The sequence below is a fragment of the Thioclava marina genome (assembly GCF_002020135.1).
Lineage (GTDB): Bacteria > Pseudomonadota > Alphaproteobacteria > Rhodobacterales > Rhodobacteraceae > Thioclava > Thioclava marina.
In genome coordinates, this window is record NZ_MPZS01000001.1 from 54723 (window position 1) to 168440 (window position 113718).

Here is a 113718-nt window from a genome sequence, read left to right on the forward strand (position 1 = left end):
GACAAAGACGGAAACGGGCCAGTTCAAGCCAATACCGCCAGTCAGTTTTAGAAAGCGGGGATATCTCGCTGACTACTATCGGTCGGGCTAGGCCCCCTCTTTCTTATCTCAGCCTTCAGCGCGCGCGGCGCGTTTGCGCTCATGCGGGTCGAGGTGGCGCTTGCGCAGGCGGATCGCCTTGGGCGTCACTTCGACGAGCTCGTCATCGTTGATATAGGCGATCGCTTCTTCGAGCGACATCCGCACCGGCGGGGTGAGGCGGACCGCTTCGTCGGTGCCCGATGCACGAACGTTGGTCAGCTTCTTGCCCTTGAGCGGGTTCACTTCGAGATCGTTGTCGCGCGAATGCTCGCCGATGATCATGCCCGTGTAGACCTGCTCCTGCGCACCGATGAAGAGCTTGCCGCGTTCTTCGAGGTTCCACAGCGCATAGGCCACGGACACACCGTTCTCCATCGAGATCAGCACGCCCTGGCGGCGACCCTCGATCGTGCCCTTGTAGGGGGCCCAGCCGTGGAAGATACGGTTCAGCACGCCGTTGCCGCGCGTGTCGGTCATGAACTCGCCCTGGTAGCCGATCAGGCCGCGCGAGGGGACATGGGCGACGATGCGGGTCTTGCCGTGGCCGGCGGGGCGCATCTCGGTCATCTCGCCCTTGCGCGCGCCGGTGAGCTTCTCGATCACCACGCCCGAGAATTCGTCATCCACGTCGACGATGACTTCCTCGATCGGCTCCATCCGCTGGCCGTCTTCCTCGCGGAAGATCACGCGCGGGCGCGAGATCGACAGTTCGAACCCTTCGCGGCGCATGTTCTCGATCAGAACGCCCATCTGGAGTTCGCCACGTCCCGAAACGACGAAGGCCTCGCCGCCCGGCGTGTCCTCGATCTTGATCGCGACGTTCGACTCGGCCTCTTTCATCAGGCGGTCGCGGATCACGCGCGACTGGACCTTCGAGCCGTCCTTGCCCGCCAGCGGGCTGTCATTGATGCCGAAAGTCACGGAGATGGTCGGCGGGTCGATTGGCTGGGCCGGGATCGGATCGTCGATCTCGGGGGCGCAGAGCGTATCGGCCACGGTGGCCTTGGTCATGCCCGCGACGGTGACGATGTCGCCAGCCTCGGCGACGTCGATCGGCTGCTGGCCGAGACCGCGGAACGCGAGGATCTTGGTGCATCGGAAGGATTCGATCCGCTCGCCCTTGCGGCTCAGGGCCTTGAGCTGGTCGCCGACCTTGAGGCGCCCGGCCTCGACGCGGCCGGTCAGGATGCGGCCGATGAACGGGTCGGAAGAGAGCGTGGTCGCGAGCATCTGGAAAGGCTCGTCGGCGCGGAATTCCTGCTTGGGCGGTTCGACATGCTCGAGGATCAGGTCGAAGAGCGCCGAGAGATCCTCGCGCGGCCCGTCGAGTTCGCGATCCGCCCAGCCGCCGATGCCCGAGGCATAGACATGGGGGAAGTCGAGCTGTTCGTCGGTGGCGCCGAGGTTGGCGAAGAGGTCGAACACTTCGTTGAGCGCGTTGTCGGGGTCGGCTGCGGGCTTGTCGACCTTGTTGAGCACGACGATCGGCTTGAGGCCGAGCGCCAGCGCTTTCGAGGTCACGAACTTGGTTTGCGGCATCGGGCCTTCGGCGGCATCGACGAGCAGGCAAACGCCGTCGACCATCGACAGGATGCGCTCCACCTCGCCACCGAAATCGGCGTGGCCGGGGGTGTCGACGATATTGATGCGCGTGCCTTTCCACTCGACCGAGGTGGCCTTGGCGAGGATGGTGATGCCGCGCTCGCGCTCGATATCGTTGCTGTCCATCGCGCGCTCGGCGACGGCCTGGTTTTCACGGAAAGCGCCCGATTGGCGCAGGAGCTGGTCCACGAGCGTCGTCTTGCCGTGGTCCACGTGTGCGATGATCGCAATGTTGCGAAGGTCCATGGGAGGTCGTCCTGTTCTTGAGTTGCCCCGCCCATAAGGGAAAAAACCGGGCGCGGCTAGCCCCAGAGGTGCGACTTCGCGCCCTTCAGTGGAAATGCGAACGCGAAAACAGGTTGATGACCATAATTCCGGCAAGGATCAAACCGATTCCGATCAGCGCCGGGGCATCCAGTCGCTGGTTGAACAGAAGCCAACCGACGCTCGCGATCAGCACCATGCCGATCCCCGACCAGAGCGCGTAGGTGATCCCGAGCGGAAGCACCTTGAGCACAAGCGTGAAGAAATAGAGCCCGCCGATGAACCCCACCGCGACGCCGACGGTCGGCCAGAATCTGGTGAATTGCTGGCTGGCCTGAAGGCAGGCGGAACCGAAGGTCTCGAAAGCCACTGCCACCAGCAGGAAAAGGTATGTCTTGATCATGCCGCCACTCTGACCGATCGCCGCGCGACTTGCCAGAGGCACCGATCAGTCGAGAACCTCTTCCTGGAACTGGGTCAGCACGAGGCGCCAGAAATCGAACGTGTCGTCGAGATTCTTCCGGCTCACCCCGAAATCGAGATTGACGTTCATCTCCACTGTCGGATCGCCGTCCTCGTCGAGATAGGCCTTGCCGAAGCGCATCCCGCTATTCCAGGCGTTGATCTGCGCCAGAGACACCGGCACACCTGCCCAGCCAGCGGTGAACTGGATCGAATTGCAGTTCTGGCCGTTGGTGCAACCGTAGAAGAGCACGATATATTGCGTGCCGTCGATGCGCCCGACGATCTGCGGGTCGCCGTCGGAATCGGTCTCCAGTTCGGCCGAGCCGTACCCCGTCGCGATCGCGCGGATCGCCTCGGGATCGGAACCGTCGATCAGTGTCTCTGCCGAGGCCAGCGGGCCTGCGAGTGCGAGGGGAACGGACAGGCACAGGCCTGCCAGTCGGGCGCGCAACGTCATGTCTCTCTCCACTGTCTTGTCGGGTGAACCTTCGTTCACCTTATCGTGAGCCTAGAGAGAGTAAGGTTTCGCGCCAAGGGGTTGCAGGAGCGATGAGGCGATGCGGCGCAGGGATGCGCGCTTATTGCGCCACGTACCAGTCGCGGCGGTGGTTCATCGCGATGACGAAATTCAGCACCAGCGCCCCAAGGAGCGACCAGAGAACCAGCGAGGGTTCGAGCACGAAGCTCGCGATCACAAAGAGGCACAGGTCGTGGATCAGCTGCGTCCAGCCTGCGCGAAACCCGAACTTGTCCTGCAAGATCACCGCGACGATGGAGACACCGCCAAGCGATCCTTGATGGCGAAAGAGGCCCAGAAGGCCCACGCCTGCGGAGACGCCGAAGAGGGCGGCGGCGACGGCCGGGTGGATATGGTCGACATGCAGAACCGGTTTCAGCGCCTCGGCCATCAGCGAGACCAGCGTGACAGTCACCAGGCTTTTCACCGCGAACCCCGCACCGCGCGCGTAATAGGCAAAGGCGTAGAAGGGGATATTGATCGCGAAGAACACGAGACCGAAGCTGAAGCCCGTCACATAGGACAGGATGAGCGCCGCGCCCGCCGTGCCGCCCGTCACCAGTCCCGCTGCGCGCAGCAGGTGGATGCCGAGCGCGGCCTGCGCCGAGGCCACGACGAGGCCTTGAAGGTCCTCGAACTGGGAATAATGCGGACGAGCCGGAATGTGTGCGTCAGTGGTCATGACCTAAAAATAGGACAGAATCGCTGACTTTCCAAATCGCTGCACGCAGAGCGGCCTTGCAGCGGGGGAAAGGCTCAGGTCGCGACGTAGCGGTCGCGGCGGTGGTTGATCAGGATGATCACGTTGAGAACCATCGCACCCAAAAGCGACCAGAGCACCTTGTCGAGCGGCAGCACGAACAGCGCAAAGAGGAAAACCCCGCAATCGAAGAGGATCTGCGTGCGGCCCGCCTTGAACCCGGTCTTGTCCTGCAGATAGAGCGCGACGATCCCGACGCCGCCAAGGCTTGCGCCGTGACGAAAGAGCGCAAGCAGCCCCGCACCGGCGGTCACACCCGCCAGGACGCCCGCCGCACCGGGATGCAATGTGGCGAAGCTCAGAAGATGCGGGAAAATCTCGGTGAAACTCGAGAGCGATGCGACCGCGAGCACGGTCTTGATCGTGAACCGCTTGCCCATCCGGCGGAAGGCCAGCCAGTAGAAGGGCAGGTTGAGCGTGAAGAAGATCGCGCCAAAGCTCCAGCCCGTAACGTAGGACAGCACCAGCGACAGGCCCGCGATCTGGCCGGTGAACAGCCCCGCGCCATGCAGCAGCGACACCGAGAGCGCCACCAGAAGCGTGCCCGAAAGCAACCCCTGAGTGTCCTCGGGCAGGGTGTGTCGATGCGGGTCTTTGATGCGTGTCTGGGCCATGGCCGCCAGATGCCACGGGTCCAAGGCGCGCGCAAGCACTGCGATCTATGGGCAACAGCCTGGCTCCAAGAACGGGCTTTCACACTCGCGTGACTTGCCTCATTGCTTCGCATCGCGCCAAGTGACGCCATCCGAAACGCCCAAACTAGGAGGAGGGCTCGCATGATCCAACAGCACCAAGCCCCCGCCATGCGTTGCGGATATTTTGTCAGCACCCAAGCCACCGCCACCCGCGTCGCACGACGCCAAGGCTGATCGCTCCCGCTGACACTTCCGGGGCCTAGCCCCATCCCGCAAACCGACCTGATCTGCGCCCCGATTTTCTCGTGACGCCTTCGCCGCCTTCGCGCGGCGCCGTTCGGGTCGTCTTTTCAAACCAACTGAAGGAAAGGCCGGTTGCGGGCAAGGTCCCGTGCCGGAAGATGACGATGACCCAGACTCTCACGCGTCCGACGGATGCTTTTACCCTCGATGCCGCGATCGCCAAATATGGCGCGGCCAAGGTTCTGCGCGCGGCGCTCTTTGCGCTGATCACTCGTGGCCCGAAACCGCGGGCGCTCGATGCGGATGCGCTCAGCGATTACCTGCGGGCCGATATCGGCCTGGGGCCCGCCGAGCCCCCGCCCGAACCGTGGAGTTTCCTGCGGTAGGCGAAAGGGCCGGGCGTGAAATGCGCCCGGCCCCCTCAAACCTCTCTGCGCCGATCAGAGCGTCAGCGACTTGTTGAGATACTCGTCGATCTTCTCGAGGAAGCCCATCGTGGTCAGCCATTTCTGATCCGGGCCCACGAGCAGCGCGAGGTCCTTGGTCATGTGGCCGTCCTCGACCGCCTTCACACAGACCTTCTCGAGCGTTTCCGCGAAGGTCTTGAGCTGGTCGTTGCCATCGAGTTTGGCGCGGTGCTTGAGGCCCCCGGTCCAAGCGAAGATCGAGGCGATGGAGTTCGTCGAAGTCTCCTTGCCCTGCTGGTGCTGACGGTAATGGCGCGTGACCGTGCCGTGGGCGGCCTCGGCCTCGACGGTCTTGCCATCGGGCGTCATCAGGATCGAGGTCATCAGGCCGAGCGAGCCGAAACCCTGTGCCACGGTGTCGGACTGCACGTCGCCGTCGTAGTTCTTGCACGCCCAGACATAGCCGCCCGACCATTTCAGCGCCGAGGCCACCATGTCGTCGATCAGGCGGTGCTCGTACCAGATGCCGGCTTCCTTGAACTTCTCGGCGAACTCTTCTTCGTAGACCTTCTGGAACAGATCCTTGAAGCGACCGTCATAGGCCTTGAGGATGGTGTTCTTGGTCGACAGATAGACCGGCCAACCCTTCACGAGCCCGTAGTTCAGCGAGGCTCGCGCGAAGTCGATGATCGACTTGTCGAGGTTGTACATGCCCATCACGACGCCCGCGTCCGGCGCCTGGAAGATTTCCTTTTCGATCACCTCGCCGTCGTCGCCCACGAATCTCAGTGTCAGGGTGCCCTTGCCGGGGAAGCGGAAGTCGGTGGCCTTGTATTGGTCACCGAAGGCATGACGCCCGACCACGATCGGCTTCGTCCAGCCCGGCACGAGGCGCGGCACGTTGCGGCAGATGATCGGCTCGCGGAAGATCACGCCGCCGAGGATGTTGCGGATCGTGCCGTTGGGCGAGCGATACATGCGCTTGAGGTTGAACTCCTCGACGCGGGCTTCGTCGGGGGTGATCGTCGCGCATTTGACGCCAACGCCATATTGCTTGATCGCCTCGGCCGCATCGACGGTGATCTGGTCGTCGGTGCGGTCGCGTTCCTCGATGCCGAGGTCATAATATTTCAGGTCGATATCGAGATAGGGCAGGATCAGTTTCTGCTTGATGAAGTCCCAGATAATGCGGGTCATCTCGTCGCCGTCGAGTTCGACGACCGGGTTTTCAACCTTGATCTTGGTCATGCGCGTTCCTTCTGGTTTGCGGGACGGTTCACGGAACCGTGTTCCGGGGAGGCCGGGAATCGAAAGGGGCGGCTCGGTGCCGCCCCTTCTGTCTCAGTGCTCTCAGCCGATGATGGCGTTGAGCGTTGCGCTCGGGCGCATCACCGCGGCGAGTTTCGCCGGGTCGGCGTGGTAGTAGCCGCCGATATCGGCCGGCTTGCCCTGAACGGCGGCGAGTTCCGCCACGATCTTCGCTTCGTCATCGGCCAGCGCCTTCGCGACGGGCGCGAATTCGGCTGCGAGTTCCGCGTCGTCGCCCTGGGCGGCCAGAGCCTCGGCCCAGTAACGGGCGAACCAGTAATGGCTGTCGCGGTTGTCGGGCTGGCCGACCTTGCGCGAGGGCGAGCGGTCATTGTCGAGGATGCCCTGCGTCGCGACATCCACCGCGTCGCCCAGCACCTTCGCCTTGGCGTTGCCTTTCGTTTCCGCGAGGAAACGGAAGCTTTCACCGAGCGCACAGAACTCGCCGAGGCTGTCCCAGCGCAGGTGGTCTTCTTCCAGAAGCTGCTGGACGTGCTTGGGGGCCGAGCCGCCCGCGCCGGTCTCGAACAGACCGCCGCCCTGCATCAGCTTCACGATCGAGAGCATCTTGGCCGAGGTGGCCAGTTCCAGGATCGGGAAGAGGTCGGTCAGGTAGTCGCGCAGCACGTTGCCGGTGATCGCGATGGTGTTCTCGCCCTTGGTGATGGTCTCGAGCGAGGCGATGGTGGCTTCGCGCGGCGCCATGATCTCGAACTTGTCGGCAACGCCCTTGGCTTCGAGGATCGGCTTCACATATTTGATCAACTCCGCGTCATGGGCGCGGTTTTCGTCGAGCCAGAAGATCGCACGGTAGCCGGTCAGGCGCTGGCGATCGATCGCGAGGTTCACCCAGTCCTCGATCGGCGCCTTGCGGGCCGAGGCCGAGCGCCAGATATCACCAGCCTTGACCTCATGCGCGTGCAGCACGGTGCCATCGTCGAGCACCATCTTCACCACGCCGTCGGTGGGGATTTCGAAGGTGGTGGGGTGCGAGCCGTATTCCTCGGCCTTCTGCGCCATCAGGCCGATGTTCTGAACGGTGCCCGCGGTGGCGGGGTTCAGCTTGCCGTTGGCTTTGAAGAACTCGACCGCGGCGTCATAGACCGGCGCATAGGAGTTGTCCGGGATCACGCAGACGCAGTCATGTTCCTTGCCATCGGGGCCCCAGCCCTTGCCGCCAGCGCGGATCAGCGCGGGCATCGAGGCGTCGATGATGACGTCCGAGGGCACGTGCAGGTTGGTGATGCCCTTGTCGGAGTTCACCATATACATCGGCGGACGCTCGGCGGTGACGGCCTCGATTGCGGCCATGATCTCAGGCTGATCCTTCACGCGGGCGAGCAGGTCGCCCAGACCCGAATTCGGGTTCACGCCGAGCGCCTTCATCTCGTCGCCGTATTTCTCGAAGACCGGCTTGAGCCAGGCCTTGACCGCATGGCCGAAGATGATCGGATCCGAGACCTTCATCATCGTCGCTTTCATGTGCAGCGAGAACAGGACGCCTTCGTCCTTGGTCTTCGCGATCTCGTCCTCGAGGAACGAATCCAGCGCGGATGCCGACATATAGGTCGCATCGACCACGGTGCCCGCCGGGTACTTCACGCCTTCCTTCAGAACGGTCTCGGTCTTGGCGTTTTCCAGGACGATCGTCGCGGTTGCTTCCTTGGGCAGGGTGGCCGAGACTTCATTCGAGAAGAAATCGCCGCCCGACATTGCTGCGACGCGGGTCTTGCTGTCCCTGGTCCACTCACCCATGCGGTGCGGGTTGGCCTGGGCGAATTTCTTCACCGCGGTTGCGGCGCGGCGATCCGAGTTGCCCTCGCGCAGGACCGGGTTCACGGCCGAGCCCTTGATCGAGTCGTATTTCGCGCGGACCGCTTTCTCGGCGTCGGTCTTCGGCTCTTCGGGGTAGTCGGGCAGGGCGTAGCCTTGCGATTGCAGCTCCTTGATCGCGGCCACGAGCTGCGGCACCGAGGCAGAAATGTTCGGGAGCTTGATCACATTGGCTTCGGGCGTCTTCACCAGTTCGCCCAGCTCGGCCAGATCGTCCGAGATGCGCTGCTCTTCGGTCAGCATTTCGGGGAAGGTGGCGAGGATACGGCCCGCAAGCGAGATGTCCTTGGTGCCGACCGAAATCCCGGCGGCAGAGGCGAATTTGCGGATGATCGGCAGCAGCGAGGCGCTGGCGAGTTCGGGGGCCTCGTCGACCTTGGTGTAGATGATATCGGGGGTATTTTTATCGGCCATTGCGGAGCCCTCTCGGTTGGAGTCTCGGTTTCGCTGCCTCATACCCGATTCAGATCCGCTTGGCTAGACGGTATGCGATTGTATACGGGAAGGCTCTGCCACTTATCGCCGAGGGGGGCGGATGCGGCACTGGTCGGGACCGCTCAGCCGAAGCGCGATCGCGATCAGGCTGACGAGACTCAGCGCAATCAGGGTCAACGGAATGTTGCGCGCGGCGATGTTGGTGCCGAGATGCGCGCAATCGGGAATGAGCACCAGATAGATCACGAAAGGCGCAATGGCGAGGCTCAGCACCATCCACTCGACCCAGTTGAAATAGAGCCCGTTGCGAAACAGCCTCAGCATGGCCGGGGCGCTCAGGAGAAGCAGAAAGGCTGGGATCGTGTCGTCGTCGCTGCCCGAGGACAGCAATTCGCGACAAGCAATGCCATCCGACCCGATCAGCGGTGCGTCGAAGGAGTCAAAAAGAAGGCCGAGGAGCATGGCGCTCAGAAGTGAGAGGAAGAACAGGATGTTCCAGCCGCTCATCGCGCCGTGAACCATCCTTCGACCCTGGCCCGGACCCATTCCCAGACCGCAGGCGCGCCGCGTGAGATCTTGGTGCCGATCCGGTCTTCGAGTTGGGAGAAGCTGACGTCATACTCGATCCACGATCCGCCGCCCGACTGGTGGTTGAGCAGCACCGGCTGCACCCGGTCGAGCGATTTGGCGAAGATGGCATCGGGGCTCTCGTTCGCCTCGAATTCGTGCCAAAGCGCGAGCAGCTCCGCCCCCTGATCCTCGGGCAGCAACCCGAAGATGCGCGCGGCGGCCTCGGCCTCGGCCTTCTGGATGTCCTCGGAGCCATGCGCCGTGCCGCCCTGAGAATGGATCGGCACATCGCCCACGTCGATCTCGACGAGATCATGCAGCAGCAGCATCCGGATCACCCGGTCGATCGACACGCCCTCGGGCGCCTGATCGGAGAGCGTCAGCGCATAAAGAGCAAGCGACCAGCTATGCTCGCCCGAATTCTCGGGGCGCGAGGCATCATGGATCGGCGTCGCCCGCGTGACCGATTTCAGTTTCTCGGCTTCGGCGAGAAACGCGAATTGGCGATCGAGCCGGTTCATCCACGCCTCCACAGTCGCGGCAGCAAAAGCAGGAAGGCCACGAAAAGGAACAGCCCGCTGATACGCCAGATCATCGCGCGATCCGAAAAGGTCGCGCAATCGATGCGCGGCACGGCGAAGGCGTAGAAGAACAGGGTGCCGAGCATCGACAGCAGCACCGTGCCAAGCCCCACCACTGGCGGGATCGCGCGGTCCGCGGCCGAAAGCAGCAAGAGTGTCCAGCCGATCCAGAGCGGCAGCACCGATATCATCAGGTGAAGCGGGCTTCGGACGAGCCCGGCAAAGCCGCGCAGCATCGCCTCGCCGCGCGTCGCATCCCCGGTCCAGTCGCCCTCGCAGATCATGTGGGTGGCGTGGAAGGCGGTGGCGATAACGAGCGACAGGCCGAGCGCGAGCGCCGCGGCGTAGAAGATCGTTGTCGCGGACTGGTTCACGCCTCGTCCCCGGAAGCGTCGGATTGCGCGGCTTTGCGCGCCTTGGCGTCGAGCTCGCGCAGGCGTTTCTCGAAGAAATCGCGCCCGCGCTGCTCGGCCATATGCAACCGGCAAGCCGTCATGAAGGCTTCTTGCAGCGAGGGCGAGGACGTGCCGATGTAATTGCCGACCTCCATGAAGAGGCGATCGTCGCCGTATTTGCGCATCGCCTCCATGGTCTCGGCGGCGAGCTTTTCAGCAAGCTCGTCGATCAGCGCCATCAGCGCGTGCCCTCCGTCAGGCGGCGACGCACATAGGTCTGCACCGCCTCGATCATCGGCTTCATATGGGCTTCTTCGTTCTTGAAGAAGTGATCCGCGCCCTCGACCTCCTCATGGGTGATCGTGATGCCCTTTTGCTCCTGGAGCTTGGCGACCAGCTGGTCGGTCTCCTTGGGTTGGGCGATGCGGTCGTTGGTGCCGTTGATGATCAGGCCCGAGCTGGGGCAGGGCGCAAGGAAGGAATAGTCGTAATTGCCGGGGCCCGGCGACGAGGGGCCCGGAGGTGCGACCGAAACGAAGCCGGTGATCTCGGGGCGACGCATCAGCAGCTGCATCCCGATCCAGGCGCCGAAGCTGTGACCCGCAACCCAGCAATGCTTGGAATTGGGATTCATCGCCTGAAGATAATCGAGTGCCGAGGCTGCATCCGATAGCTCGCCGATGCCCTGGTCGTATTCGCCCTGACTGCGGCCCACGCCCCGGAAGTTGAAGCGAAGCACCGTGAAGCCCATCTTGAAGAAGGCGTAATGCAGGTTGTAGACGACGCGATTGTTCATCGTGCCGCCGAATTGCGGATCGGGATGCAGGATGATCGCAATCGGGGCGTCGGGGGCGGGTTGCGGATGATAGCGCCCCTCGAGGCGACCTTCGGGACCGGGGAAAATGACTTCGGGCATTGTCTCTCGTTTGCTCTTGCCAGCTTGGCTCCGGCGCGCGTGCTGCGACCTCGCGTTTCTTGACGGGTCGGCACGGCTGGCCTAGGAGGAAGCCACCCCCGGCGCCATGCCGGGAGATCGGGTATTGGTGGAGGTAATCGGCCCTCGCGCTTGCGTCAATGCTTTCAGCGGTTTTTGCGTGCGTTGCGGGTCGATTTAAGTCAGCTTGAAGGTTCCGGGCGGGAGGGTCGCATGAAACTGTCGACGAAAGGGCGTTACGCGATGGTCGCGCTGGTGGATCTGGCGCTGGCGGGCGAAGGCAGCCGAACCTCTCTCGCGGCCTTGTCCGAGCGTCAGGATATTTCTCTGCCCTATCTCGAACAGCTTTTCGTGCGGCTGCGCCGCGCGGGCCTGGTGAATTCGGTGCGCGGCCCGGGCGGCGGCTATCGTCTTGCGCGTTGCCCCTCCGAAATCCGCATCTCGGAGATTTTCGAGGCCGTGGACGAAACCGTCTCGGCGATGCATGTAGGCGCGGGCGCCTCGGGCGCGATCTCGGGCTCGCGCGCGCAATCCATGGCGAACCGGCTCTGGGAGAGCCTGTCGGCACAGGTTTTCGTCTTCCTGCATCAAACGACGCTCGAAGACGTGGTGAAGAACCGGCTCAAGCCATGCCCGGCCGTGCCGAGCCTGTTCTCGGTGGTCGACGAGTAACCTCGAGCGGTGGTCGGCAAGGCGGGCCATGGACGCGCTGCGGGGGATATTTGAAGCAGTTGGAAAGTGAGAGTTTGCCTCTTCCAACTGCTTCAAATATCCCCGCCGGAGGCATCCGACCTCTCAACCACGCGGAGCGCATGATGGAGCGTACCTATCTCGACTGGAATGCAACGACCCCTTTGCGGGTCGAGGCCCGCGAGGCGATGATCGCGGCGATGGATGTGGTGGGGAATCCGTCCTCGGTGCATTCGGAAGGGCGCGCGGCGAAGGCCCTGATGGAGCGGGCCCGCGCGCAGGTGGCAGCGGCTCTCGGGGCCGAGGGGCAGGACATCATCTTCACCTCGGGAGCGACGGAGGCGGCGGCTTTGGCATTGGCCGGACAGGGGATGCATTGCGCCGGTGTCGAGCACGATGCGGTCCGAAGCTGGTGTGAACAGGATCTTGGCGTTGATCGGACGGGTCGGATCGAGGTTTCCGATCCCGCGCATTCTGCCGTCCAGCTTGCCAATTCCGAGACCGGGGTGGTGCAGGAGCTGCCGGAGGGGCTTTACCTGAGTGATCTCACGCAGGGTTTCGGCAAGATTCCCTTCGCCTTCAACTGGCTTGGCGTGACCTGCGGGATCGTCTCGGCGCATAAACTCGGTGGACCCAAGGGCATTGGTGCGCTGGTGGTAAAGCGCGGCACGGATATCGCCGCACAGCTCAAGGGCGGCGGTCAGGAGATGGGCCGGCGTGCGGGCACCGAGAACCTGACCGGGATCGCGGGGTTCGGGGCCGCCGCCGAGGCAGCCTCGCACGATCTTGAGAGCGGAATTTGGGCGCGCGTGGAAATAGTTAGAAACATTCTAGAGAGTGCCATTGCGGATCGCGCAAAAGAAACTATTTTTGTCGGGAATGAATCACGCAGGCTCCCGAACACCACCTGCTTCATCACGCCCGGATGGAAGGGCGAGACGCAGGTGATGCAGATGGATCTGGGTGGTTTTGCCGTTTCGGCCGGCTCGGCCTGTTCGTCGGGCAAGGTGAAAAGCTCTGCCGCTCTGGTGGCGATGGGTTTTTCCGAAGAGGAAGCCGGCTGTGCGCTGCGGGTCTCGATCGGCCCGGACACGCGTGAGGAAGATGTGATGCGTTTCGCCGAACACTGGCTGAAATGCGAAGGGAAACACCGCGCGCGGCGCGGGTGAGCGACAGGAGAGGCCGGATATGGCGGGTGCGGATCAGGTGGAAGTGCGCGAAGGCGTGGATCGCGAAACGGTCGAGACCGTCCAGAACATGGGCGCCTACAAATACGGCTGGAATACCGAGATCGAGATGGAATACGCGCCCAAGGGCGTGAACGAGGACATCGTCCGCCTGATCTCGAGCAAGAACAACGAGCCCGAGTGGATGACCGAGTGGCGCCTGAAGGCGTTTGCGCGCTGGCAGGACATGAAGATGCCCGACTGGGCGCTTCTGAACATCCCGGATATCGACTTTCAGGACCAGTATTACTACGCCCGCCCGAAAAGCATGGTCGAGAAGCCCAAGTCGCTCGACGAGGTCGATCCCAAGCTGCTGGCTACCTATGAAAAGCTCGGCATCCCGCTGAAGGAACAGATGATCCTTGCCGGTGTCGAAGGGGCCGAGGATATCGACCTCAACGACCGTCAGGTCGCTGTCGACGCGGTGTTCGACAGCGTTTCCGTGGGCACCACCTTCAAGGACAAGCTCGCCGAGGCGGGGGTGATCTTCTGCTCGATCTCCGAAGCGATCCAGGAGCACCCGGAACTGGTGAAGAAATATCTCGGCTCGGTCGTACCGCAGGCGGATAACTTCTATGCCGCGCTGAACTCGGCCGTTTTCTCGGATGGCTCCTTCGTCTACGTGCCCCCGGGCGTGCGCTGCCCGATGGAGCTTTCGACCTATTTCCGCATCAACGCGGAAAATACCGGGCAGTTCGAACGCACCCTGATCATCGCCGACAAGGGCTCCTATGTGAGCTACCTCGAAGGCTGCACCGCACCTCAGCGCGATGTCGCCCAGCTGCACGCTGCGGTTGTGGAGATCATCATCGAGGAAGACGCGGAGGTGAAATACTCCACCGTCCAGAACTGGTTCCCGGGCGACGAGAACGGCAAGGGCGGCATCTACAACTTCGTCACCAAGCGTGCCGATTGCCGTGGCGACCGCGCCAAGGTGATGTGGACCCAGGTCGAGACCGGCTCGGCGATCACCTGGAAATACCCGTCCTGCATCCTGCGCGGCGATGACAGTCAGGGCGAGTTCTACTCGATCGCCATCGCCAACAATTACCAGCAGGCCGATACCGGCACGAAGATGCTGCATCTGGGCAAGAACACCCGCTCGCGCATCGTCTCCAAGGGGATCTCGGCGGGCAAGGCGCAAAACACCTATCGCGGTCAGGTGTCTATGCATCCCAAAGCCACCGACTCGCGCAACTACACGCAATGCGACTCGTTGCTGATCGGCGACAAATGTGGCGCGCATACGGTGCCCTATATCGAGGTGAAGAATAACTCCTCGCGCGTCGAGCACGAGGCAACCACCTCGAAGGTCGATGACGATCAGCTCTTCTATTGCCGCGCGCGCGGCATGGATGAAGAGGAGGCCGTGGCTCTTGTCGTGAATGGCTTCTGCCGCGAGGTGCTGCAGGCTCTGCCGATGGAATTCGCGATGGAAGCCCAAAGCCTTGTGGCGATTTCTCTGGAGGGCAGTGTCGGGTGATTTGCACACGTGTAAATTGCAAAATCGCCCCGGATGTGCCCCATTTCAGGCACATTCCTTCAGCATGTCTTAACCCGCCAGGAAGATGGATCGAGGTGGGCCATGACGATATCCAGCACGAGCTTCAACGATCGGTTGACGCGGATCGAGAAGATTTCGGCCAAGAACAAGGGTCGGGTCGTGCTGCATGTCGGGGATCGCGAAATGAACGTGCGCGCGGATTCCGCGATGCTGCGCGGTGCGATCGCCGAGCCCAGGACGAAGCGACGTTTGCTTGCCTTCATTCCGGCATTGGGAACGGGCGTCGCGGGATTCGTTCTGGCATCCGTCCTGCGCGAGCATTTCATGACGCCTCAGATCGCGGAAGCGATCGGAACCCATGCCGATCTCGCGCTCTTCGGGGCGGCGCTTCTCGTGGCCTTCGTGATCGGACTGTTCTTCAAGCTCCTGTCGACGAAACTCGTCATGCTACAGGCGCTCGGCGTCGTCATCGCGATGGCGGGGCTGCACAATCTGGCCTTCTGGCAGCCCGCGCTGGCGTCTTCGGTCTTTTCCGAGGCCTGGGTGCAGCAGAAGGTGGCAGAGACCGAGCCGCGCACGCTGACCTATGCCGGGGCCGTGATCCACTTCTGACCTGCGGCGGCGCGGCCCCGCGGGGTCGCTCCATCGGAGGTCACGCATGATCGTCACCACCACCCCCACCATCGAAGGGCGCCCGATCGCGGCCTATCACGGCATTGTCGTGGGCGAAGCGATCATGGGCGCCAATGTCGTGCGCGACATCTTCGCCTCGGTCACCGATATCATCGGCGGCCGGTCGGGGGCTTACGAATCCAAATTGCAAGACGCGCGCTCCACGGCGCTGCGTGAACTCGAAGATCGCGCCCGCGAACTGGGCGCGAATGCCGTTGTCGGCGTCGATCTCGATTACGAGGTCGTCGGCCAATCCATGCTGATGGTGTCGGCCTCCGGCACCGCTGTTACCGTATCCTGAGGAAGAACCATGCTTGAGATCAAGAACCTGCACGTCAAACTGGAAGAAGAGGACAAGCAGATCCTCAAGGGCGTCAACCTGACCGTCGAGGCCGGAAAGGTCCACGCGATCATGGGGCCGAACGGCTCGGGGAAATCGACGCTGAGCTACGTTCTCTCGGGTCGCGACGGCTACGAGGTGACCGAGGGCGAGGCGGAACTCGACGGGATGGACCTGCTCGAGGCCGAGCCTGAAGAGCGCGCGGCGGCGGGCCTCTTCCTGGCGTTCCAATACCCGGTCGAGATCCCCGGTGTCGGCAACATGACCTTCCTGCGCACCGCGCTCAACGCGCAGCGCAAGGCACGCGGCGAAGAAGAAATCTCCGCCGGTGACTTCCTCAAGCTCGTTCGCGAAAAGGCGAAATCGCTGAAGATCGACGCCGACATGCTCAAGCGCGCGGTCAATGTCGGATTCTCGGGCGGCGAGAAAAAGCGCAACGAAATCCTTCAGATGGCGCTTCTGGAGCCGAAGATGTGCATCCTCGACGAGACCGACTCTGGCCTCGACGTCGACGCGATGCGTCTGGTCGCCGAAGGGGTGAATGCGCTGCGCGACGAGAAGCGCTCCTTCCTCGTGATCACCCACTACCAGCGCCTGCTCGACCACATCAAACCCGATGTCGTGCACATCATGGCCGATGGCCGCATCATCGAGACCGGCGGGCCGGAACTGGCGCTTGAGGTCGAGAAGAACGGCTATGCCGAGCTGCTGGCCAAGCACGGGATCTCGGAGGTGATGGCGTAATGTCGGCTGTCGAGAAAATGACTCCCGCCGAGGCGCGGCTCGCCCGCGTCACGCTGCCCGAGGGTTTCGGGCCGCAACGCCGGGCCGCGCTCGAGCGTCTGACCGCGATGGGCCTGCCGGGTCGTCGTGACGAATACTGGCGCTGGACCAACCCGACCGATTTCATCGCGCCCGAGCCGGTCGCCGCCGCGCCGTTCAAGGATGACGAGCCGGAGCTGTTCGGCGAGATCGACCGCCTGAAGGTCGTATTCCGCGATGGCGTCTTCGATGCCGAGGCTTCGGACGATCTGTCCATGTCGGGCGTCGAGATCCTGCGTCTGGCCGAGGCGGGCGATGTGAACTGGGCAAGCGCGCTCTATGGCACGTTGGAGGCCAATGGGCAGAAGCCGGTCGTGCGCCCCTTCGCAGCCCTGAACACCGCGTCGGCCACCGATGGCGTGCTGATCCGTGTGACGGGCAAGGCCGAGAAACCGGTGAGCCTGATTTATACCCATGAATCAGAGACTTCCGATCCGATCTTGCATCATCTCGTGAAGCTTGAAGAGGGCGCCGAGATCACCGTGCTGGAAAACGGCCCGGCCGGTGCGCGGTTCAACAAACTGATGGAAGTCGATGTCGCCAAAGGCGCGCGCTTCCACCATATCCGCGTGCAGGGCCGCGATCACGAGCGTCGCGCCGTGACCGGCATCTTCGCGCGCGTGGCCGACGAAGCGCTGTTCAAGTCCTTCACGCTGACCTCGAACGGGGTGCTCACGCGCAATGAATGCGTGATCGACATCGTGGGCGACGATGCCAATGCCCATGTCGCGGGCGCGGCGCTTGGCGACGGCAAGAGCGGCGCGTTCCACCACGACGACACGATCTTCATCACCCATGACGCCGAACGCTGCGAGAGCCGCCAGGTGTTCAAGAAGGTGCTCAAGAACGGCGCGCAGGGCGTGTTCCAGGGCAAGATCCTTGTGAAGCCGGGCGCGCAGAAGACCGACGGCTACCAGATCAGCCAGTCGCTGTTGCTCGACGAGGACAGCCAGTTCCTCGCCAAGCCCGAGCTCGAGATCTATGCCGATGACGTGCAGTGCTCGCATGGCTCGACCACCGGCGCGATCGACGAAACTGCGCTCTTCTACCTGCGGTCTCGCGGGGTTCCGGTCGAGGAGGCAACCGCGCTTCTGGTTCTCAGCTTCGTGGCAGATGCCATTGAAGAGATTGAAGAAGAGCGCTTCCGCGACGCGATCCTGACGCGGCTCGAAGGCTGGCTTTCGCGGCATCGCGGCTGAGATGGCGGCCAGCGACGACATCCTGCGGACCTATCGGCACCCGCGTGTGGTGATGCGCGAACATCTGGCGCGTCCGGCTTCCGAGCCGCGCGCGCTGGTGTTCCTGCTGCTGGCGCTGACGGTGATCTTCATCGGCCAGTGGCCGCGCCTGTCGCGGCTGGCCCATGAGATGCCCGATCAGCCTATGGTCGGGCTGGTGATGGGGACGATGCTTGCGCTTCTGGCGACGGTGCCCATCTTCTACCTGATCGCCGCACTCGGCCATCTGGTCGCGAAAGCGATGGGCGGGCAGGGCAGCTGGTATGGTGCGCGGCTTGCGCTGTTCTGGGCGCTGCTCGCGGTGTCGCCGCTGATGCTGCTGCAAGGTCTCGTCGCGGGTTTCATCGGGATCGGGCCGCAACTGTCGTTGGTCTCGCTCCTGGTCGGGGTGGCGTTCGTGCTGTTCTGGATCGTGGGTTTGCGCGTCGCGGAGTTCGAAGGAAAATCAAGGTGATGCAGGTCGATCTCAAAGACTGGCTGATGCGGAGCTTTACGGAACCGCGCGCGGTCGCCCGCGAATTGATGGCGCTCAATCTGCCCAATGCGGCACGCTTTCAGACGATGGTGCTTGTCGTGGTGATGAGCGCGATCCTCGGCACGCTCGCGCAGATGGTCTTCACCGTCATCACCAAGCTCGACCTTGGAGAGCTGACCTCGCCGCTCATGGTGGTGGGGCTTCAGGCCTCGCTGCTGCTCTATGGCGCCTTTGCGATGTCCTTCGTCGGTCAGCGCGCGGGCGGCAAGGGCAGCTATGCTGACGCGTTGCTGCTGCTGACCTGGATCGAGTTCGTGCTGATGATCGGGCAGGTGATTCAGGTCGTTCTGATGGTCTTCTTCCCCATCTCGGCCACGATCATGTCGTTGTTGCTGGTCGGGCTGATGTTCTTCCTGCTTGTGCAGTTCACGATGGAGCTGCACGGCTTCACCAATCCGCTCGCCGTGGCCGTGGGGGTGATCCTGACCTTCCTCGGGTCCGCGCTCATTGCCGGGATCGTGCTGGTCTCGACAGGGCTCGTGCAGATGCCCACGACCCCCATGCCGAGCTGAGGTAGAGACATGTATGATATCGAAAAGATCCGCTCGGATTTCCCGATCCTGTCGCGCGAAGTGAACGGCAAGCCACTGGTTTACCTCGACAACGGGGCCTCGGCGCAGAAGCCGCGCGTGGTGATCGACGCGATGACGCGGATGTATGAGAACGAGTATTCCAACGTCCATCGCGGTCTGCATACGCTCTCGAATATCGCGACGGAGAAATACGAGGGCGTGCGCGCGATCGTGGCCAAGTTCCTGAAGGTGAAGGACGCGGATGAGATCGTCTTCACCACCGGCTCGACCGAGGGGATCAACCTTGTGAGCTACGCCTGGGCCGCGCCGAAGCTTCAGGCTGGCGACGAGATCGTGCTCTCGGTGATGGAGCATCACGCCAATATCGTGCCGTGGCATTTCCTGCGCGAACGTCAGGGCGTGAAACTGGTCTGGGTGGAGCCCGAGGCGGATGGATCGCTGCCCCCCGAGAAGGTGCTCGAGGCGGTGACCGATCGCACGAAACTGATCGCGATCACCCATATGTCGAACGTGCTCGGCACGCTGGTCGATGTGAAGACCATCGCACAAGCCGCGCGCGAGAAGGGGATCGCGACGCTCGTCGATGGCAGTCAAGCGGCAGTGCACGGGCCGGTCGATGTCGACGATATCGGATGCGATTTCTATGCCATCACCGGTCATAAGCTATATGGGCCAAGTGGTTCCGGGGCGATCTTCATCCGCAAGGAACGGATGGCCGAGATGCGTCCCTTCCTCGGTGGCGGCGATATGATCGACACCGTGACCCGCGACAGCGTCACCTATAACAAACCGCCGATGAAATTCGAGGCCGGCACGCCCGGCATCGTGCAGCAGGTGGGGATGGGCGTGGCGCTCGACTACCTGATGCAGATCGGGATGGAGAATATAGCGGCCCATGAGCGGTCCCTGCGGGATTACGCGCAGGAGAAGTTGACGGGGCTGAATTGGCTCAACGTGCAGGGCAATGCGCCGGACAAGGGGGCGATCTTCTCGCTCACCCTCAACGGCCCTGCGCATCCCCATGATATCTCGACCATTCTCGACAAACGCGGCGTGGCTGTGCGCGCCGGGAGCCATTGCGCGATGCCGCTGATGGATTGGCTGGGCGTCTCTGCCACCGCGCGGGCCTCGTTCGGGATGTACAACACACGCGAAGAGGTCGATGCGCTCGTCTCCGCGCTGGAACTCTGCCACGAATTGCTGGGCTAGGGCCTTTCGCACGCATTTGCGATGCGATGTGCGCTTGCCATTGCTGCGTTGCAGCATAACTGTTTCCCGACAGCGGACGTGACAGAGGCAGGCCATGAAACGCAAACGGATCAACCTTGCCCTTCAGGGCGGCGGCGCGCATGGCGCCTTCACCTGGGGGGTGCTCGACCACTTCCTTGAAGAGGACTGGCTGGACTATGCCGCGATCTCGGGCACCTCGGCCGGGGCGCTGAATGGCGCGGCTTTCAAGGCGGGATATGCGCGCGGCGGCCGCGAGGGCGCGCGTGCCGAGCTCGAACGGCTCTGGGGGCAGGTCTCGGAAACCGTAGATCTTCGGCTCAATCGCATCCTTCCCGCCGAGCTTCCCGGCGGTGAGGCGATCATGCGCTGGTTCGACGCCTTCACACCTGCGGCTTTCATCGAAGGCATCTCGCGTGTGTTCTCGCCCTATGACACGGGACCGTTCTACATCAACCCGCTCGCGTCGGTGGTCGAGAAATTCCACTTCGAGGATGTCTGCGCAGCCGCAGACCCGGCGCTTTTCGTTTCGGCCACGAATGTGCGCACCGGAAAGATACGGGTCTTTTCACGTGACGAGATCACGGCGGACGCGATCCTCGCCTCCGCCTGCTTGCCCGAGATTTTCCGCGCCGTGGAAATCGACGATCCCAAGACCGGCAAGAGCGAGGCCTATTGGGATGGCGGTTTCACCGGGAACCCTCCCTTGTTCCCGCTCTTCGAGCCGCGGTTCCCGCGCGATGTCGTCGTTATATCGATCAACCCGCTGTTGCGGGACGGTATCCCGACGACGCCCGCGCAGATCGAGGAGCGGATCAACGAGATCAGCTTCAATTCCTCGCTCCTGCGCGAGCTGCGCGCGATCAATTTCGTGCGCCGCCTGATTGCCGAGGGACGTTTCCCGGAAGGGGCGATGAAGGATGTCCTGATCCACATGATCGCCGATGACGACGTCATGACCCGCCTGAGCAGCAAGTCGAAGATCCTGCCCGAATGGGGGATGCTGCAAAAGCTCAAGGAGGCGGGGCGGGCCGCGGCCGATGCCTGGCTCGAGGCCCATGCCGACAAGATCGGGGTCGAGGCCTCGACCGATCTTCACTCGTTGTTCGACTGAAGTTTCGCCTTGATCTTGCGCCCGTCCTTGCCTTTCGCCTCCTTGGGCTGCGGATAGACGAGGCCGGCCGAGATGATCAGCTTCGCCGCATCCTCGACGGACATGTCGAGATAGGTGACCTGCGATTGGGGCACGAACAGCAAGAACCCCGAGGTCGGGTTCGGCGTCGTTGGCAGGAAGACCGAGATCAGCGGGTCCGCATCGTCCGCCTTCTGGGCGATCTCGCCCTTCGCGGTCGAGGAAACGAAGGCGATCGCCTTGAGCCCTTCGCGCGGATATTCGATCATGCAGGCACGGTCGAATTTCGCCTCGGATTGGCTGAGCACGGTCTCGGCGATCTGCTTGAGCCCGTTATAGACCGTACGCACCAGCGGCAGCCGATCGACGATGCTCTCGCCGAAGCGGATCATGGTGCGCCCGAAGAAACCCTTGGCGAGCCATCCCACGACCACGGTGAAGATCAGGAAGATGATCACGCCGATGCCGCGCACATTGACGCCGATATAACGCTCGGGGCGCAGTTCCGGCGGCACCAGCGGCAGCACCCAGCCATCGACCCAGCCCGCCATCGTCCACATCAGCCAGATCGTCAGACCGATCGGCGCGACCACGATCAACCCGGTGAAAAAGGACGCGCGCAGTGCTGCGAAACGCGAGCGTTTGCGCGGGGGATTTTCTTCGGGTTTCGTCATGGGCCTCTCATGGGCACGGGCGCCTGAGGCGCGGGATCTGCGAGCTATCTAGGCACCGCCCGCGCTTTCAGCAATGGCAATCGCGTCAGCCGCGGCGCGCGGCCGTGATTTCGCCCGCGATTGCGGCAGCCAGCCGTGCATTGTTCAGAACGAGGGCGATATTGGCCTCGAGCGAGCGGCCTCCGGTCAATTCGAAGATGCGCGAGAGCAGGAACGGCGTGACGGCCTTCGCGGCGATGCGCCGGGCGTCGGCTTCGGCCAGCGCCTCTTCGATCACCGGCACGATCTCCTCGCGCGCGATTTCGGCCTCGGCGGGGATCGGGTTGGCGATCAGCTGTCCGCCGGGCAGGCCGAGGCTCGCGCGGGCGATTTGCGCCTGTGCGATCTCGGCGGGCGTGTCGGCGCGCAGCGGCGCAGGCAGGCCGGAGCTGCGCGACCAGAAGGCAGGAAAATCGTCTTGCCCGAAAGCGATGACCGGCACGCCATGTGTTTCCAGAACCTCCAGCGTTTTCGGAAGATCGAGAATGGCCTTCGCACCCGCCGCGACCACGCTGACCGGCGTCTGCGCGAGTTCGAGCAGGTCGGCGGAGATGTCGAAGCTCTCCTCGGCGCCGCGATGCACACCGCCGATCCCGCCGGTCGCGAAAACCTCGATCCCCGCGAGATGGGCGCAGATCATCGTCGCGGCCACGGTGGTCGCGCCTGTCGCGCCTTTCGCGAGGCAGACCGCCAGATCGGCGCGGCTGACCTTCATCGCGTCGCTCGTACGAGCGAGCCGCTCGAGCGCGTCCTGCTCGAGCCCGATATGGATCAGACCGTCCATCACCGCGATCGTTGCAGGGACCGCACCGGATGCGCGCACTTCCGCTTCGACACGCTGCGCGGTTTCGAGGTTCTGCGGATAGGGCATCCCGTGGGTGATGATCGTCGATTCGAGCGCGACGATGGGGCGTCCATCGGCCTGGGCCTTGGCGACCTCGTCGGAAAAGGTGAGGGGGGCGTTGGTCATGTCGCAAGCTCTCCGGAAACATAGCGGGCCGCGGCGAGGAGCGCGCGCTCGAGCGCCTCCGCACGGGTGCCGCCCTGACGTTCGGCCACGAGATGCGCGGCCATGAAAGTATCGCCCGCGCCGGTGACGCGGGTTACGAGAACGGGGGGAGGGGCCGCGGCGATCACCCCGCCGGCACTCGCGCAGCCATCGGCCGCGGCCTTGCCGCCATCGGTCACGAGCACCCGATGCGCACCGCGTTCCAGTAGCCCCTCGGCTGCCGCCTCGGCGCTCTCGAAACTGCGCTGGCACAGGATGCCCGCCTCTTCGAGATTGACGTAAAGCGTGGCGGACGGGTGCGAGAGCAGAGGCATCAGGCGTTCGGCCTTGCCGGGGCTCGCGGGCGCAACCCGCAGGTCGGATTTCGCAAACAGCGGCGAATGCGCGATCTGGCTGAGAAGCGCTTCGGTGAGGTTGCCGTCAAGTGCGACCGGCCCCTCCCAGGGCTCGGCCTCGGAGCCCAGTCGCCCATCGGCGAGAGGCGCCAGGATCTTGTCGCCCGCAGCCTCGAGGGAATGCGCATCCGCGATGGCCGCGACCAACCCGTTCGCGCCTTCGATCGCCATGTAACGATCCGTCGGCAGATCCTCGGAGACGTAGAGATAGGCGCAATCGATCCCGAGCACCTCCGCGGCCCGGATCAGGTCTTCGCCCTGGCTGTCGCGACCCAGTGCGGTGAGCACCGCGGGCGTGAGACCGAAACGGCGCAGCGTCATCGCGATATTCATCGCAACGCCACCCGGAAGCCGCTCGATTCGGCCCGGCACATCGGAGCCGGTGCGCATATGCACGCTCGCGCGCCCGATGATGTCCCAAAGGACCGAGCCGATGCAGAGAATGTCGGGACGGGATTCTGTCATGAACCTTCTGTGGCGCGGTTTGGCGGGCGGAGCAAGGGGCGCTGCCCCCTCGGCGCGGCGCGCCTCACCCCCGAGATATTTTCATCAAGAAGAAGCGCGAAATCATCTTCTTCTTGATGAAAATATCTCGGGGGTGAATTTCCGTAAGGAAAGAGGGGGCAGCGCCCCCTTTTTTTTCAGCCGATGAGCCAGGCCGCGCCATTGGGGCCGAGCGTGATCCGGTCTCCCTGCGTTCGCGCCTCGATGCAGGGGCCGGTCAGCGTGCCTTGTATCTCGAGAGTTACCGTCTCGGGGCCGAGATTGAAAAGACAGGTGAGACGGGCGTCGTCACTCTCGCGAACGAAGCCCAAAACCGGATCGGGCAGGTCGAGAAACGTGGTACGCCCGGTGCGCAGGACCGGATTGGCCTTTCGGAAGGCCAGCACGTGGCGGTAATGGGCCAGCACGGAGCTGTCATCCGCGTCCTGCCGAGAGACCGCGCGCGCGGCTTGCGGCGCTTTGACCGGCAGCCATGGCGTCACCGTCGAGAATCCGGAATTGGCGCTCTCGTCCCAGACCATCGGCGTGCGGCAGCCGTCGCGCCCCTTGTTTTCCGGCCAGAAACGCAGCCCCGGCGGGTCGATCAGTTCGTGATAGGCCAGATCGGTCTCGGTCTGGCCAAGCTCCTCGCCCTGATAGATGCCGATCGTGCCCTGAAACGAGCCGAGCATGGCGATGGCGAGCCTGGCGATGTGATCTTCGGTGCCGAATTTCGCCCAGCGCGTCACATGGCGCTGCACGTCATGGTTGGAAAAGGACCAGCTTGGCCAGCCATCGGGCGCGCCTTTGAAGAACCCTTCGATCTTGGAACGAAAGTGCGTCGGAGAGAATTTCGGCCCGAGCATGTCGAAACTGTAGGCCATGTGCAGGCGCGCCTTGCCGGAAGTGTATTCCTCCATGATTCCCAGCGCGCGGTGGGGCGCCTCGCCCACTTCACCCACCAGCGTCCGGGCCTCGAACGCATCCATCAGCGCGCGCATCCTTTGCAGGAAGGGAAGGTTCTCGGGGCGGTTCTTGTCGAAGGCATGATCCTGCATGTCATAGGTCGAGATCGGCGGCCAGCGCTCGGGATCGGGCTCCATCGGCGGGTTGTCGCGCAACTCCGGGTCGTGGAAATAGTAATTCACCGTATCGAGGCGGAACCCGTCCACGCCGCGTTCGAGCCAGAAGCGCAGCACGTCGAGCAGTTCGTCCTGCACCTCCGGATTGTGCAGGTTCAGGTCGGGTTGCTCGATCAGGAAATTGTGCAGGTAATACTGGCCGCGCTCGGGCGACCATTCCCAGCTCGAGCCACCGAAGACGGACTGCCAGTTGTTGGGCGGGCTGCCATCGGGTTTGGCATCGGCCCACACATACCAGTCCTTCTTCGCGCCGGCCTTCTTGGAATCCTTGAACCACGGGTGCTGGTCGGAGCTGTGCGAGATCACCTGGTCGATGATCACCTTCAAGCCGAGCTCATGGGCCCTGGCGACGAGCGCGTCGAAATCGGCAAGGGTTCCGAATTGCGGGTCGATGTCGCGGTAATTCGAGACGTCGTAGCCCATATCGGCCATCGGCGAGGTGAAGATCGGGCTCAGCCAGATTGCGTCCACGCCCAGCGAGGCGACATGATCGAGCCTGCGGGTGATCCCCTTGAGATCGCCGATGCCGTCGCCCGAGTCGTCTTGAAAGCTGCGCGGATAGATCTGGTAGATGACCGCACCGCGCCACCAATCCTTGGCCATGAAACGCTCCTGAAATTTTCCTGTTGCCCGTTCTCGCGGCAAGCATAGGTTTGTTAGCGCAAACGACAACCGCTTCGCGCCGGGTTTCGCCCCGCTTGCTTGACCTTGCCCGGGGTGCGCCCCATCAATCAATTGATATCTGCCGTGTATCGGAGACCTCCCGCGTGAAAGACACCCAATTGCCCTCAGCCGAAATTCTGCGTGACGAAATCCTGCATCACATCACCTATTCGATGGGCAAGGATCCCGATCACGCGTCGGTTTACGACTGGCGCATGGCACTGAGCCTCGCGATCCGTGACCGGGTGGTCGCACCGTGGTTCGCCGCGACCCGGCGCACCTGGGACGAGGGGCGCAAGCGAGTCTATTACCTCTCGATGGAGTTCCTGATCGGGCGGATGCTCGAGGATGCGGCGATCAATCTGGGCATCCGGGCAACCTGCCGCGAGGCGATCGAGGGGCTGGGGCTGGATTGGGATGCGGTGGTCGAGAACGAACCCGACGCGGCCCTGGGCAATGGCGGTCTGGGGCGGCTCGCGGCCTGCTACATGGAAAGCATGGCGACGCTGGGCTGCCCGGGCTATGGCTATGGCATCCGCTACGAGCATGGGCTTTTCAAGCAGCGTTTCGAGGGCGGGCGTCAGGTCGAGAGCCCCGAGGACTGGCTGAAACAGCGTCATCCCTGGGAGTTCGAGCGTCCCGAGGCCGCCTACGAGATCGGTTTCAAGGGCCATGTCGCGATGGTCGATGGCAAGCCCGTCTGGGAGCCCGCCGAGACCGTGATCGCCGAGGCCTATGACATGCCGGTCGTGGGCTGGGAAGGCAAATGGGCCAACACTCTGCGGCTCTGGTCCGCCAAGCCCACCGAACAGTTCGACCTCGCGCGGTTCAACCATGGCGATTTCGCGGCCGCGGCCGAACCCGAGGCGCTGGCGCGCACGCTCAGCCGCGTTCTTTATCCCGACGACACGACCTTCGCGGGCAAGGAATTGCGGCTCAAGCAAGAGTATTTCCTGACCTCGGCGGCACTTCAGGACATCATCCGGCGCCACCTCGCGGCGGATCGTTCGCTGTCGGAACTGCCCGATTACGTCGCGATCCAGATGAACGACACGCACCCGGCGATTGCGGGGCCGGAACTGATCCGGATCCTCATCGACCTGCACGGGATGGCATTCGACGCGGCGATGGAGATCGCGCTGCAATGTCTCGGCTATACCAATCACACGCTTTTGCCCGAGGCGCTCGAACGCTGGGCGACCTATCTGATGGGCACGGTTCTGCCGCGCCACATGCAGATCATCGAACAGATCGACGCGTGGCACCTCAAGATGAACCCGAAACGCCCGCATTACGTGGGTATCGTGAAGCATCAGGAGGTGCGGATGGGGGAGCTGGCCTTCATCACCTCGCACAAGGTCAACGGGGTCTCGGCGCTCCATACCGAGCTGATCAAGCGCAATCTTTTTCCAGAACTCGACAAGCTCCATCCCGGGCGGATCATCAACCAGACGAACGGGATCACGCCGCGGCGTTGGCTGCGCATGGCGAATTCCGACCTGTCGCACCTGATCATCGACACGATCGGGGATGGCTGGGAAGCCGATCTCGACCGGCTTCGCGAGCTGGAACCCTACGCGCAAGACGCCGCCTTCCGTGACGCCTTCATGGGTGCGAAACGTCGCAACAAGGAGCGGCTGGCGCAGTGGGTGGCCGAGACGCAGGGCATCACCATCGACCCCGATGCGATCTTCGACATCCAGGTGAAGCGTATCCACGAATACAAGCGCCAGCTTCTGAACATCTTGCAGACCATCGCGGAATGGCACGAGATGCGCGAGAACCCGCAGGCCGATTACCAGCCGCGCGTGAAGTTCTTCGGCGGCAAGGCGGCGCCGGGCTATTACACCGCCAAGCAGATCATCCGTCTGATCAATGACGTGGCCGAAGTGGTGAATAACGACCCCTATGTCGACGGGCGCCTTAAGATTGTCTACCCGCCCAATTACAACGTCTCGATGGCAGAGCGGCTGATCCCGGCGGCGGATCTGTCGGAACAGATCTCCACCGCCGGCAAGGAAGCCTCCGGCACGGGCAACATGAAATTCGCCCTCAACGGGGCGCTGACCATCGGCACGCTCGACGGCGCGAATGTGGAAATCCGCGAGCAGGTTGGGGCGGAAAACTTCTTCCTCTTCGGCATGACCGCCGACGAGGTGATGGAGCGGCGCAAGGATCCCGAACATGCGCGTCATGCGATCTTGCAAAGCCAGAGCTTGCAGGATGTGCTCCAGATGATCGCGGAGGGGCGTTTCTCGCCGGAAGAACCCGAACGCTATCACGATCTGGTCCACAATATGTGGCACAGCGATTATTTCCTCGTCGCGTCCGATTTCGAAGCCTATGCGGCTGCGCAGAAAGAGGTGGACGCCGCCTTTGCAGATCGCGCAAGCTGGGCGGAGAAAGCCGTGCTCAATACCGCGCGGATGGGGTTCTTCTCCTCCGACCGGGCGATCCGCGGCTATATGGACGAGATCTGGAATACCCAATCGGCCCTCAAGGCCTAGGAGCGACATGAGACTGACCCCGGATGAGGCTCGAACCCTGATCGAGGCGCGACACCCCGATCCATTTTCCGCTCTGGGGCTGCATGCGGGCGAGATCGTGGCGCTGGTGCCCGGGGCGGAGCGCGTCTGGGCGCTCGGCACGTCCGAGACCGAGCTGACCCAGATCGTGCCGGGCGTGTTCACGGGCGAATGGGGCGAACCTTCCTATCGCCTGCGTGCGCAAAATGCGCAGGCAACCTGGGATTTCGATGACCCTTATGCATTCGCACCCGTACTGGGCGCGATGGACGAATACCTGATCGGCGAGGGCACGCATAAGCGCCTTTGGGAGAAGCTCGGCGCCCATGCGATCACCCATCAGGGCGTCGAAGGCGTGCATTTTGCGCTCTGGGCACCCAATGCGCGGCGCGTCTCGGTCGTGGGAGAGTTCAATTTCTGGGACGGGCGGCATCACCAGATGCGGCGCATGGGCGCGACCGGGGTCTGGGAGATTTTCGTGCCGGGCATCCACGAGGGGGCGCTTTACAAATACGAGCTGCTGGACGCCGCGGGCAAGGTTCTGCCGCTCAAGGCCGACCCGCTGGGCTTCGGGGCCGAGCATCCGCCCGCGCAGGCCTCGGTCGTGCGCAAGCTGGGCCTGCATCGCTTCGGGGACGGGGCCTGGTGCGAGACCCGCGCCGCCGCGCAAGAGCGCCACGCACCGATCTCGATCTACGAGGTGCATCTCGGGTCTTGGGTGCGCGTCTGGGACGAGGGCGGCAGGCCGCTCTCATATCACGAACTGGCCGAAAAGCTCGTCGATTACGCCTGCGACATGGGCTTCACCCATATCGAGCTGCTGCCGATCACCGAGCACCCGTTCGACGGATCGTGGGGTTATCAGCCCATCGGCCTTTATGCGCCGACCATCCGCCATGGCCGCCCCGAGGAATTCGCCGAATTCGTCGATGCGGCGCACCGGCGCGGCCTCGGCGTCATCCTGGACTGGGTTCCGGGGCATTTCCCGACCGACGATCACGGGCTCAAGCGGTTCGACGGCACGGCGCTTTATGAACATGCCGACCCCAAGGAGGGTTTCCATCAGGACTGGAACACGCTGATCTACAATTACGGGCGGCGCGAGGTGTCGAATTACCTGCTCGCCAACGCGCTCTTCTGGCTCGAGCAATATCACCTCGACGGCCTGCGCGTGGATGCGGTGGCCTCGATGCTCTATCGCGACTATTCGCGCGCGGCCGGCGAATGGGTGCCCAACAAATTTGGCGGGCGCGAAAACCTCGAAGCGATCGAGTTTCTCAAGGCAATGAACGCGGCCTCCTATGGCGGCGCGCCGGGGATCATGACGGTGGCCGAGGAAAGCACCGCATTTCCGGGCGTGACGATGCCGGTCCATGAAGGCGGGCTTGGTTTCGGCTACAAGTGGAATATGGGCTGGATGAATGACAGCCTGCGCTATTTCGCCCGCGACCCGATCTATCGCAAGCACCACCATAACGAGCTGACCTTCGCCAGCTCCTATGCGTTTTCCGAGAACTTCATCCTGCCGATCAGCCATGACGAGGTGGTTCACGGCAAGGGCTCGATGCTGGGCAAGATGCCGGGCGACGACTCGGAGAAATTTGCCAATCTGCGCGCTTTTTACGCGTTCCAATGGGCGCATCCGGGAAAGAAACTGCTCTTCATGGGGCAGGAATTCGGACAATGGTCGGAATGGAGCCACGAGCGCGAGCTCGACTGGTATCTCCTCAACGATCCGCGCCATGCGGGACTGCGCAATCTCGTGCGCGACCTCAACCGCCTCTATCGCGAGACGCCCGCTTTGCATTGGGGCGATTGCGATCCGGCCGGGTTTTCCTGGAGCGCCGCCGACGATGCCGAGGCCTCGGTCTATGTGTTCGAACGCCACGCGCCGGGGGGCGTGCCGGTGGTGGTGGCGGCCAACCTCACGCCGGTCGAGCGCAGCTACCGGATCGGTGTGCCGCAGGGCGGGCACTGGGTCGAGATCCTGAACACGGATTCGGGTCATTACGGCGGGGAGAACCGCGGCAATCTCGGCGCGGTGGAGGCCGAAACCTTCACCCAGTCACATCGCGATCACAGTGCGGAGGTCTATCTGCCGCCACTCTCGGTGGTGATGTTCGCGCCACAATCGAGTTGAAGGAACAGCAAGGGGGGAAAGCATGAAACCGCAACCCAATACGCGACTGAGCGCCCAGGCGATGGCCTTCGTGCTGGCCGGCGGCCGCGGGAGCCGATTGAAGGAACTCACCGACCGGCGCGCCAAACCGGCGGTCTATTTCGGTGGCAAGACACGGATCATCGACTTCGCGCTGTCGAATGCGCTGAACTCGGGCATCCGGAAAATGGCGATTGCCACGCAATACAAGGCCCATTCCCTGATCCGCCATGTCCAGCGCGGCTGGAACTTCTTTCGCGCCGAACGCAACGAATATCTCGACATCCTGCCCGCCTCGCAGCGCGTGGCCGAAAGCCGCTGGTACCAGGGCACCGCCGACGCCGTCGCCCAGAACATCGACATCATCGAGGATTACGGCGTGAAATATGTCGTCATCCTCGCGGGCGACCATATCTACAAGATGGATTACGAGGTCATGCTGCGCCAGCATGTCGAGACCCAGGCCGATGTCACGATCGGCTGCCTCACGGTCCCGCGGATGGAGGCCACCGCTTTCGGCGTGATGGCGGTCGATGCCTCGGGCCAGATCACCGACTTCCTCGAAAAGCCCAAGGACCCGCCAGGCATGCCCGACGATCCGACCCATTCGCTGGCCTCGATGGGGATCTATGTCTTCGATTGGCAATTCCTGCGCGAGCTGCTGGTGCGCGACATGGAAGATCCCAATTCGAGCCACGATTTCGGCCATGACCTGATCCCGCAGATCGTGCGTCACGGCAAGGCGATGGCGCATAAGTTCTCCGACAGCTGCGTGACGACCGGGCTCGAGACCGAACCCTACTGGCGCGATGTCGGGACTGTGGATGCGTTCTGGCAGGCCAATATCGACCTGACCGATTTCACCCCGAAACTGGATCTTTACGACAGTGAATGGCCGATCTGGACCTATGCCGAGATCGTGCCGCCCGCGAAATTCATCCATGACGAGGAAAACCGGCGCGGCACCGCGATTTCCTCGCTGATCTCGGGGGATTGCATTGTCTCGGGCTCGGAGGTGCGAAATTCGCTGCTGTTCACGGGCGTTCGCTCGCACAGTTTCTCGTCGCTCGAACACGCGGTGGTGCTGCCTTACGTGACGGTAAACCGCAAGGCGCAGCTGACGCGCTGCGTGATCGATCGCGGCGTGACCATTCCCGAAGGTCTCGTCGTGGGCGAGGACCCGGAAGAGGATGCGAAGTGGTTTCGCCGCTCGGAAGGCGGCGTGGTGCTGATCACGCAAAGCATGCTCGACAAACGCGCAGCAGCGCTTGATTGAGAGCGGGGCAGGGGGCCAGCCCCCTCGGCGCGTCCCGCGCCTCACCCCCGAGATATTTATCTCAAGAAGAAGGAATGGGCCCGTTTCTTCTTGATCCAAATATCTCGGGGTGAATTCGGCGAAGCCGAAGAGGGGCAGCGCCCCTGTCCTTCATTTCCATTCCGGGGCTTGCCATATCCGGCTCAAGCGTCTATATCGCGCGCACTTCACAGGCGGAGGCGGGCCGATGGGGGAGACATCCCCAAAGGTCCACCGGTTGGGGCATATGCCCTGAGACCCTCCGCTCAGGCGCAAACCGGAAAAGGAAATGGACATGGCGCTTCCCGATTTCTCCCTGCGTCAGCTCTTGGAAGCTGGCGTTCACTTTGGTCACCAGACGCAGCGCTGGAACCCCCGCATGGGCCAGTACATCTACGGCGAGCGGAACGGGATCCACATCCTCGATCTGACCCAGACCGTGCCGATGCTCGACCAGGCTCTGCAAGTCGTTCGTGACACCGTCGCCAAGGGCGGCCGCGTTCTCTTCGTCGGCACCAAGCGTCAGGCGGCCAAGCCGATCGCCGATGCGGCCGAGAAATGCGCGCAGTACTACATGAACCACCGCTGGCTCGGCGGCACGCTGACCAACTGGAAGACCGTCTCCCAGTCGATCAAGCGTCTCAACGAGATCGACGAGAAACTCGAGTCGGGCGCTGGTGGTCTGACCAAGAAAGAGCGTCTGGGCATGGAACGTGACCAGGCCAAGCTGCAGGCGTCGCTGGGCGGCATCCGCGAAATGGGCGGTCTGCCGGACCTGCTCTTCGTGATCGACGTGAACAAGGAAGACCTCGCCATCGCGGAAGCCAAGAAGCTCGGCATCCCGGTCGTGGCCGTGGTCGACTCGAACTGCTCGCCCGAAGGCGTTGACTACGTGATCCCGGGCAACGACGACGCGGCCCGCGCCATCGCGCTCTATTGCGACCTCGCTTCGCGCGCGGCCCTCGACGGCATGAGCGCCCAGATGGGCGCCGCCGGTGTGGACCTCGGCGCGCTGGCCGATACCCCGGTCGAGGAAGCTCTCGCCGAGGCCGGCATCGAAGCCGACGCCTGAGCCGTCACTGCAATGACATGAGGGCGGGCTATCCCGCCCTCGCTGACTTCTTCAAAGGAGATCCGACCATGGCGATTACCGCTGCAATGGTGAAGGAACTGCGCGAATCGACCGGCGCAGGCATGATGGACGCGAAAAAAGCGCTGACCGAAACCGATGGCGACATGGAAGCCGCCGTTGACTGGCTGCGCACCAAGGGCCTCGCGAAGGCCGCCAAGAAATCCGGCCGCGTGGCCGCCGAAGGCCTCGTCGCGCTCGCCGTCGACAGCGGCAAGGGCGTCGCGATCGAAATCAACTCGGAAACCGACTTCGTCGCGAAGAACGCCGATTTCCAGAAGCTCGTCGCCGACATCGCGGAAGTCGCGCTGGAAACCGGCGAGAGCGTCGAGGTCGTGAAGGCCGCGCATCTGGGTGGCAAGACCGTGGAAGACGTGCTCACCGACGCCATCGCGCGCATCGGCGAGAACATGACCCTGCGCCGCATGCACATGCTCGAAGGTGAGACGCTGGTGCATTACGTGCACAACGCGGCTGCCGAAGGCATGGGCAAGATCGGTGTGCTCGTCGCTCTGAACGGTGCCGATAACGGCATCGGCAAGCAGATCGCGATGCATATCGCCGCGACCAACCCGGCCGCGCTTTCGGAAGCCGATCTCGACCCGGCCGTGGTCGAGAAGGAAAAGCAGGTCCAGATCGACATCGCACGTGAATCGGGCAAGCCCGAAGCGGTGATCGAGAAGATGATCGAAGGCCGCATGAAGAAATTCGTGGCTGAAGTGACCCTGCTCAACCAGCAATTCGTGATCAACCCCGACATCACCGTCGGTCAGGCCGCGAAAGAAGCTGGCGTCGAAGTCACCGGTTTCGTGCGCATGGAAGTCGGCGAAGGCATCGAGAAGAAAGAAGAAGATTTCGCTGCCGAGGTCGCGAAGACCGCAGCGGGCAACTGAGCCGCAGCGATCTGATCAGAACAGGAAGCGCCGCTCCCTTGGGGCGGCGTTTTTCATTTCCGTGCCTTTCAATCCAGCTGGGCGCGGTCAGCGCGGCATGGTCGCGTTGAGAAAGATCTGTTTTTGCAAAGAGGCTTTCATCACCGCCTGAGCGGTGGTGTCGACATCGAGCGCCTCTCGCGCAAGCCGCAGGTGCTTTTCCACCGTCGACGGCGTGAGCCCCATGATGATCGCGATATCGGCGGTGGTCTTGCCGTCAGCGACCCATTCGAGCACTTCGCGCTGGCGATTGGTCAGCGCGCGGCGCGCCGTCGCGAAGGGCATGGTCGAGATCCGCAGATGGACGAGACTGTTCTTCGCCATCAGCTCACGCTCGTTCTCGGCCCAGATCCGGTCGACATCGTCCTGGCTCAGCCCCGGACGCCCGACAAGGCCCATGCCGCCACGCGACCGGCTCGAGGCGTCGCCGAAGCCGATCGAGTAGCCCGCGCGGATCCCGAAGCGATTGTTGAGGTCGATCACCGCGATCTCTGCGGGGCTGAGTTCGTTTCGATTGATCCGGTCCGCCAGCAGCCGCCAGGAGGCCGCGCCGTCATTGGCCGCCGCCCATTGAACCATCGGCGCATCGCGGTAAAGACCGCCGCCCACGAAGAGTTCCAGATATTCCGGCTCGTGGTTAGACAGGATCAGCATGTCGTCCACATCGCCAAGGCTGTTGGCGGTGCGAAAGCTCGTGAAGCCATAGATGACGCGGCTGAACCCGTAATGCGCCATCTCCCGGCAATGGGTGTCCCAGATCTCCTTGATGTCGCGAGATCTTAAAATCTTTTCACAAAAACTCAGCATCCAGCGCAGCCCCGCGTCTGCCTCTCGTTCGCCCTTCGGTAGCAAAGGAGAGGTCTTTGACGCAACAATCATAACCTAAGGTCAGGATTGTGACTGCACTGTTTATGAACCTGAGTGCAACCCCTTGTTATCGATGTGTTTCACAACGTGACAGATCGGCACAATCCCGGGTCGTCTCGGGGGCCAGCGTCGCAAGAGCATCGAAATGCGTCAGGTAGATCTGGCCGGAGAGATGGGTGATCAGATCCGAGCGCGTGAGGCGATCCATGACCGGGCCTTTCACCTCGGACAGATGGAGCCGGACGCCCGCATCCTTGAGCTGATCGTTGACCTGTTCGAGCGCCTCGAGGGCCGAGGAATCGATATGGTTGATCGCGGGACAGTTCAGCACGACATGCTTGATCGACTTGTCGGCGGCGATACGGTCATAGATCAGCTCTTCGATGAAACGCGCATTGGGGAACCAGAGGCTTTCGTCGACACGCAGGCTCAGCACGCCCGGTGCGGTCTCGACGCGGTGGCGCAGCACATTGCGGAAATGTTCGGTGCCGGGCACCTGCCCAAGCTCGGCCACATGCGGGCGCGAGCTGCGCCACAGATGCAAGCCGATCGAAAGGATCACCCCGGTTGCGATGCCGACATCGACACCGTCGAGCAGCGTCACGACAATCGTTGCCACCATCGCCATCGCGTCGCCGGGCGAATAGGTGAAGATGCGCTTGATCGCACCGAGATCGACCAGCGTCAGCACCGCCACGAAGATCGTCGCGGCGAGCGTTGCCTGCGGCAGGAAGTAGAGCGCGGGTGTCAGCGTGAAAGTCGCGACCGCCATGCCGATCGCGGTGAAGGCGCCGGCGGCAGGGGTGGCTGCCCCGGCCTCGAAATTCACCACCGAACGCGCGAATCCCCCGGTCACCGGGAAGCCGCCCGAGATCGAGGCCGCGATATTCGAGCCGCCCAGAGCCACGAGTTCCTGATCGGGGTCGATGCGCTGGCGCTTCTTCGCGGCAAGCGTCTGGGCCACCGAGATCGTCTCGACATAGCCGATGATCGAGATCAGCAGCGCGGGCACGAAGAGCTGCCCCCAGAGCGCGGGATCGAACGGGGGCAGGGTGGGGGCCGGCAGGCCTTTCGGCACCTCGCCCACGACCTTCACCCCCCATTTCTCAAGCCCGAGTGCCCAGGTCACGAGGATCGTCAGGATGACCGCGGCCACGGGTGCTGCGCGCACGAGGACCGAGGCAAGCCGCTCTGATATTCCGCGCTTGATCAGAACGGGCTTCAGGCCCTTGCGCGACCAGTAGAGAAACCCGATCGCGAAGATCGAAATCAGCACGGTCGGGACGTTGATCTGGTTGATATTCGTCCAGATCCCCTCGGCCACTTCCGGGATCGTCTTGCCCGAGACCTTGATGCCGAGGAAATGTTTCAGCTGCCCCGCCGCGATCAGGATGCCCGAGGCCGAGATGAACCCCGCGATCACCGGATGGCTGAGGAAAGAGGTGATGAAGCCGAGCCGGAGCAGACCCATCACCAGCAGCATGATGCCCGAGATGAAGGCGAGTGCGATCGCCGCGCCCAGATATTCCGGCGTCCCCTTGGCCGCGAGATCGCCCACCGCCGTCGCCGTCATGAGCGACACCACCGCCACCGGTCCCACCGCAAGCGGGCGCGAGGTGCCCAGAAGCGCATAGATGATGAGCGGCGAGATCGAGGCGTAAAGACCGACTTCGGGCGGAAGGCCCGCGAGCAGTGCATAGGCCAGCGATTGCGGGATCAGCATGATCGTGACGATGATCGCCGCGATCAGGTCGGCCTCAAGGGTGGCGCGGTTGTACTCGCGCCCCCAAGTGAGGATCGGGAAATATCTTTTGAGCATATGGTCTTATCAGAGGATCTTGCCACGGCGCGTGGCGTAGAATTTCAAAACCGGGATCAGCGAGCTGTGATCGTAGCCGGCATGGGCGGCGGTCTCGATGATCTTGTCGAGATCCATCTTGCCCGCCTCGCTCATCCCCCAAAGATGCGACGAGCGCGTGCCCGAGCGACAATAGGCGAAGACGGGCTTGGGCGCGGATTTCATGATCGCCTCGTAATCGGCGACGAGGTCGAAGGTCATCTCGCCCGGATAATAGGGCAGGTAGTGATAGTTCATCCCGTGCTTGGCGGCGAGCTTGGCCATCGCCGCCGAGCTGTGCTCTTCATCCACCTCTTCATCGGGGCGGTTGGTGATCAGCGTGCGAAAGCCCATCTCGGCGAGCTTGGCCACGTCCTCGGGTTCGATCTGCGGCGCGACCGAGAAATTGTCTGAGAGTTTGCGCGGTTCCATCTGGTTTCCTGTATGTCCTGCCAGTCAAAAATCGGGGCGGGTGTTCGCCTCCCGCCCCCTGTGCTGTCTCAGAGCCCGTTCACCGGCACCTTGAGATAGGTGTTGCCCTTTTCATCCTTCGGCGGCATCTGGCCTGCGCGCATGTTCACCTGCAGCGAGGGGATGATCAGCTTGGGCATCGCCAGCGTCGCGTCGCGCTCGGTGCGCATCTTGACGAATTCCTCTTCCGACTTGCCGCCGCCGATATGGATGTTGCGCGCCTTCTCCTCGGCCACGCTGGTCTCCCAGGCATATTCGTCGCGGCCCGGCGCCTTGTAGTCGTGGCCCACGAAGATGCGGGTGTCGTCGGGCAGGGTGAGGATCTTCTGGATCGACGCATAGAGCGTTTCCGCCGAGCCACCCGGGAAGTCGCAACGTGCGGTTCCGAAATCGGGCATGAAGAGCGTATCGCCCACAAAGGCGGCGTCACCGATCACATAGGTAAGGCAGGCGGGCGTGTGACCCGGCGTGTGGAGCACCTTCCCCTCCAGCGCGCCGACCGAGAATGTGTCGCCTTCCTTGAAGAGCTGGTCGAACTGGCTGCCGTCGCGCTGGAACTCGGTGCCTTCGTTGAAGATCTTGCCGAAGGTGTCCTGCACGACCTGGATACGGTCGCCGATACCGATCTTGCCGCCGACACGTTCCTGGATATAGGGCGCGGCCGAGAGGTGGTCGGCATGGACATGGCTTTCGAGGATCCATTCCACCTCGAGCCCCTGTTCCTGCACATAGGCGATGACCTCGTCGGCGGATTTGGTATCCGTCCGGCCCGAGGAATAATCGAAATCGAGAACGCTATCGACAATGGCGCAAGCCTTGCTCCCGGGATCCTTCACCACATAGGAGACGGTGAAAGTCGCAGTGTCGAAAAACGCTTTGACGTCAGGTTTGATCATGGCGGCCTCCGTTAACCTGCCCCGGATATGTGGCGGGGCAAAAGACTATGAAATTGCGGCACTCTGTCCCAGCCCTTGCCGGATCTCGGACGGTAAGGGATGCGAGAGATCGGGAATGATCCAATCGGCGGAGGAGAAATCCCCGCCGTCGGTATAGGCAGATGGTGTGAGCACGACGCGCAGCCCCGCACCTTGCGCCGATTTGAGGCCCATTTCGCTATCCTCGAAGGCGATGCAGGCCTCGGCGGGCAGGTCCAGGCGGCTCAGGGCCAGCGCGAACACGTCGGGCGCGGGTTTCTTGGCCTTCACCTCGTCACCCGCCGCGATGGCCTTGAAGATCGAGCCGGGCTCGGCGTTCATCGTCGCGCGGATCAGCGCGTCGACATTGGGCCGGTTCGTGGTGGTCGCAATGGCGAGCGGGAGCCCGGCCATGCGCGCGGCCTCGATCAGTTCGGCCACGCCCGGGCGCAGTGGAACCTCTCCCGAGGCGATGATCTCGACATAGCGCGCGGTCTTGAGCTTGTGCAGGTCGGCGATCTCACCGTCGGACGGGCCGAAGCCGACCTCGTCGCGATGGCGCGCCATGCGTTCCTTTCCGCCGGTGGTCTTCAGGAGTTCGCGATAGTCCTCCTGTGACCAGTCCCAGTCGATCCCGCGGGACGCGAAAGTCTCGTTGAAGGCGCGGCGATGCGCTTCTTCGGTTTCCGCGAGTGTTCCGTCCACGTCGAAGATCAGCGCGCTCACCATTTCCAGCCCTCCACCAGACCGGGCACCATCGCCCAATCCGAAAAGGCCACGTCATGGGGCACTTCATGCAGCGGCGCCTTGCGATACCCCTCGGAATAGATCGCGAAAGGGGCGCCTGCATTCACGGCCGTCTCGGCATCGACTTCGCTATCGCCCACATAGATCATCCGACCACCGCCAAGGGCTGCGTGGCAATGGTGCAGCATCTGCGGCTCGGGCTTGCGGGTGGGCATGGAATCCCCGCCCAGCGTCAGCTCGAAATAGTCCCAAAGCCCGACATGACGCAAAGCCGCCTCGGCCGGGGCGAAGGGCTTGTTCGTGCAAACCGCCATCCGGCAGCCCTTCGCCTTGAGCGCATCGAGAGCGGCAATGACGCCGGGATAGGGCACATTGCCCTCCACATCGGTCTCGTAACGCTTGACCAGCGCATGTTCCACGCGGGAAAAAAGCGGCCCGTCGGGGTCTTCGCCGGACGTGATGAGCAATTGCCGGACGAGGTTCGGCACCCCCTTGCCGACAAAGCTGCGGATCGTCGAAAGCGACAGCGGCTCGAAGCCCAGATCGCTCAACACCGCGTTCGAAACGGAATGGATCGCCGGGACGGAATCGATCAGGGTGCCGTCGAGATCGAAGACGATGGAAGGCGCATCGCTCATGCGGCTTTCCACTTGATCGAGCAGCCCATGGACGGGATCTGATCCTCCGGGCCGACGCCCGTTTCGGCCACCATCATCATCCCCTCGTAAAGCTCGCGCCGTGCATCCGCCGGGCCCGCCTGCTTGGTCGACGCATCGAGCCGCCCGCGATATTGCAGCTCGTCTTCTGCGTTGAAGCCGAAGAAATCGGGGGTGCAGGCCGCACCATAGGCCTTCGCGACGGTCTGGCTTTCGTCATAGAGATAGGGGAAGGAAAAACCCTTCTCCTTCGCAAGCCTGGCCATGTTCTCGAAACCGTCCTCGGGGTAGTCGTCGGCGTCATTGGCCGAGATCGCCACGACGCCGATCCCTGCCGCCTGCAACTCGGCCGCATCGCGCAGGATACGGTCGAGGATCGACTGGACATAGGGGCAATGGTTGCAGATGAACATCACTAGCGTGCCCTTGGGGCCGCGGATGTCATCGAAGCTGTAATCCTTGCCATCGGTGCCCGGAAGCGTGAAGCCCGGAGCCTTCCAGCCGAAATCGCAGACGGGGGGTGTGACAGCCATGGGATCTCCTATTCGAATTCCATTTCCTCGTAGACGACGCCCGCGTTTTTCGTCGCCAGCTCCTCGAACGTGTCGAGGTTCTTGTAGGGGCTCTGGTCGACGTAATAGGCGCCGGCAAGATCGCCGCCATTGTCGATATGCTCGCCAATCTTGTCGCGCAGATAATGCAGGTAGCCGGTCGTGCCGCGCGTCACCTTTTCGAGATTGGTCGGATGGCCGTGGCCGGGGATGATGAAGGTCGGATTGAGCGGGATGAATTTCGTCTCGAAGGTCTCGATCCAGCAGCTCGTGCAGGTGCCCGAGAAGATCGGCGGCATCCGTTCGGAGAAGGCGATATCGCCCGCGATCATGAAGCTTTGCTTGGGCAGCCAGACCTGCGTGTCGCCGGGGCTGTGAGCGGGGCCGAGATGCATCACGTGGATCTCGAAATCGCCCATCGTGATGACCTTCTCATCCTCGAAGGTCTCGGTGGGCAACATCGGGTCGGTGCCCTCGGCCGTTTCCTGCCCGTAGCGTTTCAGCGCATCCCAGGCGCCAGCCATGTCATGCTTGAACTCTTCGGCGGCATCGGCATGGGCAAGCACCGGAATGCCCTGCGCGATCCAGTAATTGTTGCCAAGCATCGCATGGCCCTGGCCGTTTTCGTTGATCACCAGCTTCACCGGTTGATCGGTGACGGCCTTAATCTCGTCATGCAGCGCCTTGGAGAGCTGGTAGGAGGCGCCGGAATTGACGACGACCACGCCATCGCCCGTGACGATGAAGCTGAGATTGTTGTTATGGCCCGCATTCTCGTAGGTCGGCGGCGCGGTGGCCCCGATCGCGGTCCAGACGCCGGGGATCACCTCATAGGGCTTCGAATACAGGACCGAACCCGGATACATGTCGGGCACATCCTCGGAGGCGAGGGAGGGCGTCACATGAAGCAGGGCCACCAATGCACTGGTCAGAAAAAGTTTTTTCATTCTCAGACCTCGGGAACGTAACGATAGGCATCGCCGTCACGCTCGACATGCCCGAGCCCGCCTTCGGGAAGGTGGAAGCCGACGATCGGCATCTTTTCCGAAGCCAGCTGGTCGAGGAGCGCCACGCGGGTCGTCGCGCCCAGATCGGGATCCTGATCCGAGCCAGCCGCCATCGCAGGGGCCGCGAAGGCAAGGTAATGGTTCACGATCGCATCGCCGATGATGAAGGCCTGCGCGCTGCCGTTCTTCACCTGATAGGACATATGCCCGGGCGTATGGCCGGGGGTCATCTGCGCCATGATTCCGGGCAGGATTTCCTCGCCATCTCCGAAGGTTGCGATCTGATCCTGAAGCGTCTCGAGGCGGCGCAGCGCGCCGGCGGCAAAGGTCTTGCGCCCGTCGTCGATGCTGTCCTGCGTGGCCGGGTCGATCCAGTAATCGAACTCGGTCTTGCCCATCATGTGCTGGGCATTGAAGAAGAACGGCTCGTCGAAATCGTCGAGCACGCCCCAGAGGTGATCGGGGTGGCCGTGGGTGAAGACCACATGGGTCACATCCTCGGGGGCCACGCCAAGCGCGTCCATCGCCTCGGTCAGCTTGCCTGCGGTGGGCATGAAGTCATTGCCCGAGCCCACATCGAACAGAACCGTGTTCGTGCCGTCTCGATAGAGCGTGACATTGCAGGGCGGTTCGACCGCATCGCCGGTGATCCCGTAGCTCTCGAGGATCGGCTTGGCCGCGGGATTGTCGCTCACGAAGCCAAGCGGCAAGACGAGATTGCCATCTGAAAGCGTGTCGATCCGGGCCGAGCCCATCTCGAGCGAGGTGGCGGCGAAGCTGAGCCGGGGCAGGGCACTCATGGCGCCTGCCGCCATGGCCCCACGCAGAATGGTGCGTCGCGTGAATTTCATGCCAGTCCTCCCTTACTGGTATTCAATTCTGCGAATATGACGGACGGAATGTCGCAGGGCAAGCGGTCAGTTCACACAAACGCGATCTACTTGCACCCTCACTGGGCCGCCTTGAGCGCCCCTTCTGCCGCCGCGCGAATGGCCGCGATGTTCTGGCCATAGACTTCGGGCTTGTCGACCGAGCCGCCTTTGAACACGGCCGAGCCTGCGACGAAGCAGTCCGCACCGGCCTCGACGAGCGGGCCGACAGTGGTCGGATCGACTCCGCCATCGACCTGGATGTGAATCTCGCGATCACCAATCATTTCGCGCACTTGGCGAACCTTGTTGATGCTGGTGGGGATGAATTTCTGTCCGCCGAAACCGGGGTTCACGCTCATCACGAGAACCATGTCGACGAGATCCAGCAGCTCCGAGATCACGTTCGCGGGCGTGCCGGGGTTCAGCGAAATGCCGCATTTCACGCCCTGCGCCTTGATCGCCTGAAGCGTGCGGTGCGGGTGCGGACCAGCCTCCCAATGCGCCACGATCATGTCGGCGCCCGCTTCGGCATAGGCCTCGATGTAGGGGTCCACGGGCGCGATCATCAGGTGAACGTCCATGAAAGTCTTCACATGCGGACGGAACGCCTTCACCGCGGGCGGCCCAAAGGTGAGGTTGGGCACGAAATGCCCGTCCATGACGTCGATATGGACCCAATCGGCGCCCTGATCTTCGATGGCGCGAATCTCGGCGCCGAAATTGGCGAAATCGGCCGAGAGGATCGAGGGCGCGATCTTGATGGAACGGTCAAAGCTCATGGGGGCCTCCTTGGCGGCTCATTTCGTCAGTTGCGCGAACAGGGTCGGCAGTTTCTCGGGCAGGCGCTCGACCTGATCGATGATGGTGTAGTTATTGGCCCCGAAGATGCGCGACACGTAACGGTCTGCCTCCGGGTCCAGGGTCAGGCAATAGCTGTTTACGCCCATCTGCTGCAATTCGGAAACCGCCTTCTTGGCATCCATGCGCAGATATTGCGGATCGCGTTCGTCGATATCGGCGGGTTCGCCATCGGTTACGATCAGAAGCAGCTTGTGCGCCTCCGACCGGCCGGCGAGGTGATGGGCGGCATGGCGCATCGCTGCCCCCATCCGCGTCGATAGCCCGCCCTTCATTCCCGCAAGCCGTCCCTTGGCGTCTTCGTCGAGCCGCTGCTCGAAATCCTTGAACCGGTAATAGTGCACGTCGTGACGGCCATCCGAGGCAAACCCGTGAATCGCGAAGGGATCGCCGATGCCCGAGATCGCCGAGGCCACGAGCGCCGAAGCCTCGCGGGTCAGCTCCAGCACGGTCTTGTCCGATCCGCGCACGGTTTCATTGGTCGATTCCGATAGATCGAGCAGGATCACCACCGCCAGATCGCGCCGGTTGATCACGTTGCGCATCGTGATGCGGGTGTCGGGCTGCATGCCGATCCGGCTCATCACCATCGCATCGACGGCGGCATTGATGTCCAGCTCGTCGCCATCCTCCAGCCGCCGCTGGCGCGACACGCCCTGCGGGCGCAGCCGGTCCACGATCTGCTTGATCCGGTGGCGGATGCCGCGATGCTCGGTCAGGATCTTGTCGATGCTCTCCGGGTCGGCCTTGCCTGGACGGCGCTCGTAGACGGTGGACCAGCTCGGACGCATCAGCTGTACCTTGTAATCCCACTCGCCGTAATGGAACGGATCCGAGATCGGCTCCTTGCCCTCCATCTCGTTATAGGAGACGCCCTCATCCTCGTAGGGGAAAAGCTCCGAAGACAGCACCCAGACCTCTTGCGCATCGTCTCCAGCGGTCTCGACATCGACCTCGTTGACGAATTCCATCAGCCCGACATGTTTGCGGACCTGCCCCTGATCGGGCTGGTAGGCGGAGCTGTTGTTCCAATCGTAATCGTCCAGCGACCAGATGAAGCGGTTGTCGTCGCGATAGGGAATGTTGAGGCTTTCGAGAATTCGCAGGGACGGCACCGCACGACGTTGGGCGAGTAGGTTGTAAAGCTCCACCCCAAGCGCCCAACTCAACATCGTCTCGCGCTCATTGCCCGCGATCTCGGAATGGAATGTCTCCACGAGATTGTCGATCTCGATATCGCCCGTGCGCATTCCCGGCTCGATCAGCGCCTTCGCGACCTTCTCGAGCAGATACATCGTCTCATGCTCATAGGCCTTGGGTTCGGACTGCGGCATGAGGTTGCGAAACATCGTGGCGAGCCCGGGAAAGGCCTTGATCGCGCAATATTCGACGCGGGCATCCTCGATCATCCCGATGAGGAAGATCTGCGCGGGATTGAGCGCCTCCTGGCCCAGCCCCTTATCGGAATAGACGATATGGGCCGCCATGTGCGCGCACATTGCGCGGTAGAGGTCGAGCCCCGAGACAGCGCCGATCCCATCGACCGCGTCCGGCAAATGCAGCGCGCCGTCTTCGATGAAGGGCCGAAAGCCGGTGAAATCGGCTGCCGAGGGACGCAGGAAGAAATCGCGGCCCCAGAAGGCACGCAGGTAGAAGTTGAGGCGACGCTGGCTGTCGATGAACAACGTGCCGCGGCGTTCCTGCTTGAGGATCGCACGGCTGTCCTCGGAGACGAGGCCGAAATAATCCGCCTGTTTCGGCAGGTCACGCCGATAGGCCTCGGCGCCGAAATCCACCCAGCGGCGCAGGCCGGAGAGGGTGAGTTTCGACAGCAGCTCTTCGAGCACGCCGAACATCGGGCGCAGGCCGCGCGGCGCATTTGCCGCGAGCCGGTGCAGCAGCGCGAGATAGCCGCGCAGCAATTCCGGGTCACCGAAGCGCCGCGCGGCGCCGGGCAGGGTGTCGATCATCAAGATCAGCACCTCGCCCGAGACCATCGAGGCCAGTTTCAGCACGGCGCCGACCACGTCACGGATCGAATCTTCGCCGCATTCCTTCACCACCTGCGGGATCTCGTCGAGATAGGAGATCAGCAGGCGCGGCCCCTTGCCGAGCGAGATCATCGCGCGCGCGCCGTCCATGTAGTCCTTCAGACCGGCGGGCGACATCAGCCGCGCTGCCTCGTGGAAGAGCCCCTCCAGGCTGTCCTCCAACTCGGGCGCGGCCTTGACCAGCTCCTCGCGATAGTCGTCGAGATCGACCTTCATCGCTCAGCTCCTCATGCCACCTTCGAGCTGTCGGTTACTTCGGGGAAGAAGGTCTGGACGGCGGCCTGCAGCGTGTCGCGCATGTCCGGATCGTCGGTGAGCGGCTCCACCAGCGCCATCTGGCAGGCGGCGGGCGCGGGGATGTCCTGCGAAATCAGCTGGCCCGCGTAAACCAGAAGGCGCGTGGACATGCCCTCGTCGAGCCCGTGGCCCTTGAGGTTGCGCGAGCGCTCGGCGACCTGCACGAGCTTTTCGGCGGTCTTCAGGTCGATCCCGGCCTCGTGCGAGACGATCTCGGCTTCGGTCGCGGCGGTCGGATAGTCGAAGGACATCGCGCCGAAGCGCTGCTTGGTCGATTGCTTAAGATCCTTCATCATCGACTGGTAGCCGGGGTTGTAGGAGATCACGACCTGGAAATCGGGATGGGCATCGACCAGCTCGCCCTTCTTCTCCAGCGGAAGCTGGCGGCGGTGGTCAGTCAGCGGGTGGATGACGACGGTGGTGTCCTGACGGGCCTCGACGACCTCGTCGAGATAGCAGATCGCGCCGATCCGAGCGGCAATCGTCAGCGGGCCGTCTTGCCATTTGGTACCGTTGATATCGAGCAGGAACCGCCCGATCAGATCCGAGGCGGTCATGTCCTCGTTACAGGCGACGGTGATCAGCGGACGCTGCAGCTTCCACGCCATGTATTCGACGAAACGGGATTTCCCGCAGCCCGTCGGCCCCTTCAGCATCACCGGCATGCGCACGTCATAAGCGGCGGCGAATTGCTCCACCTCCCGGCCTACGGGCTTGTAATAGGGCTCGTTCTGAATGCGGAACTGGTCGATATCGATGTCGCTCATGCTCGGGGCCTCCCGTTCGCGCGTGGGATTTCTTTGGGAAATGGGGCAGGGTGGGCCACCGTGACCGGCAGCCCGCCCCGCGATCTCATCAAGCGGTCATGTCGGCGCGGTGCACCACCATCGAGGTGCCCTGCGACTGCTTGAAATTGTCATAGCCGACGAGACGCACGTGGTTGCCCGGGTTGGCCTTCTTGCACATCTCGATCTCGTTGAAGATCGCATCGACATCGGTTTCGCCGAACATCGGCAGCTTCCACATGTACCAGTAGTTCGAGCGCATGTTCTCGGGCTCGGTATGTTCGATGGCCGGGTTCCAACCCTTCGAGACGATGTATTCCACCTGCTTGCGAAGCTCCTCGGGGGTCAGCTGCGGCAGGTAGGAGAAGGTGCCCATCTTGCGGCTGTTCGGGTCCGAGATGCGCGAGCCGTAATCTTGCATTCCGCTCATGTTTTCAATCCTTTCTCAGGCGTTTTCGAGGGGGCGCACCTTAGCGGTGCGCCACGTCCAGCTTGTCCACGGTGTCGAACTCGAACTTGATCTCTTTCCACGTTTCCATGGCGATCTTCAGCTCGGGGCTGTGTTGGGCAGCCTCGGTCATGATGTCCTTGCTCTCCTTCTCGAGGTCGCGGCCCTCGTTGCGTGCCTTGACGCAGGCCTCGACCGCGACACGGTTTGCCGCAGCGCCCGCCGCGTTGCCCCAGGGGTGGCCGAGCGTGCCGCCACCGAATTGAAGGCAGCTGTCATCGCCGAAGATGTTGACCAGCGCCGGCATGTGCCAGACGTGGATGCCGCCCGAGGCCACCGGGAGAACGCCCGGCATCTGGCCCCAGTCCTGATCGAAGAAGATGCCGCGCGAACGGTCTTCCTTGACGTATTTCTCGCGCATCAGGTCGATCCAGCCGAGCGTCGCCGCACGGTCGCCCTCGAGTTTGCCGACGACGGTGCCCGAATGCAGGTGGTCACCGCCCAGAAGGCGCAGCATCTTCGCCAGCACACGGAAATTGATGCCGTGCTTGGGGTGACGGTCGATCACGCCGTGCATGGCGCGGTGGACGTGCAGCAGCATGCCGTTGTCACGGCACCAGCGCGAGAGCGAGGCCTGAGCCGCCCAGCCGAGCGTGAGGTAGTCCGACATGATGATCGGCGAGCCGATCTCCTTGGCGAACTCGGCGCGCTTGTACATCTCTTCGATGTTGGGCGCGGTCACGTTCAGGTAGTGGCCCTTGCGCTCGCCGGTTTCCTTCTCGGCCTTCTCGATCGCTTCCTGGCAGAACTCGAAACGGTCGCGCCAGCGCATGAAGGGCTGCGAGTTGACGTTCTCATCGTCCTTGGTGAAGTCGAGCCCACCACGGAGCGCCTCATAGACCGCACGGCCATAGTTCTTCGCCGAGAGGCCCAGCTTCGGCTTGATCGTGCAGCCGAGGAACGGGCGGCCATATTTATCGAGCTTGTCGCGCTCGACCTGGATGCCGTGGGGTGGGCCGTCGCAGGTGGCGACGAACCACAGCGGGAAGCGCACATCCTCGAGGCGCAGCGCACGCACGGCCTTGAAGCCGAACACGTTGCCGACGAGCGAGGTGAAGACGTTCACCACCGAGCCCTCTTCGAACAGGCCCATCGGGTAGGCGATGAAGGCATAATAGCTTTCGTCGTCGCCCGGCACGTCCTCGATCGCGTAGGCGCGGCCCTTGTAGTAGTCGAGATCGGTCAGCAGGTCGGTCCACACTGTGGTCCAGGTGCCGGTCGAGGATTCAGCGGCCACGGCGGCGGCGGCTTCCTCGCGCGGGACGCCCGCCTGCGGTGTGATCTTGAAACAGGCGAGAACGTCGCTTTCCTTCGGGGTGTAGTTCGGGTCCCAGTAGGTTTCGCGGTATTCCTTGACGCCGGCGGAATATTTGCCCGGTGCGTTCTGATTCATCTGAGGGTCTCCTTCTCTCCCTAAATCTCAGTGCGCCCGGCCGGCGGCCGGCCGGGCGCGATGTGTCAGGCCACGACCGGGTCGAGCGACCCGCTGGCATAGCGTTTGGCCATGTCATCCATGTCGATGACGTCGATCTTGCTGGCATTGCCCGCGGTGCCGAAGCGTTCGAACCGGTCGAGACAGAGCTTCTCCATCTCCTCCATCGCCGGGATCATGAACTTGCGGGGATCGAATTCTTTCTTCTTCTCCATCGCGACCTTGCGGAACTGGCCGGTGATCGCCATCCGGTTGTCGGTGTCGATATTGACCTTGCGCACGCCCGACTTGATGCCGCGCTCGATCTCTTCGACCGGGACGCCATAGGTCTGGGGCATCTCGCCGCCGAAATCGTTGATCAGGTCCTGGAGATATTGCGGCACGCTCGACGAGCCGTGCATCACGAGGTGCACCGAGGGGATCTTGGCGTGGATCTTCTCGATCTGGCTGATCGCGAGCGTGTCGCCGGTGGGTTTCGAGCTGAACTTGTAGGCGCCATGAGAGGTGCCGCAGGCGATGGCCAGCGCGTCGACCTTGGTGAGCTTGACGAAATCGAGCGCCTCGTCGGGGTCGGTCAGGAGCTGGTCATGGCTCAGCTTGCCTTCCGCGCCAGAGCCGTCTTCCTTCGCCGCCTCGCCGGTCTCCAGCGAGCCGAGCACACCGAGCTCCCCCTCGACCGAGGCACCGACCCAATGGGCCATGTCGGCCACGCGCTTGGTGATGCCCACGTTGTAATCCCAATCGGCGGGGGTCTTCATGTCGTCCTTCAGCGAGCCGTCCATCATCACGGAGGTGAAGCCGTGCTTGATCGCGGAGAGGCAGGTCGCTTCGTTGTTGCCGTGATCCTGATGCATGCAGAGCGGGATCTTCGGGAACATCTCGGCCAGCGCCTGGATCATGTGGCGCAGCATGATGTCGCCCGCATAGGAGCGCGCACCGCGGCTCGCCTGCATGATCACCGGCGCGTCGCATTTATCCGCGGCGGCCATGATCGCGAGGCCCTGTTCCATGTTGTTGATGTTGAAAGCCGGGACCCCGTAGCCGCGTTCTGCCGCATGGTCGAGCAATTGTCTGAGCGTAATCAGTGCCATATCAGTCGTTCCTTACCTTTCGCGCTTCAGATCAGCTTGCCCATCGCGACGGCCGTGTCGGCCATGCGGTTCGAGAAGCCCCATTCGTTGTCATACCAGCTCAGGATGCGGACCATCCGGCCGTCCATCACCTTCGTCTGATCCATGTGGAAGACCGAGGAATGAGGGTCGTGGTTGAAATCGCTGGAAACATTGGGTTTGTCGGTGTAACCGAGGATGCCCTTCATCGGGCCGTCGGCGGCGGCACGGATCGCGGCGTTGACCTCTTCCACGGTGGTGTCCTTCGCGGCCTCGAACACGAGATCGACGACCGAGACATTCGGCGTCGGCACGCGGATCGCGACGCCGTCGAGCTTGCCGTTGAGCTCGGGCAGCACGAGGCCCACGGCTTTCGCGGCCCCGGTCGAGGTCGGGATCATGCTGAGCGCTGCGGCGCGGGCGCGATACATGTCCGAATGCATCGTGTCGAGCGTCGGCTGGTCACCGGTGTAGGAGTGGATCGTGGTCATGAAGCCTTTCGAGATCCCGATCGCATCGTTGAGCGCCTTGGCAACCGGCGAGAGGCAGTTCGTGGTGCACGATGCGTTCGAGACGATCATGTCGTCCTTCGTCAGCGCGCCGTGGTTCACCCCGTAGACGATGGTCTTGTCGGCACCCGCGGCGGGGGCGGAGACCAGCACCCGCTTCGAGCCGTTCTCGAGATGGAAGGCCGCTTTTTCGCGCGCGGTGAAGATGCCGGTGCATTCCATCGCGATATCGACATCGCCCCAGGGCAGTTCCTTCGGGTCGCGGATCGCAGTGACCTTGATCGGGCCACGGCCAGCGTCGATCCAGTCTTCGCCCGTCGTCACGGTTTGCGGAAAACGCCCATGCACGCTGTCGAATTGCAGCAGATGCGCATTGGTCTCGACCGGGCCCAGATCGTTGATCGCGACGACCTCGATATCGGTGCGGCCCGACTCGATGATCCCGCGCAGAACGTTACGGCCGATCCGACCAAACCCGTTGATGGCAACTTTAACCGTCATTCTCTCATGTCCCTCAGATCAGTTCTTTGGCTTCCGAAACAATCGTTTCGGCGGTGATATTGAAGTGTTTGTAAAGGGCCGGGGCAGGGGCCGATGCGCCGAAGCCCGTCATGCCCACGAAGCTGTCGCGCGGCCCCAGGAAGAGATCCCAGCCCTGGCGGATCGCGGCCTCGCAGCCGATCTTCGGCTTGGTGCCCATGACCTCGACCTTGTAGACCGCGTCCTGCTGTTCGAAGAGTTCGAAGCACGGTGCCGAGACGACGGCCGCCTTGATCCCCTCTGCAGCGAGCTTGTCCGCGGCATCGAGCGCGATCTCGATCTCCGAGCCGGTCGCGATGATCGTCACGTCGCGCTCACCCGGATCACGCAGCAGATAGGCGCCGCGCGCGGTGAGGTTTTCGGCCACATGCTCGGTGCGCACGGTCGGCAGGTTCTGGCGCGAGGCGACGATCATCGTCGGCGTGGTCTTCGAGGTCATCGCGATTTCCCAAGCCTCGGCGGTCTCCACCGCATCGGCCGGACGCAGCACCAGAAGGTTCGGAATGGCGCGCAGCGAGGCCAGATGTTCGACCGGCTGGTGCGTCGGGCCGTCCTCGCCCAGACCGATGGAGTCATGGGTCATCACATAGCAGGTCGGCACGCCCATCAGCGCCGAAAGGCGGATCGCGGGGCGGCAGTAATCGGCGAAGGCCATGAAGGTGCCGCCATAGGGCTTGAACCCGCCATGCAGCGCGATCCCGTTCATCGCGGCGGCCATCCCATGCTCGCGGATACCGTAATGGACGTAATCGCCGGAGAAATCGGTGGGCGTGATCGATTTCATGCCCGAGGATTTCGTGAGGTTCGACCCGGTCAGGTCGGCCGAGCCGCCCACGGTGAAGGGCAGGGTGGCGTTGACCACTTCCAGTGCCATCTGGCTCGCCTTGCGGGTCGCGACCTTCGGCTTGTCCTCGGACAGCTTGCGCTTGTAGGCCTCGATCGCGGCGGGTAGCGCCCCGACCTCATCCTCTTCGGCAGCGAGGAATTCGGCGCGGGCGGTTGCGGTGTTCAACCGCTGCTCCCACTCCGCCCGCGCCTTCGCGCCACGCGACGCGATCCGGCCCCATTCGTCATAGATCGCCTGGGGAATCTCGAAAGGTGCATGGTCCCAGTGAAGCTGCTTGCGCGCGGCGGCGATTTCCTCGTCGCCCAGAGGCGCGCCGTGCACATCGTGGCTGCCTTGCTTGTTGGGCGCGCCGAAACCGATGATGGTGCGGCAGGCGATCAACGAGGGGCGCGGATCCTTGCGCGCGGACTCGATCGCATCGGCGATCTCGGTCGGCGTATGGCCGTCGCATTCCAGCACGTGCCAACCTGCGGCGGCGAAGCGCGCCTTCTGATCCATCGAAGTCGAAAGGTCTGTGTCGCCGTCGATGGTGATCGAATTGTCGTCCCACATCACGATCAGCTTGCCGAGCTCGAGATGGCCCGCAAGGTCGATCGCCTCATGGCTGATACCCTCCATGAGGCAGCCGTCGCCCGCGATGACGTAAGTGAAATGATCCACAAGATCATCGCCATAACGCGCATTCTTCATCTTTTCGGCAATTGCCATGCCCACAGCGGTGGCGATGCCCTGGCCGAGCGGGCCGGTGGTGACCTCGATCCCGTCCGCATGACCGTATTCCGGGTGCCCTGCGGTGCGGCTCCCGAGCTGGCGGAAAGCCTTGATCTGCTCGATATCCATATCGGCATATCCGAGCAGATGGTTGATCGCGTAGATCAACATCGAGCCGTGACCTGCCGAGAGAACGAAGCGGTCGCGATCGGGCCATTTCGGCGCGCTCGGATCGATATTCGTGAAGCGATTGAAGAGCACCGTAGCGACGTCGGCCATGCCCATCGGCATGCCCGGATGGCCCGAATTGGCCTTCTGCACCGCATCCATCGCCAGCGCGCGGATCGCGTTCGCCATGCGGGTTTCCTGAGTGATATGAATGTCTTTCATCACAGCCTTCATCTCCCTCAAGCGCGCTTGCTGTCGCGCACGATGCGCTCGATCAGCGGAGTCAGGATCAGCTGCATCGCGAGATCCTGCTTGTTGCCCGGAATGACGATCGAATTGGCGCGGCTCATCCAGGAGCCGTTGATCATCGAGGTCAGGTAGGGGAAATCGATCCCGCGCGGGTTCTTGAAGCGGATCACGACGAGGCTCTCATCGGCCGTCGGGATCCAGCGCGCCACGAACGGGTTCGAGGTATCGACCACCGGCACACGCTGGAAGTTGATGTCGGTCTCGGTGAATTGCGGGCAGATGCAATGCACATAGGAGTGCATGCGGCGCAGGATGACATCGGTCACCGCCTCGGTCGTGTAGCCACGCGAAGCGCGGTCGCGGTGGATCTTCTGGATCCATTCGAGGTTGATCACCGGCACCACGCCGATCTTGAGATCCGCATGGGCGGACAGGTTCACCTCGTCATTGACAACGCAGCCATGCAGGCCTTCGTAAAAGAGCAGATCCGAGCCATTCTCGAAATCGCTCCATTCGGTGAAATGACCGGGGGGCGTGCCCCATTTCTCGGCCTCGATATCGTCATGGACATAGTGGCGGGTCTTGCCCTTGCCGGTCTCGCCGTATTCGCGAAAGACGCGCTCCAACTCTTTGAGTTCATTGGCCTCGTAGGAGAAATGCGAAAAGCCCTGATCGCCTTCGTCATAGCGCTTCTCAAGCTCAGCCTTCATGTCCGCGCGGTTGAAGCGGTGGAAGGCGTCGCCCTCGATCGACACCGCCTTGATGCCCTCGCGGCGGAAGATCTGGTCGAAGGTGTTCTTGACGGTCGAGGTGCCGGCGCCGGACGAGCCGACAACAGAAATGATGGGGTGTTTCTTGGACATTCTCAGCTCCGGAACAGGCCGCGGGAATTGAAGAGCGCGTGGCTCTCGTCATGCGGCAGGTCGTGATAGGCAGCGACGCGGGCGACTTTCGTGCTCGAACCGAAAACGAAAGGCGTGCGGGCGTGCAGGCGGTCGGGCAGGGCGTTCAGGATCGGGTCGGCCCCGTCCGTGGCCCCGCCGCCGAGTTGCGTGATCAGCAACGCGATCGGGGCGCATTCGTAGACATGGCGCAAACGGCCGCGCTCATAGCCCTTGCGGTCATCGCCCGGGTAGAGGAACACGCCGCCGCGCGAGATGATGCGGTGCGTTTCGGCCACCAGAGAGGCAATCCAGCGCATGTTGAAATTGCGCCCACGCGGACCTTCGGCACCGGCGACCATGTCATCGATGAAGGCACGGATCGGCTGCGGCCAATGGCGGTAGTTCGAGGCGTTGATCGCGTATTCCGAGGTTTCATGGGGCAGGGGCTTGGGGTCGGCGACACGGGTCCAGATATCGGTGCCCGGCTCGAGCACCCATTGCTGTACGCCTTTGCCGAAACTCACCACGAGCGCGGTCTGCGGCCCGAAGATGATATAGCCGCCCGCGATCTGCTCGGTGCCCGGGCGCAGGAAGCTTTCATCTGGCCCCTCGGCTTTCGGGAAGATCGAGAAAATCGTCCCGATCGAGACGTTCACATCGATATTGGACGATCCATCCAGCGGGTCGATGGCGAGCGCCAGCGTGCCGGTTTCGAAATCGACCACGTCATCCTGCTCTTCGGATGCATAGTAGCGCACCGCGCCATCGCGCAGCGCATCCATGAACGCCTCGTCGGCGATCACATCGAGCGCTTTCTGACCATCCCCGCCGGCATTCGTGCCCGCCGCTTCGGCAAGGTTTGCCTCAAGTCCGTTGCGGGCGATGATCCGCGCCAGGGTGGCGCCGACGCTGGTCAGACGTGTCATGGTGTCGGCCAATTCGGGCGACAAGCCCAGGCCGTCGAAGCTCACTGACATCGATCCCTCCTCCAAGACGATGTGCTGTCGAGCTGGAGCATTGCGAAAGAATGCGTTTTATGAAATTTAAATCTTGGGAAATCGCGTTAAAGAAAGTTGAACATGATGCGGATGAATGCCTTGACGCTGAAACAGCTGCGCGCGCTCGATGCGGTGGCGCGCGGCGGTTCCTTGACGGCGGCGGGTGAGACGCTTGGGCTCACGACACCGGCAATCCATACGCAGATCAAGGGCTTGGAAGAAGCGGTCGGGATGAAGCTGATCCAGCGCGCGGCGGATGGCTCGGGTTCGGAGCTGACCGAGGCCGGCATGGCCTTGCGTGAGACGGCGCGACGAATCGAGGACAACTTGTCGCAGGCCGCCGCCAACCTGCTCGCCATCCAGCGTGGGCAGTCGGGCAGGGTCACGCTTGGTGTTGTCTCGACCGGAAAGTATTTCGCGCCACGGTTGGTGAAGATGCTGCAAGACGCGCATCCCGAGATCGAGGTTGCGCTGCGGGTGGGCAACCGCTCGAGCATCATCGAAGGCGTCGAGCGCGGCACCTTCGATCTCGCGATCATGGGCAGACCTCCGCGTCATCCGCCCGTAATCGCCGAGCCGATAGGCGAGCATCCGCATGGGTTGATCGTGCCGCCGGGCCATCCGCTGATCGGGCAGGGGATGCAGCTCGATCTTCTGTTCGACCAGACCTTCCTTGCGCGCGAACAAGGCTCGGGAACCCGGATTGTGATGTCGCGCTGGCTCGACCGGATCGGCGAAGGACGGATCTACGACACGCTCGAGATGGATAGCAACGAGACGATCAAGCAGGCGGTGATGGCCGGCCTCGGCATTGCCTTTCTCAGCCTGCACACAGTCATGGACGAGCTTGCGACAGGCCGGCTCGTGCAGATCGACGCGCCGGGGCTGCCGCTCATGCGTCACTGGTTCCTGGTACGCCGCGAGGATGAACGCACGCGGGAACTGGCGCTGAGGGTCTGGGAAGAGATCGTCGAGATGAAGGGCGCGTTCCTGCCACGGATGGAGCAAGATTGACCTTGCCTGCGGCTGAGTTAACTCTGTCGCAAAAGGGAGGTGCGCATGGCATATGCAATGGCAATCACGGCGCCCGGAGGGCGCGACCAGTTCCACCGGATCGAGATCGACCCGCCGCAGCCGGGGCCGGGAGAGGTCACGTTAAGACACACCGCTATCGGATTGAATTTCATCGATGTTTATTTTCGAACGGGTCTCTATCCCTGGCCAGTGGAGCGCGATCTTATAACCGGTGCGGAAGCTGCCGGCGTGATCGAGGCGGTTGGCGAGGGTGTCAGCCTCAAGCCGGGACAGCGCGTCGCCTATACGCTTCCCAATGGCGCCTATGCGAGCCACCGAGTCGTCGCTGCCGATCAGCTTGTGCCGGTGCCCGACGCGATCTCTGACGAAGTCGCGGCGGCGGTCATGCTCAAGGGGCTGACCGTGCATTACCTCATACATCACTCATACCCGGTAAGTGATGGTGAACACGTGCTTTTTCACGCAGCGGCAGGCGGTGTCGGGTTGATCGCGGGTCAATGGCTCAAGGCCAAGGGCGTGACCGCTTATGGGACGGCTGGCGGGCCCGAGAAATGCAAGCTTGCGAAAGATCACGGCTATGCGCAAGTCATCGACTATCGCAGCGAGGATTTCGTCAAGGAAGTCATGGATTTGACGGGCGGCGCTGGTGTGGATGCCGTCTACGATTCCGTTGGCGCCGATACGCTGATGAAGTCGCTCGATGTGCTCAAGCGGTTCGGAACGCTCGTGAGCTTCGGCCAGAGCTCCGGTCCGCCGGATCAGTTCAAGGTCGGGGATCTCACGCGGAATTCGCTGCGACTGACGCGACCGACGCTGTTCCATCATACGACACGGCCGGGTTGGTTGCTTAAAGCAGCCGGCGAACTCTTTGAGATGATTGGGAAAGGCGCGATCAAGATAGAGATCGCACAACGCTTTGACCTCGCGGACGTCGCCGTTGCACATGAGGCCCTGGAGGGGCGCAAGACGGTGGGAAGCACGGTTTTGATCCCGTAAAGGCGCCAAAACAGCGCACTTCGGTTACATAATACGGATTATACGCTTTACGGATGCGACACAGGGAGGCGCAAACCGCGCCCCTAACGTCCGGATCCAAAGAGAAATGCCGCCAGTTGCGCCGTGGGCACCGGCTTGGTGAGAATTTCCACCTGAGCCGGTTGCGCCCTTTTGCGCAAAGCTTCGGACCGGTCAGCGGTCACGAGCCGCACCGGAACGTCGCTGCGGCGTGCGCGCAGTTCCTCGATCAGAGCGAGCCCGTCCATACCGTCTCCCAGCTGGAAATCGATCAGACAGGCATCGGGTTCGAGCCCGGTGGCTTCGAGCAGCTCCAGCGCTTCTTCTCCCGAACTCACATCCAGCACGGTCACGCCCCATTTCTCGAGAAGCTGGGTCATCGCGCGCGACAGTTCAGCGTCGTTCTCCACCAGAAGCACGACGATATCGCCCCCTTCGGGATCGCGTGCCAAAGCGACCGGATCGTCCTCGATGCGTGCGACCTGGCCAAGCGCGGGTTTCAGGCCGAGCGAAAACGTCGATCCGCATCCCGGTGCAGACCGTAACGTCAGTGGGTGGCCGAGAACGGCGGCCGCGCGTTCGACGATCGCAAGTCCCAGCCCCATGCCCTCGGACGCTGAGGCTTTCGCGTTAAGGCGATGAAATTCATGGAAAATCGAATCCTGATCTGCTTCCGCGATGCCCGGCCCACTATCACGAACTTCGACGAAAAGCCCATCGCGGCGCTGTCGAAGTGCCACGAAAACACCGCCCGTTTCGGTATAGCGCACCGCGTTCGAGATCAGGTTTTGCAGGATACGGCGCAGGTATGTGCGGTCGGAAATCACCACCGCATCCGTTGGTTTTATGCGTATTTTCAAACCCTTGATGCGCGCATGCAATGTGAATTCATCGCGCAGGGCTGCAAAGATCGGCCCCAGTGCGACCGGACCGGGATCGACGGTGACGTGGCCCGATTCGAGCCGCGAGATATCGAGAAGCGCGCCGAGGATCCCCTCGACCGACATCAGCGCGTTATGCGCCTTCTCGACCGTGCGCGCAGCCATTTCCGCGGTATTCTCTTCACCAAGCGAAGCGAGATAGAGCTTTGCCGCAGAGAGCGGTTGCAGGAGATCATGACTTGCCGCCGCGACGAACCGCGCGCGCGAGGCGTTTGCCCTCTCGGCGCGGGCCAGCGCATCTTCCAACTCCAGCGTGCGCTCGGTCACGCGGGCCTCGAGCGTTTCGTTGATCCGGCTCAGGCCTTCGATCGCATGGCGCTCGGCAGAGATGTCCGAGAGCGACATCACGAAGCCCCCGTCGGGCATTTCCTGCGCGAAGATTTCAAAGACCTTGCCGCCGTCCTGCGTCACCTCGACCTGGAAATGATCGTGACGCAGCGCGCGGCGGACCCAATCTCCCAGACGATGCGCCGAGAGCCCGCTCGGAAAGATGAACTGGTCTCGGACCTGATCGAGTACCGTGTCGAAATGCATCCCCTGGCGCAGACGGTTGCGCGGCAGCAGGAGAAATTCGCTGAGCCGCGCGTTCCAGCCAAGCAAGCGCAGGCCCGCGTCGAAAATGCAGACCCCGAGCTTGAGATGTTCAAGCGTCGCCCGCAGGATCTGCGCCTGATCGTCGAGAAGCCTGCCCCGCTCCTCGCGTTCGGCGCGGATCAGATCGGTCACCTCGGTCTGCAAGATCACCGTGCCGCCGTCATGGGTGCGATGTTCGGAGACCTGCATCCAGCGATCCTCACCCATCGCCTGATTGAGGATGAAGTGATGCTCGGCATGGCGTGCGCGGCGCATTGCGATCCAGCTTTCGCGGGTCATCCCGGGGGGCATGTGCAGATGATCGGAATGCGCGACGAGGTCGAGGTAATCGTGGAAATGCAGCCCCGGAACGATCTTGTCGCGCACGTCGCTCAACAACGCGTTGAAACGCGAATTGGCCATCACGAGCACGTCTTGCGCGTCGAACAGCGCAAACCCGTCCTGAACCGTCTCGATCGCGGCGGCGAGGTTCTGGCGCGCGGTTTCGGTCTCGCGGTTCGCATCGGCCAGTCGCGCATTCGAGGCGTTCAGAAGGTCGAGCGCGCGTTCGAGATCGCGGGTCCGCTCGCGCACCTGATCCTCAAGCATCGCGGCGCGCTGGAACTGCGCGAAGGCCGCACCGCGATCTTCGTTCATCTCCTCGGAATGGCGGATCAGCGCCTCGGCGATGGTCAGAAGTTTCTCGTTCTGGCGCTCAAGCGTATCTGCGGGATCGAGAAAGGATGTGGCAAGCGACTGTTTCATGACGCGGCATCCAGGGATTCGGGCGGGAAGAAAGCGACGCCCGTCATCGTCTGGTTCACATGCATCGCGCCGATCTGCTCGCCATAGGTGGAGAAACCCACCACCCCGTGGCGCGCGAGCGTGTCCGACACGGCACGTACGGATTGACGACCTTCGGCCTCGAAGCGGCGAAAAATACAGTCGAAGCCCAGAACCGCCGAAGGTTGCCGGCGCGCCGAGAGCGCGTCGAGTTCGCGCGCAAGATGGGCCGAGATGTCTTCGGGCTCGCCCAGCGTCAGCACCAGCCCCTCGTCGATCGCCGCAAAGAAAACAAGCGAGTCCCCTGCCCCGACCTGCTGGATCGAGCGCGCGTGATAGCGTCCGCCCACCCGCACGAGCACCGGGTTTGCGGCAAAGACCGTGGGAGAGAGTTCCTCGACATGAAGCCCCAGCAGCCGCGCATATTCGCGCGCGGCGGGCTCGTCATTGATCCGCACGACCGACCGCGCCTCGGGATCGGCACGGGTCACGACCATGCGCGACATGGTGGGTTTCAGGTGATTGAACGAAAAGAGCTGCACATCGCAGGCGGAACGCACGATGCTGAGAACCGCCGCGTTGGAAAACCGGCGTCCGCGCGCGAAAAGCTCGGCCCGTTGGAACCGGATCCCGTCGCCCGCCGATCCTCCGAAAAGCGGCACCGGCCCGAGACCGCCCGACAGCGCGGAGACCAGCGCGTCTTCCTGACCGGACAACCCGTCGACCAGCAGAACGGCGAATTCGCTCGCCCGCGCAAAGGCCCGCCGCGCAAGGCTCTGGCGGGCGCGCAAAAGGTCCGAAACCAGCGCTTTCGTGTCGAGTTGATCGAGGTTTTCGATCACGAGGAGTTCGGTCGAGAACCCCATCGCAGGCAAGGCGAAAGCGACGATCTGCCCCGCATCATAGCCGCGTGAGGTAATCTCTCCGGCGGTGGTGCAGCCCACCACCTCCGCCTCGGGCCAGAGTACCTGCCCCTCGCGCGCAAGGCTTTCGATATCGGCGAGCGCATCGGCAAAGAGGAAGACCTGAGCGAGATTGCCCGGCCCCAGCGCCTCCTTGATCTGGCGGAGCGCATCGGGCGCATTCGCCGACGCACAGGCCGAGCGCGGACATCCCGGCCCCGCAGGTCTGATCAAATTCTCTCGCATGGCGCCTCCCAACATCGGGAGGTTAGCCCGTCCGCCAGCTTTCCGGCAATCCCGACATGCTCTGTGCCTCGCGCGCAATCAGCACGGCCTGCGTGCGTGAACACACACCGAGCTTGCGCATGATGGCGGTGACATGGGCTTTTACCGTGGTTTCCGCGATGTTGAGGTCATAGGCGATCTGCTTGTTCATCTTGCCCTCGCAGATCTGCTCGAGGATGTTCGCCTGCTGGCGGGTGAGCTGGCTCAGGCGGCGGATCGCCTCGTCCTGCGGGCTCAGACCGTTGCCTTCGGCCAATGCCTCGCCATTGGCCTCGGGCACGAAAACCTCGCCCCGCGCGATCGCGGCAAAGGCGGCGCGGAACAGCTCGCGGCGCGAATGTTTGGGCACGAAACCGGCAGCCCCGGCTAGGATGGCCGAGCGGATCACCCGCGGCTCGTCGAGAGAGGACACGACCATGATCGGCAGATCGGGCGCGGCCTGCTTGAGCCGCATCAACCCGTCGAGCCCGTTCACATCCGGCAGGTTGAGATCGAGAACGATCACATCGGGCGTGGCCCCCTCCTCGATCTTGTCGAGCGCCTCGGCAAGCCGTTCGGCATGGGTCACCGTCTGGATCCCCGCCACCGCCTGCAAGGTCATCGCGAGCGCATCGCAAAAGAGCGGGTGATCCTCGACGATGAGGGCCGAGGTGAACTCGTTTCTGTGCTGCGGAACTGCGCGATCCTTCATGGGCCGTCCTTCGGTCTGCGTCGCGGGGTGAGAGGCCCGCTTTCTTCCAACCTAGCGCGCGGCGCGCCCGGAGGGATACTGGCAATAAGTAGGATATGGGGTTTTGCGGTGCTTTCCCCTTCACCCGGTTCAGCCTTTGGAGCGGCGCTGATAGCCCCGACGGCTCCCGCACGCGCGGCTCGGATCGGTGCAGGGCCCCGGCGATACCGATCGGACAAGGAAAAGGGCGCGAGGTTTCCCCCGCGCCCTGTCCGTCTCGCACCTTTGGATCAGTTCGCCGAAGCGAGTTTCTTGGGCAGGCGGAACGTCCAGACCATGCCACCCTGGTTGAGGTAGTTGACGTGCTTGGCGACTTCGCCACCCCAGAGCGGAACCGCGCCGCCCCAGCCCGACATCACGGTCACATATTGCTCGCCATCCTGCTCCCAGGTGATCGGCTGGCCGACGATGCCAGAGCCGGTCTGGAACGACCACAGCTCTTCGCCGGTCTCGTCATCGAGCGCGATGAACTTGCCCTCGGGCGTGCCGAAGAACACCAGACCACCCGCGGTCGCCATCGTGCCACCCCAGAGCGGCGCGTCGTTCTTGTACTCCCACTTCACCTCGCCGGTATTCGGGTCCATCGCCTTGAGCGAGCCGATGTAATCCTCGAAGAGCGGTTTGATGGTGAAGCCAGCGCCGAGATAGGCCGCGCCTTTCTTGTAGGAGATCGGCTCGTTCCAGATATCCATGCCCCACTCGTTCGAGGGCACGTAGAACAGGCCCGTCTTCTGCGAGTAGCTCATCGGCATCCAGTTCTTGCCGCCGAGGAACGACGGAACCGCGAAGACCTGCTGGCCCTTGCCATCGTCCGAGCTGGCATTCGGAGCGCCGGGGCGGTTCTCTTCGTTGTAGATCGGACGGCCGTTCTCGTCGATGCCGCTGGCCCAGCTGATATCCTTCACGAAGGGATAGGCCGCGATGAACTTCCCGTCCTCGCGATTGAGGATGTAGAAGAAGCCGTTGCGGTCGGCGGTGGCGAAGCGCTTGTTGCCGTCCTTGTCGGTGAAGGCGATCACCTCGTTCACACCGTCAAAGTCCCAGCCTTCGCGGGGCGTGGTCTGGAAGTGCCACTTGATCTCGCCGGTCTTCGGATCGATCCCGAGACGCGAGGCCGCATAGAGGTTGTCGCCGGTGCCGTCGTTCTTCTCGCCCGCGTTGCGCAGCCACGAGTTCCACGGAGCGGGGTTGCCCGCGCCAAAGACCAGCGTGTCGGTGTCGATGTCATAGGAACCGCCGAGCCAGGTCGCCCCGCCGCCGGTCTTCCACATGTCGCCCGGCCAGCTCGCATTCAGCGTGCCGGTCATCGTGCTTTCCTCGCCGTTGAGCGTGCCCATGTGGCCTTCGATGGTCGGACGGGTCCAGACCAGCTCGCCGGTTTCGGCGTCGCGCGCCTGAACTTCGCCGACGATCCCGAATTCACCGCCCGAATTTCCGGTGATGACAAGGCCGTTCACGATCAGCGGCGCGGCGGTGTAGGAATAGCCTTCCTTGTAATCCGCGATCTTCTTGTTCCAGACGACCTTCCCGGTCTTGCGATCGAGCGCGACGATGCGCGCGTCCAGCGTGCCGAAATAGACATTGTCGCCATAGATCGCGGCACCGCGGTTGATCACGTCACAGCAGGGCAGGATGCCTTCGGGCAGGCGCGCATCGTATTGCCAGAGCTCTTCGCCCGTCTTCACGTCGATCGCCCACATCCGCGAGTAAGAGCCGGTGATGTACATCACGCCGTCATAGACGATCGGCTGGCTTTCCTGGCCGCGCTGTTTCTCGCCCCCGAGGCTGAAAGCCCAGGCCGGGACGAGGTTCTCGACGTTGCCCTTGTTGAGCGTTTCCAGCGGCGAATAGCGCTGGAGATGGCGGCCCATCCCGTTGGTCAGCACATCGGCGGTGCTGTTCTCGTCATTGGCCAGATCCTGCTCGGTCACGCCCGCGGTGGCGGCGGTCCCGAGGCAGGAGATGGCAACGACGGCGGCCAGTACGAATCTGTTCATCATGTCCTCCCGTTGATCTCCCCACCGTGGGCTCACACGCGGCTCACGGTGCATCACGGGTCAAGTATCGACGGCAGGCTCCCGGCGTATATTGTCCATTGGTCTTACGCCCCATGCGACCCTGCCGTCGAAACGGGAGGCGGGGGTCAGTGCAAGGTCGAGAGATAGCTCACGATGAAATCCTGAACGGTCGGATCCTCGATGCCCACATGGCGCATCTTGGTCCCGGGAACGAATTCGTCATTGTCTTCCATCCAGGCGCGCAATGCGCCGGGCGTCCAGACGAACCCCGCGTTTTCAAGGGCTTCGGAATAGGGATAGCCCTCTTTCGTGCCCGCTTTGCGCCCGACGACACCATTCAGCAGCGGGCCATAGCTCGCCTTGTCGGCATCGACCGAATGGCACCGTTTGCAAGCGGTCTCGAAGAGCGCGGCACCGGCATCGACCTTGACCTTCTCGAAGGTCTCGGCCTGCACGGGCAGGCTCAGGCACATGAGGGCGAGGGCGGAAAAAATCGGGCGCATCATCGGTTCGTCTCCTGTTACGATTGTCACTGGCGAGACTGCCCGCGCGCGGCCGATCCGGGCTTGATACGGATCAAGCTACCCCCCCGACCTTGGTCGTAATTCACGCCGAAAATCGCCGCGATCGAACGGAAAACTGCGGCGGCCGGGCCGAGACGAGAGAGAGGACACCCCGGCCGCCCACGCGCCACGTCAGGACAGCGGCGCGTATTTCCAATTATCCGCGTCGGGCGTGACCTCATCGAGATCGTAACCCGCGCCCTTCAAACGTTTCGCGGTCGGCAGGCCCGCTTCGGCGGCGCGATCGACCAGCGCCCTGCCCGCCGCCTCGTCCCTGGCCACGCCTCTCCCGCGCATCAGGTCGAGCCCGCGATTGAACATGCCGACCGGATCGCCCAGATCGGCCGCGCGCTTGTCCCAATCGGCCGCGGCGCCCGGATCGAGCGGCCCGCCAAGCCCGTTATCCTCGAGCTGGCTCATCCAGGTCATCGCGCCGGTCCAGCCATCTTGCGAGCAGCGCTCGAAGAGCATCCGCGCCTCGGCGTGGCGGCCCGATTTCGTGATCAGATAGCCCATCGCGCAATTCGTCATCGAGGTCTCGCCGCGCCCGACATCGCGCAGCGCCCGATCGAGCGACAGTTCCTCGGGATTGAGGTCTCCATAGCTCTCGGCGTCCTGTGCGAACCCGTTGCCGGGCAGAGCCGCCAGAAGCATTGCGAGGATGAAAACGTGGCGCATTGCATGACCTCCCTCGATCTCCCGAAAGCCATCGTAACATGCGCGGGCCTCACGCGGGTCACCTCGGTCCCTAGACATTGGTCGTATTGCGCATACGACCACGCATTCGCAGCATGAGCCGACCGGGAAAGATCCGGTACGGGAGGAAATCATTGGCTTTTCAATGGCTCATCGGCGCCTGCGCCGCGCTTGTGCTTGCGACTCAAACGCAGGCCGAGGTGCTGCGCATCGACTGGATCGAGCGGCAGGTGTCGCCGCCGCCGGTGCTGTCGAACATGGCAGCGATTCCCTCCGGTCTCGGCCTCGACGGTGCACGACTGGCCGAAAGAGACATCGCTACGACCGGGCGCTTCACGGGGCAGAGTTATGATTTGCACGAGACAGTCGTCGCCCCGGATGCGGATTTCCTGAAAGCTGCGAAATCCACGTTGGCCGAGGGCGCCCGGGTTCTGGTGGTCAAGGCCCCTGCCCCGGATCTGCTCGCACTCGCCGACCTGCCCGAAGCGCAAGGCGCGCTCATCCTCGACGCCTACGCGCAAGATGATGCGCTGCGGGGCGCGGACTGCCGTGCCAACGTGCTGCACACCGCACCGAGCTATGCGATGCGCACCGATGCGCTGGCGCAGTTTCTTCTGAAAAAACAATGGCGCAAACTGGTTTTGATTGCCGGGCAATTACCCGAAGATCTGGCCTTTACAGCCGCATTGAAACGCTCGCTCACGAAATTCGGTCTGAACCTCGCCGGCGAGAAAACCTGGGATTTCGACGCGAATATGCGCCGCGCGGCGGCCGCTGAAGTTCCCCTGTTCACGCAGGACCTGCCCGCGCATGATCTGCTCCTCGTCTCCGACGAGCCCGGCGATTTCGCCCGCTACATCGCCTATAACACCTGGGTTGCGCGCCCACTCGCGGGGTCCGAGGGGCTCAAACCCGTCGGCTGGTCCGGCGTGGTCGAGCAATACGGCGCGGCGCAGCTGCAAAACCGCTTTCGCGAGGCGGCAGGCCGCGAGATGCAGCAGGCCGATTTCGCCGCCTGGATCGCTGTCGCGGCCCTTGGCGAGGCCTTCACGCGCACACAATCGACCGACCCCGCGATGCTGCGCACCTATATGCTCTCGGACGCATTTCGCCTTGCAGGTTTCCTTGGCCGGCCTCTGTCCTTTCGCAACTGGAACGGACAGCTGCGCCAGCCGATCCCGCTCGTGACCGAGCGTGCGGTGGCCGCCCTCGCGCCGCTCGAGGGCTTCCTCCACCAGATCAACGAACTCGACACTCTGGGCGTGGACGCGCCCGAATCCCCCTGCACAGCTTTCGGAGACGCCAGATGATCCGCGCGTTACTACTGACTACCCTTCTCGCCTCGCCCGCACTGGCCGACGAGATCTGGGTCACCAATGAAATGGACGACACGGTCAGCGTGATCGACGCGAAGACGCTCGAGGTTCTGCATACCTACGAGACCGGAGAACGCCCGCGCGGGATCACCTTCAGCCGCGACTTCAAGCGCCTTTATATCTGCGCCTCCGACAGCGATGCGGTGCAGGTGATGGACCCAGACACCGGCAAGATCCTGCATGACCTGCCCTCGGGTGAAGACCCCGAGCAATTCGTGATCGCGCCGGATGATCGGCTGCTCTACATCGCCAATGAAGATGACGCCATCACCACCGTCGTCGACACCCAGACCCGCAAGGTGGTCTCGCAGATCGACGTGGGCGTGGAGCCCGAGGGTATGGGGATATCGCCGGACGGCAAGGTTCAGGTGACGACCTCCGAGACGACGAACATGGCGCATTGGATCGACACGCAATCGCACAAGATCATCGCCAACTCTCTCGTCGATCCGCGCCCGCGCCATGCCGAATTCAGTCCTGACGGCAAGGAATTGTGGGTCAGCTCGGAGATCGGCGGGACAGTGGCGATCTTCGACACGAAGGATCAAAGCCAGATCGGCAAGATCTCCTTCCAGCTCAAGGGCGTGCGGCCCGAGAAGATCCAGCCGGTGGGCATGCGGTTTTCGCCCGATGCCACAAAGGTCTTCATCGCGCTTGGCCCCGCAAACCATATCGCGGTCGTCGATGCGAAAACGTTCGAGGTCGAGCGATATATTCTCGTCGGGCGTCGCGTCTGGCACATGGCGCTTTCGCCGGACCAGACCCGCCTGTTCACCACCAACGGTGTTTCCGGCGATGTGACGGTAATCGATATCGCCTCGCTCGAACCTATCGACACCGTGAAGGTCGGCCGTTTCCCCTGGGGCGCGGCGGCGCGTCCCTCCAGCAAGTGAAGAGGCTTCCTGTGTTTTCCGAAATTCTGAAAATCGGTTTGATTGCAGCGATTTGCGCGGGCCCCGCTTGGGCCGATGACGATGGAGACGATGCTGCGCCGCCCGCGGGTCTGCTCGCAGGCAAAAACAAGGAGGACCTCCCGGAGGTGATCCTGTCGGTGGGCGAACCGCTCGGCGATCCGTGGCATTTGAAATCCGGCCGCTATTACGAGGTCGAGATCACGGCGGACGGCTCGGGCGAGATCGGCCTTGAAGGCGCGGGCTTCTTCCGGGCGATCTGGGTCGACGAGGTGGTGATCCGGGGGCTGGAGGTCCGACCGATGGGACTCCACTCGATCGAGTTCGATCGCGCGGGAACGATGGAGATCGGCTTTGTCGCGATCAAGCCGGGTCGCTACGACCTGCATATCCCCGGCGCGACCGGCGCCACACAACGGTTGGAGATCGTGATTGAGTGAGGCGCCCGCCCTTCTCGTCCGGGGTCTCAGCCATGACTGGGGCCGCAAACCCACGCTGCGCGATGTGAGTTTCTCCGTCCCGCGCGGGCGGTTCTGCGCGCTTCTGGGACCGAATGGCGCGGGCAAATCCACCTTGATGTCTGTTCTGACGGGGCTGATCCGTCCCGCCCCGGGCGTGGTGGAGATCGCGAGCCACGACATGGCGCGCGCGCGCCGCGCGGCCCTGGCCGAAATCGGCGTCGTCTTCCAACAACCGACGCTGGATCTGGATCGCTCGGTGCGCGCCAACCTGCGTTACTTCGCGGCGCTGCACGGGCTGGGGCGCAAGATCGCGGATGCTCGGATCGCCGAAGCGCTGGAACGTCTCGGCATGGCCGAACGCGCGGATGAACGGCTCCGCGCGCTCAATGGCGGGCATCGGCGGCGCATGGAGATCGCCCGCGCGCTCCTGCACCGCCCGCGTCTTCTGTTGCTCGATGAGCCGACCGTTGGCCTTGACGCGCCTGCCCGGAGCGCGATTACCGATCATGTTCATCAACTCGCCCGCGACGGCATCGCTGTCCTCTGGGCTACCCATCTCGCCGATGAGCTGCACCCCGAGGATCAGGTCGTCTTGCTCCATAAAGGCGTCGTGGTGACCAATGGCGTCGTCCGGGATTTGGTTGAAGATCGCTCAGTAACCGATTGGTTTACCGACGCCATGGAGAGTGCGGCATGAGCGCGCTTTCTGCCGCGACTGCCATCGCCACGCGCGAACTGGCCCGCTTTGTCACCCAGCGCGAGCGCTTCCTCGCAGCCCTCGTGCGTCCACTCGTCTGGCTTTTCATCTTCGCCGCAGGTTTTCGCGCGGCGCTCGGCCTGTCGATCATCGCGCCTTACAAGACCTATATCTCGTACGAAACCTATATCCTGCCCGGTCTTTGCGCGATGATCTTGCTGTTTTCTGGAATGCAAAGCTCGCTCAGCCTCGTGCATGACCGGGAAAACGGAGCGATGCGGTTGATGCTGACGGCGCCGCTGCCGCGCTGGTTCATGCTGGGAGCGAAGCTGCTGGCCGGGGCGCTGGTCGGCCTCTTGCAGGTCGCGGCTTTTCTTGTCATCGCGGCGCTTTTCGGTCTGCGCGTGCCTGTTCTGGGTTATCTCACGGCGCTGCCCGCGCTCTTACTCTCGGCGCTGATGCTCGGGGCCCTGGGGCTGCTTCTGTCGGCGCGCATCAGGCAGCTTGAAAACTTTGCGGGGGTGATGAATTTCGTGATCTTTCCGATGTTCTTCTGCTCTTCGGCGCTATATCCGATCTGGAAAATGCAGGAGAGCTCACCACTCCTAGCGAAACTCTGTGAAATCAATCCCTTCACGCATGCAGTTGAACTGATCCGCTTCGCGCTTTACGGCCAGCTCAACCTCGCGGCGCTCGGCTGGACCGCTCTTGCGGCGGTGGTCTTTTTCGCAACCGCCCTCTGGGGTTACGAGCCCGCCCGCACCCGATCGTCCTGAAGCAATCGCGCTGGCCGTCCATCGACCCGGGCAAAACGCGTGGCCAGCGCGTCCAGCTCGGCGGCGGAATGGCTCGCGATGACCACAGCGGCATTGGTTTCAGCGATGAGCGCGGCGGTGAGTTCAAGAAGATCCTCGACCCGCGCCCCGTCGAGCGAGGCGAATGGCTCATCCATCAAGAGCAGGTCGGGCTTGGTCACGAAGGCCCGGGCAAGCCCCACCCGGCGGGCCTGACCGACCGAGATTTGTCCCGGCCAGTGATCCTCGACACCCTCGAGCCCGACCCGCGCAAGGATCGCGCGCGCCTGCGCCTCGGTCGCCGAAGTGGGCAGCGTCACATTGTCGATCACCCGCCTCCAGGGCATGAGCGTCGGGTTCTGAAACACCATCGCACGCCGGCCTCTGACCTCCAGCGTTCCCTCGAACCGGGTGTCGAGCCCCGCAAGGATGCGCAGGAGCGTCGTCTTGCCCGCCCCGGACGCGCCCGACAGTCCCAACACCTCGCCGCGCCCGACATGGAGCTGCATCGGTCCCAGGACGGGCACGCCGCCATAGCCCTTTTTCTGGAGATCGAGCCGGATCATCGCTGCCTCCAGCGCGCGGCGCGCCGCGCAAGCGGGGCGACGATCGCCCATTCCACCACCAGCATCACCGCCACGAAAGCCAGCGCATTGGCCAGCACGCCTGCAATATCGAACATTTGAAAATCCAGATGAATACGAAAGCCTATCCCGTTGGAACGGCCAAGAAATTCGACGACGAGCACGATCTTCCAGATCAGCGCGAGCCCCGCCCTTGCCGCCGCCATGATTTGCGGCGCGAGTTGTGGGATCAGAATGTGACGCAGCCGCGCAACACGCCCCATCCGGTAAAGCCGCGCCATGTCGGAGAGGTCCGGATCGCGCGCGATCATTCCCTCGCGCAGCATCACCGCGACCATCGGGATCTTGTTGACCGCCACGGCCGCGATCGCCGCCCATTCATTCAGACCGATCCAGAGATAGCACAGCACGATCGTCACAAGCGCCGGAACGTTGAGCGCGACGGTCAGCCAGGGGCCGAACCAACGATCCAGCCGTTCGCTCGCCCCAAGTGCGACGCCAAGCGCCGCGCCGATCCCCATTGCGAGGGTGAAGGCGGCGAGGACGCGGATCAGCGTGGCGCTCAGATCGGGCCAGAGCTGACCGGAGATGAGCGCTTCCCAGAGGGTCGGAAAGACGATTTGCGGACCCGGAGCAAGGCGCGGGTCATTCAGGAGCCACGCGCCGCCAGCCCAGACCAGCACGAGCGCAATCAGCGAAGCCAGCGCGACCGGGAGATCGGGGCGCCGACTGGCGACCCGCTTCGGTCTCCGCCCGATCCGTTCGCGCTCATGTCCCTGTATGATCACGCCCGCTCGCATCATTGGTTCAGTTCGACAGGAAGGTGCCCTTGGGCAGGGAGGTCGCCCCACCCACGAGTTTCGCGCCCCCCAGCTCGGCCATCAGGCGCAGCATCCGGTCGGCGGCCTCTTCATCGACGGGACCCGGGGCAGGAATGCCCGCGCGGAATCCGGCGACGAGAGCCGCATATTGCGCATCATCGCCCGCGCGCATGATCGGGCGCAGCCGCGCGAAGGCCGCATCGTCCGTCGCGAGCTTTTCCTTCGCCGCGCGCGAGGCCGCCGCCAGCCCTCGTGCAAGCTCCGGTTTGCTCTCGACGAGATCGCCGGGGAGCACGTAGCCCAGTAGCGGCGTCTCGGGCGAGAGGCCCAGCTCGGTGGCGGCGGCGCCGACGGTGATGAGCGGCACCATGCCCGCCGCTTCCATCTTCGCAGCGAAGTGCCAGAAATTGATCGCGCCATCGACCTCCCCCGAGAGCGCGGCCTTCATGATCAGAGGCGGCGCGCCGAAGACCTGCTCGGTCTCGGCCGCAAGATCGATCCCTTCGGCCTTTTGCGCGTAGGCCCGCAGGATCAGCCAGCTCTTGTCGATCGGACCGCCCGCGATCCCGATCTTCTTGCCCTTCAGATCCGCAAGGCTCCTGGCGGGACTGTCGGCGCGCACCATCAGCCCACCCACGGCCTTCGAATAAGGGATGAAGCGGTAATCCTCACCAGCCGCGCGCATCCGCGCGACCCAGAACCAGTCGGTCACGATCGCATCGACGGCACCGCCCTGAAGCATGATGTCCGAGCCCGACTTGCCGGCGACCGGCACGACCTCGAGGGTGAACCCGTGTTCGCGGTCAAGCCCATAATGCTGGATCGTGTCGAGCTCCCAGTTGACCGTGCCGCCCTCAAGTGCGGCCACTTTCAATACCGGCAGATCGCCCGCACGTGCAGCGACCGCGCCCGAAAGCCCCATCGCGACCGAGACCAAAGCCGCGCCCGCCGCGCGAGCCCATCCATCAAACGCCATCTCATCCTCCCATGCGCGATCACGATCACGCCTCCGCAATCAGAGTATCAGCCCGCCCGCGCCCGCCTATTCGACCAAAGGACAATGCCGAACCCCGCCGAACCCGGCCCGACCGAGACCAAGGTCGAATGGTGGCCTGCTGCACCGCCGCGCTATCCAGTGACCAAGCGAGATCTTTTTTGGGAGGTTCAGATGCTCGACACCCGCATGACCCTGATGGCCGCACTCTGCGCCCTGAGCCCGGCGGTTGCCTTTGCTCATGGCGATGTGACCCCGCAGCCGGTCAATACCGATGTCCTGCCCGATGTGGGCGAGGAGTGGCTCAGCGAAAACCCCTACCGGGCCGCAACCGCCGGCGAAGAAGTCTGGGCGAAGGCCGTGCAAATCGGCGATAGCGGTTTCAACCAGAACTGCGCGCGCTGTCACGGGCTTGGTGCGGTCTCGGGCGGTCTGGCCCCCGACCTGCGCTATCTCGAGGCCGAGGAATATGGCGACGAATGGTTCGTCGAACGCTTCCGCCACGGGATGACCCAGAACGGCATCACCAAGATGCCCGCCTTCGGCGACATCCTCGGTCAGAAAGCGGCCTGGGCGATCCGCACCTATATCGAGACGCGCCCCGACGATGGCGCGCTCGAACCCTATTCGGATCAGCTCCACAAGATTCGCGACGAGCTTGCCGCGGGCAATGCCGATGTGCCGACTGTGATCGCCACGCTCGAGGATATCGCGGGCAAGGTCGAGACCGCCTCGGGCGCGCCGGTCGCCGACAGCGCGGTGTCGCGCGCGGCCCATGAGCTCGAGAAGAGCCCCGAGAAGCAGAAGGAAGCGGCGGATATGCTCTCGATCGGCATTTCGGCGGCCGAGTGATGCGCATGCACCGATTTAGGGCCGGGTGTCTTGCCCTGGCGCTTCTGGGCGGGGTGGCTTTGGCCACACCCGCCCTTTCGGCCTGTGAGGGCTATGAGCCCGAGCAGAAACTGCAAAACACCGCCCCCCAGGATATCGGGCGCGACCTCGACCGGATCATCGCGGATGGCTATATCGAGTTCGCCCTCTATGAGGATTACGCGCCCTGGTCCTATGAAGAAGCTGGCAAGGCGAAGGGCATCGATGTCGAGATCGGCAAGATCATCGCTGCGGATCTCGGCGTTCAGCCCCGCTTCCGTCTGGTGAGCGCGGGCGAGACGCTCGACGCCGATCTGCGCAACTATGTTTACAAGGGCGCAGTGATCAACGGACGTGTCTCGGACGTGATGCTGCACGTGCCCTATGATGTGGACTATGCGTGCCGCTTCGATCAGGTGGTCTTCACCGGGCTTTACGGCGAGGAGCATATCGCTATCGCCTATGACGCGGCGAGCTACCCCGACAAGGGGCCGACGCCGGCGGTGTTCCGCTACGATCCGATCGGGGTCGAGAATGACTCGATCTCGGATTTCTACATGACCGATGTGACGCGCGGCCCCTCGGCCGACAAGGTGCATCGCTATCGCTCGACCGTCCTCGCCATGAAGGCGCTGGCCGATCACGAGGTGATGGCTGTGATGGGGCCACGTGCCGAGATGGAAGCGGCGATAGCGCCCGGCATCAAGATCCACGAGCCGCCCCTGGGCCTGCCGCGTTCAAAATGGGTGATCGGCGTGGCGCTGTCGATGCAGCACCGCCCGCTGGCATATGCGGTGGATGACGCGATCGCGGCGGCGCTCGAAGATGGTCGGATCGCCAAGGCCTTTGCCGAATACGGCGTGGAATTTACCCCACCCACTCCGTAAGAAAGCAAATCGGGCCGCGCTGATCCCAGATCAGAGCGGCCCGTAATTCCCCTCGAAATCGACGAGATGCACCTCTGACAGCCCGAGCTTTGTGGCGCTGCGCGAGATCGCCTTGCGGTCCATCAGGACGAACGCGGTCGAGGCGGCATCAGCCAAAGCCGCGCTTGGTGCCTCGACGGTGACGGTCGACCAGATTGCGCGCTGCCCTTTGGGGCCGAGAATGTGGCTGCCGCCAGGCAATACGAGCGCTCCCGGCGAGGAGGTCGCGACCGCTTGGCCATCGGTCAGAACGAGGCGCGCCAACATGCCAGCCGCCGGGTCCGAGACCCCAAGCGTGAACGGCCCGCCAATCGCCGCAAACTCCCCCATATCGACAAGCACATCACGATAACCGCGTGCGATCAGAAGCGCACGAATGCGATCGGCCGCATAGCCTTGGACGATCCCGTTGAGTGTCAGCCCCTGCCCCTGCCCGAGCCGAATTTCTTCCCCGATCTCGACACGCTCGAAACCGATGCTCATTCTCTCCGCCTGCCCGTCGCGGCCGTCCGCCAAGGCCTGCCAAAGCGGTTGCACGGTCGGATCGAATGCCCCTTCCGTCGCATGGTGAACGAGGCGCGCCAATTCCAGAACGTCGCGCATTGCAGCCGATGGCCTGGCCCGGCCGCGTGCGTTCAATTCTTTCAGTTCAGACGGGCGATGTAGCGAGAATGTCGCCTCGATAGCCTCAATTTCATCCTGTATTTCATTGAGATCATGCCCAATATTCTTCGCGCCACGAATGTCTATGCCGATCTGCGCACCGAAGGCCTGACCCTGCCATGATGTCGCCTGCGCCGGGTGCCCCGCCAGAGCCGCAACCGCTGAAATCTGCAAGAACCGCCGCCGTTTCATTCCGCCGCCTCCCGAATGCCCGTTGCGCGTTGCGCCCGTTTCGCCTCCAGCACGAGCGGCACGCAAAGCGCCGGGTCATCGTGGATCTTCACGCAATCAAGGCATTGGAAACACTCGGAATAGCGGATCTCTCCACTCTTCGCGATAGCGCCGTAATTGCAACGCACCTTGCAGAGCTGACAGGGCGAGCCGCACTCGGCCCTCCGCGGGATCCAGTTGCGCAACCGCAGGAGCCCGCCAAGCCGCATCGCCGCTCCCAATGGGCAAACCGAACGACAAAACCCCTTGAACCAGACGGTCGAGACCGCAATCCACCCGGCCGCCCACAACACATAGGGCCAGGGGCGATCGAAATGGGTCGTGATGGCGGTTTTGAAGGGCTCGATCTCGACGGCCTTCTCGGTGTGGTCGGGCGACAAGAGCGCGATCCCGACAAGCGCGACCAGCGCCAGCGGCCCCGTCCACCAGAGCGCCTGAGCCAACGAGCGCGGCGGCTCCCAACGTGGCAGGTGCAAAACGCGCCCAAGGTGATGCGCGAATTCCTGCATCGCCCCGTAAGGGCAAAGCCAGCCACAGAAAAAACCGCGCCCCCATAGGACGAACCCGAGGATTGCCGCTCCCCAGATCAACAGCGAAAACGGATCGTAAAGCAACACTTCAAGCGAACCATTCCCCGTCAGCGCCCGCAGCACTGCAAGCGGTGTGACGATCGAGAGCTGCCCTTGCCCCCAATACCCGACGAAGCCGATGGTAATCGCGAGAATGCCGAGACGTACCGGCGTGAACAGCTTCAATGCAGCCAGCTTCGACTGCATCAGAAGCGCGCCGAAAAGAAGCGTCAGGAAGCCGGACAAGATCCAAAGATCCGTGGCCCGGTTGCGCAAGGCCTCGCGCCACGGGGGCAACGCCTCGGGGGTCTGAGGAAAGGTGAAAAACCGTTCGGGCGTCTTGAGCGTAAGCGAGAAATGCGCCTCGCCCGGCTCGGGCTGGAACATCCCGTGCATCCGCACCGCCTGCGCCGAAAGCTGCCAATCGCGCGTCGGATCGAACCCAAGCCGACGATCGAGCCGGACGACGAGTTTCGTCGAATCCTCAAGGGCTTCCGGTGCGTCCTTCGCAAGATGTGCAAGGATATCCGCATCGCGCAGGGCCAGAGGCAGCCCATCTTGCTGCGCCGAAATCCGGTCGGGCGCGGTGTTGCGCACGAAATCCTCGCTCACCAGCCCCTGACGCCCAGCCTCGATCAACAGATAAAGCTCGTCATCCGGCGCGCGCGACAGAAACCGGCGCGTCTCCGCATAGGTTTCAGGCGACAGGACGGCTTTGGCGATCGAGGGCGGCCCAAGGTCGATCACATAAAGATCGAGATACATCCCATTGGGATCATTTGATCCTTCCGGATCATCATATGCCCATTTCGTGTTCTTGAAAGCGGCATCTTCCTCGGCATTCGTGACCCTGAGCCGTCCGATCAATCCGGCATCGGCAAGCGCCTTCCAGTCCAGATCCTCAACGTGGTCAGGATCGGGCTTGGGTGGCGGACCGGCGCTGATCCCCTGCATCTTCTCGCGCGCGACCGCGAGCGTCGCGGCGAGGATCGATTCATGGGCGATCCGCACGCTCGCCGTCGCCTTCGTCACCCCGTCGAGATAGACCAGATCCGAGCCCGATCCCGCCCCCCCGTAAGGTGTCCCGACGACGAGCGGTTCGTTGATCGAATGTCCGCGATATTGTTCGAGGAAGCCGCGAAACGGCGCTTCGCCGAGCCCCGAGACGAAAACCGGCTCGTGCTGAGCGATCAGCTTCACGGCGATGAACCGGCCCTCGAGATCAAGCATCACCAACATGTTGATCGGTTTGCCGGAAAACCCCGGAAGGGGCGCGAGCTCTCCGGTTTCGAAGACGTAGCCCGCCTCGCCACCGCCCGAGTTCAATAGCTGCCAGACACCCTTGTCGTTGATCTCCTCACCCACCGCATAAGGCGCCACGACCATATCGGCGACCTGATCATGTGTGAGGCTGGCCGCGAAAGCGGGCAAAACCGTCATCAACCAGAAAAATGCCGCGCGTAACATGCGCCCAGCCTAGCGGATGGGCGGCACGAAGAAATTCGACCTTCGTCTCAGGTGATGACGTCGGGACCTGTGCGTCCGGTGCGGGCGCGGATGCCGACAAGGGCTTCGGTCGCGGCAATGATCGGGGCGAGCGCCTCTTGCGGATCGCGGTCGAGCCCATCCGGCCCCGGCGCGTAGCGTTCGAGATAGACGCGCAATGTCGCGCCCTGCGTCCCGGTACCTGACAGACGCAAGACGACACGCGAACCGCCCTCGAAGAGGATACGGAAACCCTGTCCCTCGGAAACCGATCCATCGACCGGGTCGGTATAACAGAACTCGTCTGAACTTTCGACCGTAAGCCCTTCGGTTTGCGTGCCTTTCAAAGATCCAAGCTTGGCGCGCAGATCCCCCAGCATGGTTTCGGCGAGATCGACTGGCAGCGCTTCGTAATCGTGGCGCGAATAGTAATTCCGGCCGTAGCGCGCGAAGTGGTCGGTCAGGATCTCGGCCACCGACATCTTCCGCACGGCGAGGATGTTCAGCCACATCAGGACCGCCCAAAGCCCGTCCTTTTCGCGCACGTGATCCGAGCCGGTGCCGAAGCTCTCCTCGCCGCACAGGCTGACGCGGCCCGCATCCATCAGATTGCCGAAGAATTTCCAACCCGTCGGTGTCTCGTAGCAATCCAGACCGAGCGCCTCCGCCACCCGGTCCGCCGCCGCAGAGGTCGGCATCGAGCGCGCGACGCCCTTCAGACCATCCTTGTAGCCCGGCACGAGATGCGCATTGGCCGCCAGCACCGCGAGACTGTCGGAGGGCGAGACATAGGTGCCAGCCCCGAGGATCATGTTCCGGTCACCATCCCCATCCGAGGCGGCGCCGAAATCCGGCGCGCTCTCGCCCATCATCTCGGCCATCAGCTCATGCGCCCAGGTCGGGTTCGGATCGGGATGCATGCCGCCGAAATCGGGAAGCGGCGTCGCATGGGTCACCGTGCCCTTCGGAGCACCGAGACGGTTTTCGAAGATCTCAACCGCATAGGGCCCGGTAATCGCGCACATCGAATCCATGCGCATCCGGAAACCTGACTCAAAAAGGTCACGCAGTGCATTGAAATCAAACAGCGTTTTCATCAGGTCCGCATAGGCGGAAACCGGATCGACCACTTCAATCACCATCTCGCCCATCGTACTCTCGCCCAGCGTATCCAGATCGGGATCAGGTGCATCGAGCTTGAGATATCCGGTGATTTCCTGCGTGCGATCATAGATAGCGGAGGTGACGGATTCCGGCGCGGGGCCGCCGTTCGACATGTTGTATTTCACGCCGAAATCTTCATCGGGACCGCCGGGATTGTGGCTCGCCGAGAGGATCACGCCGCCATCGGCGCCGCGCTGTCGGATCAGGTTCGAAGCGGCGGGTGTCGAAAGCCAGGCCCCGCGACCCACGATGACGCGCGCAGCGCCGTTCGCCGCCGCTATCTTCAGGATCGTCATCGCGGCTTCGCGCCCGAAATAGCGACCGTCACCGCCAAGGACCAGGGTCTTGCCCGTCACGCCGCCCACCGCGTCAAACGTCGCTTGCACGAAATTCTCGAGGAAATCCGGCTGCATGAAAATGCTTGTCTTCTTGCGCAGGCCCGAGGTTCCGGGTTTCTGGCCGTCGATCGGTTGGGTGGTGTGGCGGGTCATGACGTCTCCTGCGGTGTCGCGCGGGTGAAGACTTGAACGGATTGTGCGGCAAGGCAAGTCTCGGCGGCGGAGAATTGCTCTTCCGCGGCTTCGGGTCGCGCCGTGTCGAGCAATTGCGTCCACCGCCCCGCAGGCAGGGACGCGGAGCACGCCGGGCCCGCGTTCAGAAGAAGATAGACAGCTTCGAACCCGGCATCCCCCGCCGGACCTTCAGCCGCGCCCCGGATCTCGACCCCGATGCACCGCAATTCCGGGTCGTTCCAGTCATTGGGCTGCGGCTCCTCACCGGAACAAAGCCGCCAGATCAGATCGCGAATGCCGTCCTGCTTGCGTTCCAAAGCGTGAAGGAACCGAGTCTGACGCAGTACCTTGTGGTCTTTTCGTATGCGGATCAATCGCTTGACGAATGTTTTTAATTCGTCGTCCGGCGCGGTCCAATCGACCCAACCGGTCTCGTTATCCTGCGCATAGGCATTGTTGTTACCGCCTTGCGAATTACCGATTTCGTCACCTGCAAGCAGCATCGGAACGCCCTGGCTGAGGATCATCGTGGCCAGCAGGGCGCGTTTGCGCGCGGCCTGCGCCTGCGGATCCGCGAGTGCTTCGGAAAAGTTCGCATCATGCCCGTCGCGATTATTCTCGCCATTCGCCTGGTTCTGCTTTTCGCCAAAGGAAACAAGATCTTGCAGGGTGAAGCCGTCATGCGCGGTGATGAAATTCACCGATGCCGTCGCAGGGCGTCCATGCTGATCAAAAAGCTCGGCCGATCCTGCGACGCGCCGCGCAATATCCCCCGTCATGCCGCGATCGCCGCGCCAGAACCGCCGCGCATCGTCGCGGAACCGATCGTTCCATTCGCTGAACGGATGCGGGAATCCGCCAAGGTAATAGCCACCCGGCCCGATATCCCACGGTTCGGCAATCAGCTTCACCCCACGCAGGACCGGATCTTGTGCAACCGCGGTCAGGAAAGGAGCGTGCGGCTCGATCGCGCCCGAAGCGCCGCGTGCAAGCGTTGCGGCCAGATCGAAGCGGAACCCGTCCACCCCCATCTCCTCGACCCAATGGCGCAGGCAATCCATCACGAGACGTAGCGCAAGCGGGTTCGCGAGATTGAGCGTGTTGCCCGTCCCGGTTTCGTCGATATAGCTGCCCCCAGCACCGAGCCGGTAATAACTCGCATTGTCGATCCCGCGCAGGCTCAACATCGGTCCGAGCGCATCGCCCTCACCCGTATGGTTGAAGACCACATCGAGGATCACCTCGATCCCCGCGGCATGGAAACGCCGCACCATTTCGCGAAATTCCTCGCGCGGATCCGGGCCGCAATACCGTGGCTCGGGCGCGAAGAAGCCAACCGGCTGGTAGCCCCAATAATTCGAGAGCCCCTTTTCGACGAGGAAGCGGTCATCGTGATAGGCGCATGTCGGAAGCAGCTCGATCGCGGTGACGCCCAGGTCGCGCAGATGGGCCAGGATCGGTTCGGAAGCCAACCCCGCCCAACGCCCGCGCAGCTCTGCCGGGATCTCGGGATGGGTCATGGTGAGACCCTTCGGGTGGGCCTCGTAGATCACCGTCCCGGACCAGGAGTGATGCGGTCGCTGCCAGTCCGGGCGCACGATCTCGGCCACCACGGATTTTGGCATGACCTCCGCGCTATTGCGCCGGTCCGGTTTCGTTTTCCCCGGCTGCATGGGGGCTTGCCAGGTGATCTTCGAGTCGATGATGCGGGCGTAGGGATCAATGAGAAGTTTCGCAGAGTTGAAGCGGTGCCCCGCCTCCGGCGCCCATTTGCCGCACACCCGATAACCGTAGCGGGCCCCCGGTTTGAGCCCCGGCACGAAACCGTGCCAGATCGGCCCGGCGCGTCCGGGAAGCCTGAGGCGCCTCTCGCCCGCCTTGGTGAAGAGGCACAGGTCAACCGCCTCGGCATGGGCCGAGGCGAGCGCGAAATTCACGCCGCCCTCGACAGGCGTCGCGCCAAGCGGGTCCGGGCGTCCGGCCTCGATCTTCATCGCGTGCAAAGCTGGTCGTAAAGTGCCGCGTAACGCTCGGCAGAGCGTGCCCAGCCCCAGTCCATCTTCATCGCGCGTCGCTGCATCGCACCCCAGCCCTTGCGATCGTAATATAGCGCGGCAAACCGCATGAGCGCCTGACGCAGAGCGAGGTCGTCGACCGGATGGAAGACAACGCCCGTCGAGGCATTGGCGGCGTCGGTCGCGGGGGTCGATCCGATCACCGTATCGGCGAGACCACCCACGGCGGCCACGACCGGCAAGCAGCCATAGCGCAGCCCGTAAAGCTGGGTGAGACCGCAAGGTTCGAAACGCGAGGGCACGAGCACCGCATCGCCACCCGCGAACATCCGGTGGCTGAGCGCCTCGTCATAGCCGATCTTCACACCGACCCGACCGGGATTGTGAGCGGCCAATTCGCGCATCGCGTGTTCCGCCCAGCCATCGCCCGAGCCCAGCACGGCCAGCCCGCCCCCGGCGGCGAGAAACGGCCCCAGCGCAGGAGTGATCAGGTCAATCCCCTTCTGCGAGGTGAGCCGCGAGATCAGGATCGCGAGCGGCCCGGGCGCATCCAATCCGAATTCGGCTTCCAGCGCCTTGCGGTTGCTGGCCTTGCCCGCGGGTTTTGCCGCCGAGAACGGCGTGATCTCGGGGTCAGTCTCGGGGTTCCAGACAGTTGCGTCGATACCGTTGAGAATGCCGTGCAGATCGCCTGCGCGCATCTGCAAGAGCCCCTCCAGCCCAAGCCCGAACTCGCCGCGCATCAGCTCCTCGGCATAGCGCGGGCTTACGGTGGTGATCGCATCGGCGGCCACGAGACCGGCCTTGAGCGTCGAGATATCGCCCCAGAACTCCACCCCGTCACGGTTGAAATCCCAGGTCTGGAGCCCGAGAGCCGCGAGCTTGTCGCGCCCGAAACGGCCTTGAAAGGCGATGTTGTGGATTGTGATCACCGTCGGGATGCCCGAGCCGCGCAGATACCAGGGCACGAGCCCGGTCTGCCAGTCGTGGCAATGCACGAGATCGGGGCGCCATTTTCCCAGACCCTCCCGCGCGATCTCGGCTGCGACGAAACTCAGCGCGGCGAAGCGCTCGGCATTGTCGCCGTAATCCTGCCCGTCCTGCGAATAGGGGCCGCCATCACGATCGAAGAGGTGATCGGCAACGAGCGCAAGCACCTCCATCCCGGCGGATTTTCCCAACATCAGCCGCGCCGGGCCGCCATAGAGATTGGCGCTTTCCCAGACCTTTTTCGGTGATTTCAGCTTTTTCAGAATGCCGCGATAGGCGGGGATCATCACCCGCATGTTCCAGCCTTGCTCGGCCAGCGCTGCGGGCAACGCGCCCACCACATCGGCCAGACCGCCGGTCTTGACCAGCGGCACGGCTTCCGAGGCGACAGAAAGAACATGTTTCATGATCTTCCCCCTATTCAAAACATTCCGGGGCGCAGCGCAGCGACCGAGGGGCTACTCCACCCCTGCCCCGTTACCGAAACAGGACCAGCGCGCCGGGTGACCAGGACACGCGGGTGCGCGTGCCGACATCGAGCACCGGGCGCCCGAACACATTGCGCATCGAGATCCGCACCGGCTTTTCCATCCCGTCGAGCCGCACGTCATAATAGGTCATGTCGCCGTAATAGACGACCTCGTCAATCGTGCCCGCGGCTTCGCGATCGCTCGCCTGCTGGCCTTCATACAGAAGCGTCAGCGTCTCGGGCCGGAAACCGACCGCCGCGCTATCCCCGGTGGGCGCGGCCGAGACTTGCGATGTCGAGACGTCGAGCACCCCGAGACCCGCCACTTCGGCGCTGATCAGATCGCCGCTTTCGCCGGTCACCTTCGCGGGCAGGAAGTTCATCACGCCGATGAAATCGGCCACGCGGCGCGAATTGGGGCGGCGGTAGAGCGTCTCTGGATCGGCAAGCTGGGCAATCTCGCCCTCAAACATCACGGCGATCCGGTCGGACATGACCAGCGCCTCTTCCTGATCGTGGGTGACGAGCACGAAGGTGATGCCCACCTCGCGTTGCAGCTTGATCAGTTCGACCTGCATCTGCTCGCGGATCTTGCGGTCGAGCGCGGAGAGCGGCTCGTCCAGAAGCAGCACCTTCGGCTTCAGGATCAGCGCGCGCGCCAGCGCCACACGTTGGCGCTGCCCGCCCGAGAGCGCATGGGCCGCGCGCGCGCCATAGCCCTTCAGCCCCACCATCTCGAGCGATTCCTCGACCAGCTTGTCCTTCTCGGCCTTCGAGCGCGGATCGCGGCGCAGCCCGAAGCCCACGTTCTGCGCCACCGTCAGATGCGGGAAGATCGCGTAGGACTGGAACACCATATTGGTCGGCCGCTTGTTCGCGGGCACGCCGGCCATGTCCTTGCCGTCGATCAGAACCGCGCCCGAAGAGATATCCTCGAACCCCGCGATGGTGCGCAGAAGCGTGGTCTTGCCGCAGCCCGAGGGGCCCAGAAGCGAGAAGAACTCACCCGCGCGGATCTCGGCCGAGATGCCGCGCAGCGCGTGATAATCGCCGTAATATTTGTGAACGTCTCGGAAGGCGATCATCGGGTTATCTGTCACAGGAAACCTCCGGTATCCTTTGCGCCGGTCCGCTTGATGCCGCGGCGGCGGAAGAACTCGGCCACGCTCAGAAGCAGGATCGAGGCCGCGACGAGGCAGGTGCCAAGCGCCATGATGACCGGGATCGCGCTCGGGAAACGCAGCTGGGAAAAGATGTAGGTGGGCAACGTCGGTTGGTTGCCCGCGAGGAAGAAGGCCACGATGAACTCATCCAGAGAGATCGTGAACGAGATCAGGAAAGCCGAGATGATGCCCGGCATCACCAGCGGCAACACGATCAGGCGGAAGGTGGACATCCGGGTCTCTCCCAGATCCACCGCCGCCTCTTCGAGCGACTGATCGAGCGTGGCGAACGCCGTTTGCAGCACCGCGATCGCGTAAGGCAGCGCGATGATCACATGGCCAAGGATCACCGTCCCGATCGAGAGGTTCACGCGCAGCACCTCGAGCATCACCAGAAGCAGCGACATCCCCATCAGAATGTCAGGCAGCACCATCGGCAGCATGATCAGCCCCATGATCCCGCCCTTCGCGCGAAACTTGTAGCGCGTCGAGGCGCGGGCCGCGAAAACCGCGAGGATCGTCGCACCCGCCGAAGAGGTCAGGGCGATGATCAGCGAGTTCGTCAGAGCGTGGCGCAGCGTGTCGTTCTCGGCCATCTTCGCGAACCAGTCGGTCGTGAAGCCCTTCAGCGGGAAGGCGATGATCGTGCCGTCGTTGAAAGCGAAAAGCGGCAACAGGAAGATCGGCGCATAAAGGAAGATCAGGTAGGCCAGTGCGTAGATCTTGAGCGAGGGAAATTTCATGCGCGGCTCACTTTCCGACCTTGAGGAAGCGGCGGTTGAGCCACAGGAATACCAGCGCCAGGGCGGCGACCACGAGGAGCGAACTGACCGCGATGGCCGACCCCAGCGGTCGGTTGTCCAAAGGCAGCATCTGCGCCTGAATGAGGTTCGCCACCATCGGCATCTTGCCGCCCCCGATCAGCTCGGGCGTGACGTAGTCGCCGACCGTCGGGATGAAGACGATCAGGGTCGCGGCGACCACGCCCGGCATCGCCAGAGGCAGGGTCACCCGCAGGAAGGTGCGCCAACGGCTCTCACCCAGATCCTGCCCGGCCTCCAGCAGCGAGCGGTCGATCTTCTCGAGGCTGACAAAGATCGGCAGGATCGCGAAAGGCGCATAGGCATGGGCCAGCGTCAGCGCGATCGCCCCCACCGAATTGAGCATCTGCAGCGGGTCCGCGATCAGCCCGTTCGGGCCGATGATCCCGATCCCCTCCAGCGCCGAATTGATCACGCCGTTATAGCCGAGGATCACTTTCCACAGGAACACGCGGATCAGATACGAGGTCCAGAACGGAATGGTGATCAGAAAGATCCAGCGCGCCTTCTGGTTCGGCGCGAGTCCGAAGCTCAGGTAATAGGCAATCGGGAAGGCCAGCCCCACAGTGACCAGCGTCACCAGCCCCGCCACGAACAGCGACCGCACCAGAATCACGCGAAAGATCGGATCGGACCAGGTCGCGAGGTAATTCTGCAGGGTGAATTCGTGAATCACCGTGAGATAGCCATCCTTGAAGAAGGAATAGGCCAGGATCGTCGCGAGGGGCGCGGCCAACAAAAGAAGGGCGTAGATCGCGGGCGGAGAAATCAGCGCATAGCCCTGTGCCGCGTCGCTGCGCAACCAGCTCTCACCTTTAGCGGCCATGCATGTCTCCCTTTTCGCGCCCTTTGCAGGCGCCATCCGGGGGCCACGAAAGCACAAGGGCGCGGGCGTGAAAAGGGGCCATGCCCATCACGCGAGCGCGAGACAGGCAGCTGCCGCAATTTTGTGCACTCAGACCGGCAGGTCGTCCGGCATCCGATCGAGAAGCCCGGTCAGCGTGCGCAAGGCCGACCTGAAACGTTCTTCGGGGGCGGACCCTGCCATCGCGATCCGCACCGCATTGGGCGCCTGCCCGTCCTGCACGACATATTCATCGGCCGAGCGCAGCAAGACGCCCTCGGCCTCGGCCATGCGCGCAAAGCTCGACGCGCGCCATCCGAGCGGTAGCTTGAGCCAGAGGAAGCTCAACCCCGGCAGCCAGGAGATGTCCTGCCCGCCAAGCGCCTGCACCGTCATCTGCAAGCGCCGTCCCATTTCCTCCTGCGCGGCATAGCGCAGCCGCATCGCCTCGCCGCTGTCGAAGAGACGCGCCACCATATCGGTGATCGGGCGCGCGAGGCCGAAGAAGGAATGTTGCGCCGCTAGCCGCCCCACCTCGCCCATGCCCTCAGGGGCGGCGACGATGCCAAACCGCATCCCGGCCGAGATAGTCTTGGAGAGCGACGTCACATGCCAGCAGCGTTCAGGCGCGATCACGCGCAGGCTGGGCAGGCCCGTCACGGGGGCCGTGTAGCAATCATCCTCGATGATCTGGAGGTCGTGGCGGCGCGCGACCTCGGCCAGCGCCATCCGGCGCGCCTCGTCCATGCGCCCGGCGGTCGGGTTCTGCGCATCCGGGGTGATGCAGACGATCTGCCCGCGATAGCGGCGGCAGGCGGCATCGAGCGCCTCCGGGATCATCCCCTGCTCATCGATCGCGACCGGATGGATCTCGGCACGGTTGAGCCGCGCGGCATGGCGAAAGCCCGGATAGGCCAGCTCTTCGATGAAAACGCCGGGACGGTCGCCGCGCAGACAGGTCTGCATCACGAGATTGATCCCGTTCTGCCCGCCATGGGTCAGCACCAGATCGTCTGCACTCAACTCGGCATGGAGCGAACAATCCCTCGGGAACCAGTCGAGCACCGCCTCGCGGCAATAGGCGTCGCGACGCAGGCCGGGATATTGCAGATAGGTCTTGCCGATATCGCGCGCCGCTTCCTGCATCGCCCAGGCCAGCGCCTTGGTCTGGCCGACATCGGGAAGTTGCGGCGAGCGCAGATCGACGACGCGGTCGGGCTCACGCTCCACCTCTTCGCCGGTCTGGCGATACAAAGGTTCGCGCGGGCCGAGTCGCTGATTTTGTGTCGATACAAATGTACCCCGACCGACCTGCGCATCGAGCAGCCCTTCCTGCGTCGCGATCTGGTAACCCCGCGCCACGGTGCCCGGAGTGACCCCGAGTTTCCACGCCAAGTCCCTGACCGTAGGCAATTTTGTTCCGGGCGGAAGATCGCCGCGGCGGATCCCTTCGCGCAAGGCGCGCACGAGAGCGAGGTATTTCGGGCCACTCAGTTTAGCGAGCTCGGGGGACCAGCTTGTATCAGTCACAATATTTCTCTGGCTGCGCAAATCGACACAATGTATCCATCTTATACCAAAGGAACACAGATTGTATCAATACAGAAAGGCCCTGCAATGTTGACCCTGTCGCGGACCCGTCCCGCCATCGCCCGTCACGGCTCGCTCAGCCTGATCGCGCGCGTCGCGCGCGTCCTCGAAACCCGCCGCTCCCGCGCGGCTCTGGGGAAACTTGACGCGCGCCTTCTGCAAGACATCGGAATCAGCCGGGCCGAGGCCCAGCGAGAAGAGCGCCGCTTCCTGTGACGCGGGCGATCCGGGCATTCCCCTGAACGGATCGTCATCTATCTGGCCGGGCAATGCGCCCGGCCTTTTTTTGACTGTGATCGCGGTGGTCACCAAGCGCGGCCGATCTGCCCTGCGGTTGGCGAACCGTCCCGGAGCGCGATTATCCGTGCGCGTCGTGCAACGAACGTGGCCGTCCCGAAAGAGACGGCCGTACGGGACGATAATCGGCTCTTTCGAGAAGATCTGCGCGTTTTGCCAGCAAATCGGCGCGAGCGATTTGTTCGAGCGCGGCGATGCTTTCGGGCGTCGGGCGAAAGCTCTCTGCCCAAACACCCTCGCCCAGGATCAATTCGTGCCGATCGAAAAGCAGCTGGAGATAGCGGACGCCCTCGTGAGGTGTGATCTCTTCGATACCGTCCATCCCGACGAGATCGCGCGCCATCACCATCGCCTCGCCCTGCCCATCATGGAAAACCGACAGCAAATGATGGCTGGGCGAAACGATCAGGTCGCGCAGCGGCTGATCGGGGCCAAGCGCCCCAGCCCGCACCCGCACCGGACGCAACAGTGGATTGAGCGCGAGATCGCGCGCGCTGAAGGTTCGCTCGCCGATCCAGCGAAGAACCTGAACCCCGTTGTCGCGGGTCAGGAGCCGTGCACCGGGCACGAGATCTCCGGCCCGGCAGGCGCCACTCTCGGTGGCGAGAAGCGTGTCGGGCGTGAAACAGGGAATTGCAGCGACGAAATCACGGATCGGCGCTTCGAAAAGCGCCGCGCCCCGAGCATCAAACCCCGCGATCCGCCCTTCCAGATATTCGTAATCCGCAAAGTCGAGTCGCAGATCGACAAGCTCTTCACGGGCCCGCCGCGTAAATCCGACTGCGGGAGAGCGCCCGATCGTGGTTTCGAAGATGTCACGAATTCCGATCATCTTTCGGCCCTCCCCAGCCTCTCTGGTTCCCGATTTCGCCATGCTATGGCGCGGTGGTCTATAAAAAGAAGCAAATACGCCCGCTTTTCGCCCGAAATTGCGAAAACAGAGTGTTTCGCTCGAGGAAACCCTCACGCCGTCCCAACATGGAAACGCCCGGGGAAATCTCCCGGGCGCCCCGTTTTCTCGTTCACCCGCGCAGCAGCACCGCCGCCTCGTGCCGCTTGAGCGTCTTGCGCGCGGCATGGTAATCGCTGCGCCCCTTTTCGGTTTGCAGATCCGGGAAGAGCTCGAAGATCTCCTGCCGCTGCGCATTCCCCAAACCGCCAAGCGCCTGGTCGCCAGGCTGGAAGCTCTCGGTCCATGAGCCGTTGGCGAGGACGACCTCGTGACGGTCGAACATGAAGTGCAGGTAGCTGGCACCAAGCGTCTCGACGGTCGAGACGCCTTCATTCGCCACAAGGTGCTTGGCCGCGACAAGAACCTCGTGCTCTTCGAAATAGAGCGCGGTCATGTCATTGGCGACCAGCATGCGGTGGTTCGGCGAGACCAGCATGTCGCGCTCGGGCAGATCGTTGCCAAGCGACCCGGCCCGGATCAGCACCGGCTTGAGATGCGGCGCGCGGGCGAGCTGCTCGCGCGTCATGTCGGCACGGCCCGCCCAGCGGATCGCCTGGATGCCGTTGTCGCGGGTGAGCACCTTGTCACCCTCGCGCAGCAGCTCGACCGGAACCTCGCCCTTCGGCGTCGCGACCAGCGTACCGGGAGTGAAGCAGGGAATGATCTGCTCCATGTTCGAGAACGCGAGCGTGCCCGTCACATTGCCGTCGCCATCGAGGAAGCTCACCGTACCCGCATAGGTCGTCGGGTCGGTCATGTAGCTGTCGACGCGCAGAGGACCTGCGCCGCGCAGATCGAGCGTATCCCAGTCGTCGCCGCCCTCGCCGCCATCAAGCGTGTCGCCCGCGCCGTTCTCGGGCGCATCCACGAAGAAGAAGTCGCGATCATCCCCGCCAAACGCATAGTCCGCACCGGTGCCGCCAAGCAGCGTGTCGCTGCCGGTGCCGCCGTCGAGACTGTCCGAGCCGTCGCCGCCGAGCAGGCTGTCATCGCCCGCATCTCCCATCAGCGTATCGTCGTCGATCCCGCCATCGAGCGTATCGTTGCCATTTCCGCCCGAGATCCAGTCGTCGTCATCCTCGCCGAAGATCACGTCGTTGCCGTCATTGCCTTCGGCCGAGTCATTGCCCGCGCCGCCGATCATCGAATCCGCCGCATTGCCGCCGATCAGCGTGTCATTGCCCTCGCCACCGTCGAGCAGATCCTCGCGCGGGCCGCCAAGCAGACGATCGTCGCCGGCATCGCCATAAAGCGTATCGCCATCCTGACCCGCATCGAGCGTGTCATTCCCGTCGCCGCCATGCAGCGTGTCGTCTCCCGCTCCGCCCGAGAGGTAATCATCCCCATCGCCGCCATAGAGGTCATCATTGCCCTCGCGACCGGCCAGCGTGTCATTGCCGCCTTGACCATAGATCACGTCATCGCCAAGACCGCCGTCGAGGCTGTCATCGCCCGGCTCGCCCGTTCCGTCGAAGACCGGAACGGCCTCGCACTGGATGTCGGTGATGGTGATCTTCTGATCGGTGGCCCCGCCATTGGCATAGGCGATGGTGATCTTCGCCGTCGGGTGCGCGATCTCGACGAGCACCGAGCCGATCGCGTCATCCGGGCCAAGATAGCCGGTATCCTGATCGCCCGCGGTGATCGTATAGGTGCCATCGCCATTGTCGGTGACGGTTTGATTGCCGGAGGGTGTGATCGTGATGTCGACCGGGTTGCCATCGGCGTCGAGCGCCGAGAGCGTCACCACGTCGATATGGTCGTCGCAGCTATCCGAGCGGTCGATATCATTGATCCGGAAAGCGACGTTCTGCACTTCGCCGGTGTAATCGGGATTGTCCGACGAGAAGCTCAGCACCGTCGTCGAGGTCGGGTCGATCCCGCCCTCGCCACCGCAGCCGTAAAGCTCGAGCGCGGAATTGCTGTCGAAGGTCTCGCCCGGAGCGACATATTGCGTCGAGGAGACGAATTTCGCGGTCGCGCCAAAATCCTGCGAGGTGAAATCGAAGGTGACCTTGGTATCGCCGAGATCGACGGTCTGGTCCGTCAGGGTGCCGCAATAATCGTGCAGATCGCCCCAGTCGACGGTTTGCGAGACCGGATCGGCGACGGGTCCGTCGGATGTATTGCCATCCCCCCAGATCGTATCGTTGCCCGCGCCACCGTTGATCGTGTCGTTGCCGCCCTCGCCATACAGAAGATCGTTGCCATCGCCCCCATCGACCGAGTCATTGCCCGCGCCTGCGTAAACTGTGTCATTTCCGTCGCCCGCAAGGATGATGTCGTCGTTGCCGACCTGCCCGGGAAGGATCGCGTCGTTATGGTCGACCATGTCGCCCTGCGGATCGCCCGTGTAGGCCACGTCGATCAGATCGTCACCGGCGGTGCCTTCCACGATACCGTCGAGCTCGGGCTCCTCGACGGTGAGCGTGACAGTCGCCCAGTCATAGCCGCCATGGCCGTCCGAGATCTGGTAATAGAAGGTATCTGGCCCGAAATAGTCTGGATCGGGCGTGTAGGTGATGGTTCCGTCCGCATTGAGCGTCACCGACCCATGGGCCGGATCGGTCACCTGGCACACACGGATCGGGTCGCAATCGGGATCGCTGTCATTGGCCAGAACGTTGATCACGACCGAGCTGTTGTAGCTCACTGTTGCCAAGTCGTCCCTGGCATATGGGTCATGATTGCAGAACGAATAATACGTCATCCCGTACTCTCCTTGGCCTCCCGCCGCTGTCCCGGCCGGTGCGCCTTGTTTCCCCGATCCCGCGGCGCGAACTGGCAGCGCCGAAATGATTTCCCGGACCTCGCGATCCGGTGATGTTTCGTGAAACGGGATATGGCTTGCTCACACAGGCGCAGCCGCTGACAGACGGCTCGGATTGCTCCGAGGTCTCGCAATTGTCGGTCGGATTGACGGTTTGTCCCCACGTAATCCTGGCAGCACCTGGTGAGGTCTCGCGCTGAAGCCCCCTTCACTGGCCACCCCCATGGCCAAGTTGCCCCCCAAGTCGGGCATGGCCACAATCTGCCCGCGCCTCCGCCACAAAGAAAGGGAAATTTGCCTTGTTCTTGCCTCATTTGCGCGGATTGCCCGCAAAATAAGCAGCAATCGCCGCAGTGCGGAAAGTCGTTGAAAAGCCATATTGTTTCGATTTGAAACTCGGCCGGTTGGCAATTCCGCAGTGTAGAAGCCTGAAATGGGGAGGTTTTTCGCATCATCGACATGATTTGTCGCGTTTCGCAAAAGCCGGTTCGCCCACTTTGTTCCACGTTCTGCAACAATGCTGGACTTCAATCGTTTCCAAGTCGCACGCAATCGTGCGCCTTATTCTTGCCATCAATCCGCCCGGATTGTTCCCGATCGCGCTCCAAAATCAGAGAGATACGCGGTTTGTTCTCCCCGATGCCGCTGCATCACGTCGAATCACCATTCGGTAATTTCAATTGAGGCAAATGGGATGAAACGAGCCCGTATGCGATGCGGCAGGTCTCTGCCCGCCCCAAGGCAAATTGCGCCCTCACGAGCGGTGAACGGACCTGATTTGCTACCGGACTATGGTCACAAAAACGCCGACAGACCCCGCCAACCCGCCAGCGCGCCTGAAAACGCCATCACCCCGATTGCCAGCATCCTGTATTGCCCATGGTTGAGGCGCGCGAAGGCACGCGTGCCCGCCCACGTCCCGAGCGCGAGTGCCGGAATCGACACCACCGTCAGCCAGAGGGTCCTCGCGTCGATCGCTCCGGCCAATGCCAAGCCCGGTGTCGCCATCAGCGCGGCAAAGAAAAAGAACAGCAAAAGCGACGCGCGGGTCTGCACGGAACTGGTGCCCGCCCCGAGGTAATAGGCGACCGCGGGCGGTCCCGGCATCGCGGCAAGCCCGGAGAACGCACCCGAAGCGATCCCCGCCGCGATGGCCAGCCCGCCATGGGGATGCGCATGGGTCGGGCGATAGCGCACCAGAACCACGAGCCCTGCGAGCACCACCACTGCGATGATCACCCGCGCCGCATCCGGGCTGAGCGCGGTGAGCGCAAAGATGCCCAGCGGCGTGCCCAGCAACGCCCCCGCCGTCAGACGCATCAGCGAGGGCATATGCGCGTCACCCCTGAGCGCGAAAATATCGCGCAGCCCCACCGCGACCTGCAACAAAACCGCGAGGGCGACCGCCTCGATCGGGGGCAGCAAAAGCGACACGATCGGAACCGCCGCGAGCGCGAACCCGAACCCCGCCACCCCGCGCAGGAAGGCCGAAACGAAAACAGCGCCGATCACGAGCGCCGTGGTCGCGCTCAGCATTGCCGCGCCTCGGATTTGGCTTGCGCGATCCGTGCCGCACAGCCCGCGGAGCAAAAGGCGATCAGACCCTCGACCGAGGCCTGTGGGCCCTTCGTCGCGGCCAGTGCCGCGACGCGCCATTCCGACGTCAGAAAGGCCAGCAGGGCCGCGACCGAATAGACGAAGCCTTCCGCGACAACCGAACAGCGCACGCCCGGATAGAGCGCGCAGATCTCCTCGATGAAGCGTTGTGCGGTCGGATCGAAGAGATCGGCCGAAATATCGGCCCAGGCCGGATCGGCCGAGACCATCGCCACGAGCCGCGCATAGGCCAGCCATTGCGGATCGCTGCCCGCAGCCTTCGCCAAGTAAGGCCGGAAGAAACACTCAAGGATCACATCGAGGCTGAGCGCCCCCTGCCCCTTCGCACCCGCAAGCGCTTCGAGACGAAGCTGGGTCAGTTCCTCGGCGCGCCGCTCGACGACTTCGCGAAACAGGGCCTCTTTCGAGCCCCCGTGATGGTTCACCAGACCCAGCGGCACTTCGGCCAGGGCAGCGATGTCTCGCACCTTCGCCCCCTCGAATCCATCCCGCGCGAACACGGTTTCCGCCGCATCGAGAATCCGTGAGCGACTCGCGAGCGAACGCTTCGACGGAGCCCTAAGCCTGTGTTTATCGGTCGTCTTTCTCGTCATCGCATCGGGGCTTGCTTATTTTGAACAATGGTTCAATTTAAGAATGTCTGGGAGGAGACGCAACATGACAAATACGAGGGGCACGTTCGCCCTGATCGGCGCGGGCCCGATGGGTCTGGCCGCGGCCAAGGTGCTGGGCGAACAGGGAGTGGAGTATCAGGGGTTCGAGCTGCACAGCGATGTGGGCGGGCTCTGGGACATTGAGGGCGCGCGCTCGACAATGTATGAAAGCGCGCATCTGATTTCGTCCAAGCGGATGACGGAATTTGCCGATTTCCCGATGCGCGAGGACGTGGCCGAATACCCGAGCCACCGCGAGATGGCGCGCTATTTCCGCGATTTCGCCGATCACTTCGACATCCGCCCCCATTATCGCTTTGGCGCAGAGGTGACGAAGGTTGAGCCGTTGGGCGGCGATGGCGAGGGCTGGCGGGTCAACTGGCGCGATGCCGAGGGCGAGCATTCGGAGATCTATGCGGGCGTGCTGATCGCCAATGGCACGCTCTCCGAGCCGAACATGCCGGAGTTTCCCGGTCAGTTCGACGGCGAGTTGATCCATTCCTCGGCCTATCGCGATCCGTCGCAATTCAACGGCAAGCGCGTGCTCGTCGTGGGTGCAGGCAATTCGGGCTGCGACATCGCGGTGGACGCGATCCATCACGGGCAAAGCTGCGATCTGTCGATGCGGCGCGGTTATTATTTCGTGCCGAAATATGTCTTCGGCAAACCCGCCGACACGCTGGGCGGCGCGATCAAGCTGCCGATGTGGCTCAAGCGCAGGATCGACGGCGCGCTGCTGAAATGGTTCGTGGGCGATCCGCAGAAATACGGGTTTCCCGAACCCGATTACAAACTCTACGAGAGCCATCCGATCGTGAACTCGCTCGTGCTGTTTCACGCAGGCCATGGCGATCTGAAAGTGCGCCCGGATATCGAGCGGCTCGACGGCAAGACGGTTCATTTCAAGGACGGCTCGCAGGCGGATTACGACATGATCCTCGCAGCGACCGGCTACAAGCTGCACTACCCCTTCATCGCGCCCGAGCTGTTGAACTGGCAAGGCGACGCGCCGCATCTTTTTCTTAACGCGATGCATCCCCAGCGCGACGACCTCTTCGTGCTTGGCATGCTGGAGGCGAGCGGGCTCGGCTGGCAGGGCCGTCACGAGCAGGCCGAGATGGTGGCGCGCTACATTCGCGGGCTGCGCGACGGCACCGAGGCCGCGAAGCGCCTGAAGGCGAAGAAAGCCGAAGGGTTCGAGCGCGCAACCGGCGGCATGGCCTATCTCAAGCTCGCACGGATGGCCTATTACGTGGACAAGGCGACCTATCGCAAGGCGGTCACCGGCTGGATCAAGGCGCTCGGCGGGAAGACCGCGGCATGACCGGGCTCGACGCGGTCCGGCTGAATTTCAGCCCCGGCGCCCTGCATCTGCTCAATGCGATCCTCGGAATCGTCATGTTCTCGGTCGCGATCGACCTCAGCCCCCGCGATTTCCGCCCGCTGGTGCGCAAACCTTGGGCGCTGATCGTGGGGTTTGCCTCGCAATTCCTGGTGTTGCCCGCGCTGACCTTCGGGCTGGTGCTTGCGCTCAAGCCCAGCCCCTCGATCGCGCTCGGGCTGATCCTCGTCGCGGCCTGCCCGGGCGGGAATGTCTCGAACTTCTTCACCCACCGGGCGGGTGGGAACACGGCGCTGTCTGTCTCGCTGACAGCCTTCGCCACGGTGGCCGCGATCGTGCTGACGCCGTTCAACATCGCGTTCTGGGGGAGCCTTTACGCGCCGACCCGCGCACTGCTGCATGCAACCCATATCGACCCGATGAGCGTCGCGTTCACCGTGGGCGTGATGCTTCTGCTGCCGCTCATCGCCGGGATTGCGCTGAACCATTACCGCTACGATCTGACGACGCGCATTCGCGACCCGTTGAAATGGGTGTCGATGGCGATCTTCGTGGCGTTCGTGGCGCTCTCACTCAGCGCCAACTGGTCCTATTTCGTGCAATTCGTCGGGCTGATCGCGGGGATGGTGGTGATGCACAACGCTCTGGCCTTCGCGGGCGGTTACGGCACGGCGACGCTCGCGCGGCTCTCGCCTTATGACCGGCGCGCGATCACGATCGAGACTGGCATTCAGAATTCCGGCCTCGGGCTGGTGCTGATCTTCGCCTTCTTCGGGGGGCTGGGTGGCATGGCGATCGTCGCCGCCTTCTGGGGGATCTGGCACATCATCGCCGGGTTCACGATCTCGACTGTCATGAGCCGAAAGGAGGCCGCGCGATGACCCGGATCCTGATCACCGGTGCCAGCGGCATGATCGGCCGCGTGCTGACAACCGAGCTGGCCGAGAGCGGTCACGAGGTCATCGCGACCGATCTTGCGGCCACGAATACGCTGCCGGAGGGCGTGGATTTCATGGAGATGGATGTCACGACGGACGCGCCTGCCCGCGTGATCTCGCAGGTACGCCCCGAGGTGATCGTGCATCTCGCCTCCATCGTGACCCCCCGCCCCGGCATGGGGCGCGAACTGGCTTACAAGGTCGATGTGGAAGGCACGAGGAAAGTGTTGGAGGCGGCTCTGGAAAACGGCGTGCGGCGGCTCGTCGTGACCTCGTCGGGCGCGGCCTATGGCTATCATGCCGACAATCCCGTGCCGCTGCGCGAGAGCGATCCGGTGCGCGGCAACCCCGAGTTCGCCTATGCCGATCACAAGCGGCAGGTCGAGGAGATGCTGGCTGAGGCGCGCGCCACCCACCCCGCTCTCGAGCAGGTCGTTCTGCGGGTGGGCACGGTTCTGGGCAAAGGCACAGAGAACCAGATCACGGCGCTCTTTCGAAAACCGCACTTGCTCGCGATCCGGGGCAGCGAGAGCCCCTTCGTCTTCATCTGGACCCGCGATCTCGCGCGTATCCTGATGCGCGCTGCGACCGACGGCCCACCCGGCATCTTCAATGTCGCGGGCGATGGCGCGCTGGGGGTGGCGGACCTCGCACGGCGTCTGGGTAAACCTGTGCGCCGCTTGCCCGCGCTTGCCATCAAGGCGGCGCTGGCCATCGCTCATCCCCTCGGCCTCAGCCGTTACGGACCGGAACAAGTGCGCTTCCTGCAATACCGCCCCGTGCTCGCCAACGACGCACTCAAGGAGGTCTTCGGCTACACGCCCGAGCTGACCAGCGCCGAGGTCTTCGAACTCTGGGCCCGCGAGGCAGGGCTATGAGCGCGCAGGTCGCGGTAATCTCGGGCGGCGCCGGGGGGCTTGGGCAGGCCCTTTCGGCGGCACTGCGATCGGAGGGCTGGCAAGTTGTGCTGCTCGACCGGGACATTTCGGGGCTGTCGGCCACGTCAGGAGAAGAGGCCATTGCCTGCAACCTGACCGATCCGGCGCAACTTGCCAGCGCCTGCAATGACATCCGTGCGCGACACACCCGGATCGACCTCGTGATCTATAATGCGGGCGTCACCCAGATCGGGCCGTTCGCGGATCTGACCGACTCCGCGCATCGCAAAGTGTTCGAAATCAACTACTTCGCCGCAACGGCAATGGCGCGTCATTTCCTCGAGCCGCTACGGCAAAGCCACGGCACCCATCTTGCGATTTCCTCGGTCGCGGGGTTTTCACCGCTTCATCACCGCACCGTCTATGCGGCCTCGAAACATGCGCTCGAAGGTTTTTTCAAATCGCTGCGCTCCGAAGAGGCGCCGTATGGCGTCCGCGTCCAGATCGCAGCCCCGTCTTTCGTCGCGACGAATATCGGTCGCGAGGGATGCGAGCCCGGTGGCATCGCCCGACCGGGATCGGCCCCCGACGGGGTGGATTACATGACGCCCGAGGCGGCCGCGCGCGAAATCCTGAAGGGGCTGAAGGCGGGACGCCCGATGATCCCCGTCGGGCGCGTCGCACGGCTGTCCTGGTGGATCAACGGTCTCTCGCCACGGCTTTTCCAGCGGCTGATGGAGCGCTCGATCGCGAAGACCGGGACCGGTTGAGCGGCGCGGCGCGTGTGCTTGCTTTGAGGATGACTGGTGCCCGAGGTCGGACTCGAACCGACACGCCTTGCGGCGGCGGATTTTGAATCCGCTGCGTCTACCATTCCGCCACTCGGGCCCAGTTCCCGTCCTCTAGCGCGCTGTTTCGGCGCTGGCAAGCACCCTCAGAGGTTGCGCACCGAAAACGTGTCGCATTGCTTGAGATCGCCGCTCTGATAGCCGCGCTCGAACCAGCGTTGGCGCTGGGCGGAGCTGCCATGGGTGAAGCTGTCGGGCATGGGCACGCGGCCGGCATTGCGCTGGAGCGTATCATCCCCGATCCGCGCCGCCGCGTTCATGGCCTCGCCGATATCGCCCGGTTCGATCGAGCCGAATTGCTCCTGCGCCTGTCGCGCCCAGATCCCCGAGAAGCAATCAGCCTGCAACTCGATGCGCACCGAAAGCGCGTTCGACTGGGCCTCCGAGCTTTGCGCGCGGATCTGGTTGACCTTGCCCAGAATGCCCAGTTCGTCCTGAACATGGTGGGCGACCTCGTGGGCAACGACATAAGCGGCAGCGAAATCGCCCTTCGCGCCAAGCTGCTGGCTGAGCGTGTCGAAGAAGGCCGTGTCGAGATAGACCTTCTTGTCGCCCGGACAGTAGAACGGCCCCGTCGCGCCGCTCGCGTTGCCGCAAGAGGATCGCGTGATGCCGCTGTAAAGCACCAGCGTCACCGGGTGGTATTGCCGCCCGAGCTCGTCGCGGAAAATCCCGTCCCAGACATCCTCTGTATCAGCCAGCGTCACGGAGACGAAATCTCCCATCGCCTTCTCGCGTTCGCTCAGCTCGCCCGATTGCGTCACGACAGGTCCCGACGTCGTCGTGCCCTCTAGAAGCGGCGTAAGATCGACCCCGAGGAAATAGGCGATCACGACGATTGCCACGACACCCAGCCCTCCGCCGCCGAGCCGGATCGCTCCGCCACCCGCAGAGCGCTGCCCGCGCCGGTCCTCGATATTGCGGCTGCCCCGCCGTCCACGCCATTGCATCGCACCGACCTCCTGTCCCGATTTCGTGAAGATTAGCGAAAGCGTGACAAAAGCAAAGACCATCAACGCCCTCTTCGCCTTGACCTCGGCGCACATGAGAGGCACGAAGCAAGCCAGAAGCACAGATGAGGCACCGATGATCCGCGGTATCTATGACTGGACGATGGCCCGCGCGAGCCATCCCAAGGCGATGTGGTTTCTCGCCGCCGTCGCCTTCATCGAGGCCTCGGTCTTCCCGATCCCTCCCGATGTGCTGATGATCCCGATGATCCTCGCGCGGCCCTGGGCGGCCTGGCGCATCGCGCTGGTGGCGACTCTCGGCTCGGTCGCGGGCGGCTGCCTGGGCTATCTGATCGGCTATGGGTTCATGGATGCGATCGGCCAGCCGGTGCTCGAATTCTACGGCAAGGCGGGTGCCTTCGACGACCTCGCCGCGCGGTTCAACGAAATGGGCGGCTGGGCGGTGCTGATCGCTGGTGTGACCCCCTTCCCCTACAAGGTGATCACGATCTTCTCGGGCGCGACCCATCTCAATCCGGCACTCTTTCTCGGAGTGTCCGTCATCGCACGGGCCCTGCGCTTTTTCGTCGTGGCCGCGCTCTTGTGGAAGTTCGGCGCGCCGATCAAGGTCTTCATCGAGCGTTGGCTCGGCCTGCTCTTCACCCTCTTTGTCGTTCTGCTGATCGGCGGCTTCTACCTGTTGAAATATCTCTGAGGATCCTGATGCAAACCCGGCTCGATTTTCGCATGCTCACCGGCCTCGCCGCCGCTGGCTCCGCCTTTATCCTTGCCGGGGCGCTGATGTTCCAGGCAATCGGCTATGCGCCCTGTCACCTTTGCCTGCTGCAACGCTGGCCGCATCTGGCCGCCGCTCTGATCGGCCTTGCGATCCTGGCTTTCCGACTGCCCGGCTGGACCGCGCTTCTCGGGATGGTCGCGGCGCTGACCACGTCGGGGATCGGCTTTTATCATTCCGGAGTGGAGCGCAAGATTTTCGCAGGCCCCGTCGACTGCACCTCGGGTGCGGTGAACACGACGATCTCGGCCGCAGACCTGATGAAACAGATCAACGGCGCGCCCCTCGTGCGCTGCGACGAGATCCCGTGGGACATCTTCGGCATCACCATGGCCAATCTCAACGCCGTGGGCTCGCTGGTCCTTGCGGGGATCTGGCTCTGGGCTTTCCTCAAGTCGCGCCGCAGCGCGGCTTGATACGCTAGAGGCAGGGGCGCTGCCCCCTCTGGCCTGCGGACATTCACCCCAGGGATATTTTCGCCAAGTCGAAGAGGAATTCGCCCCTTTATGCTTCGGGTCGAATACCCCGGGCGGGAGCGCGACAGCGCAACGCCCTCATTCTGGCCGTTTAGGATCGCGTGAAATCAGAAAACCAGGACGCGCACAGAGCGGGAGGCCGGACGCGCCCTGACATCGGCGCACTCATCACCTCTCCGAGGCGTCGCAATCGAGCGCGCGGCAGAGCCACTCCGTGACCTCTCTAGTGCTGGATGTGCCACCGAGGTCGCGCGGGCGGCTTGTGGGATCGGCGGTCACGACCTCGATCGCGCGCATCAGCCTTGCCTCCGCATCGCTCTCGCCCAGGTGCGCCAGCATCATCGCTGCGCTCCAGAAGGTTCCGATGGGATTGGCCACGCCCTTGCCCGTAATGTCGAAGGCAGAGCCATGGATCGGCTCGAACATCGAAGGGGCGACACGTTCGGGGTTGAGATTGGCCGTCGGTGCGATGCCGATGGAACCCGCAAGCGCAGCCGCCAGATCCGAAAGAATGTCGGCATGAAGGTTCGTGGCGACGATCGTGTCGAGCGAACGCGGATCGAGCGTCATTCGCACGGTCATTGCGTCGACCAGCATCCGGTCCCAGGTCACGTCGGGGAACTCGGTCGCGATCTCGGCTGCAATCTCGTCCCACAGCACGAGCCCGTAGCGTTGTGCGTTGGATTTCGTCACCACGGTGAGCCGCTTGCGGGGACGGGCCCGAGCTTGGGAAAACGCCACGCGCATGATGCGCTCGACGCCAGCGCGCGTGAAGATGGCGGTCTCGGTAGCGACTTCATGAGGTTGGCCACGATGGCTGCGCCCGCCCTGCCCCGCATATTCGCCCTCAGAGTTTTCACGCACGATCAGCCAGTCCAGATCCTCCGGGCCGACTTTGGAAAGCGGGCTCGACAGGCCCGGCAGGATGCGGGTGGGCCGCAGGTTTGCATATTGGTCGAGCCCCTGGCAGATCGCGAGGCGCAGCCCCCAGAGCGTCAGGTGGTCGGGAACGTCCGGAGCCCCGACCGCGCCAAAAAGGATCGCATCATAGGCCCGCAAGGTATCGACCCCGTCTGCGGGCATCAGAGCCCCCTCTCGTTGGTAGCGTTTCGAGCCCCAATCGAAGCGATCGACCTCGAGGCGGAACGCGTTGGTCTGGCGGCTCAGGTGATCAAGTGCCGTCAGCGCGGCTTCGACCACCTCCGGTCCGATCCCGTCGCCGGGAATGGCGGCAATACGATGCACCCGGATCGTCATGTTCTCGTCACTCCTTAAGCCAGGCCTTGAACGCGGCGTCGTAGTCCGGATGCCAGCGCGACAGTGGCGGGCGGTTCTCGGTGATGTCTCCGGCAGCCCAGAGGATGCGCTTCACATCGGTTGCGCGATCGACATCGTTATCGGGACATAGAATGTAAAAATCGCCGCGATCGATTGAAGCGAAGAGGAACTCCACGACCTGCTCTGGTGTCCACGCGCCGGCAGGTTTTTCGGTGCGCCCGCCTGCGGTGAGCGGCGTGTAGACAAATCCCGGTATGAACAGCCGTGCCTCGACCTGACAGCCCTCGCGATTGCGCAAATCGTGCTGCAACGCTTCGGTGAAGGCCTTCACGCCGGCCTTTGACACGTTATAGGCCGGATCTCCCGGGGGTGTGGTTATCCCCTGCTTGGAACCGGTGTTGACGATCAGGCCCGGGGCACCCGACGCGATCATGCGCGGCGCGAAGATCTGGCTCCCGCGGATGATCCCTCCCATATTCACTTCCAAGATACGGTCCCAGTTACACTCGGCGTCAAAGATCGAACTGCCGGGCTGCGTCCCCGCGTTGTTCATCAGGAGATTGACCGGACCGAAGCGCGCCTCGACCGCATCAGCGAGCGCGGAGAGCTGCTCCCCATCTGACACATCGGTCGCCAGCGTCATCACGTCAGCGTTCGCCGCGCCCGCCACGATCAGGGCGTCGGCGGCCGCTTCGAGGGCGGCCCCGGGCAGATCGGCGATGCAGACGCGCATTCCCAGCCCCGCGAGGTGACGAGCGGCTGCGAGACCGATACCCGAGGCCCCTCCGGTGACGACGGCGACATTGCCTTTGACGACAGCGGGATGCATGCGGTTTCTCCTATCCGTTCGAAATTCGGGAGCGGCGCGTGTCAGCCTCAAGCGGTTGCGCCAATGAAGACCTCGAAATCAGTGTCGATGATTGTCGGCTCTGACGGACGCTCGGGCGAGGCTAGCACTTCCTCGATCGCCTTCTTGCCAATGAGAAAACGATTTGAGCGGACGGTCGAGAGCGGCTGCGGCAGCTCCTTGCCGATATCGAGACCGTTGAAGCCGAAGACCGCGAACTCGTCAGGCAGACGGATCCCCTCGGCAAGACAATGGAAGACGCCGCCCACCGCCATGTCGTCATTGGAATAGACGGCGACGTCGATTTGGGGCGCCGAAGCCCGCAGACGCGCGGTCTGGATCCGCCCTTCTGCGACAGAGCTTGCGCCATCGGCCATCGCATGCGCCTCGATCGACAAGCCCGCTTCCGAAAGCGCCTCGCACAGCCCGTCATAGCGCAGCCGGGCCCGGCGGTCTGCATCCCAGTCATGGCCTACATAACCGAAATGGCGATAGCCCCGCTCAATCAGGTGGCGGCCAATCGCGTGACCCGCGCGCCGGTGTGACGTGCCCACCGCGATGTCGATCGGCGTGCTGTCGATATCCATCATCTCGACGACGCGGATGCCGCTCTGCTCGAGCATCTTGCGCGTGGCGTCGGTATGATCAAACCCCGCCAGCAAAATCGCAGCGGGCTTCCATGAGAGGATACCGCGCACCACGGCTTCTTCGCGGTCGATATTGTACTCTGTAGTCGAGATCACGGGCTGCAGGTCGCTCCCTTCGAGCCCGGCGTGAACGCCTTGCAACACCTCCGGGAAGACGATGTTCGAAAGAGAGGGAATAACAACGCCCACCAGAAACGAGTCGAGCGAGGCGAGCGAGCCGGCGATACGGTTCGGAACGTAGCCCATGGCACGGACTGTCTCCATCACCTTCTCGCGTGTCGCCTCGGCGACGAGCCCCTTGTTGCGCATGATGCGCGATACGGTCGACTCGCTGACATTGGCACGGCGCGCGACCTCGCGCACCGTGATCTTGCTCTTGCGGTCGGGCAATCGCTGCTTAGTCCCCATGACGTTTTCCTCCAATTCCTTTCGGGCAAGGCCGAGTCAATGACCCAGAAATGCACCTTGCGGCAGCGTTTTCATAGGCCATCCGTGCATTGCGGGCGAAAACGTCACATGGACCGTTGCGATCATACCTCCACGTATTTGCGCCACGGATGCGCTTCCTTGAAGCCCAGAACCTCGCGCGCCTTGCGGTTCGAGATCGGCGCCTCGTCCGGGCCCATCTCGCGGGTGATCGGAGTGTTCGGGCAGTATTTGTTCAAGAACTCGGTAGTCGGCATGTCGGCGGTGATCGTATCGTTGACCGCGTTGAACACCTGATAGCCCAGCCCGTCCTTCTCGATGCACAGATGCACGATCTCACCCAGATCGCGCGCGTCGATATAACTCCAGGCGTTGCGTTTGCGGCTCATCGGATTTTCGAGGAAGCCCTTGAACATGCCGTACTCATGCGGCTCGATCACGTTGCCGATGCGCAGCGCATAGATATCGGCGCCATAGCGAGCGGCGAAGGCGCGGGCAGTCTTTTCGTTGCAGACCTTGGACAGGCCGTAGCTATCCATCGGATCGCTATCGTAGTCCTCCTCGAGCGGGAAGGAATGAAAATCCTTGTCGCCCTCGGCGAAACACACGCCGTAGGTCGTCTCGGACGACGCGATGATCACCTTGCGAACGCCGAGCTTCATCGCCGCCTCGATCACGTTGTAGGTACTCATGACATTAGCCTGATAGGTCACGTTGTCGGGCTCGATCAGCACGCGCGGGATCGCCGCGAAATGCACGATCGCATCGGGGGCCTTGGGCGGGGCTCCTTTCTCGAACCCATCGAAGTCGTGATGGGTGGTCAACGCGTTGAACACGGCGCCACTGTCGGTCACGTCGGTGATCAGCGTGTTGACGCCGGGCAGATCGAGCGGCTTGAGGTCGACATTGAGCACATCATAGCCCTTGCTCAGCAGATGCGGCACCGCATGGCGCCCAGCCTTGCCGGTTCCGCCTGTGAATACTACGCGCTTGGTCATTTGAGTCTCCGTTTCGTTCATTCGCTTGTTCATTCGACGGGATGGCCTCAGCCGGTCGCCGCCAGCATCACGCTTTCCTGCGTGGCGTTCTCTCGGGTCAGCTCACCGCTGATCCGTCCTTCCTTCAGGACGATCACGCGGTCGCTGATCGCCAGGATCTCCGGCAGGTCCGAAGAGACGACAATGATAGACATCCCCTCCTCGGCCATCGAGCCCAGCAAAGAGTGGACTTCGGCTTTGGCACCGATATCGATCCCCCGTGTCGGCTCGTCGACGATCAGGATCCGGGGGCGCCGCGCAGCCCATTTCGCCAAGACGACCTTTTGCTGGTTGCCCCCCGACAGGTTGAGCACCTTCTGCTCGGGCGACGGTGTTTTGATTCCGAGCGCGCGAATGTAATCCGCGCAGGCCGCCGTTTCCTTGCGACGGTTCACGAAGTCGAGGCTGCAATAGTCGCTGAGATGCGTCAGGGAGAAGTTTTCGCGCACAGACATGCCTAGGACAAGGCCGCGCGATTGCCGATCCTCGGTCACGAAGCCGAGGCCATGCTCGATTGCGTCCGAGGGCGAGGAAATGCGCGCCGGCTTTCCGTTGATCGAGATCTCGCCGGTATGGGGGCGGCTGCCAAAAATCATTTCCATCACTTCCGTTCGCCCTGCGCCCACCAGGCCGAAGAAGCCGAGCACTTCGCCACGATGCAGGTCGAAATCGACATCGCGCACGAAAACGCCCTCGTCCTTAACACGCTTCTCGGTGAGATTGCGCACCGACATCAGAACCTCGGCGGTCGCGTGTGACGTGTGATGGCCGAATAGCTGGTCGAGTTCGCGATCCACCATCAGTCGCACCAACAGATCGCTCGTCATCTCGGACACGGGACGCGTGTCCACGGTCCGTCCGTCACGCAGCACGGTGACGCGATCGGCAATCTCGAAAATCTCTTCGAGCTTGTGGGATATGAAAACGATGCCGACGCCCTGCGAAGCGAGCTTGCGCGACATGCGCAAGAGCGTCGAAGCCTCATGATGGCTGAGCGAAGCAGTCGGCTCATCCATGATGATCAGTTTGGACTTGTAAGAGATCGCTCGGGCGATCTCGATCAGCTGTCTTTGACCGACCGAAAGGGTGCCGACCATCGCCTCGGGGTCGATATCCACACCAAGCTCGGACAGAACGGCCCGAGTATCCGCATTCATCTTCGCGCGGTCGATCAGGCCGGTCGGCCTCAGCGGCTCGCGTGCGAGAAAAACGTTCTCGGAAACCGTGAGATTATTCACCACCGCGAGTTCCTGGTAGATGATCGAGATGCCGAGCGAACGCGCGTGGACCGGGTTCTTGATGACCACGGGCTCGCCCTCGATGCGGATCTCGCCACCCGGATCAGCGCGCAAGACACCGGTCATGATTTTCATCAGGGTGCTCTTGCCAGCGCCATTCTCACCCGCCAGGACATGCACTTCGCCGGAATTCAGATGAAGGTCAACGTGGTCCAGCGCCTTTACCCCGGGAAAGGTCTTGGAAATGCTGATCATTTCGAGAAACGGTTTCATCGCGACCTCAGGAATGATGACTGTCGGGCGGGACCAAGTACGGCCCCGCCCAGGTCTTCTCGCAAGTTACTTGGTGTAGCTGTCGAGGTTGTCGGCAGTCACCACGGTCACACCGGTGTCGATGTTCTGCGGATCGGTCTCCTCACCCTTGATCTGGGCCACGAGATGCTCGACCGCCAGCTTGCCCATCGTGACCGGACGCTGCACCATGATACCGTCGATGAAGCCTTCCTTCACGCCCTTGATCGTATCGGGCAAGTCGTCGAAAGCGAACACCTTGATCGTTCCTTTCTTGTCCGCGAACTCCTGCTGCGCCAGCACCTTGGCGACCGCCGGCCCTCCAACCTGGCTGATGCCGAAGATACCGGCGAGGTTCGGGTTGGCACGCAAAAGCGCCTCGGTCACCGAAACCGCACGCGCCAGGTCGTCCTCTGTGCCTTCGGTCGCAACGAGCTTGATATCGGGATATTCGGCAAGCGCTTCCTTCACGCCGTCGATCCGCTCGTTGAGGTTCGACGCGCCGAGTTGCCCCGTGACGATTGCCACCTCGCCCTTGCCGCCGAGCGCTTCCGCCATGGATTTGCCCATGGTCACACCGGCCTGCTTGTTGATCGTCCCGATATACATGCTGCGCGAGCTGTTGGCGCTGTCACTGTCGAAGGTGACGACCTTGATACCCGCATCGGTCGCCTGCTTGATGATGCCTTCGACCGATTTCGGCTCGTTGACCGAGATCCCGATCCCGTCGACGTGGCGCGCCATCAAGTCCTCGATGATCTTGACCTGCGTCGAGCCTTGCGTGTTCGCGGGCACCACCCACTGATATTTCACACCCAGTTCCTTCGCCGCCTCGGCCCCGCCGGTGTTGCAGTCGTCAAAGAACGGAACGGCCACTTTCGGTACGAGGGCCACGGTGATGTCCTGAGCGAAGGACGCCGTCATCCCCATACCCGTCGTCAGGGCCAGAACCGCAGCGGCGGCTTTCATTGCAATACGCATCTTCTCTCCTCCTCCGGACCCAACCAACCGCGGTGAGCCCCTGTTGTTGATGCAGTTTCGGTTTCACGCCCCGCAAAGGGGCCCTCTTCGTCCGGATCTCGCGCCGCTCTCTCCTCCAAAGAGACGCGGTCCGGCTTCTTGATCTTGTCTCTCGGATGGGCGGTTCAGCCGCGCCCGCCCATTCGGTTGCGCAGCACATCCAGGCTGACCGCAATCAGGATCACGCCGCCGGTAATGGCTTGCTGGGCATAAGTGTTGATGTTGAGCAGCACGACGCCGTTGGCGATCTCGCCAATCAGGGCCGCGCCGATGACCGCGCCGAGTACCGAACCGATGCCACCAGCGAGGCTCGCCCCTCCGATTGCCGCAGCGGCGATAACCTCAAGCTCCGACCCAAAACCAGACGCGGGTTCCGCCGAAAGATAGCGTGAGAAGGCAATGACGCCTGCCAAAGCCGAAATCGTCGAGGACAGGACGTAGACCGCGAGTTTGACGCGCTGCACCTTGACCCCGCTCAGACGCGCGGCGCTCTCATTGCCGCCCGTGGCGTAGACGTGCCGTCCAAAGCGGGTCCGGGTCATGATGATCGTGAAGATGACGGTGAGAACCAACAATATCACTACAGGAACCGGCACCGGCCCGACATAGCCCTGCCCCAGGACACTGAAGCTCTCGGGCGTCTGCGGGGTCAGCGGCACACCATGGGTGATCATGTACATAAGCCCGCGACCGATGCTCAGCGTGCCAAGCGTCGCGATGAAGGGCGGTAGGCCGATTGCCGTGATCAGCAGCCCGTTGGTCAACCCGAAGGCAAGCCCGACACCAAGACCGGCTGCCACCGCCGCATATTGCGAATAGCCCGCATCGAAGCATAACGCCGTAATCAGGCCGGCCAAACCCATCGCGGACCCCACCGACAGGTCGATGCCGCCGGTAATGATGACCATCACCATGCCGATGCTCATGATGGCTGTCAGAGAGAATGCCCTCGAGACGCCCATCAGGTTCGAAACGGTCAGGAAATAGGGCGTGAACAGGCTGATCAGCAGCCCCATCAGGATCAAAGCGATCAGTACGTTGAATTCACGCATGTGACGCAATTGAAGCAATTGATGCAGGACTCGCATGGATTTCCTTTCCGATGGCGTGACCGAATTTTCCGACAGTGCCAAAACGCCCCTCCCTTCTCCGCTCCCCGGTCGCTCGACGCGCTCATCCCGAATCCGATTGCTGCGGTTTGAGCTGGCGGTTCGAACGGGGATTCCCTCGAATTGCTAGCGCTGCCATTCCTCCTGTGACAGCGCTGTCATACTGAGAGGCGGACAGATCACTTGTCAATCAGCAATTCACAAAACTTCTGTTTCGCTTCGCGTTGAGAGAGCGCTCAGCACCCCGACAGAACGACGTTCGAACTCGCGCCAAAGCGCTTCAAACAAGGCCTTGGGGACATTCCCACTTGTCATCACACCATGTCCATGATGATACTTTGCCATATGACAGCGCTGTCATGCCACGAGAAGCGAAACGCTGCGACCGGGAGAAATGGAACCTGCAGATGCACGAACAAAGATACGAATCACCGCAATCGCTGGCAATGATCCATACTGTCGTCGGGCTGATACCCGAGCTCGAAAGCCTGGCGCGGGACCACCTGCCCGACTGGCGCGTCTTCAACATGCTCGACGAGAGCCTTTTACGCGTGACGATCCGGGACGGGTCGGTAAGCGCCATGACGACGCGACGCCTCACGGGCATGATCTGGTCGGCGGTCGATGCCGGCGCGGAAGCGGTTCTCGTGACCTGCTCGAGCCTTGGACGCGCGGTGGAGCGAATCGCTCCGCTTTGTCCCGTCCCGCTGATCCGAATCGACGAAGGGATGGCCCGCGAGGCGGTTGCACGCGGCGACCGCATCGGCGTGCTGGCGACTTTGCAAACAACTCTGACGCCTACCGTGGAACTCATCGAGCGCGTCAGCAGGGAGGCCGGGGCAGACCGCAACATCTCGAGCCAAGTCGTCGGGGGCGCCTTCGAGACATTGCAGTCCGGCGACCGGGAGGGACACGACGCGCGCGTCGCCGAAGGCATAGCGAAACTCGCGCGCGAGAATGACGTGGTGGTTTTGGCACAAGCCTCGATGGCTCGCGCGCTCTCCCGGCTTGAGCCTAGAGCGGACGATCCACCGGTTCTGACCAGCCCGGCTTTGGGCGTCGCGCATGTCGCAAGGCTTTTGTCGCGCTGATCGCGCATGACGAAACAACCCAACAGGAGGAGATATCCATGAAATACAGAACGCTCGGACGATCGGGGCTCAAGGTCTCGGTGTTGACGATGGGCACGTTCACTTTCGGTGGCGCAGGCGCTTTCAAGGCCGTGGGCGCCCAAGGTGTGAAGGAAGCACGCAAGCTGGTCGACACCTGCATCGACGCCGGCATCAATCTGTACGACACCGCGAACATGTACTCGACAGGCCTTTCTGAAGAGATCCTTGGCGAAGTGCTCGACGGTCGGCGCGATGACGTTCTGATTTCATCCAAGGCGCGGATGCGCATCGCCGACGGCCCCAATGACGAAGGCTTCTCGCGCTATCACCTGATCCGCGAATGCGAACGCTCGCTCAAGCGGCTGCGAACCGACCGGATCGATATTTACCATATGCATGAATGGGACGGCGTGACCCCCATGGAGGAAATGGTCTCGGCGCTCGACGCGCTCGTGCAGCAGGGAAAAGTTCGCTATATCGCCTGCTCGAACTTCTCAGGCTGGCATATCATGAAGGCGCTCGGGGTCAGTGACCGGAGCTTGCGCGAGCGGTTCGTGGCCCAGCAGATCCATTACACACTTGAAGCGCGCGAGGCGGAATACGAATTGCTTCCGATCTCGGTCGACCAGGGGCTGGGAGTGCTGGTCTGGAGCCCGCTCGCCGCAGGTTTGCTCTCGGGCAAGCATCGCCGCGGGAAGGGTACCCCGGAAGGCTCGCGGCAATTCGCCGGCTGGACGGAACCGCCGATCCGCGACGAGGAGAAACTTTGGAACATCGTCGACGCGCTGGTCGAGATCGGCGACGCGCATGGCGTTTCGGCCGCGCAGGTCGCTCTGGCGTGGCTGCTGACACGTCCTGCGGTCAGCTCGCTCGTCGTTGGCGGGCGCAACCAGCAGCAGTTCATCGACAATTTCCGCGCGGTGGATCTGGAACTGAGCGAGGACGAACTGAAGAGATTGCACGAGGTCAGCAAGCTGCCTGTGATCTACCCTTACTGGCACCAGCAGCAATTCGCCTCGGATCGTTTCAGCCCGGGCGACTGGGCGCTCCATCGCGACTACATGGAAAACTGACAGAGCGCGCCTTCGTCTCAGGCGAAGGCGCGCAACCAGCCCAAACCATCCTCGGTCCGGCCCGCCGGACGATATTCGCACCCCACGAAACCATCATACCCCAGCGCATCCAACTCGCGCAGGACGCGCATATCGTCGAGCTCGCCAGTTCCAGGCTCATGGCGATCCGGCACGGCGGCAATCTGGACATGCCCGATGAGCGAAGCCAACTCCCGCAATCCCATCAGCACGTCGCCGTGCAGGATCTGGCGATGATAGATGTCGAACTGCAGCTTGAGATTGGCCAAACCCAATTCCGCGATCAGATCGGCGGCAGCCCCGAAGTCGTCAAGGAAATAGCCCGGCATGTCGCGCGTGTTGATCGGCTCGATGAGCACGTCGAGCCCCCGTGCTCCAGCCGCATCGCAAACCCGCCGCAGCGCATCGCGATAGGCGTCCAGCGCAGCCGCGTCTTGGCGCGAGGCAAGCCCGCTCATGACATGCACCCGCCCTACCCCTGTCGCCTTGGCATAGCGCAGCGCGGTATCAATCGATGCCCGGAACTCCTCTGCCCGCGCGGGCAACGCGGCCAACCCGCGATCGCCCGCCGCCCAATCGCCGGGAGGGAGATTGAAGAGCGCCTGTGTCAGACCATGATCGTGTAGCTTCTCCGCTATCGCCTCGGGCGGGTAGTCATAGGGGAAAAGATACTCGACGGCGTCGAAACCGGCGTGCTTGGCCGCAGCGAAGCGGTCGAGAAAGTCGAACTCGCCGAACATCATCGTAAGGTTGGCGGCAAATCTCGGCATCGCTCAGCCCTCGCTTGCAGGGCTGGCTGCCTTGGGCAGGTCGAGGCCCGCGATATTCGCGAGCATCCGCGCCACCGAGGCGTCGTCGTCGCGGCCCATCCCCGCGGCCGCCGTCATCACGAACAGCTGCAGCGCCATGCCGGCAATCGGGGTCGGGAACTTCATGCTCCGCCCGATATCCGTCACGATCCCGAGGTCCTTCGTGAAGATATCCACCGCACTGCGCGGGCTGTAGTCGCCCTCGAGCACATGCGGAACGCGGTTTTCGAACATCCAGGAATTGCCAGCCGAGGCGGTGATCACCTCGTAGACCTTCTCGAGGTCCAGATCCATCGCCTTGGCAAAGGTGATCGCCTCGCAGGCCGCAGCGATATGCACCCCGGCCAAAAGCTGGTTGACCACCTTGAAGGCTGCGCCCGTGCCCGCCTCTTCGCCCAGTTCGTAGACCGTCGCGGCAATACTATTCAGCGCCGGACGAATGCGCGCGAAGACCGAGGACGGCCCCGATCCCATGATCGTCAACTCGCCGCTAGCCGCACGCAGCGCACCTCCACTGATCGGTGTGTCGAGATACTCCACCCCCAGCTCGGCGCAGCGCGCAGCAAAGGCACGCGCCAGATCGGGGGACATGGTGGCACAGGACATTACCACTCCCCCCTCGGACATGGCGGCGACCGCACCGGTCGCCCCGAAAAGCACCTCCTCGGTCTGACCGGAATTGACGACCACAGCGATCACCAGTTCCGCATCGCGAGCCCCCGCCGCAGGATCAGCTGCAACCGCGCCACCAAGTGCCTCGAAGCGCTCCATCGCGTCCGAATTCACATCGACGCCCGTCACCGCGAACCCGTCGCGCAGCAAGCTTTCTGCCATGCCGAAGCCCATCGATCCCAGACCGATGACACAGACCTTCGTCTCTTGGGGTGAATTCATGCGGAATACCTCTCGATCGCCGATTTCCAGTGCCAACCTGCCCCTTTCCAGCGTCCATCTTGCGCTTGGTTTGCTGGAATGATAGCGTTGTCATTACATCGTTAGCCCGAGCCGCGATAGCATTGCAAGGGCTATGTGAAATCGCCGCCCCGAGCTTTCGGGGCGACCGGCGATCTGTGAGCCGAGGGAGGAATTTCCATGCTGATCGGGGCGATCGCCGATGATATTACCGGCGCGACTGACCTGTGCCTGATGCTGTCACGCAGCGGCCTCAAGACACGGCAGGTCATTGGCCTTCCCGGGCCGCAATTGGACCTCTCGGGCGCCGAGGCGGTGGTGATCGCGCTCAAGTCCCGTACGATCCCGGCGGCAGAGGCAGTCGAGATGTCGTTGCAAGCCGCGCAAGCCCTGCGCGAGGCCGGAGCGCGACGTTTGATGTTCAAATATTGCTCGACATTCGATTCCACCGACGCGGGCAATATCGGGCCGGTTACCGAGGCGTTGATGGCGTTCACGGGCGCTCCCCTGACCATCGCCTGCCCCGCCTTCCCGGCCACCGGGCGCACTGTGTACAAAGGCCACCTCTTCGTTGGGGACCGGCTACTGTCGGAAAGCCCCCTCAAGGACCATCCCCTCACCCCGATGCATGACCCCGATCTGGTGCGGGTATTGGGTCGACAGACGACGCTGCCGGTCGGCTCGATCGACATCACGACGATCCGGCAGGGAGAAGCCGCGCTGCGCGAGGCACTCGACGCGGCGCGCGCCGCGGGCAAACGTATCGTCATTACCGATACGATCGACGAATCGGACCTGATGACGCTCGGCGCGGCTTGCGCAGAGATGCCGCTCATCACGGGCGGCTCAGGGATCGGCCTTGGTCTCGCGGCGGCACTACGCGACAACAGCGATCTTCATGCCGCTCCGGCTCGGATGGAGGCTCCCGAAGGCCGCAGTGCGATCCTCGCAGGCTCCTGCTCGTTGGCGACGCGTGGCCAGATCGCGGCCGCGCAAGCTGCGGGTTTGCCGAGCCTCGCGCTCGATGTCGATGCACTGACCGAGAGGCGCCAGAGTGCAGAAGCGATCGCCGACTGGGCAATCGCACAACCCGCCGACAGCACGCCCCTGATTTATTCGAGCGCCGATCCTGCTCAGCTCACCCAGATCCAGTCGCGTCTGGGACGTGATGCCTCCGGTGCTCTGGTCGAAGACACGCTCGCAGCGATCGCCGAACGCCTGCGCGACGCAGGTTTCACACGGATTCTGATCGCGGGAGGCGAGACGTCGGGCGCGGTGACGGCAGCACTCGGGGTGCGGTTGCTCGACATCGGACCGGAGATCGACCCTGGCGTGCCGTGGACGATGAGCCTGTCCGGTCCGCGCCTTGCGCTCGCGCTCAAATCGGGGAATTTCGGTGCCGAGGATTTCTTCCTCAAAGCATGGGATCTGCTGGAGCCGGAGGCCGAGCATGTCTGACGAAACGCGCCTGCGCGACCAGATTTGCGCTATCGGGCGCTCGCTCTTCGATCGTGGACTGACTGCGGGTTCCTCGGGAAACATCTCGGCGCGGCTGCCCGATGGCGGATGGTTGATGACACCCACCAACGCGTCGCTCGGCGCGCTCGACCCGGCCCGGATCTCACTCTTCGACGAGGACGGAAATTTTGTCTCGGGCGACAAGCCGACCAAGGAATCCTTTCTCCATTTCGCGATGTATGACCAGCGCCGCGAGGCAGGCGCCGTGATCCACCTGCACTCGACCCATTCGACTGCGGTCTCGATCCTGCGCGACATCGACCCCGAGGACGTGCTCCCGCCGCTGACCGCCTATCACGTCATGCGCGTAGGAAAGCTGCCGCTCGTACCCTATTACGCGCCGGGCGACCCGGAGCTGGCCGAGGCAGTCCGCTCACTCGCTAGCGCACATCACTCGGTCCTGCTGGCCAATCACGGCCCCGTCGTGGCGGGCACGAGCCTGTCGAACGCGCAATACGCCGCCGAAGAGCTGGAAGAGACCTCCAAGCTTTTCCTCGCATTGCAAGGCCATGCGATCCGCCCCCTCACACCCGCACAGGTCGCGGACCTGCGCGAGCGGTTCAATCTCTGATCCAAATTTGACGATCTATCGACCCTAGCGGAGTATCCAATGACTAAGACCCAGGAAACCATCGGCTTCATCGGCACCGGCCTGATGGGCCACGGCATGGCCAAGAACATCGTCGAGAAAGGCTATCCGCTGACCGTGATTGCCCATCGCAACCGAAAGCCGATCGACGACCTGGTTTCGCGCGGTGCGACCGAGGCGACCTCCTATGAAGACCTCGCATCCCGGTCCTCGATCATCTTCCTGTGCCTTACAGGCGCCCCTGAAGCCGCCGAGGCGGTTGCGAAGCTGACCCCGGGCCTGAAGGCTGGCAGCGTGATCGTGGATTGCTCGACCGGCGAGCCGACCATGACGGTGAAACTCGCTCAGGACATGGACGCGATCGGTGTCGCCTATGCGGACGCGCCGCTCAGCCGCACTCCGAAAGAGGCCTGGGAAGGTACGCTCGATTGCATGGTCGGCGCGGACGAAGAGCTGTTCGCCCGCATCGAACCGGTGATCGACACCTGGGCGGGCAAGATCGTGCGAGTGGGCGGCCTTGGCGACGGCCACCGGATGAAACTGCTCAACAACTTCGTCTCGCTCGGCTACGCCGCGCTTTATTCCGAAGCCCTCGCCCTCTCGCGCAAGGTCGGCATCCCGGTCGAGCAGTTCGACAAGGTGATCCGAGGCGGCCGGATGGATTGCGGCTTCTATCAGACCTTCATGGGCTACGCGCTCGAGGGCAACCGCGAGGCGCACAAGTTCACGCTCGCCAATGCCTACAAGGACCTGCGTTACGTCGAAACGATGGCGAATGCCGCCACCGTCGCCACGCCGCTCGCCAGCACGGCCAAGAACGTTTTTGCGATGGCGATGGCAACGGGGGGCGATGGCCCTGAAGATTACGTCCCTCATCTTGCCGATTTCGTTGCGCGCGCGAACGGGCTCGACTGAACCCCGCCCCTTCCCGACACGAAGACAGCCCGGCCAGTTACGGCCGGGCTGCATCGTTTTGGTCAAATCTCAGCGAGAACGACCCGCCCCGAGAAAGGCGCCGAGAGGTGCGAACCAAGGTATGGCTCCCGGAGAGCTGGGGCTAAGATGGGCCCCGATCCCCGCGCAAACCTCGAAGAGGCGGCCTTGACGTCCACAGCGTGACTGGGTTGCGCGCGGCGACCTAAGTTAAGTCCCGGCCCCCGCCCCGCCCTCGATCAGAGCGCCGTCCAGCCGCCATCGACCGAGATGGTCGTGCCGGTGATCTGCCCGGCCGCGTCAGAGCAGAGGAATACCGCGGTGCCGCCGATCTGCTCGGTGGTCGCGAACTCCTTCGAAGGCTGGCGCGCGAGGATGACCTTCTCGATCACCTCTTCCTCGGTCATGTTGTATTCCTTCGCCGTATCGGGGATCTGCGCCTCGACGAGCGGGGTCTTCACATAGCCCGGGCAGATCGCGTTGGCGGTGATGTTTTCCTTCGCGGTCTCGAGCGCGGTCACCTTGGTCAGCCCCACCACGCCATGCTTGGCCGAGACATAGGCCGATTTATAGGGCGAGGCGGTCAGCCCGTGCGCCGAGGCGATATTGACGACGCGGCCCCAGCCCGCCTTGCGCATCATCGGCAGCGCGACGGCGGTCGTGTGGAAGGCCGAGGTCAGCATGATCGCGATGATCGCGTCCCATTTCTCGACCGGGAAGTCCTCGATCGGCGAGACATGCTGGATGCCCGCATTGTTGACGAGGATGTCGCATTTGCCTGCCTGCTCGATCAGCGCGCGCGCCTCGGCGCCTTTCGACAGGTCCGCCTTGATATAACGCGCGGTGACACCGAACTCCTTGCCGAGATCTGCGGCGAGCTGGTGATCTTCCTCGCGGTCGGTGAAGGAGTTGAGCACCACATCCGCGCCCGCACGGGCCAGCTCGCGTGCGACGCCGAGGCCGATCCCCGAATTCGAGCCGGTGATGACGGCGGTTTTTCCCTTGAGCGACATGTCCTCTCCTTCCTGGTGACTGGATACTGAGTCTCGATCTGGCGCGATCATGGCGCGCGGCCAGCATAAAGACCATGCTGCACGTGCAAATGCGCGTGAGCCCGCGCCGAGGCGGATTGAAACTGCGATGGAGAAAAGAAAAAAGACGCCCGCACAAGGCGGGCGTCAAGTCATGAGGCAGGTTTCATACAGGCAAGAAACCTATCGAGCAGTGCCCCCTTTATAAGCAATCGCGCGCCGCTCTCCAAGGGAAAAGTTTGCGCAGTTTCAAACCTCTCGCTAGCTTGGCGTCACAAAATACGGGCAGACGGGGAATTGTTAACATGCAGGGATCGGTGTTTTTCCACGCTATCACGGCGCTGGCACTGGGGCTCGCCCCAGTATTTACAGGCCCTGCCCGGGCCGAGCCGCAACCCGCGATCGCAATGTATGGCAAACCGGCCCTGCCCTCGGGATTCACCCACCTTCCCTATGCCGATCCCGACGCACCGAAAGGGGGCGAGATCCGATTCGGTGTCTCGGGGATGTTCGATTCTCTCAATCCCTGGATCCTGAATGGCCGCCCGGCGCAGGGAATCAGTTCCTATGTCACCGAATCGCTGATGGGCCGGTCGATGGACGAGCCCTTCACGCTCTACGGTCTGCTCGCGGAATCGGTCGAGACGGATGATGCGCGCAACTGGGTCGAGTTCACCTTGCGCCCGGATGCGAAATTCTCCGATGGCAATCCCGTCACCGTCGAGGATGTGATCTGGAGTTACGAGACGCTCGGCACACAAGGCCACCCGCGCTACCAGAACGCCTGGTCGAAGGTGGACAAGATCGAGCAGACCGGACCGCGCAAGCTGCGCATCACCTTCAAGGAGGCGGATCGAGAGCTCGCGCTGATCATGGGGATGCGTCCGGTGCTCGAAAAAGCGCAGTGGGAAGGCCGTGATTTCTCCTCGACCACCGATATAGTTCCGATCGGCTCGGGTCCCTACACGGTGGGGCGCGTCGATCCGGGCAAGTTCATCGAACTCAAGCGCAATCCCGATTACTGGGGTAACGATCTGGGCTTCAACAAGGGCCGGAACAATTTCGACGTGATCCGCTATGACTATTTCGGCGATGGCGGGGTCGTCTTCGAGGCCTTCAAGGGCAGCGAGACCGACAGCTATACCGAGACGAACGCAGCCGACTGGGGCCGGAACTACAATTTCCCGGCCGTCACCTCGGGAGAGGTCGTCAAATCCGAGATCGCGAACGGACGGCCCTCGGGCATCAAGGGGCTGGTGATGAACACCCGCAACCCGCTCTTCGCGGATTGGCGGGTGCGTCAGGCGATGATCGACGCGTTCAATTTCGAGTTCATCAACACGACGATCAATGGCGGGGCCGAGCCGCGCATCGCCTCCTATTTCTCGAATTCGGAACTCGGGATGAAACCCGGCCCGGCCGAGGGCAAGGTGAAGGCGCTTCTCGAGCCCTTCGCCGATCAGCTCCCGCCCGGCACGATCGAGGGCTACGCGCTGCCGCAATCCGATGGCGGCGTGCGCAATCGCAAGAACATGCGCGCGGCGACGAAATTGCTCGAAGAGG

General features: G+C 63.1%; 107 protein-coding genes and 1 tRNA gene (1 of these 108 cut by a window edge). 39 read left to right on the forward strand and 69 right to left on the reverse strand.

Going from position 1 to position 113718, the window contains the following annotated elements; all coding sequences use genetic code 11:
• Positions 1 to 108 precede the first annotated feature (108 nt).
• The 5 genes from typA to BMG00_RS00305 form a co-directional block, all read right to left on the reverse strand.
• Positions 109 to 1929: a translational GTPase TypA gene (gene typA / locus BMG00_RS00285; protein WP_078527363.1), complete on the reverse strand. Its 1821-nt coding sequence runs from the start codon at positions 1927 to 1929 to the stop codon at positions 109 to 111.
• A gap of 85 nt (positions 1930 to 2014) precedes the next feature.
• Positions 2015 to 2350 carry a DMT family transporter gene (locus BMG00_RS00290; protein WP_078527365.1) on the reverse strand — a complete coding sequence of 112 codons (336 nt, stop codon included), beginning with the start codon at positions 2348 to 2350 and terminating at the stop codon, positions 2015 to 2017.
• A 45-nt stretch (positions 2351 to 2395) separates the two neighbouring features.
• The gene (locus tag BMG00_RS00295) at positions 2396 to 2869 is read right to left on the reverse strand and encodes a YbjN domain-containing protein (RefSeq protein WP_078527367.1); all 474 of its coding nucleotides are present in this window, start codon (positions 2867 to 2869) and stop codon (positions 2396 to 2398) included.
• A 121-nt stretch (positions 2870 to 2990) separates the two neighbouring features.
• Positions 2991 to 3611, reverse strand: a complete 621-nt coding sequence (locus BMG00_RS00300; protein WP_078527370.1) for a YitT family protein — start codon at positions 3609 to 3611, stop codon at positions 2991 to 2993.
• Positions 3612 to 3685: 74 nt separating this feature from the next.
• Entirely contained in the window at positions 3686 to 4303 is a 618-nt protein-coding gene (locus tag BMG00_RS00305; RefSeq protein ID WP_078574205.1) for a YitT family protein, read from the reverse strand.
• A gap of 428 nt (positions 4304 to 4731) precedes the next feature.
• Between BMG00_RS00305 and BMG00_RS00310 the strand changes: the two genes are divergently transcribed.
• Positions 4732 to 4953 carry a hypothetical protein gene (locus tag BMG00_RS00310; RefSeq protein WP_146642512.1) on the forward strand — a complete coding sequence of 74 codons (222 nt, stop codon included), beginning with the start codon at positions 4732 to 4734 and terminating at the stop codon, positions 4951 to 4953.
• 54 nt (positions 4954 to 5007) lie between these two features.
• Here BMG00_RS00310 and BMG00_RS00315 read toward each other — a convergent pair whose 3' ends face one another.
• The 7 genes from BMG00_RS00315 to BMG00_RS00345 form a co-directional block, all read right to left on the reverse strand.
• Positions 5008 to 6222 carry an NADP-dependent isocitrate dehydrogenase gene (locus tag BMG00_RS00315; protein WP_078527375.1) on the reverse strand — a complete coding sequence of 405 codons (1215 nt, stop codon included), beginning with the start codon at positions 6220 to 6222 and terminating at the stop codon, positions 5008 to 5010.
• Positions 6223 to 6324: 102 nt separating this feature from the next.
• Complete coding sequence (locus BMG00_RS00320) at positions 6325 to 8529, reverse strand: NADP-dependent isocitrate dehydrogenase (RefSeq protein ID WP_078573042.1); 2205 nt, start codon at positions 8527 to 8529, stop codon at positions 6325 to 6327.
• Between the two features lie 102 nt (positions 8530 to 8631).
• The gene (locus BMG00_RS00325) at positions 8632 to 9057 is read right to left on the reverse strand and encodes a hypothetical protein (protein ID WP_078573043.1); all 426 of its coding nucleotides are present in this window, start codon (positions 9055 to 9057) and stop codon (positions 8632 to 8634) included.
• Entirely contained in the window at positions 9054 to 9641 is a 588-nt protein-coding gene (locus BMG00_RS00330; protein ID WP_078527383.1) for an HD domain-containing protein, read from the reverse strand. Before BMG00_RS00330 ends, BMG00_RS00325 begins: the two co-directional genes overlap by 4 nt.
• Positions 9638 to 10075, reverse strand: coding sequence for a hypothetical protein (locus tag BMG00_RS00335; protein WP_078527385.1), 438 nt, complete (start codon positions 10073 to 10075; stop codon positions 9638 to 9640). Before BMG00_RS00335 ends, BMG00_RS00330 begins: the two co-directional genes overlap by 4 nt.
• Entirely contained in the window at positions 10072 to 10335 is a 264-nt protein-coding gene (locus BMG00_RS00340) for a hypothetical protein (protein ID WP_210401926.1), read from the reverse strand. Before BMG00_RS00340 ends, BMG00_RS00335 begins: the two co-directional genes overlap by 4 nt.
• Positions 10335 to 11012, reverse strand: a complete 678-nt coding sequence (locus tag BMG00_RS00345) for an alpha/beta hydrolase (RefSeq protein WP_078573044.1) — start codon at positions 11010 to 11012, stop codon at positions 10335 to 10337. The genes BMG00_RS00340 and BMG00_RS00345 overlap by 1 nt, the downstream gene beginning before the upstream one ends.
• Positions 11013 to 11243: 231 nt before the next feature.
• Here BMG00_RS00345 and iscR point away from each other — a divergent pair, with 231 nt between their 5' ends.
• The 11 genes from iscR to BMG00_RS00400 all read left to right on the forward strand — a co-directional run bounded on the left by iscR (position 11244) and on the right by BMG00_RS00400 (position 20931).
• Positions 11244 to 11702, forward strand: a complete 459-nt coding sequence (gene iscR / locus BMG00_RS00350) for a Fe-S cluster assembly transcriptional regulator IscR (protein WP_078527389.1) — start codon at positions 11244 to 11246, stop codon at positions 11700 to 11702.
• A 143-nt stretch (positions 11703 to 11845) separates the two neighbouring features.
• A complete protein-coding gene (locus BMG00_RS00355) occupies positions 11846 to 12889 on the forward strand; it encodes a cysteine desulfurase family protein (RefSeq protein WP_078527391.1) in 1044 nt (347 codons plus the stop codon).
• Positions 12890 to 12908: 19 nt separating this feature from the next.
• Positions 12909 to 14429 carry a Fe-S cluster assembly protein SufB gene (gene sufB, locus BMG00_RS00360; RefSeq protein WP_078527393.1) on the forward strand — a complete coding sequence of 507 codons (1521 nt, stop codon included), beginning with the start codon at positions 12909 to 12911 and terminating at the stop codon, positions 14427 to 14429.
• Between the two features lie 102 nt (positions 14430 to 14531).
• Positions 14532 to 15062 (forward strand): MFS transporter, encoded by a 531-nt coding sequence (locus BMG00_RS00365; RefSeq protein ID WP_078527395.1) that lies wholly within the window; start codon positions 14532 to 14534, stop codon positions 15060 to 15062.
• Positions 15063 to 15108: 46 nt separating this feature from the next.
• Positions 15109 to 15423 carry a heavy metal-binding domain-containing protein gene (locus tag BMG00_RS00370; RefSeq protein WP_038078274.1) on the forward strand — a complete coding sequence of 105 codons (315 nt, stop codon included), beginning with the start codon at positions 15109 to 15111 and terminating at the stop codon, positions 15421 to 15423.
• Between the two features lie 9 nt (positions 15424 to 15432).
• Complete coding sequence (sufC, locus tag BMG00_RS00375) at positions 15433 to 16206, forward strand: Fe-S cluster assembly ATPase SufC (RefSeq protein WP_078527397.1); 774 nt, start codon at positions 15433 to 15435, stop codon at positions 16204 to 16206.
• Positions 16206 to 17483: a Fe-S cluster assembly protein SufD gene (gene sufD / locus BMG00_RS00380; RefSeq protein WP_078573045.1), complete on the forward strand. Its 1278-nt coding sequence runs from the start codon at positions 16206 to 16208 to the stop codon at positions 17481 to 17483. Before sufC ends, sufD begins: the two co-directional genes overlap by 1 nt.
• Before the next feature lies 1 nt (position 17484).
• Positions 17485 to 17976: a Yip1 family protein gene (locus BMG00_RS00385; protein ID WP_078573046.1), complete on the forward strand. Its 492-nt coding sequence runs from the start codon at positions 17485 to 17487 to the stop codon at positions 17974 to 17976.
• A complete protein-coding gene (locus tag BMG00_RS00390; protein WP_078573047.1) occupies positions 17976 to 18569 on the forward strand; it encodes a YIP1 family protein in 594 nt (197 codons plus the stop codon). Before BMG00_RS00385 ends, BMG00_RS00390 begins: the two co-directional genes overlap by 1 nt.
• Before the next feature lie 9 nt (positions 18570 to 18578).
• Positions 18579 to 19799, forward strand: a complete 1221-nt coding sequence (locus tag BMG00_RS00395) for a cysteine desulfurase (protein WP_078573048.1) — start codon at positions 18579 to 18581, stop codon at positions 19797 to 19799.
• 94 nt (positions 19800 to 19893) lie between these two features.
• A complete protein-coding gene (locus BMG00_RS00400; protein ID WP_078573049.1) occupies positions 19894 to 20931 on the forward strand; it encodes a patatin-like phospholipase family protein in 1038 nt (345 codons plus the stop codon).
• Here BMG00_RS00400 and BMG00_RS00405 read toward each other — a convergent pair.
• From BMG00_RS00405 to BMG00_RS00420, 4 genes are all read right to left on the reverse strand, one after another.
• On the reverse strand, positions 20913 to 21623 hold the full coding sequence (locus BMG00_RS00405; protein ID WP_078527413.1) for a DUF502 domain-containing protein: 711 nt from the start codon (positions 21621 to 21623) through the stop codon (positions 20913 to 20915). The genes BMG00_RS00400 and BMG00_RS00405 overlap by 19 nt on opposite strands.
• Positions 21624 to 21708: 85 nt before the next feature.
• A complete protein-coding gene (locus tag BMG00_RS00410) occupies positions 21709 to 22632 on the reverse strand; it encodes a pseudouridine-5'-phosphate glycosidase (RefSeq protein ID WP_078573050.1) in 924 nt (307 codons plus the stop codon).
• A complete protein-coding gene (locus BMG00_RS00415; RefSeq protein WP_078573051.1) occupies positions 22629 to 23531 on the reverse strand; it encodes a PfkB family carbohydrate kinase in 903 nt (300 codons plus the stop codon). Before BMG00_RS00415 ends, BMG00_RS00410 begins: the two co-directional genes overlap by 4 nt.
• A gap of 176 nt (positions 23532 to 23707) precedes the next feature.
• Entirely contained in the window at positions 23708 to 25294 is a 1587-nt protein-coding gene (locus BMG00_RS00420) for an alpha-glucosidase (protein ID WP_078573052.1), read from the reverse strand.
• A 164-nt stretch (positions 25295 to 25458) separates the two neighbouring features.
• On the opposite strand from BMG00_RS00420, the gene BMG00_RS00425 reads away from it, so the two are divergent.
• The 5 genes from BMG00_RS00425 (at position 25459) to tsf (ending at position 33353) form a co-directional block, all read left to right on the forward strand.
• Positions 25459 to 27861: a glycogen/starch/alpha-glucan phosphorylase gene (locus BMG00_RS00425; protein WP_078573053.1), complete on the forward strand. Its 2403-nt coding sequence runs from the start codon at positions 25459 to 25461 to the stop codon at positions 27859 to 27861.
• A 7-nt stretch (positions 27862 to 27868) separates the two neighbouring features.
• Positions 27869 to 30019 (forward strand): 1,4-alpha-glucan branching protein GlgB, encoded by a 2151-nt coding sequence (gene glgB / locus BMG00_RS00430; RefSeq protein WP_078573054.1) that lies wholly within the window; start codon positions 27869 to 27871, stop codon positions 30017 to 30019.
• Between the two features lie 22 nt (positions 30020 to 30041).
• Entirely contained in the window at positions 30042 to 31313 is a 1272-nt protein-coding gene (glgC, locus tag BMG00_RS00435) for a glucose-1-phosphate adenylyltransferase (protein WP_078527423.1), read from the forward strand.
• Between the two features lie 313 nt (positions 31314 to 31626).
• The gene (gene rpsB / locus BMG00_RS00440) at positions 31627 to 32403 is read left to right on the forward strand and encodes a 30S ribosomal protein S2 (protein WP_078527425.1); all 777 of its coding nucleotides are present in this window, start codon (positions 31627 to 31629) and stop codon (positions 32401 to 32403) included.
• A 68-nt stretch (positions 32404 to 32471) separates the two neighbouring features.
• Positions 32472 to 33353 carry a translation elongation factor Ts gene (gene tsf / locus BMG00_RS00445; protein WP_078527427.1) on the forward strand — a complete coding sequence of 294 codons (882 nt, stop codon included), beginning with the start codon at positions 32472 to 32474 and terminating at the stop codon, positions 33351 to 33353.
• An 87-nt stretch (positions 33354 to 33440) separates the two neighbouring features.
• Here the strand turns inward: tsf and BMG00_RS00450 are convergent, their stop codons facing one another.
• The 19 genes from BMG00_RS00450 to BMG00_RS00540 form a co-directional block, all read right to left on the reverse strand.
• Positions 33441 to 34199, reverse strand: coding sequence for a helix-turn-helix transcriptional regulator (locus BMG00_RS00450; RefSeq protein ID WP_078528090.1), 759 nt, complete (start codon positions 34197 to 34199; stop codon positions 33441 to 33443).
• A 127-nt stretch (positions 34200 to 34326) separates the two neighbouring features.
• Positions 34327 to 36078 carry a SulP family inorganic anion transporter gene (locus tag BMG00_RS00455; protein WP_078573055.1) on the reverse strand — a complete coding sequence of 584 codons (1752 nt, stop codon included), beginning with the start codon at positions 36076 to 36078 and terminating at the stop codon, positions 34327 to 34329.
• Positions 36079 to 36087: 9 nt separating this feature from the next.
• Entirely contained in the window at positions 36088 to 36528 is a 441-nt protein-coding gene (locus tag BMG00_RS00460; RefSeq protein ID WP_078527431.1) for a protein tyrosine phosphatase family protein, read from the reverse strand.
• Between the two features lie 68 nt (positions 36529 to 36596).
• The gene (locus BMG00_RS00465; protein WP_168172743.1) at positions 36597 to 37460 is read right to left on the reverse strand and encodes an MBL fold metallo-hydrolase; all 864 of its coding nucleotides are present in this window, start codon (positions 37458 to 37460) and stop codon (positions 36597 to 36599) included.
• Between the two features lie 48 nt (positions 37461 to 37508).
• Positions 37509 to 38210, reverse strand: coding sequence for an HAD family hydrolase (locus tag BMG00_RS00470; RefSeq protein WP_078573056.1), 702 nt, complete (start codon positions 38208 to 38210; stop codon positions 37509 to 37511).
• On the reverse strand, positions 38204 to 38866 hold the full coding sequence (locus BMG00_RS00475) for a phosphoglycolate phosphatase (RefSeq protein ID WP_078573057.1): 663 nt from the start codon (positions 38864 to 38866) through the stop codon (positions 38204 to 38206). Before BMG00_RS00475 ends, BMG00_RS00470 begins: the two co-directional genes overlap by 7 nt.
• On the reverse strand, positions 38863 to 39417 hold the full coding sequence (locus tag BMG00_RS00480; protein WP_078573058.1) for a thioredoxin family protein: 555 nt from the start codon (positions 39415 to 39417) through the stop codon (positions 38863 to 38865). The genes BMG00_RS00475 and BMG00_RS00480 overlap by 4 nt, the downstream gene beginning before the upstream one ends.
• Positions 39418 to 39425: 8 nt before the next feature.
• Positions 39426 to 40382: an MBL fold metallo-hydrolase gene (locus BMG00_RS00485; RefSeq protein ID WP_078527441.1), complete on the reverse strand. Its 957-nt coding sequence runs from the start codon at positions 40380 to 40382 to the stop codon at positions 39426 to 39428.
• Positions 40383 to 40384: 2 nt separating this feature from the next.
• Positions 40385 to 41293, reverse strand: coding sequence for an MBL fold metallo-hydrolase (locus BMG00_RS00490; protein ID WP_078573059.1), 909 nt, complete (start codon positions 41291 to 41293; stop codon positions 40385 to 40387).
• Positions 41294 to 41391: 98 nt separating this feature from the next.
• Positions 41392 to 42093 (reverse strand): ribulose-phosphate 3-epimerase, encoded by a 702-nt coding sequence (gene rpe, locus BMG00_RS00495; RefSeq protein ID WP_078527445.1) that lies wholly within the window; start codon positions 42091 to 42093, stop codon positions 41392 to 41394.
• Between the two features lie 18 nt (positions 42094 to 42111).
• Entirely contained in the window at positions 42112 to 44439 is a 2328-nt protein-coding gene (locus BMG00_RS00500) for a nitric oxide reductase activation protein NorD (RefSeq protein WP_078573060.1), read from the reverse strand.
• An 11-nt stretch (positions 44440 to 44450) separates the two neighbouring features.
• Positions 44451 to 45287 (reverse strand): CbbQ/NirQ/NorQ/GpvN family protein, encoded by an 837-nt coding sequence (locus BMG00_RS00505; protein ID WP_078573061.1) that lies wholly within the window; start codon positions 45285 to 45287, stop codon positions 44451 to 44453.
• Positions 45288 to 45375: 88 nt separating this feature from the next.
• Entirely contained in the window at positions 45376 to 45735 is a 360-nt protein-coding gene (locus BMG00_RS00510; RefSeq protein ID WP_078527451.1) for a ribulose bisphosphate carboxylase small subunit, read from the reverse strand.
• Positions 45736 to 45775: 40 nt separating this feature from the next.
• A complete protein-coding gene (locus BMG00_RS00515; RefSeq protein WP_078527453.1) occupies positions 45776 to 47206 on the reverse strand; it encodes a form I ribulose bisphosphate carboxylase large subunit in 1431 nt (476 codons plus the stop codon).
• A 65-nt stretch (positions 47207 to 47271) separates the two neighbouring features.
• Entirely contained in the window at positions 47272 to 48336 is a 1065-nt protein-coding gene (gene fba, locus BMG00_RS00520; RefSeq protein WP_078573062.1) for a class II fructose-bisphosphate aldolase, read from the reverse strand.
• 26 nt (positions 48337 to 48362) lie between these two features.
• A complete protein-coding gene (gap, locus tag BMG00_RS00525) occupies positions 48363 to 49364 on the reverse strand; it encodes a type I glyceraldehyde-3-phosphate dehydrogenase (RefSeq protein ID WP_078573063.1) in 1002 nt (333 codons plus the stop codon).
• A gap of 13 nt (positions 49365 to 49377) precedes the next feature.
• Positions 49378 to 51351 carry a transketolase gene (gene tkt / locus BMG00_RS00530; protein ID WP_078574206.1) on the reverse strand — a complete coding sequence of 658 codons (1974 nt, stop codon included), beginning with the start codon at positions 51349 to 51351 and terminating at the stop codon, positions 49378 to 49380.
• Between the two features lie 17 nt (positions 51352 to 51368).
• Positions 51369 to 52241 (reverse strand): phosphoribulokinase, encoded by an 873-nt coding sequence (locus BMG00_RS00535; RefSeq protein ID WP_078527459.1) that lies wholly within the window; start codon positions 52239 to 52241, stop codon positions 51369 to 51371.
• Positions 52242 to 52243: 2 nt separating this feature from the next.
• Complete coding sequence (locus BMG00_RS00540) at positions 52244 to 53239, reverse strand: class 1 fructose-bisphosphatase (protein ID WP_078573064.1); 996 nt, start codon at positions 53237 to 53239, stop codon at positions 52244 to 52246.
• A 102-nt stretch (positions 53240 to 53341) separates the two neighbouring features.
• Here BMG00_RS00540 and cbbR point away from each other — a divergent pair, with 102 nt between their 5' ends.
• Together cbbR and BMG00_RS00550 are read left to right on the forward strand one after the other, a co-directional pair.
• Positions 53342 to 54274, forward strand: coding sequence for a LysR family regulator CbbR (gene cbbR / locus BMG00_RS00545; protein ID WP_078527463.1), 933 nt, complete (start codon positions 53342 to 53344; stop codon positions 54272 to 54274).
• A gap of 45 nt (positions 54275 to 54319) precedes the next feature.
• On the forward strand, positions 54320 to 55291 hold the full coding sequence (locus BMG00_RS00550) for a quinone oxidoreductase family protein (protein WP_078573065.1): 972 nt from the start codon (positions 54320 to 54322) through the stop codon (positions 55289 to 55291).
• An 83-nt stretch (positions 55292 to 55374) separates the two neighbouring features.
• Here the strand turns inward: BMG00_RS00550 and BMG00_RS00555 are convergent, their stop codons facing one another.
• The 6 genes from BMG00_RS00555 to BMG00_RS00580 all read right to left on the reverse strand — a co-directional run bounded on the left by BMG00_RS00555 (position 55375) and on the right by BMG00_RS00580 (position 62782).
• The gene (locus BMG00_RS00555; protein WP_078573066.1) at positions 55375 to 57588 is read right to left on the reverse strand and encodes a hybrid sensor histidine kinase/response regulator; all 2214 of its coding nucleotides are present in this window, start codon (positions 57586 to 57588) and stop codon (positions 55375 to 55377) included.
• On the reverse strand, positions 57585 to 58754 hold the full coding sequence (locus BMG00_RS00560; RefSeq protein ID WP_093469983.1) for an FIST N-terminal domain-containing protein: 1170 nt from the start codon (positions 58752 to 58754) through the stop codon (positions 57585 to 57587). Before BMG00_RS00560 ends, BMG00_RS00555 begins: the two co-directional genes overlap by 4 nt.
• Positions 58755 to 58776: 22 nt before the next feature.
• Entirely contained in the window at positions 58777 to 59484 is a 708-nt protein-coding gene (locus BMG00_RS00565) for a response regulator (RefSeq protein ID WP_078527471.1), read from the reverse strand.
• A gap of 269 nt (positions 59485 to 59753) precedes the next feature.
• Complete coding sequence (locus BMG00_RS00570; protein ID WP_078527474.1) at positions 59754 to 61520, reverse strand: PQQ-dependent methanol/ethanol family dehydrogenase; 1767 nt, start codon at positions 61518 to 61520, stop codon at positions 59754 to 59756.
• Positions 61521 to 61666: 146 nt separating this feature from the next.
• Positions 61667 to 62047: a c-type cytochrome gene (locus BMG00_RS00575; protein WP_337957646.1), complete on the reverse strand. Its 381-nt coding sequence runs from the start codon at positions 62045 to 62047 to the stop codon at positions 61667 to 61669.
• Between the two features lie 189 nt (positions 62048 to 62236).
• On the reverse strand, positions 62237 to 62782 hold the full coding sequence (locus BMG00_RS00580; protein WP_078573067.1) for a tetratricopeptide repeat protein: 546 nt from the start codon (positions 62780 to 62782) through the stop codon (positions 62237 to 62239).
• Between the two features lie 152 nt (positions 62783 to 62934).
• Between BMG00_RS00580 and BMG00_RS00585 the strand changes: the two genes are divergently transcribed.
• The 5 genes from BMG00_RS00585 (at position 62935) to BMG00_RS00605 (ending at position 67021) form a co-directional block, all read left to right on the forward strand.
• Positions 62935 to 64110: an ABC transporter substrate-binding protein gene (locus tag BMG00_RS00585; protein WP_245794917.1), complete on the forward strand. Its 1176-nt coding sequence runs from the start codon at positions 62935 to 62937 to the stop codon at positions 64108 to 64110.
• Positions 64107 to 65069, forward strand: a complete 963-nt coding sequence (locus BMG00_RS00590) for a YVTN family beta-propeller repeat protein (RefSeq protein ID WP_078573069.1) — start codon at positions 64107 to 64109, stop codon at positions 65067 to 65069. Before BMG00_RS00585 ends, BMG00_RS00590 begins: the two co-directional genes overlap by 4 nt.
• A gap of 146 nt (positions 65070 to 65215) precedes the next feature.
• Positions 65216 to 65527, forward strand: coding sequence for a cupredoxin domain-containing protein (locus BMG00_RS00595; RefSeq protein WP_425443987.1), 312 nt, complete (start codon positions 65216 to 65218; stop codon positions 65525 to 65527).
• A complete protein-coding gene (locus BMG00_RS00600; RefSeq protein WP_078573070.1) occupies positions 65520 to 66245 on the forward strand; it encodes an ATP-binding cassette domain-containing protein in 726 nt (241 codons plus the stop codon). The genes BMG00_RS00595 and BMG00_RS00600 overlap by 8 nt, the downstream gene beginning before the upstream one ends.
• Complete coding sequence (locus tag BMG00_RS00605; RefSeq protein WP_078573071.1) at positions 66242 to 67021, forward strand: ABC transporter permease; 780 nt, start codon at positions 66242 to 66244, stop codon at positions 67019 to 67021. Before BMG00_RS00600 ends, BMG00_RS00605 begins: the two co-directional genes overlap by 4 nt.
• Here BMG00_RS00605 and BMG00_RS00610 read toward each other — a convergent pair.
• The 3 genes from BMG00_RS00610 to BMG00_RS00620 are packed head-to-tail and all read right to left on the reverse strand — an operon-like array spanning position 66991 to position 69420.
• A complete protein-coding gene (locus tag BMG00_RS00610; RefSeq protein ID WP_078574210.1) occupies positions 66991 to 67605 on the reverse strand; it encodes an ABC transporter ATP-binding protein in 615 nt (204 codons plus the stop codon). The two genes, BMG00_RS00605 and BMG00_RS00610, sit on opposite strands and share 31 nt — an antisense overlap.
• Positions 67602 to 68411: an ABC transporter permease gene (locus tag BMG00_RS00615; protein ID WP_245794918.1), complete on the reverse strand. Its 810-nt coding sequence runs from the start codon at positions 68409 to 68411 to the stop codon at positions 67602 to 67604. Before BMG00_RS00615 ends, BMG00_RS00610 begins: the two co-directional genes overlap by 4 nt.
• Positions 68412 to 68430: 19 nt before the next feature.
• Complete coding sequence (locus tag BMG00_RS00620) at positions 68431 to 69420, reverse strand: ABC transporter substrate-binding protein (RefSeq protein WP_078573072.1); 990 nt, start codon at positions 69418 to 69420, stop codon at positions 68431 to 68433.
• Between the two features lie 192 nt (positions 69421 to 69612).
• Between BMG00_RS00620 and pedF the strand changes: the two genes are divergently transcribed.
• Together pedF and BMG00_RS00630 are read left to right on the forward strand one after the other, a co-directional pair.
• On the forward strand, positions 69613 to 70290 hold the full coding sequence (gene pedF, locus BMG00_RS00625) for a cytochrome c-550 PedF (protein WP_078527494.1): 678 nt from the start codon (positions 69613 to 69615) through the stop codon (positions 70288 to 70290).
• Positions 70291 to 70343: 53 nt separating this feature from the next.
• Positions 70344 to 71195, forward strand: a complete 852-nt coding sequence (locus tag BMG00_RS00630; protein WP_245794987.1) for a substrate-binding periplasmic protein — start codon at positions 70344 to 70346, stop codon at positions 71193 to 71195.
• Positions 71196 to 71225: 30 nt separating this feature from the next.
• Here BMG00_RS00630 and BMG00_RS00635 read toward each other — a convergent pair whose 3' ends face one another.
• The 9 genes from BMG00_RS00635 to BMG00_RS00675 all read right to left on the reverse strand — a co-directional run bounded on the left by BMG00_RS00635 (position 71226) and on the right by BMG00_RS00675 (position 83690).
• Positions 71226 to 72089, reverse strand: coding sequence for an FAD:protein FMN transferase (locus BMG00_RS00635; RefSeq protein ID WP_078573073.1), 864 nt, complete (start codon positions 72087 to 72089; stop codon positions 71226 to 71228).
• Positions 72086 to 74164 carry a 4Fe-4S binding protein gene (locus BMG00_RS00640; RefSeq protein WP_078573074.1) on the reverse strand — a complete coding sequence of 693 codons (2079 nt, stop codon included), beginning with the start codon at positions 74162 to 74164 and terminating at the stop codon, positions 72086 to 72088. Before BMG00_RS00640 ends, BMG00_RS00635 begins: the two co-directional genes overlap by 4 nt.
• Positions 74165 to 74211: 47 nt before the next feature.
• Positions 74212 to 75837, reverse strand: a complete 1626-nt coding sequence (locus BMG00_RS00645; RefSeq protein WP_078573075.1) for an alpha-D-glucose phosphate-specific phosphoglucomutase — start codon at positions 75835 to 75837, stop codon at positions 74212 to 74214.
• The gene (glgX, locus tag BMG00_RS00650; protein WP_078573076.1) at positions 75834 to 77852 is read right to left on the reverse strand and encodes a glycogen debranching protein GlgX; all 2019 of its coding nucleotides are present in this window, start codon (positions 77850 to 77852) and stop codon (positions 75834 to 75836) included. The genes BMG00_RS00645 and glgX overlap by 4 nt, the downstream gene beginning before the upstream one ends.
• Positions 77849 to 79270: a glycogen synthase GlgA gene (glgA, locus tag BMG00_RS00655; RefSeq protein ID WP_078573077.1), complete on the reverse strand. Its 1422-nt coding sequence runs from the start codon at positions 79268 to 79270 to the stop codon at positions 77849 to 77851. The genes glgX and glgA overlap by 4 nt, the downstream gene beginning before the upstream one ends.
• Before the next feature lie 70 nt (positions 79271 to 79340).
• A complete protein-coding gene (locus BMG00_RS00660) occupies positions 79341 to 80417 on the reverse strand; it encodes an ABC transporter ATP-binding protein (protein WP_078527507.1) in 1077 nt (358 codons plus the stop codon).
• An 11-nt stretch (positions 80418 to 80428) separates the two neighbouring features.
• Positions 80429 to 81238 carry an ABC transporter permease gene (locus BMG00_RS00665; protein ID WP_078527509.1) on the reverse strand — a complete coding sequence of 270 codons (810 nt, stop codon included), beginning with the start codon at positions 81236 to 81238 and terminating at the stop codon, positions 80429 to 80431.
• A 7-nt stretch (positions 81239 to 81245) separates the two neighbouring features.
• The gene (locus tag BMG00_RS00670) at positions 81246 to 82142 is read right to left on the reverse strand and encodes an ABC transporter permease (RefSeq protein ID WP_078527511.1); all 897 of its coding nucleotides are present in this window, start codon (positions 82140 to 82142) and stop codon (positions 81246 to 81248) included.
• 129 nt (positions 82143 to 82271) lie between these two features.
• Positions 82272 to 83690 carry an aminotransferase-like domain-containing protein gene (locus BMG00_RS00675; protein WP_078527513.1) on the reverse strand — a complete coding sequence of 473 codons (1419 nt, stop codon included), beginning with the start codon at positions 83688 to 83690 and terminating at the stop codon, positions 82272 to 82274.
• 87 nt (positions 83691 to 83777) lie between these two features.
• Here BMG00_RS00675 and BMG00_RS00680 point away from each other — a divergent pair, with 87 nt between their 5' ends.
• Entirely contained in the window at positions 83778 to 83966 is a 189-nt protein-coding gene (locus tag BMG00_RS00680) for a DUF1127 domain-containing protein (RefSeq protein WP_146642517.1), read from the forward strand.
• A gap of 142 nt (positions 83967 to 84108) precedes the next feature.
• On the opposite strand, the gene BMG00_RS00685 is transcribed toward BMG00_RS00680, so the two are convergent.
• From BMG00_RS00685 to BMG00_RS00700, 4 genes are all read right to left on the reverse strand, one after another.
• Positions 84109 to 84879 carry a Hint domain-containing protein gene (locus BMG00_RS00685; RefSeq protein ID WP_158521657.1) on the reverse strand — a complete coding sequence of 257 codons (771 nt, stop codon included), beginning with the start codon at positions 84877 to 84879 and terminating at the stop codon, positions 84109 to 84111.
• A 190-nt stretch (positions 84880 to 85069) separates the two neighbouring features.
• On the reverse strand, positions 85070 to 87709 hold the full coding sequence (locus BMG00_RS00690) for a Hint domain-containing protein (protein ID WP_281251056.1): 2640 nt from the start codon (positions 87707 to 87709) through the stop codon (positions 85070 to 85072).
• Between the two features lie 855 nt (positions 87710 to 88564).
• Positions 88565 to 89305, reverse strand: a complete 741-nt coding sequence (locus BMG00_RS00695) for a sulfite exporter TauE/SafE family protein (protein ID WP_078573079.1) — start codon at positions 89303 to 89305, stop codon at positions 88565 to 88567.
• Positions 89299 to 89979, reverse strand: coding sequence for a TetR/AcrR family transcriptional regulator (locus tag BMG00_RS00700; RefSeq protein ID WP_078573080.1), 681 nt, complete (start codon positions 89977 to 89979; stop codon positions 89299 to 89301). The genes BMG00_RS00695 and BMG00_RS00700 overlap by 7 nt, the downstream gene beginning before the upstream one ends.
• A gap of 64 nt (positions 89980 to 90043) precedes the next feature.
• Between BMG00_RS00700 and BMG00_RS00705 the strand changes: the two genes are divergently transcribed.
• From BMG00_RS00705 to BMG00_RS00720, 4 genes are read left to right on the forward strand one after another with little or no spacing between them, the layout of a single operon-like run.
• Complete coding sequence (locus BMG00_RS00705; RefSeq protein ID WP_078573081.1) at positions 90044 to 91363, forward strand: flavin-containing monooxygenase; 1320 nt, start codon at positions 90044 to 90046, stop codon at positions 91361 to 91363.
• Positions 91360 to 92262, forward strand: coding sequence for a bile acid:sodium symporter family protein (locus tag BMG00_RS00710; protein WP_078573082.1), 903 nt, complete (start codon positions 91360 to 91362; stop codon positions 92260 to 92262). Before BMG00_RS00705 ends, BMG00_RS00710 begins: the two co-directional genes overlap by 4 nt.
• Entirely contained in the window at positions 92259 to 93197 is a 939-nt protein-coding gene (locus BMG00_RS00715; protein ID WP_078573083.1) for an SDR family oxidoreductase, read from the forward strand. The genes BMG00_RS00710 and BMG00_RS00715 overlap by 4 nt, the downstream gene beginning before the upstream one ends.
• On the forward strand, positions 93194 to 93967 hold the full coding sequence (locus BMG00_RS00720; RefSeq protein ID WP_078573084.1) for an SDR family NAD(P)-dependent oxidoreductase: 774 nt from the start codon (positions 93194 to 93196) through the stop codon (positions 93965 to 93967). Before BMG00_RS00715 ends, BMG00_RS00720 begins: the two co-directional genes overlap by 4 nt.
• A gap of 34 nt (positions 93968 to 94001) precedes the next feature.
• Here the strand turns inward: BMG00_RS00720 and BMG00_RS00725 are convergent.
• Positions 94002 to 94085, reverse strand: a tRNA-Leu gene (locus BMG00_RS00725).
• A gap of 46 nt (positions 94086 to 94131) precedes the next feature.
• Positions 94132 to 94995, reverse strand: coding sequence for a KPN_02809 family neutral zinc metallopeptidase (ypfJ, locus tag BMG00_RS00730; RefSeq protein WP_078528103.1), 864 nt, complete (start codon positions 94993 to 94995; stop codon positions 94132 to 94134).
• A 136-nt stretch (positions 94996 to 95131) separates the two neighbouring features.
• Between ypfJ and BMG00_RS00735 the strand changes: the two genes are divergently transcribed.
• Positions 95132 to 95710: a YqaA family protein gene (locus BMG00_RS00735; protein ID WP_078527531.1), complete on the forward strand. Its 579-nt coding sequence runs from the start codon at positions 95132 to 95134 to the stop codon at positions 95708 to 95710.
• A gap of 8 nt (positions 95711 to 95718) precedes the next feature.
• Positions 95719 to 96207, forward strand: a complete 489-nt coding sequence (locus BMG00_RS00740) for a disulfide bond formation protein B (protein WP_078527533.1) — start codon at positions 95719 to 95721, stop codon at positions 96205 to 96207.
• Positions 96208 to 96435: 228 nt separating this feature from the next.
• On the opposite strand, the gene BMG00_RS00745 is transcribed toward BMG00_RS00740, so the two are convergent.
• The 7 genes from BMG00_RS00745 to BMG00_RS00775 form a co-directional block, all read right to left on the reverse strand.
• Positions 96436 to 97524: a tartrate dehydrogenase gene (locus BMG00_RS00745; RefSeq protein WP_211274108.1), complete on the reverse strand. Its 1089-nt coding sequence runs from the start codon at positions 97522 to 97524 to the stop codon at positions 96436 to 96438.
• A gap of 7 nt (positions 97525 to 97531) precedes the next feature.
• The gene (locus tag BMG00_RS00750) at positions 97532 to 98374 is read right to left on the reverse strand and encodes an SDR family NAD(P)-dependent oxidoreductase (protein WP_078573085.1); all 843 of its coding nucleotides are present in this window, start codon (positions 98372 to 98374) and stop codon (positions 97532 to 97534) included.
• A 47-nt stretch (positions 98375 to 98421) separates the two neighbouring features.
• Positions 98422 to 99447: a LacI family DNA-binding transcriptional regulator gene (locus tag BMG00_RS00755; protein WP_078573086.1), complete on the reverse strand. Its 1026-nt coding sequence runs from the start codon at positions 99445 to 99447 to the stop codon at positions 98422 to 98424.
• A gap of 122 nt (positions 99448 to 99569) precedes the next feature.
• Complete coding sequence (locus BMG00_RS00760; protein WP_078574214.1) at positions 99570 to 100463, reverse strand: NAD-dependent epimerase/dehydratase family protein; 894 nt, start codon at positions 100461 to 100463, stop codon at positions 99570 to 99572.
• A gap of 47 nt (positions 100464 to 100510) precedes the next feature.
• Positions 100511 to 102013 (reverse strand): sugar ABC transporter ATP-binding protein, encoded by a 1503-nt coding sequence (locus BMG00_RS00765; protein ID WP_078573087.1) that lies wholly within the window; start codon positions 102011 to 102013, stop codon positions 100511 to 100513.
• 66 nt (positions 102014 to 102079) lie between these two features.
• Positions 102080 to 103012, reverse strand: a complete 933-nt coding sequence (locus BMG00_RS00770; protein ID WP_078573088.1) for a sugar-binding protein — start codon at positions 103010 to 103012, stop codon at positions 102080 to 102082.
• A 164-nt stretch (positions 103013 to 103176) separates the two neighbouring features.
• Positions 103177 to 104184, reverse strand: a complete 1008-nt coding sequence (locus tag BMG00_RS00775) for an ABC transporter permease (RefSeq protein WP_211274109.1) — start codon at positions 104182 to 104184, stop codon at positions 103177 to 103179.
• Positions 104185 to 104498: 314 nt separating this feature from the next.
• Here BMG00_RS00775 and BMG00_RS00780 point away from each other — a divergent pair, with 314 nt between their 5' ends.
• Both BMG00_RS00780 and BMG00_RS00785 read left to right on the forward strand, forming a co-directional pair.
• Complete coding sequence (locus BMG00_RS00780) at positions 104499 to 105251, forward strand: aspartate/glutamate racemase family protein (RefSeq protein ID WP_245794920.1); 753 nt, start codon at positions 104499 to 104501, stop codon at positions 105249 to 105251.
• Positions 105252 to 105289: 38 nt separating this feature from the next.
• Positions 105290 to 106345 carry an aldo/keto reductase gene (locus tag BMG00_RS00785; RefSeq protein ID WP_078573091.1) on the forward strand — a complete coding sequence of 352 codons (1056 nt, stop codon included), beginning with the start codon at positions 105290 to 105292 and terminating at the stop codon, positions 106343 to 106345.
• 17 nt (positions 106346 to 106362) lie between these two features.
• Here the strand turns inward: BMG00_RS00785 and otnI are convergent, their stop codons facing one another.
• Positions 106363 to 107133 (reverse strand): 2-oxo-tetronate isomerase, encoded by a 771-nt coding sequence (gene otnI / locus BMG00_RS00790; RefSeq protein ID WP_078573092.1) that lies wholly within the window; start codon positions 107131 to 107133, stop codon positions 106363 to 106365.
• A gap of 3 nt (positions 107134 to 107136) precedes the next feature.
• The gene (ltnD, locus tag BMG00_RS00795) at positions 107137 to 108066 is read right to left on the reverse strand and encodes an L-threonate dehydrogenase (protein ID WP_078574215.1); all 930 of its coding nucleotides are present in this window, start codon (positions 108064 to 108066) and stop codon (positions 107137 to 107139) included.
• A 198-nt stretch (positions 108067 to 108264) separates the two neighbouring features.
• On the opposite strand from ltnD, the gene otnK reads away from it, so the two are divergent.
• The 3 genes from otnK to BMG00_RS00810 are packed head-to-tail and all read left to right on the forward strand — an operon-like array spanning position 108265 to position 111106.
• Complete coding sequence (gene otnK / locus BMG00_RS00800; RefSeq protein ID WP_078573093.1) at positions 108265 to 109542, forward strand: 3-oxo-tetronate kinase; 1278 nt, start codon at positions 108265 to 108267, stop codon at positions 109540 to 109542.
• Positions 109535 to 110173 carry a 3-oxo-tetronate 4-phosphate decarboxylase gene (gene otnC / locus BMG00_RS00805; RefSeq protein ID WP_078573094.1) on the forward strand — a complete coding sequence of 213 codons (639 nt, stop codon included), beginning with the start codon at positions 109535 to 109537 and terminating at the stop codon, positions 110171 to 110173. Before otnK ends, otnC begins: the two co-directional genes overlap by 8 nt.
• Positions 110174 to 110212: 39 nt before the next feature.
• A complete protein-coding gene (locus BMG00_RS00810) occupies positions 110213 to 111106 on the forward strand; it encodes an NAD(P)-dependent oxidoreductase (RefSeq protein WP_078573095.1) in 894 nt (297 codons plus the stop codon).
• A 257-nt stretch (positions 111107 to 111363) separates the two neighbouring features.
• On the opposite strand, the gene BMG00_RS00815 is transcribed toward BMG00_RS00810, so the two are convergent.
• Positions 111364 to 112137 carry a 3-hydroxybutyrate dehydrogenase gene (locus tag BMG00_RS00815; RefSeq protein ID WP_078573096.1) on the reverse strand — a complete coding sequence of 258 codons (774 nt, stop codon included), beginning with the start codon at positions 112135 to 112137 and terminating at the stop codon, positions 111364 to 111366.
• A 323-nt stretch (positions 112138 to 112460) separates the two neighbouring features.
• Here BMG00_RS00815 and BMG00_RS00820 point away from each other — a divergent pair, with 323 nt between their 5' ends.
• A protein-coding gene (locus BMG00_RS00820; protein WP_078573097.1) for an extracellular solute-binding protein crosses the window boundary here: on the forward strand, positions 112461 to 113718 show its 5' portion. Its footprint extends 563 nt past the window's final position; 1258 of the gene's 1821 nt are visible here — the first part of the coding sequence; it begins with the start codon at positions 112461 to 112463; its stop codon lies beyond the right edge, outside the window.

Coding starts and splice junctions, on each gene's coding strand:
- BMG00_RS00330 (WP_078527383.1), bottom strand. CDS start 9,641: ATGAACCGGCTCGATCGCCAATTCGCGTTTCTCGCCGAAGCCGAGAAA.
- BMG00_RS00305 (WP_078574205.1), bottom strand. CDS start 4,303: ATGGCCCAGACACGCATCAAAGACCCGCATCGACACACCCTGCCCGAG.
- BMG00_RS00295 (WP_078527367.1), bottom strand. CDS start 2,869: ATGACGTTGCGCGCCCGACTGGCAGGCCTGTGCCTGTCCGTTCCCCTC.
- sufC (WP_078527397.1), top strand. CDS start 15,433: ATGCTTGAGATCAAGAACCTGCACGTCAAACTGGAAGAAGAGGACAAG.
- ypfJ (WP_078528103.1), bottom strand. CDS start 94,995: ATGCAATGGCGTGGACGGCGGGGCAGCCGCAATATCGAGGACCGGCGC.
- BMG00_RS00750 (WP_078573085.1), bottom strand. CDS start 98,374: ATGCATCCCGCTGTCGTCAAAGGCAATGTCGCCGTCGTCACCGGAGGG.
- BMG00_RS00455 (WP_078573055.1), bottom strand. CDS start 36,078: ATGCTCAAAAGATATTTCCCGATCCTCACTTGGGGGCGCGAGTACAAC.
- BMG00_RS00810 (WP_078573095.1), top strand. CDS start 110,213: ATGACTAAGACCCAGGAAACCATCGGCTTCATCGGCACCGGCCTGATG.
- BMG00_RS00510 (WP_078527451.1), bottom strand. CDS start 45,735: ATGAGCGGAATGCAAGATTACGGCTCGCGCATCTCGGACCCGAACAGC.
- BMG00_RS00680 (WP_146642517.1), top strand. CDS start 83,778: ATGTTGACCCTGTCGCGGACCCGTCCCGCCATCGCCCGTCACGGCTCG.
- BMG00_RS00770 (WP_078573088.1), bottom strand. CDS start 103,012: ATGCGTATTGCAATGAAAGCCGCCGCTGCGGTTCTGGCCCTGACGACG.
- tsf (WP_078527427.1), top strand. CDS start 32,472: ATGGCGATTACCGCTGCAATGGTGAAGGAACTGCGCGAATCGACCGGC.
- BMG00_RS00420 (WP_078573052.1), bottom strand. CDS start 25,294: ATGGCCAAGGATTGGTGGCGCGGTGCGGTCATCTACCAGATCTATCCG.
- otnC (WP_078573094.1), top strand. CDS start 109,535: ATGTCTGACGAAACGCGCCTGCGCGACCAGATTTGCGCTATCGGGCGC.
- BMG00_RS00605 (WP_078573071.1), top strand. CDS start 66,242: ATGAGCGCGCTTTCTGCCGCGACTGCCATCGCCACGCGCGAACTGGCC.
- BMG00_RS00745 (WP_211274108.1), bottom strand. CDS start 97,524: ATGACGATCCGGGTGCATCGTATTGCCGCCATTCCCGGCGACGGGATC.
- BMG00_RS00815 (WP_078573096.1), bottom strand. CDS start 112,137: ATGTCGCTCAAGGGAAAAACCGCCGTCATCACCGGCTCGAATTCGGGG.
- BMG00_RS00315 (WP_078527375.1), bottom strand. CDS start 6,222: ATGACCAAGATCAAGGTTGAAAACCCGGTCGTCGAACTCGACGGCGAC.
- BMG00_RS00580 (WP_078573067.1), bottom strand. CDS start 62,782: ATGCGCCACGTTTTCATCCTCGCAATGCTTCTGGCGGCTCTGCCCGGC.
- iscR (WP_078527389.1), top strand. CDS start 11,244: ATGAAACTGTCGACGAAAGGGCGTTACGCGATGGTCGCGCTGGTGGAT.
- BMG00_RS00665 (WP_078527509.1), bottom strand. CDS start 81,238: ATGAAATTTCCCTCGCTCAAGATCTACGCACTGGCCTACCTGATCTTC.
- BMG00_RS00550 (WP_078573065.1), top strand. CDS start 54,320: ATGGCATATGCAATGGCAATCACGGCGCCCGGAGGGCGCGACCAGTTC.
- BMG00_RS00710 (WP_078573082.1), top strand. CDS start 91,360: ATGACCGGGCTCGACGCGGTCCGGCTGAATTTCAGCCCCGGCGCCCTG.
- sufD (WP_078573045.1), top strand. CDS start 16,206: ATGTCGGCTGTCGAGAAAATGACTCCCGCCGAGGCGCGGCTCGCCCGC.
- BMG00_RS00720 (WP_078573084.1), top strand. CDS start 93,194: ATGAGCGCGCAGGTCGCGGTAATCTCGGGCGGCGCCGGGGGGCTTGGG.
- BMG00_RS00450 (WP_078528090.1), bottom strand. CDS start 34,199: ATGCTGAGTTTTTGTGAAAAGATTTTAAGATCTCGCGACATCAAGGAG.
- BMG00_RS00390 (WP_078573047.1), top strand. CDS start 17,976: ATGCAGGTCGATCTCAAAGACTGGCTGATGCGGAGCTTTACGGAACCG.
- glgC (WP_078527423.1), top strand. CDS start 30,042: ATGAAACCGCAACCCAATACGCGACTGAGCGCCCAGGCGATGGCCTTC.
- BMG00_RS00400 (WP_078573049.1), top strand. CDS start 19,894: ATGAAACGCAAACGGATCAACCTTGCCCTTCAGGGCGGCGGCGCGCAT.
- BMG00_RS00475 (WP_078573057.1), bottom strand. CDS start 38,866: ATGAGCGATGCGCCTTCCATCGTCTTCGATCTCGACGGCACCCTGATC.
- BMG00_RS00470 (WP_078573056.1), bottom strand. CDS start 38,210: ATGGTGAGCGCGCTGATCTTCGACGTGGACGGAACACTCGCGGAAACC.
- BMG00_RS00690 (WP_281251056.1), bottom strand. CDS start 87,709: ATGACGTATTATTCGTTCTGCAATCATGACCCATATGCCAGGGACGAC.
- BMG00_RS00485 (WP_078527441.1), bottom strand. CDS start 40,382: ATGAAAAAACTTTTTCTGACCAGTGCATTGGTGGCCCTGCTTCATGTG.
- BMG00_RS00560 (WP_093469983.1), bottom strand. CDS start 58,754: ATGCGAGAGAATTTGATCAGACCTGCGGGGCCGGGATGTCCGCGCTCG.
- BMG00_RS00765 (WP_078573087.1), bottom strand. CDS start 102,013: ATGAAACCGTTTCTCGAAATGATCAGCATTTCCAAGACCTTTCCCGGG.
- otnI (WP_078573092.1), bottom strand. CDS start 107,133: ATGCCGAGATTTGCCGCCAACCTTACGATGATGTTCGGCGAGTTCGAC.
- BMG00_RS00385 (WP_078573046.1), top strand. CDS start 17,485: ATGGCGGCCAGCGACGACATCCTGCGGACCTATCGGCACCCGCGTGTG.
- typA (WP_078527363.1), bottom strand. CDS start 1,929: ATGGACCTTCGCAACATTGCGATCATCGCACACGTGGACCACGGCAAG.
- BMG00_RS00325 (WP_078573043.1), bottom strand. CDS start 9,057: ATGAGCGGCTGGAACATCCTGTTCTTCCTCTCACTTCTGAGCGCCATG.
- BMG00_RS00370 (WP_038078274.1), top strand. CDS start 15,109: ATGATCGTCACCACCACCCCCACCATCGAAGGGCGCCCGATCGCGGCC.
- BMG00_RS00460 (WP_078527431.1), bottom strand. CDS start 36,528: ATGGAACCGCGCAAACTCTCAGACAATTTCTCGGTCGCGCCGCAGATC.
- glgB (WP_078573054.1), top strand. CDS start 27,869: ATGAGACTGACCCCGGATGAGGCTCGAACCCTGATCGAGGCGCGACAC.
- BMG00_RS00515 (WP_078527453.1), bottom strand. CDS start 47,206: ATGAATCAGAACGCACCGGGCAAATATTCCGCCGGCGTCAAGGAATAC.
- BMG00_RS00620 (WP_078573072.1), bottom strand. CDS start 69,420: ATGGCGTTTGATGGATGGGCTCGCGCGGCGGGCGCGGCTTTGGTCTCG.
- BMG00_RS00565 (WP_078527471.1), bottom strand. CDS start 59,484: ATGAAGGATCGCGCAGTTCCGCAGCACAGAAACGAGTTCACCTCGGCC.
- BMG00_RS00345 (WP_078573044.1), bottom strand. CDS start 11,012: ATGCCCGAAGTCATTTTCCCCGGTCCCGAAGGTCGCCTCGAGGGGCGC.
- BMG00_RS00490 (WP_078573059.1), bottom strand. CDS start 41,293: ATGAAATTCACGCGACGCACCATTCTGCGTGGGGCCATGGCGGCAGGC.
- BMG00_RS00705 (WP_078573081.1), top strand. CDS start 90,044: ATGACAAATACGAGGGGCACGTTCGCCCTGATCGGCGCGGGCCCGATG.
- BMG00_RS00575 (WP_337957646.1), bottom strand. CDS start 62,047: ATGATGCGCCCGATTTTTTCCGCCCTCGCCCTCATGTGCCTGAGCCTG.
- BMG00_RS00695 (WP_078573079.1), bottom strand. CDS start 89,305: ATGCTGAGCGCGACCACGGCGCTCGTGATCGGCGCTGTTTTCGTTTCG.
- BMG00_RS00755 (WP_078573086.1), bottom strand. CDS start 99,447: ATGGGGACTAAGCAGCGATTGCCCGACCGCAAGAGCAAGATCACGGTG.
- BMG00_RS00320 (WP_078573042.1), bottom strand. CDS start 8,529: ATGGCCGATAAAAATACCCCCGATATCATCTACACCAAGGTCGACGAG.
- BMG00_RS00645 (WP_078573075.1), bottom strand. CDS start 75,837: ATGACCCGCCACACCACCCAACCGATCGACGGCCAGAAACCCGGAACC.
- BMG00_RS00685 (WP_158521657.1), bottom strand. CDS start 84,879: ATGATCGGAATTCGTGACATCTTCGAAACCACGATCGGGCGCTCTCCC.
- BMG00_RS00660 (WP_078527507.1), bottom strand. CDS start 80,417: ATGATCGCCTTCCGAGACGTTCACAAATATTACGGCGATTATCACGCG.
- sufB (WP_078527393.1), top strand. CDS start 12,909: ATGGCGGGTGCGGATCAGGTGGAAGTGCGCGAAGGCGTGGATCGCGAA.
- BMG00_RS00405 (WP_078527413.1), bottom strand. CDS start 21,623: ATGACGAAACCCGAAGAAAATCCCCCGCGCAAACGCTCGCGTTTCGCA.
- BMG00_RS00505 (WP_078573061.1), bottom strand. CDS start 45,287: ATGAGCGACATCGATATCGACCAGTTCCGCATTCAGAACGAGCCCTAT.
- BMG00_RS00610 (WP_078574210.1), bottom strand. CDS start 67,605: ATGATCCGGCTCGATCTCCAGAAAAAGGGCTATGGCGGCGTGCCCGTC.
- BMG00_RS00570 (WP_078527474.1), bottom strand. CDS start 61,520: ATGAACAGATTCGTACTGGCCGCCGTCGTTGCCATCTCCTGCCTCGGG.
- BMG00_RS00640 (WP_078573074.1), bottom strand. CDS start 74,164: ATGTTACGCGCGGCATTTTTCTGGTTGATGACGGTTTTGCCCGCTTTC.
- cbbR (WP_078527463.1), top strand. CDS start 53,342: ATGATGCGGATGAATGCCTTGACGCTGAAACAGCTGCGCGCGCTCGAT.
- BMG00_RS00500 (WP_078573060.1), bottom strand. CDS start 44,439: ATGAAGGTCGATCTCGACGACTATCGCGAGGAGCTGGTCAAGGCCGCG.
- BMG00_RS00395 (WP_078573048.1), top strand. CDS start 18,579: ATGTATGATATCGAAAAGATCCGCTCGGATTTCCCGATCCTGTCGCGC.
- ltnD (WP_078574215.1), bottom strand. CDS start 108,066: ATGAATTCACCCCAAGAGACGAAGGTCTGTGTCATCGGTCTGGGATCG.
- pedF (WP_078527494.1), top strand. CDS start 69,613: ATGCTCGACACCCGCATGACCCTGATGGCCGCACTCTGCGCCCTGAGC.
- gap (WP_078573063.1), bottom strand. CDS start 49,364: ATGACGGTTAAAGTTGCCATCAACGGGTTTGGTCGGATCGGCCGTAAC.
- BMG00_RS00410 (WP_078573050.1), bottom strand. CDS start 22,632: ATGACCAACGCCCCCCTCACCTTTTCCGACGAGGTCGCCAAGGCCCAG.
- BMG00_RS00480 (WP_078573058.1), bottom strand. CDS start 39,417: ATGGCTGTCACACCCCCCGTCTGCGATTTCGGCTGGAAGGCTCCGGGC.
- BMG00_RS00590 (WP_078573069.1), top strand. CDS start 64,107: ATGATCCGCGCGTTACTACTGACTACCCTTCTCGCCTCGCCCGCACTG.
- BMG00_RS00415 (WP_078573051.1), bottom strand. CDS start 23,531: ATGACAGAATCCCGTCCCGACATTCTCTGCATCGGCTCGGTCCTTTGG.
- BMG00_RS00365 (WP_078527395.1), top strand. CDS start 14,532: ATGACGATATCCAGCACGAGCTTCAACGATCGGTTGACGCGGATCGAG.
- BMG00_RS00760 (WP_078574214.1), bottom strand. CDS start 100,463: ATGACCAAGCGCGTAGTATTCACAGGCGGAACCGGCAAGGCTGGGCGC.
- BMG00_RS00635 (WP_078573073.1), bottom strand. CDS start 72,089: ATGAAACGGCGGCGGTTCTTGCAGATTTCAGCGGTTGCGGCTCTGGCG.
- glgA (WP_078573077.1), bottom strand. CDS start 79,270: ATGAAACATGTTCTTTCTGTCGCCTCGGAAGCCGTGCCGCTGGTCAAG.
- BMG00_RS00300 (WP_078527370.1), bottom strand. CDS start 3,611: ATGACCACTGACGCACACATTCCGGCTCGTCCGCATTATTCCCAGTTC.
- BMG00_RS00555 (WP_078573066.1), bottom strand. CDS start 57,588: ATGAAACAGTCGCTTGCCACATCCTTTCTCGATCCCGCAGATACGCTT.
- BMG00_RS00700 (WP_078573080.1), bottom strand. CDS start 89,979: ATGACGAGAAAGACGACCGATAAACACAGGCTTAGGGCTCCGTCGAAG.
- otnK (WP_078573093.1), top strand. CDS start 108,265: ATGCTGATCGGGGCGATCGCCGATGATATTACCGGCGCGACTGACCTG.
- BMG00_RS00355 (WP_078527391.1), top strand. CDS start 11,846: ATGGAGCGTACCTATCTCGACTGGAATGCAACGACCCCTTTGCGGGTC.
- BMG00_RS00310 (WP_146642512.1), top strand. CDS start 4,732: ATGACCCAGACTCTCACGCGTCCGACGGATGCTTTTACCCTCGATGCC.
- glgX (WP_078573076.1), bottom strand. CDS start 77,852: ATGAAGATCGAGGCCGGACGCCCGGACCCGCTTGGCGCGACGCCTGTC.
- BMG00_RS00290 (WP_078527365.1), bottom strand. CDS start 2,350: ATGATCAAGACATACCTTTTCCTGCTGGTGGCAGTGGCTTTCGAGACC.
- fba (WP_078573062.1), bottom strand. CDS start 48,336: ATGGCACTGATTACGCTCAGACAATTGCTCGACCATGCGGCAGAACGC.
- BMG00_RS00535 (WP_078527459.1), bottom strand. CDS start 52,241: ATGTCCAAGAAACACCCCATCATTTCTGTTGTCGGCTCGTCCGGCGCC.
- BMG00_RS00715 (WP_078573083.1), top strand. CDS start 92,259: ATGACCCGGATCCTGATCACCGGTGCCAGCGGCATGATCGGCCGCGTG.
- rpsB (WP_078527425.1), top strand. CDS start 31,627: ATGGCGCTTCCCGATTTCTCCCTGCGTCAGCTCTTGGAAGCTGGCGTT.
- rpe (WP_078527445.1), bottom strand. CDS start 42,093: ATGAGCTTTGACCGTTCCATCAAGATCGCGCCCTCGATCCTCTCGGCC.
- BMG00_RS00740 (WP_078527533.1), top strand. CDS start 95,719: ATGCAAACCCGGCTCGATTTTCGCATGCTCACCGGCCTCGCCGCCGCT.
- tkt (WP_078574206.1), bottom strand. CDS start 51,351: ATGAAAGACATTCATATCACTCAGGAAACCCGCATGGCGAACGCGATC.
- BMG00_RS00670 (WP_078527511.1), bottom strand. CDS start 82,142: ATGGCCGCTAAAGGTGAGAGCTGGTTGCGCAGCGACGCGGCACAGGGC.
- BMG00_RS00340 (WP_210401926.1), bottom strand. CDS start 10,335: ATGGCGCTGATCGACGAGCTTGCTGAAAAGCTCGCCGCCGAGACCATG.
- BMG00_RS00735 (WP_078527531.1), top strand. CDS start 95,132: ATGATCCGCGGTATCTATGACTGGACGATGGCCCGCGCGAGCCATCCC.
- BMG00_RS00540 (WP_078573064.1), bottom strand. CDS start 53,239: ATGTCAGTGAGCTTCGACGGCCTGGGCTTGTCGCCCGAATTGGCCGAC.
- BMG00_RS00785 (WP_078573091.1), top strand. CDS start 105,290: ATGAAATACAGAACGCTCGGACGATCGGGGCTCAAGGTCTCGGTGTTG.